Source organism: Gottfriedia sp. S16(2024), from assembly GCF_050473765.1.
Classification (GTDB): Bacteria; Bacillota; Bacilli; order Bacillales; family Bacillaceae_G; genus Gottfriedia.
In genome coordinates, this window is sequence record NZ_JBFLUO010000001.1 from 1 (window position 1) to 112,354 (window position 112,354).

Genomic DNA, 112,354 nt, shown 5'->3' on the forward strand with positions numbered 1-112,354 from the left:
GTCCGTGAAAGTCTTCGCGAATCACGTAATCGAAGCCCTTTCCGATATGCTTAGCGATAAACAATGTCGCCATGACTCGACGATATCTGTCCGCAAAGGATGAGGTTGTTTCGAGTCAGTCTTAACGTGGGACATTGCGATTATCTTCGGCTTGCCGTTTGCGATATCGACTATCGCTACGCCTGGCGATGAAAGCGAGATGTCGAACGATAAGATGCGGTATGTCTTGCGTTTACTCGTCATCTTCGGACTCCGGCAATTCAACGCCCAACTCTGCAGCAGCTTCATAGATACACATATTAGCAGTAGCCTCAGTCATATTTCGAAGAAAAGCGTAAAAGCTATCTTTAACTCCGTAATACCTATCTATAAACGTTGAAACATTGTAGTAACTATTGTAATCCTCCCAATATTCGTTATTTAAAAGGAAATAGTCGCTACCTGATTTATGACCGAATGCGAGTAGAATTTCGTCTAAAAAAGGTTCATCTTTAACGCCTACAGTGACTAATTCTTCGCGAATTTTACCGTAATCCCCTACGTTCATATCGACTGACCTACCCATCAAATCGCCTCCCTACGCACATTTTCGATATACTCTAACGCTTCAGCATAACCACGCTTTTTCCAGTCCGGTAAACTTGATCGTTGCATACGTTCAACTTGCGACTGAATTTCCGCCAATTCCTCCGCATCAACACTTTCCGCACAACTACGCTTGAAGTTATTGAATCGGAAGCTTTCAAGGTCTAATGGCGGCTTAACACCTTCCGCAACACATCGCGTCACATTCGCAAATTTATCGAGTACGCCTGCCTTCATTTCGTCCGTAATATCTACGCCAAACACTCGGAAGTCCGGCGACTTTTCGTGCTCCGCGTCCGTCATAAACCACGCTTTAACGCTGCAGTTGACGTAAACGATTAGATACGCGTCGATATCGTACATTAATCCGTAGCAAGTTACCTGCTTTACGTGGTCATCTTTCGGACCTTTCATACGTTGGAATCCCGTTTCGCTGTACGACGTTTGCTTACTCTTGATTTCGATACCGACGCGCTTAATTTCGCCAGTTGCTTCGTCGAGATATTCGAGTAATCCGTCCGAGGTTCCGAACAAACTGAAACGTTGTCCGTTATGTTCGAAGAACCTCTGCGTCTTAACGAAGTCTTCGAAGAACGGATTACCTTCGCCATTTCGCGCCATCTTAAACGGAACTTTTTCTCCGGTAAACTTTTCGTAATGTCGCTCCGCTAAAAGTATCTCGCGTTGTAGCCAATCGCCGACTGCCGTTCCTCGTGCCGTATATCTTCGTTGCCACGGCTTAACTTCGTCCTCATCGCGAGGCATTTTTAACGCCTTGACGTAAAGCTCGCGGTCAGATGATCCGGACGATGAAGGCGAAAAATACGGTGCCGATTTGAAATCCGTCGGTTTATACTTACGCATTTCTTTCGCATATGCCTCGTGCAGTGCGATATCTAACTTCGTATCGAAAGGCTCGCGATATGAATGCCATTTATTTAGAAAATCCGTAAATTGCGTTGCTATTTCGTTAATGTTTGTCAATTAATCGTCCTCCTCTTCGTTAAACCATTCGTCATTCTTAACTTTTTCGAGCCATCTTTCCGGATTTAGTTCTACGTCGCAGCGTACCGGACAAACTAACTTAACTGCGTTTTCCATCGTTTCCCTTATTTCGTTAAGACCTTCTTCCGTAATATTTCGCGGACAGTCTAAAACGAGCTCATCGTGTACCTGAAGCAATATTTCGGAATCATGTTTCGCTAGTTTCGGTTTAAGGTCAACGATAGCTTTCTTTAAAATCGATCCTGCGCTAGCCTGTATCGGAAAGTTACCCGCTTGCCTTTGCGCTCCAAATTTACGGAACATATCCTTCGATTTAATTTCCTTATGCAATCGGCGCTTTCGTCCGAATATATCCGTTACAAAACCTTGCTTCATTACAAGGCGATGTTGCTCATCCATATAACGTTTAATCCCTGGATAACCGAGGAAGTAATCGTCGATAATCTTCTGCGCTTCTTTCTTACTGATTTCTAAGTTGTCAGCGAGTGAGCCTGCGCCCATTCCGTATACAATTCCGAAGTTTACTATCTTCGCTTGCTTACGAAACTTTTGCTCGGCTGATCCGTCGTTGTCTTTTCCGTTTTCGATATCTTCGTAGCTATATTGTCCTGCGCTTATTAACGCTGCAGTTGTCGAGTGAATGTCGTGCCCATTTTCGAAAGCTTTAATTAATACTTGCTCATTCGCCATATGCGCTAAAACTCGTAGCTCAATTTGGCTGTAGTCAATCGAGACAAGAATACGGTCGCTAGACGTCGCTAGGAAAAGATGTCGTACTTCTGGACGTTTCGCCGGTATTTGCTGAGTGTTAGGCGACTTACAAGTAAATCGTCCAGTCGCAGCTCCCCACGAATTATGCCATGGATGTATCTTTCCGTCAGACTTAACTTCCTTCGGTAACTTTTGCGTAAATGCTTGACGAAGTTTTCCGACACCTCGATATTCCATTATTAAAGGAATTACCGGATGTTCACGTTTTAACTTTTTCAGTATCTTAACGCCAGTTGATCCGTTAGCTATGTCCGTAAGTTTTAAATCTACGAATAACTTCTGCTTAAGTTGCGCTGGAGAATTAAGATTAATTTCTTCGCCGAAAATTCCCGTAATTTTTTCTAAAAGTTCCTTCTCTTCAACTTCAAATTTCGCGTCTAATTCCGAAGCCTTCTCGGTATCAAATCGAATTCCGCGTAAGTCTGAACGTATAAATTGACGACATACCGGCATTTCAATATCGAAAATTAATCGCTTGATATCCGCCAACTTTTCCGTGTTTAAGTGCTTCATTATCCAATCGTAAAGCTTCAACGTTTTCTCCGTATCGCCTGCCGCATAGGGTAACGCTACTTCTAACGGTACTTCGTTAAATTGAACATTCGGAAACAACTCGTCGAAGTTATCGCTCGGCTCTTTTAACCAATCCGTTAACAAGTTCTTTAAACGGTGATCACGGTTTTCATCGAGTGCCATCGCCATAATTCGAGTATCTGCGTGAAGAGCGTCCGTTAAGTTTAATCCGTAATGTACTTCCATCCATTTACAGTCGAAAGGAGCGTTGTGCATTACGATTTTAGCGCTCTCCAATACGTCCCATAATTCGCAGATTGAATGAATATGAAGTTGTTCACCTTCGGAATGCTTAATCGGAACGTAATAACTTGCGTTTTTAGTTGTAACGGAGAATCCCGCAACGTTGCCGCGCCACGGGTCTAAAGCCCCTCCGTTTTCTCCAAATGTTTCGCAGTCAAACGCGATTAATTCCGATGTTGAAATATCGTCGCGCATCTTCCAAAGTTTTTCATGCGTGTCAACTAATACGTAATTACTCGGAGTCTTCGCAACTAAATCCGCTAACTTCTGCTCGCGTTGACTTTCCGCCAGTTGCTTATATAACCGGAGCGCTTCCGCCTTGCTAAATCGTTTAGCAGAATCGGAGGGATTTCTGCCTATCAAACCCTCCGCCATTCCGCGTCTTACTTCCAGCAACCGTTCTTGATCCGCTGTTGCGTTTTTCATCGATAGAATCCGTTGCCACGCTTCGTCTATCGTTTCAGTTACGGCTTGCTTTCGCTTAACGGCTTCCTTTAAGGCGTCCGTTTTCTTAACGATATCGCCGCCGATATTTAATTCGAGTTGCATCGTTTAATCACCGCCTAGGTCAACGTCGGACACATTCATCCGTTTATAAAATTCGATTACATCTTCGGAATTATCTTCCGCCCAAGTTTCGAAGCAAGTTACGTCGCAAAAGTATTCTTCGGATTTATCGTCGTACAACGCAAAGCCTTGCGGGATGTTCGAGTTGCAGGCGTTGCAGACGTAACCACTAGCCGACATTGACTTCCGCCTCAACTTTCGTTAAATTAACCCAACGCTTGCCTATCGTACTCTCGCTCGCCCAATATTCCGCGAATCCTTTGCACGGAGTCATATATACGTCGTTGCCGTCAACTCCGACGATGTAATCGCAGTCTTCAAGCGAATAATTCGTGCCGTTACTTTTGCGCCCGCTGATTACGTACTCACCTTTGCGATCATGACGGCGATTAATCGTTTTAACCTGGAACGTTTTGCACTCGCCAGTTTCCGAATGCTTGCCGATTAAATCGTAAACTTCTGGGATGACAGGCTTCGAAATCTGCCATCCGCTAGCAATTAACGCAATAGTTGCGGCCATTTCGGAAAGACCGCCAGTTATCGTGGTTTCGTGTGCCATAATTACCGACTCCCTTCGTTAAAATGGTAGATCATCGTCAACTAAATCGTCGTTATCTACTGGCGCTACATCGTCCGCCTTAACTCCGATTGATAATCCGATTTTCGTAATATCGAAGCCTGCTGCGACTAAGTTTTCGATTTGCTCCTTCTCTTCTGCTTCGTAAAGCAGTCCTTCGAATAGTGACATATCGAACTCGTCATGCTTAGCGAAGTTAGCGCGTTCTTTGTCCGTCACTTCCTCGTCGTCTGGATCAAGCGATAACGGCGATAACATTACGATTGTATTCGTACTACTGCCGGATTTCTCTAACTCGAACGCCACTTTGCCGAGTTTCTTTTCGTTCTTTTTAATAACTGCGTGAACACCTTGCGCTTGCTTTTTCGATAAATCTACGATAATTGGCGCGCCGTCTTCTAAGTTGATGAATCCTAACGCGAATCTTTCTTTAGCGCGATACTTACTTGCTTCCGCCTTGAATTCCTCTTCTGATTTAACGTCACCTTTGTCGCGAGCTGAGAACGCCAAGTCCGTAAAGTATCTCGATGCTTTATCCCACGGCGTTAAATTTGATTCCGCAAAGCCTCGCGCATTTTTAACAGATGGATTCTTCGCTACGAACGAGTTAACTTTCTTGAAGATTCCGTAGCTATAAAAACGGATTAAATCTGCGGTACCCATTACGCGAACCTTATAAGAAGTTCCGCTCTTGAAACTTGCGAATTCTGCGCTAGAGCCTGCGCCCCCTTCGTTTGTTGCGTTTAGTGAGTTTAGCGCGTCTGCGCCTGCTTGGTACTGAGTCATTCAATCGATCCCCTTCCGGAATATAAGTTATTTTCGAACGCTGGTAAACCTGCGCCCGCTAGCGACTACTTTTAGTAAATAATCACTAGCCGACGTAGATACGGTTCCCACGCCATATCTATCGGCTCCCATTAAGGAGGTGGTTGTGATTTCGGATATCGGTAACGCACATTTTCCGTGATATTCTAAGCCCTCCACGGCGAGGAATACTCGGATACCCGCGAGTACGGCTTGCGCCCGTAGACGCTTCGAAAACGCCAAGTCCTGAACGTTTGCCAAACCGCCTTATTTATCGGCTCAGCTACGTTAGCGCTATTTGTTCGAAGCATTTACGGACGGGCGAAGATTAGTTCGCCGTTGTGTCCGCGGTCTTTTATCCGAGTCTTATCGCTTTGATTGCGCCTAATTTTACGCTATCTGCGTAATCTTCGTTAGCGTGGGTTGGTCCGTCATAAAAACGGTTAGGATCCGCGTTGAGTCTCTGTAATTTTTTCGCATAATGCGTATTATTTCGCCAGTTTTCGCGTATATTAGAAGTAAGCAAATTTCGTGTTTTCATCGTCAAAACCTCCGTGGGGTTGATTTTTGGAAACATTTCCCGTAATATTTAAATTAATGTTACAGTCGCTTTTTGCGATAAATAACGCTAGAAACTACGTTGTTAAATAACGTATAATAAACGTAGGAAGCGTAATTAGTACATAATGCCTATTTGTATTAATTACCTCCGAACTATATCGCAAACAAATAGTCTCGGTAATCGCCGAATTGTTTGTAATCGAATGTGCCGCCAAGCCTTTCGAAATTGCGTAAAACTTTAGAGTGGTGAACTCCTAATTCCTTCGCGATTGCCGTCGCTGTTGGTTTCGGATGAGTAAGGAACGCGTTTACGATTGCCGTCGTATCTGCATCCGCACCGTCTAAGAAAGAGTCGATCAGTTGCCGCTGGTCGGCTTTTTTCTTTCCGGTTAAATCCGTGATAACTTTTTCTTCGAGATTGAAATCGTCCGCTAATTCGAAAGTTGCCGCCTCCGGGTCAGCCGAGCTTTTATCAAAATCGTAATCTTCGTGAGCTCTTCGTACGATCAATTTCCGTAAGAGCGATTTGTATCGGCTAACTAATCGTAGCTGGAAGAGTTTTACGAAGTCGCCTCCGTCTTTCTTAATGACGTTCATGACATTGAATACTGTATCGTCGAATAATTCTTGAATATCGTGCATATTTGCCATGAAAGTATTTTTACTCCAGTATCGCAACTTAGATTGATACTCGTTTTTTAGTTCTTTATAAAAATCTGAAAAGTCATCCTCGATCCCTTTTTCTAAATAAAGAAATACTTTGCCGTTAATAAAATCTTTAGTTAATTCTTTCATTTTATCTCCTCCTCATTTACTATGCCGCGACCGCTTTTAACTTCGCGCACTTTTTTCAAAAACTTTTTTAAGTTTCGTAAAGTTCGTTAAGTAACGTATCGCTTAAATAGAATATAGCATTGTAAATTGGAAGAATTTGAAAAGTTTAGTATTTTATTAAAATTAAAAATCACTAAACTTTTTCTAATGAACATAAAAAAAGAAGAGCTGAGTAGCCCTTCAGTAAAGTATGCTTGGGTTTTATTATTCTATTATCGTCCGCCTGTGCCTGGATCTACAACTGCGCTTGTTGACATACCGCCTGGTGTTGATGCTGAATCTAATGTATTTGCTGAAGCTGCTGCTGATAAACCAAACACTAGCGTTACTAAAACAGCTAAACCTGCTAAACTATATAACATATTTTTTTTCATCCCTCATCGTCTCCTTTTTAGTCGTTGAATAGTAAGTTTGCCATTTGTGTATATTCCGGATCATCCTTCAAATGGCTGTAAGGTAAATTAGCGAAGAACTTATCACCTTTTTTACTAATAAAGAATATTAACGATTGCATAAAAAGGGTTTTATCACCTGTTGCTAAAGCTTTGTAATATAATTTAAACCCACTTACACCACTTTCGTCAATTGCTTTATTAATTAATTCTAAGGCTAATTCATTATTCCCCGTAATCGCCTCGTAATGTGCTTTTTCGGAAATGTCGTTTGTTTCGGGCTGTTGGGAATGTTTATTCCAAATGTTTTTAATGAACGGTATATCATTTTCGTCCACTACTTTTAATTCGGCTAACCTTCCAGTTTCTTCTAACAGTCCTCGATATCTTAGGATGTTACCCAAGCATAAGTCGTAATCTTCAAACAAGTACGACATTCCTAATAAGTATGCCGCGTTGGCTGTGAAAGTCGCGCTAAAATCCGAAGAAATTATTTCGTTTGCATATTTTCTTGCCAATTCTATGTTATTAAACTTATACAAGTTAACAAAAGCTAAACAGTCTTTCAACTGCATTGTATAAGACTCTCTGATGTATGTATCTTCTATTTCATTAATCGTAATATCCAACCCTTTGATAAGTGAAGCCATAATGCTGTATTCTCTCATTTTATTTCTACACCAAAACTCTGTATTTAAAGAAAGAATCTTCATTTCAATTGTTTTTGGTGAAAACGAGCGTAACTGATTAAGAACTTCTTCAGGATTATTACCTTTTAAATAAGACGACAAAATCGAGTAGCCTTTTGCCCATTCTATTAACTTTTGATCGCTTTGCCGTTCTTTGTTTACTTTATCGATTAGTTCGTCTAGTTCATCAACTTGCCTGTTTACCGCTAGATAATCTAAAGCGTAACAAACATTTTTAGGTTGGTTAAATCTCAAGCACCAGCGCTTAAACTTGCTTATGTAATCGTTGTTGTAAATAAATCTTGCAATTTTTAAAAGAGCTGGAAATTTCATTTCTGATCCGTTCTTAAAATGGGAAAGTGCCCCCTTTGTTAAACCTGCAGCTTTTGCGATATCTTGCCATGTTATCTTAGTTTCCAAGATGTCCAACGTTTCTTCGATTTCTGTAGCCACTAAAATCATTTATGAATTCCCTCCTTCTATTTAGATGCAAAAACAAAAATACAAATTAACTATTTTAACTTCCTAGGATTTTCTTGGTTTTTATCAATTACCCAAGTTTTCCCTATCTTCTTAGCTTTTATTTCCCCTTTAGCACATAAATCCTTTATATATGCGGGTGCTAAACCCCAAATTTCAGAAGCTTCCTGAGCTCCTATAATAGAATCAAGTATTTCTGTTGTATTTTTCACCATATAATTTCCTCCTCTGTACGCGTTATCGCTTATCTGTACTTTAATAATACTATACGCGTTATCGCTTGTAAAGAGAACAATTAAAAATATTTTTGAAGAAATTTACAAAATATGGTAATATTAAGTTGCATCACCGTATTGGAGGTGTTTATTACGTACAAAGTAGGTAAATGCCGCATTCAGGAGTTACTTGACGCAAAAGGCATGACGCAACAAGAACTCTCGGCAAGAACCGGTATGAGTAAAGGATACATCAACGATAAAATAAAGAACCGCGGCAAACACGGCATGTACATAGACAGCGCTAAGAAAATCGCCTCGGCTCTAGGATGTTCTATCGATGATCTTTACGAATGGATACCGGAAGGTAAGAACAAGCGCAGCTAGCGTAAGTCTTACCTCGGCAGCCAGTACGTTAATTAACGAATTTTCAAGCGCAAGCCTCCGCTACTTTCCGCTTTCTCCGCCATTTCCTTTAACTTCGCAACGCCACCGCCCTTAATAAGTATTTCGTTTACATCTTTAACGGTTGCCACATGCGCCTGCCTAACCCGCACGTATCCGTTTAAACTTTTCGTAACCTCTTCACGCAACTTTGCGCCCATCTTATCGTTATCAGTCGCGATGATCAACTCTTCTATATTGCTTCGGATAATCAAATCGCGCTTCTTATCGTTAAATGAGGCACCGCCGACCGCTATCGCAGAATAGCCCGCCATTTGCCACGACATCGCATCGATTTCAGCTTCGCATAGGACCGTCGTAGGCCTAGCGCGGTGAATCCCCCATACTAAGTCTCGGATAGGGACGGCACCTTTTTCGTACCAAAACGTCTTACCTCGAATACTCCGATACTTAATATTCGCTAGCTGACCGTTCGCTGCAAACCACGGAATCACAATCGCCTGCCTACTACGATCGTAACCGATTTTATTATAACGCTGAACGGCTTCGCTAATTCCCCTAGTTTCGAGATATCGGTGGCGATAGGCGTAACACACTAACACACTACGGTCTAAGTATCGCATATTTTCCGCTAATCGTAAATTGGGAAAATTTAATTTTATGCCGTCGGAGTAGTCCGTTTTATAAGCGTGGAGCAGGTATTCTTCCGTCTCTTCCGTCGTTTCGTTCCGCAAGTACGCTAACAAAGTAGTAAAGTTGCCGCTTTCGTACTCTGCGTCGTACGCACCGCTATCCTTCCACGCTCCCGCATAATCGCCGTCGAGACTGACGAAGAAGGACGGAGTTTTATCGTAGCGAAACGGGCTTGGCGCTAATAACTTCCCACCGGACCACTTGCCGTTAATCCACGGAAACTGTTCGAGCTCATATCGGACATTTACGTCGATCGGCTGGCTTCGAATTTTGATAATCGCCATATACGTACAACCTCCTTTTAATTGTATTACCTTTTATTGGTTAAAACAACATAATTCCTTAATGTGTCGTTAACAAACACTTAACGCGTAATTAACTTTTGCTTAATATTGGAAATACTTGGGTAATATTACCGTAATATTCTATTATACTATCGTAAAATTCGTAATACAATGGGGAAAATTATTTCGTTAGAAATTGAATTGCGATAGCGACGTTTCGTCCATCTGCAGCTCTTTCACGATACCGAAATTCGGCAGATACGTTACTTCTACTTCCGCTCCCTCTCCGCCATTCCTTCCTTTACCGATTGCGATAATGCCGCGCCCGTCTGACGTATCGATTCCGAAAGTATTAACCGCATCCTCTAGCACGGCCTTCGTTTTCTTAATCTCCGCACGCTTCGGCGGTTTGATTTCACGCACGCCATCGATAACTTCCTCGGTCGTCTCGTCCGCTTGTGTAATTACGTGAATCACCGCTTTTGTTTGCCCGGCTATTCGGCGTATTTTCATCGACGTATTCGAAGCGTCCCCTCCGGAGGTCTTAGACGTATTTGCTTCGTAATCCATATAATAGAACGGATCAACTACTACGACATCCGCTTTCGTTTCGATAATGTCCGCTTCAAGCTGCGCAACTCCGCGCTGATAAAAGTCGTCGTGGTCGGCAGAGCGCAATATTATCTCGCCAGGTAGCGCTTCATTTAAGATGACGAAGAAATCGCGTAGTTTTTCCTCTTCTTCTGCGCTGCCCAGTCGCCCCATCAATAACGCCTTATTCTCGAAGCCAACCTCGTAATTAACGCCGTCAATCACTTTCGAATCGCCGAACACTCGGGCGCTAAGCGAGGAGACTGCGCGGGCAATCCATTCGAACTCCGACATCTCCATCGCCCATACTAAAACCCTTGCGCCTTGCATTGCGGACTCTAGCGCTTCTTCCATCGTGAATACCGACTTACCGCGACCTGATCGCCCAAACCACGTATATAAATTTCCGCTTAGGTATCCGCCAATCTGCGCATTAATCGACGGAAACTTGCTGCGCCAAATCTTGAACGACTGTCCGGACTTGCGCGAATCGTACTCGGTTAAGAATCCGTTGTAATCCGTTTTCAAATTCGTTCCCGTTTTATTACGAACGCTTGTTCTTAGTTTAACCGATTGTAGCTCCGAAATCAAGTCGTCAATTATTTTATTTCCGTCGTCCTCTGCGGAAAAGTTTCGAGTAAATTCGCCTTCGAAATGCTCTTTTAACGCTATCTTTGCGGCGAATCCCTTTAGCTTGCGCGTTAGATAGTCGTACGAGTCGCTTACTTCCGGCACGAACGTATATTCGGGAATTTCCGAAGCAACCGTCGCATATGACGGAGCTTGATTGCGGTTAGTGTCGGAATAACTTTTAATAAAGCGATAAACTTGGCGTTCGGTTTTCGTAGGGAAATGCGACTCATCGACTCCCAAACGTGTTAGCGCCTGGGGATCGTTCGTCTCGATAACTTTCGATAATAATAGAGTTCCGTAGTTCATCGGATAGCTCACCGCCTTCTTCTTATTTTAATAGTATCGTAGTAGGTGCGTAAAAATTTGAACGGGTAGTGTTGCGACTTTCTATTGATTGTTTTCTGTATACAATTTAATTAAATCTTCTCTTGATAAACCAAGCTTACCTATTGCAAAAGTCAGTAAATCATAATCCTCGAAATCTTCATTTCTACAAAAGTTACAACTTGTTTCTTGTTCCCATTCTGAACCAGGCGGAGTATATCCATCTTCTTCGTGTCTATATCCTTCTGTTTCTGCACATTCATCACAACACCATCTAGTGCCGCATTCACAACCTGTAAAATCTCCACAATCCGGGAAAGTATCTCCACAATTATTACACGCATAAAAATCTACGCCCATTTTTCATTCCTCCTTGTTTTGTTCCTTAATCAATTTCCGAATTAACTCGTAGCTCTCCTCGTTACTGCCGACGCCACTACTCCGCAAATACCGGAATATCAAGTCGTCTAACTCCGCCTCAATCGCCAAGTATTCGCGGTGCAATTCAACGTCATACGTACGCGGAAAGTTTTCCTTCCGTTCTATCAACGCCTTAATTTCCGCTTCCATTAATCCGTCTCCGTTAACTTCTTCAACTCGCAGTCCATCGCAAACACCCTATCGCAATACTCAACGTCAGCCGTCTTCGCAAATTGATCCGCATACCAATTTCGCATATCTAGCAAGTTATCAATCTTTTCCGCTTTCTGCTTACGCGCTGCCTTGCGTTGTTCTGCTTCCTTCGCTGATAATTCTCTAGCCGTTGGTTGTCGTTCTTGCTTCGCCATACTAAACGCCTCCTTTGCGATTTTTGACCAATCCGTACTATTTTCATTCTTAAACGGAGCAGGCGCAGGATTCTTCGCTAGATATTCGTCAGCTTCGTCTGCGCGTACTACTAACGTTAAATCTTCGTGCTCAGCTTCTATAAAATCAAGCCCAGTATAAGCGTCAACAAGGTCGAAAACGGTCTCAGTCCAAACTTCGTCAGGATAATGCCAGGTGTCGACGTGGTAGCCGTCAATACGGAATATTCTCGGATGATAGCCGACGACCTTAACTAAGTCGCCGAAATTGAAAGGCGCGCTCATTCTAATTCCCTCAGATAAACGTTTATTCTTCGAGAAATGTCCAATCCTCCGTATAACTCGAACTCAACTTCCTTAACGTAGTAACGACCTCCTACTGTTTCGTAATCCTTTCCGTAAATCCCAGATAAAGTAACCGAATCTCCTTTGCGTGGAATAACCGTATCCTCATAACTAAATGAATATTCCGCATTTATATAAACGTTGATTTGATTCATTGCTTAAACCCCCTTTTAACATTTCCGACTTTTCCACTTCGTACATTAAATCGGAACAACCCTTTTTCCTTTACGTTAATGGCGTAATAACCTCCGCGAAGTCTTTTCCAATAACAATCGATACGTTTACCGTTTAAAGTTACGAGACCTTTGACAATTGCCTCCGCAGATTCCTTATAACTTTCGCATGCTCCGATATGAACCAACGCTTTTTGAATATCCATCATTTACGTATCCCCCGTTTCGATTTGCCTTCGAATTTCAGAATTCCGCACTGATCACGCATCCTATCGTACAACCTTGCGTCGAAAACGACCGCCATTTCCTCGATAGGTAGGTTGCTAGTGAAAATAGTGGGTAGTCCGTTAGTCGTCCGATAATTAACTATCGCGTGGACATACGACCTAAACGCTTCACTTGCCGACCTTACACCGATATCATCAAGGACTGCGAATGGAGCCGTTTGTGTACGTTGAATAGTCGCCTTAATCTTCGCCATTTCCGCTTCACTGTTCGTCATTGTTGCGAGGTTGTAATCGGTCTGAAACGAGTTAGTATCAAGGAATACTGCCGGAGTCTGAAGCGCCTGCCTACCGTGCTTCAAACTGCCGAGGTAATTTGCGATAATCCATTCGTTAAGTAGTGCCGTTGCCGTCGTCGTCTTGCCGTTGCCTGGACTTTCGCTCCATAGATATAGCGATTTAATCCGTTCACCACCTTCGTCAAACATTCGCTCAAAAGTAGCGACGTATTTATCGAGCGTGGCGTAAATCTTCGCCTGTTCTTCGCGAGCTGGCGAGTTCTTTAACGTAAGCATTCGATAGTCTGCCGGTACTCCTGCCGAGCCAGACCGCCCGCCTGTTCCGCTGAAGCCGTGCATTCTGACGAAGTGTCCGCAAGATGGCGAGCAGGATTCCGAGTTGGCTAGCGAGCAGCGTTGCGCTAGTAAGCATTTGTTAGCGTGGTTCATTCGATCACCCTTTCGTTAAGTTCGTTATTTAGTCGTAGAGTACACTAATCTTGAATCACCGTAATGTCTTCCGTATCCTCCATTCGTTCCATACAGATAGGACAAAAATACATAGTTTCTTGTGGTTGTTTAAATTCAACAAGTGATATAGTGTCACACTCTACACACTTCATTTTTCGAACTTTTAACCTAAATTTGTTGTTTTCAATATTACTTCCGATTCGAAATCCCTCTAAAGTTTCTCTGGCTATCTTTTGACCATACCCAATACCTTCTTTTGCTATTTCTCTCAATGTTTTATCTTGGAACTCAAGCCATATTCTATGATCTTTATCTCTTTTCTTAAAATGGTCTACTTCATAAACTTTGCTAATTAACCACTGCATTTCTTTCAAAGAAACACTTAACATTAAACCATCGTTATGAATCATGTCATATTCAACTGATTTTTTAATATTCTCAAACCATTCTTTTTCAGTCACTTTTCTTCATCTCCTTGTAATATAGATAAGTCATATAACCCACCTGAGATAACGCTATGAAAAAAGTTATTCCCGCTAATGAAAATACAATTTTATCTATCATTCATTCGTAACCCTTCTCAATCCATATACAAAGTAGCTTTACATAAACAACGACTAAACTACTAATTCCTACGATAGCCAAACATTCTAATATCGTAATAATTAACGCCTCCTTATTTTTCACCTTTCAAATACTTCGCAAAGCCACCGACAACTACCGCAAGCCCGACCACACTAAAGAATCCAACCGCCATAATTCCGACTACTGTAAATATGCCCATCACTTTCTCCTCCCTTCCGTTATCTCGTTACGAGCCACGCTAATATAACCCATAACGTAACACTTGCGATAACTCCCGTAAGAAATCCTTTCATAGCCAATCCGCATCAATTTCGTTATCAACTTCCGCAACTCGCTCCGCCATTACCTCCGCCTTCAAACACTGCGGCAAGTAGCGCTCCTTCATATACGTCTGTATAAAAGCGAAGTTAGTTCCGGGATAGTTTGCCGTAGGTGTGTAATTCGCCAAGCATACGTCGATAAAACGCTTAGCCACCGTCACACCATACGCGCTCACGAAGTTCTTCAGCATTCGCGTATCGACTGCGAAATTCCTTGCGACGTACTTGACGCCTAAGTGCTCTTCGTGCTTGGCGTAGAGATAATCGCGCAGGTGATTTGCGGACCATTGATCCGTTGGGATTTCGTTGTAATGCGTTTTAGCCTTCGCCATTTGCGTCGCCTCCTTCCGCATTCCCTTCACGCGAGTCGTCAACGATATTCCATGCCGAATGTCCGAGTGTGTAGTACGTACCATTTTCGTCTGCAATTACGGGACGGTCTTTTTTCTTCGCCACTACTTCGCCTTCCTTTCCGCTCATCAGACTACGTACAACGTCGCCTGTGCGGGCTTCTGTCGGCTGTGGGGCGGTTAGGTATTCCGACGGGACTTCGAGTCCTAGTGCTCGTCGTAGCGCGATTGCCTTGCCGATGTGAGCGTTGAAGCAGTCGGATGGGTCGCACTTGGCGATTCCTTTTTCGCGTATTAATTTCGGATTTATTTTCGCGCAGACTAGTGCAACGACCGTTCTTTTCTCCTTGTTAATAACGAACTTAATTACGTTAATTCTTTGTCGGTAAGTAAAGTTACCGTCTTCAATTCCGTTATTTAACTCGCTTTCCGCGTTCTTTTCCAACTCCGCCACATCGCGTTTAGCCTTCTCGATAATTTCATCGCGGATTTCTTGTTCCGATTGAATTGGCGTTCCGACTGGCGCGATTGCTTCCGCCGAGATTCCGCTCGTCATCGCCTTGACCATTCCTTCGTTATATGAGCGCTTTTTGATTTCGAGCACGATATCGCTCATTAACACATTGAGCTCTACGTAGTTTAGCGTTTGAAGCTCGCGTCTGAAGTTTGCGAAAGTGCTTTCGTTTAGGGTTTCGTTTGTCATCGTATTACCTCCGTTTTGATTTCGTTAATTTTGACGGCGAATTAGCCGTTTTAAGTGCGCCGTGACACTTTATACCTGACGGGCTCTAGCGCTTTAATATCGCCGACAATTCTGTCTCAAATCGTTTAATTTCGTCCAAGACTTCTGTTAAACTAGTTGCGTCTGAGCTATTAACCTTTTTGCACATAATACTTTTAACCGCTTGCTCTACCGATGGATGATACGAAACGTCGCGCCATTCTTCGCGTAATGCTGACGAAGCACCTTTCGCTTCTAATTTCGCCCAATTCGGTGATTTCGTAGGATCTACGATGTGTTTGCGTTGAACAATTACGTTATGAGTATCGGATATGATTTTAATGTCTTCCGTTATATTAATATTTAGCGCCATATTAATTCCTCCTATTTATTATCGATAATCACTTATTAGCGATATTATCGAAGTTATATAATAGATAGCGATAATGTAGTGAAACGAAATTATTGCCATCTTTTAATCTTTTTAAATAATTCTTTTTAAAGGTATTCTTTTTCATATACGCTGACGAAGGTTAATATCTACCGTACAGTAGAGATAATCTTCAGGCTGATAACTTTGACCCTTTTTCTTTACCTAAAAGCTTTCCGATATTACCGTGTTTCTCGATAACCTTACGTAGCCTTTCTTCAATCTGCGATTCAATTTCTCGGAATTGTTGACGCTCCTTCGGATCATGTACGATATAAATAATTTTATCGCGACCTCTTCCGCTTGGTTTGTACTCTAACGATACTAGTCCGCTAGCTTCGAGAATTGCATCAAGGACAGGTAGCGTCGAGAATGACAACTGAAACTTTTCGATAATTCCGCTTCTACCCTTCCAAGATTTACCCATATTATCGCTAGCCTTTTCGTTGTTTCGGTACCGTAATAAAAATAAGTAGTACATCGTAGCCTTATCGCCAATGTACGGATGATATAAATCGAACAATTCGTGGAACATTATCGAGAAACCTGTTCGCGTCTCACCTGATCTTATATATGCCTCATACTCTCCCACCTATTTCACCTCCGTATCTTTTATATTCGGTAGTGTAGATTTATTACTGGACTAACGCCCTTACTTCTTATGACGCGGAAGGGAGTAAAGTCGCGCACTTTTTGTGCTCTTACTTCTTATGCCACGCTAATTCACAACTTCGCGCAACTTTTCCGCGCACAAAAAAAGACCCGCCATTTTTGGCGAGCCCTTCCGAATCCCTATAAAAACTTTCGTAATTCATTCGATACTTCTTCTTTTTCCATTCCGAGATACTTCGTCGTTACCGCTAAATCGCTATGCCCTAGCGCTTTTGATATAAGGAGTATGTCCGCTCCTTTATTGCGTAATCGCATCGCAAATCCCCGTCTAAGCGCGTGAGGATTAATGTTCTTCAGGCCGTAAGTATCGGCGTACTTCTTTAACCTACGTTGCAAAGCGTTATTCGTTCCGTTGATCACGCAGTCGCCAAACATCGTTACAAATACGTAATTATTTTTCTTAGCGTATTCTCGGCGGACTACTGCGTTCTGTTGAATTAATACCGCAAGTAGCTGCGCCGTATATTCCTCTAACGGTAAAATCAGTTCCTTACGGTTCTTTAAAATGTCGCCACTTAAACGGAGCTCTCTACGCTCGACGTCGATATGCTTTTCTTCTAATAGAGATAACGTTTTGATTCGGAGTCCGCATTGATACATAACTAATATGGCGATTGCGTCGCGCAGCTCTACGTAATCCGTTAAGTCTAGCATCGAAAGTAGAATATCGACGTCCTTCTCCTCGGCTCCGACTTTTACTTCGCTATCAACTTTTACGGTAACGGTTTTCCAGAACTTCGTCTTAAACCATCCGTTATCTAAACAACGCGTTAAGAACGCCTTCAGACATTTTAAGCGCGTCAGCTTCGTCTGATTACTTACGTCCATCGCCGAAAGCCAGTCCAGTATTTTATCGTTATCGATTTCCGATAAACTTTCTACGCCGACTGTTTCCGCAAAATGATTAACGTGCAAATTGTAGTCGCTAATCGTTCGCTCGCGGTATCCCATGATTTCCATTTGACGCGTGATCGACTTTAATGCGTCCGCTATTTTAACGTCATCAACTGGCGCTACTATTGGCGTTTTTACATCCGTTAACGCCGTTCCCTTGACCGTTGACTTCGACGCCTTATTTGCGCTACTTTTACCGAGCGATACCCCGTCCAATGCGGAAATATCGAATATACCTTTTCTTTTAGACACGAAAAAACACGCTCCCTACCGATAAGTTTTGCGATCATTTCACGGAAAGTTCAACGAGTATTTATTACGTATATTTCACGTAAATTTACCGGTGGAACGGCGTTATGACCGAATACCTAATCGATGGAAAAGCGTGTTATATCAACGTCTGATTACGTTCTTTTGGACGTCCTGAGAGGGATTCGAACCCCCGACCGCTATTTGAAAATAATAAATCCGCGCTTGTTCTATTCGTTCATTTCACGCAAATTTCATCGATTGAGTACGGCGTTCACTACCGTTCTTTCGCGAAAATCTTGACCGCTATACGATTAGTTTAACAAAGAATACGTATTTTAGTAAAGTAATTTTTCGGAATGGCTCCGTTACTTACTCGGAAGTTTATCGTTCATTTCTACGCAAATATCGGCGGAAGTTGACCGATAACCTAGACGTACCCTTCTCGCACGTTTTAACCGTCCATATAGCGTCCTAATCCTTCTCGAATATCTAACGTCCCATTAACGAAATTAACGCTAATTTGACGCTAATTTTAACGGTACACGCAATAATCGGAACGCTCCGTCATACATATGTATTACCGCTAGATGAAAAACGGCGGTTTGGTATTACGTATGTATTACCGAATTAACGAGGAGGTTTTCGAATGGATAATTTTATCGGAATTGACGCAGGCAACGACGGAACGAAAGTGGCGTACGATGGCGGAGTCTTCTCTTTTCCGTCATGCATTGGCGAAGCTCGCGACCGCAAATTAGAAAACAAACACGGAGCCTACGATTTAGACGTCGTATTCCGCAATAAACGGTATTTTATGGGAACACTAGCGAAGTATGAGAGCGATATGATCCGTCAAACTGGCGGCTTATCGAAGGTCAAAGAGGAAACGTTACTCCGCGTCTTGACGGCGTTGTTCCTCGCTTACAAAACGGATTACTCCGAAATCATTTCCGTAAACGTTGTCGTAGGCCAGCCGATTAAGATGCACACGCCGGACGAGAAATCGAAATTGCGCCATATAATAGAAGGAACGCACTCAATCAAGGTTAACGGCGCAGAAAAAACGTTCCATATCGCTAAGTGTTCCGTTGCAGCTGAGGGCGCTTCCGCTTACTTTTCTCTTCAATTTTACGAGGAAATTGTTCGGATAATCGATATAGGGTCCGGAACTGTTAACTTCGCTACAATTCGAGAAAATCGATTTATTGACCGTGATTCAAATACGTTAAACTTCGGAACAGAAAAAACGAACGATCACGAAGCGCTAGCGAAAGCAATCGTAGCATTCGTCGATAATCGTTGGAATAAAAAAGATAAGATTTATATCGTTGGAGGAAGTCACGAGAAATTTGCGGAGTTACTCTGCGACGAACTTAACATCAACATTCTAAAACCAGCGAGTTTATCGGCCGGAGAGTTATCGCCTATATATGCCAACGCAATCGGATTCTATCGCATATGTAAGAAGATAGGCCGATGAAGGCGCGCGTGATTAAGTCCGTATCATTTAACGCAAGTGATCCGATTGAGTTGTCGATGCTGGCGCATTTAACGAAATTCAGTAGCTTTTCCGTGTATGTGAAGCGATTAATTCAACGAGATATGGACGGAAGTTATGCGCCACCGAAAGCTACGCAAACATATCAGCAGACTCCGGAATTTGATGACGATAAAATTGATTACGAAAGTTTTACGTAAGGCTTCTCAAGGACACGCAACTTTCGGAAAGTTGGCGCATAAGCTAATAGCGTAAAGCGTAGCCGCTAAGTTAGCTTCGAAGAAAAGTAATACCGCCTGATTGGCGGTTTTTTATCACCTTAGCGCTATTACCGATAATACCGAAAATCTAACGGGAGGGATTCGAATGGGAAACAAATTTGTGAAGTCCGTTTCCTTTAATATTACGAATAAGGATGACGAAATTATTTTGAAGGCGGTCAAACGTCGCAACTTTTCCGGTTATGTTAAGAAATTAATTATGGCGGATATCCAGGCGAAGCAATTAGCGAAGGAGCCGGAGTCAGTCGAAAAGCCTGCCGTAGTTAAAAAAGAAGTTAAGCCGGAATCTAAAATCGATCAATTAAAAAAGCGCCAACAACAAGGAAAGTCGTCAGCACCACAAGTATTTAAACCGAATAGTTAAAACGAATGTTTAAAGTCCTAATAAAACCGATATTCCTCCGATAATAGCTCCGCCAATTAATCCTAATACTACATGCATTAAAATCACTCCTTTATTTAAGTTAAAATTAGTATTACCCTCTTTCGCCCGTTTATGCGAAGTTTACGAAATTAAAACGAAAAGGAAATGATTGCCGTGAAAACTAAGAGTTATACGATAAAAGAATTTTTAAATAAACAAAACAATCCTACGATTAGTATGAGTATTATCGATTTTATTATGATCTGTTTTTGGATAATTTTATTTTCACCGATTAAATATTTTTAGGAGGTCGTCATCATGGCGAAAACAACTACGATTAACTTTAACGACTTTATGTCCGGAGCATACAAAACGCCGAGAAAGGCGAAGCTGACGTTACCCAAGCGCAAGCCTCAAACGGTCAAAGAGGCGGTTAAAGACGTAATAGGCATCATATCTGCTTCCGGGTTAGCCTATCGAGTGATATCGATGGAAACGGTATTAGCTGCGAGTGCTGACGCAACTTTCGGAAATGTTCATGGCGCATTGATGAAGGCGTTCGATGCCGGCGTAGTATTAGTAATCATTTTCGCAGGCGCAAGTTGGGCGCTAGGACATCGTACGAAGGCCATCGAGATTATTATCGGAGTATGCTGCGGATATGTTTTAGCGAGACACGCGATCGACATTCGCGACTTTTTAAAAGGAATTTAAATGAGTAACCATTATAAGGAGGAATTGAAATGATAATTTTAGGTTATACAGTATCGATTTTAGCTTACGGAGCGTATTACGCAGCTTTTGGATACACAGGTTATGAAGTTGGGAAAATGTCATATCAGGCGGTAGTCAGAACGGTTAAAACTGTAAAAAATAAAAAATAGGGGTGTTCGAAATGGCTAGAAGAAAAACAACGCCAAAGAAATCGAAATCAAAAATTAAAAAGGTGCTAAAGAATACGAAAAAAGCCGCTATTAAAACTAAAAATATCACCGCGAAAGTTACGGATAAAATTAACAGTATTTGGGGGTATTGACGATGAAATTTCGATTAAGTGGCGCATTTGGCGAGTTATCGCCAGTACGCGACGGACGTCCTCATACCGGAATCGATATCGCAATGCCCGAAGGCACTGAGCTCCGTTCTATTTGCGAAGGTGTGGTCCAACGCGTAGTCGATTACGGTCATAACAATATCGGAAAAGGCGTAATCATTAAAGGAAACGACGGTAACTTTTATATCTACGGACACATGAGTAAAATTCGCGTTCAGAAAGGCACGTACGTTCACGACGGCTCATTCATCGGATTATCCGGAAATACCGGACATTCGACGGGCCCGCACTTACATTTCGGAATTCAAGCGCCAAACGGACACTTTATCGACCCTACTTCTACTTTTGATCATCTCGTAGCAAACTCCGGAAACAATTCGATAGGCGGTGCGTTATGGGAACGATTTAAGGACGTTCATGGCGCAAATGGCGTTAAAGATAACGCAGTCGATAAATTTATGAATCACCTGGCGACGGACTTATCGCATTGGTGCTCCGTTAAAATGCACGAATTTCATGATTGGTTTACGTGGGCATTGCCGGATATGGTCGGTTATCTAGCGCTAATCTCAGCGCTAAGTATTATGTTATTTTCGATAGTTGATACGAAATGGGTTAAGCGTACGATAGGCGGATTTGCCGCAGCTTTCATTGCTGCAGTCGGATATCTTACGTATAACTAAGGAGGCTTACGGCATGAGTAACGATAACTACGAAGTCATGCGAAATAACGGAAGTAGCGATTATCTTCCGCAAGTTAGAACGAATTATTATCCTGCTTTATATAATGACGGCAAGCCATCGGAAAAGCCACGCGGCACGAAGTCGTGGTCTAACGTTTGGAAGGCGAAAATTGAGACGATTAAATGGAACGACTTTTTTGAAGTAGAGCGCAATAAGATGGTCACTTATCGAATTATTCCGCATTCTAACGTAACGAATAATACGAAGCGATTATGGAGGACAATTTTTAAAATGTACGAAATGTATGAAGGTATAGGCAGCCGATTAGAACGCGATGGCTTTAAGTTAAGATATCGCGAAAAGGATACGTTTTGGTACGACATTATTTTCCGTCAAGTTAACGGTCAGAAAAAAGTCGAGTTCTACGTAAGCACTTCCGAATACCAAGCGCAGAAATTAAAACGCAAACTTGAAAATAAAATGCACGTTACGATAAAGGAAGCGAATGTTGAGGACTTGCGTGTACCTTCCGAGAATACTATCGTTCAAGAGTTGCGTTATTTGAAGCACGATTTATTCTCGATGAATACGAACTCAACGGACACGAAGACGCCAATCGCCGGCATTCTGAACACGGTTGACGAGTTGCAATTCGACGGAGACTTCGCTCGCCTTTCGATATGTAACGAAGCAGAAAATCGCAATAAATGGATTAAAAACGCAAGCTGGGCGTTTGAGAAAATCGGCAAAGGTAAAGTTCCGCAGCGTGCTGATCTTAACGCTAAGAAAATCGTGAACGCTTCGAAGATAGGAATTGCCGGCATCCTCAACGAAATTAACGACTTAATCACGGATACCTTCCAAGCGTTCACGAACGTATTCTTTAAGTCGGAGGAAAAGTATAAAAAGTCGAAGGTTATTCCGAAAGCCTATTCGCTAGAGGACGAAATTAGCTCGCGCACTCTCTCCGCCACTACTCGCGAAAAAGCGAATCAACCCGTATTCAAATCGCGCATACGCGTTGTATCGCATTCTAATGACCGTCTAACACGCGAAACGATGGGCGAGACTCTAGCGTTAGCCTTTAACGAAATCGCCGAAAATAACGAACTACACGGCGTTAAAATACGTATCAAAGCGCGTCAGAAGGAAGTTATCTCCGAGTTGAATACGCTAACCCTTTCGAATAAAACGAAGCTAGACGGAAACGTTAACCTGATTTCAACGGATGAAATGTCGAAGCTAGCGTTACAAATGCCAACGCAGGAGATTCAACGCAAGTATGCCGATGCTATGAGCGTTAAGGTTAACGTCGAAACGGATATTCCGAAGGCATTGCAGGATACGACGGGCATTTACCTCGGAGTTAGTGAAGTTAAAGACCGCAAAGTTCCGATTTACTTGCCGTACAAGAATCCGGATGACTTTTACCGAGGCTATGCGTTTATCGGCGCGCAAGGAATGGGAAAAGATACGGCGCTACAGAATTTCGTAGTTGAAAGTAATACGAAGCATAATATAAGTTTCGTTATTCCAGACGTTATTGTCGAGGAAGGCGACCGAGGATTAGCCGATGGGATTCGCGACTCTTTGCCCGCAGATAAAATAATTGATCTCGATTTAAACGATGAGACGTACAAAATTCCGCTTGATTTAACGGAAGTCGTTACGAAGTTAGGCCGCGCAGGCTCCGACCGTTTTGCTGACGAAATTATTAACTTGCTGAAACTTGACGGTCATATCGTAGCTAAACGGATATTACGTACCGCAGCAAAAGCGAGTCAAGGTTCGTTATATAATATCAAGCGAATTATCGAAAACGAAGATTACCGCTTTAGACGTATAGCAGAATTACAAGACGAAGGTAATTGGCGATTAGCAGACGAATTGTTATCGTGGGGAACGAACTTACCGACGAAAGATGAAAAAGGCGATACTGGACCGTCAATCGGAAATAAAGCTGACCCGGTATTGAACCGCTTAGACGACTTCTTCGGAAGCGATACTTTATTCGATATTTTCGCTCAATCACCTCTACCGGAATTAGATTTCGCTAAATGGATGACGGAAGGAAAAGTTATAATCGTTAGAATTCCTATTCGAAAAATTGGCGAAGCTGCTGCGAAGGTTTTAACGCATTGGCTTATTATTAAAACGTGGATGACGCGTATGTTAATGGCGAAGCAGGAACAGGAAAACGGATGCTTCGTAATATTTAACGAGCCGGAGCAGTTTATGACCGAAGGAATGGCGGACTTTATGAGCCGTATCGCAACGCAAGGACGTAAGGAAAGACTCGGTAGCCTGTTCGCGTTCCATCATTGGAACAAATTGCCGGCATCACTGCAAGAAAACTTAATCGCTGGCGGAATCAATCAGTTCCTTTTCGCTAACGATCATAAGCGCACGTTTGAACTCGCAAGTGAACGATTAGCGCCGACATTTACCGTCGAGGATGCGATGAGGATTCCGAAACATACCGCTATCAATATAGTTCGTGTTAACGGCTCCCCTGCTCACGCATTCCTCGTACAAATGGCGCCCCCTTGCGCTAAGCCTTACGATAACTCCTTCTTAACGAAACGCCACGCGAGGATTTACGGACGCCATTGGCAAGAATTGCAGAACGCGCTTTAAATAAAAAGGATATTTTATCCAATTTATAGAATATAGTTAGATTAGATTAATAAATGGAGGAATGAAAAAATGAAAAAACCTTTTTATAAAAAATGGTGGGTTTGGTTAATCGCGGTATTTCTATTCATAGGATTTGTTAACGCATTTAACGATACTGATACGGCTTCGACTAAACCTAAAGAAGAAGTAAAGAAAGAAACGATAAAAAAAGAGAAACCTAAGAAAGTTGCCACACCTAAGAAAGTCGATAACTCAATTAAATCTGGTATGTACAAAGTAGGTAGCGACATTCAGCCCGGAGAGTACGTTCTAATTTCAAACGGAATAGGCTACTTCCAAGTTTCTAAAGATAGTACCGGTAAGTTAGAAAGTATTATCTCAAATGATAACTTTACTACGAACGCAATCGTAAGTGTTAAATCCGGTCAATATTTTGAGTTTAAAGGATCAAAAGCTTACCCAATCGCTAAAGCTCCTAAATTAGAACCTAAAAACGGTAAGTTAGGAGAAGGCACTTATAAAGTAGGACTTCACATTCAACCGGGCGAATATAAAGTATCAGCCGATGGAACGGGGTATGTTGAAGTAGCTAAGTCTAGTTACCACAATTTAACCGATATTGTAACTAACGATAATTTTGAAGGCGAAAAATACATCACGCTTAAAGCCGGTCAGTATATTAAGGTTTCAAACGCGAGTATCATAGTTAAATAATTAAAGGCCTCTGACTTTTTCAGAGGTTTTATTTTTGTTATATTATAGGAAAACGCGCTACAATATCGTTAGGAGGCGAGCGTTATGTTTCCGCTAAAAAATTACTATGAAGCGTGTATTAAACGAGAAATTTACGGAATGCGAAAAGAGGACGCGATGAAGCGCTTGACGAATATACTTGCGTGTCATGTCGTGACAAAAGATACGGCTGAGTCCGTTCATGTCCGTTACTTTTCGTGCAAGTTGGACGGAGTTGAAATGGTGCCGAATATGGACCGTTGGATAGGGACGATTGCGTTGCGGATTGAGGGCGGATTTGTGCGAGAGTCGGCGATTAGCGTTTCGGATAAACAAAAATAGCGCCCCGCTTCCGAAGAGGCAGGGCGTTTGTTGTTGCGTTATAAAAACATTCGAAGCTTATCACAGTGATAGATTTTTTCCTCTCTAGTGACACCTTGTTTCGTTATCTCAAACAAGAAACTAGCTAAATATTCATTTCCGGCGATTTCATTGATCACATCAGATGGTAACTTACCGTACTGTAAGAAGAGTGTTTTTCGTTCAATCTCGTATGCAATCGCTAGTTTTTCCATGAGCTCATCATTTGCTGGAACTCTTTTATTTCTTTCGATATCGGAAATGTACGCCTCAGATACGCCAACTTCATTTGCAATGTCAATCATCTTCTTGTTATTACTACGTCTAGTTGTTCGAAGTATATATCCTACAGTTTTCATTTGGTTATTCCTTCCAATTTTGGCGGTAATATAATTGTACCAAATTTTCTGCTTTTATGAAACAACCACTTAAAACAAAAAGTAGAACTGAGATTTTATTTGAAATTGTTACTGAACTATATGTTCCAAGTGTTCATCAACCAACTCGATACCACGTTCCACCATAGTACTCTAAAACGATAGTAGCGTAAGCGTTTAAGTTAGTTTGTAACACTCCATCAATTAATTGATCGTTTGTTAATCTTATATATGGATTACACCCACTGTTGTTATCAATACGTTTAATAGTAATTCGATAACCATCAGGGTACGAAGAAAGCACTGAACCATCTTGTAAATCCTGTATTCTAGGGAATCCACTTTGTCCAGTTCCATCAAAAATGAGTATTTTTAAGCTAGAGTCCCATGTAGTAAATCCTGTTGCATTTTTCTTCCCACTAGTTGGAGTAGTAATAGTTAAAAATTGATTGTTAACAAATTTTAAATCTCCATCAATAGGACTTTTAACTACATCTCCATTAGAACCAGATAAATGAGTCTTTAACGCTAACACTTTACTATCTGTTAATGAAAACTTATTAGAACCAGTTGCGTAGATTTGTGCCTTAGTATCATTTGTACTAGTACCATTGTTTGTATGTTTTGGTGGTGAAATAAAAATTCCACTACCTAAATATAGTTTTGTAGTCATTGCAACGGTATTATTTTTAAAATACAAAAAGCCATTTGTATAGGTTGTTCCGTAAAAATTCAAGGAGACTTGACTAGCATAAAAAGATAAAACATTTCCAGTGTCGTATTCTCTGAATATTGCGTTGTAGTCTGATGTATCAATAAAAACATTGTAAACAACGTTATCTAATACAACACGATCTATATCACCTTTGTTCTTTGTAATTAACATTCGTTTGGCAGTAGTAGCAGTCGTTTGATTTGAAACAATGTTTTTGAAAGTAACATTATTAATGTAGACATCTTCAATTCTTATTTGCCCATAATCATACGTGTATACATAATTCGCTTCACCATATACATTTGTAACCGTAAGATTTTTAACATTACCTCTAGTTGGTTTACCATAGTTACCAATTAAGATTATACTGTCATTGCAGTCACCATATAACCCATCAACTGTTAAATTAGTAGATGTGAACCCACCACTTGTATAAATCGCAACAGCTCTCCAAGGATTACGACCACTTGAATGTTTTTGAGGTCTAATGTTACGAACAACAATATTTTGAATGTCTGCTGCTACTGTATTTGTTCCTGCCCAATCTACCCCACTAAGAACGGCAACTAAATCATCATCACTAAAACCACTTATATTTTCAATTAACAGGTTACTAGACATTCCGGTTACTCCGTCTCGTCTTGAACCACCATTTACATTAAGTGTTGATAATCCTTGTGCAACTTGGATGTCTCTAAATGTTGCGTAGTTACAATTCCAATGGTTAATTCCATGCCCTCTAATGTTTTTTAACGTTACTTTTTCAACTAATAAATTTGTAACGTTTTTAAAGACCATTCCTTTACAAGTGTCATAATTTGAACCTGTTTCTACTCCTTGGTTAGCATCGTTACCATTGATTATGCCACCTTTCCAAGTTATGTTTTGAAAAGATGATCCATCTACAATAAACATATAACAAGGAGAATTAGCCTTTAAAAAGAACTCAACATTTCCCTTTACTTCAACTTGCGTATTTGAAAATAAATTAATTGAAGAAGAAATAATATATTGCCCATCATAAGGGAACAAAATTTTCTTGTTTCCACCTGCAAATAAATTTTTCAAATTAGTTGTATCATCAACTCCGTTAGGCTTTGGAGCAAGTGTCACTATATCCGCCAATTGTGTATCAACGTAAGTTTTATCCGCCTTTAAAGTAATCGCGTTCGTATTCGCCGAAACATTCGCGTTAGTAGTATTTAGCGAAGCTTGCGTTACTTTATCCGATAACTGCGTATCCACATACGTCTTATCCGCTTTATCTTTAACCTTCGCTACCTCGGATTTCTCTACGTTATCATAATCGTTCGTAGATAGTCCCTTACCCGCAACCTTATCGACCTTTGTTAGTAGTCCGTTATCTACGTAGGTTTTGTCCGCTTTATCTTTAACTTTCGCTACTTCCGCTTTTTCCGTATTATCGTAATCATTCGTCGATAAACCTTTCCCCGCAACTTTATCTACTTTGTTTGTGTCATCGTATACGACCGTCTCCGTACCGTTTATAATAATATTACCGTTTATTGCGCTATCTCTTACGGTAAATACCGGATTAGTCCCGCCGTTACCAGGATTTGTCGGCGTGCCTGTTAACTTACCTGATACCGTAAATTTTTGCACATCTCCGGAAAACTCGTCATCGTCCGGAAATATAATCGTCGGTTGTAAGTAGTAAGTACCCGCAGTCGCCAAATCCGCCCTAGTCAGCCTCACCTCGCAAATACCGCCTGGCGCAGATATGATCGTTGCGTTTTTCGTAATAAGCTCCTGTCCGCGTTTAATTGCGACGTTTACCGTAGCATTGTCGATTGCTACTATGGCGCCCTTACGTCGCACATTGAATCGAAGGACAGCTCCGTTATTGCCTTGAACGAAGGAGTCTATATTAAAATTGTAATCGTTAATCTGTTGAAAATCGCTAGCCATCCGTTCACCTCCATAAATAAAAGGCGCCCGCAATGGACGCCCGCTTGTTTTCGTTTATTACGCTAATAATTTCGCCCATGTTTTCGCACCGACGATACCGTCCGCAACTAATCCGTTAGCCTTCTGGAATTTCTTAACGGCTGCTTGCGTCTGTGCTCCGAAGATGCCGTCCGCTTTTACGCCAACTTTCGTTTGCAACGTCTTAACCGCAGAGCCTCGCGAATTAAGTCCAATCGTATCCATTTTCGGAAGTGGCTTTGGCGCTGGCGCTTTTACTGGCGGCTTAGCTTCCGCCTTCGGTTCCGTTACAACTTCCGCGGGATTTGGCGGGGATACTGGGCAAAGAATCGCAGCTACTTTCGCTTTGAATTCCGTAAATCTACAATCGCTCGCTTTAATAAACGGCATCGGACACGGCTTGTGAGTTATGTCGTAGTGTCTAACGATATCTTCCGCCGTAAGACCGTTCATTTTGCAAAGTTCCGCGATTACTTGAACCGTACGTTCTTCAGTTGCGTCCGAAATTGTTCCGTCCTTTTCTACGCACATCTCAACGCCGATTGATACCTTGTTAGCGTTCGGGGCAATCGCAGGCACTCCGCGATATCTCGCACCGCTAGTAGTTTTTTCGTAAACATCGTTAGCATGGTACGCCATTTCGCTTAACGGAATAATGCAAATCGCTTCCTTCGAATCTACGAATAAATGCGCCGATGCGTACGTTTTGCTCGTAATAGCCGTTCCGTTGAAATAACGTTGATGAGCGTCGGCACTTGCGCCAGGGTTCGCAGTCCAGTGTAGAACGATTTTCTTAACTGAGCTAAGCTTTAAACCTGGTCGCGTATACTGATTAACCTTTACGAAATCTTCGCGCCATAAGTTACTCATGCTTATCATCTCCGTAAAATTTATTATCCGTTGTCGGATTATTTAAGATGCCAAGTACGACTAGTAGCGATAAAACTGCGTTAAGCACTTCGTTGTATTTATCCGGACTTACATGCAAACCGAACGCTTGCGCAATGATTAATACCGATGAAGCAGCCGAAACCCATAAACCTACGTTTTTAAATCGTGCTGGAATTTTCATCTAATCGCCTCCGTTTAATTTTCGCCTAACTAAAAACCGCGACACCAACGGATACAAGTAAGCCGGCAATCGTTAAAATAACGCCCCAAGCCCACTTCGTATTCGCCTTCATGTCGCGGATGTCTTCGCTATTCTTTTTGGATATCGCAAGTGCTTCGTCTGCCTTCGATTCGGCTTCTTCTGCCGTGCGTTTAACTTCGTTTAAGTAGTCAACCTTCGTATCGATACGCACAAGCCATTCGCGAATATCAGCTATCTTCTCGTTGAATTTGAGTTCGTCCACTGATGGTTCCATCCCTCCGTCCTCCTTTTTCGAAAAGACTTCGTATTACGCCTGTTCTACGATCATTTCGTGATAACCGTCGTTAATTAGTATTTCGTCGATGTCCGACTTGAATTGCGGGTATTTCGTTACTACCGCCGTGTAATCTAATTTTCCTAATTCTATACGCATTGCAAGGTAACCGCTCAAATTCATTTTATCCCCTTTCTTAACTCCCTTTAATCTTTTCTCAATAGTACTTTCACAAACGCCGAAACGTATGGCTATCTTATTAATTGAGTGACCATTTAATCTTAACTCAATTATTTCCATCAACTGATCATTTGTGAATTTAATGTATCTTGCGTTATTTTCTCCTCTACGCATTTCACTCATTTTCATTTTCGTTTCTTTTGAGTGCGTTTTACCGAACATTCCATTCTTATCTCCAATGGGAGGGTTTTTCTCGTTTCGGATTTTTGAACTAATTGACATTCTTAATCTAGTTTCATCCGAATAAATACCTGTCTTACCTTTGTTCCATGACGGTTTGCCTAATTTTGATAAACTTATTTTTTCTCGTTCTTCTTTAGTGCGCTTTCTTCCAGTGTTTAGCTTAGAAATAAAATCCTTTGTTTCTTTTGAGTGCATTCTTCCTGTGGAAGTCTTTCTTATCTTCTCTAAAGTTTCTTCTGTAGGTCGTCCGCCTTCACCGCCATATGTCAAGTTATAACCATTCTGTCGAGAATATGATTTATGTTTTTGAATCCAATATATTTCTCTTTCATCAATATCTTTAATGTTACAGAGCTCTATTACATTAAATTCAAAAGAATCGGGGTTTTTATTGAAAGCTCTTTGCAAATATAAATTGTAATGTTTGTTATTATTCAATAAAGAACGATGACTTTTCCATCTTTCTTCTATATTTGTTTCTGATTTCCCGATATACCTTTTACTGGTTACTTTGTTAAATATTTCATAGATTCCTATCATGAGATATTCCCTCCCCCTCCCATCGAAAGTTATGAACGAGAGATCAATTATAGTCCTCCGTTCATTATTAGAAAGTCGATTGCTTCTTCCGAGAGCGTTAGCCTTTCTTTTAAGAGTTCCGCTTCTGTTTTTGGTATCGGTTGATTGCGAATTTCATCGATTTCATTTTGCGTTAAACCTTCAACCCATTTCTTTTTTATACGGTCATATTTAATTTTATAAAACCCGATTGGTTCGGGCATATCCACGCAATCGCCCGGTATTGCTACGCCATTTTCAAGGATAACGTCCTCTAAATAAAAACCTTCTGCGTCTAATCTGTATACACGTTTCATTCGGCGCCCTCCTTATGTTGTTGCAATAGGCGGGATGCTATCTAATGAAAGAACTACATTTCCCCCGCTAAAAAGTCGTATCGTACCTGTTGACATTATTTGTATTGTTGAAAGAACATAATTTGTTCCGTCGGTTGAATACACAACATAGTTACGATCATGTGTAGGTCTAAAACCTACCGGAAGAGTTGCGATTGTTGTGCCTGATGTTACTGTTCCACTTTTTATAGAGCCCCTTAACTCTACTTCACCAAGCGCGTTTAAACGATAACTCGCATTAGGATAAGTACCTCCACTATTCACCCAACTATTTTGAAGGGTTAAATTAGTCCACGCGGTAGTTGTATCGCTTATTATTTTTCGCCAACCTCTCCAGGTTCCTAAATCGCAATAATTCGTGTATACGTTATTATTTGTATCTGACGCATAAACCCACCCCGTATTTGAAGAACTAAAATGCGCCATTCCTCGGATACTTGAGCTAGTCGCCGGGTTATTAACCGATCCCGAAATCGCGTAAAACGTATGAACTCCTTTGCCTTGCGCTAATAGTGACGCTAAAATATCGTCAGTAGTGTTAGCTAAGTTTATCTTTACTCCACCTACATCGTCCGTAGATTTTGCCATTTGTACTCTTCCAGCCACTCCGGATTCAATCGCGTCCAAAATAGCGTTAAAGTTCGGAAGTGTAAAATACTCGGACGCTAAAGGCTTCGGTATGCTGAAAATCGTTGTATTAGTCGGCATTTAATCGCTCCTTTCTTATTAAATTCCTGACTCATATTGAGTCCACGTTTTATTTGCCGTATTAATCGCTGTCCACGTTTTGTTAGCTGCGCTCCAATCGCTCCACAACGGATATTTGTATTCGTAAATTATCGCTAAATGTGCCGGCATAATATCGCGTATAACTTGCTGTATATCCGGCATATTCGTCGGAGTTCCGTAATTACTTACGAATTTAATTTTGATCGTGTAGTTCGCCGTATCTTCCGTTATCGAAATTGCCCCGCCCGAATACGAGTCGATAACGTTTTGAATAAGTGCAGGCGTAACTACTCCCGTTCCTCGGCGTCTTGCTTTAATAAGCGAGCGTCTTTCATCGATTGGCTTCGATTCGTTGACGATAAGCCCGCACATCTGCTCCCAATACGATAAGCCCCACGTAGCTGTATCGATACAGAACTGCGCTAACAAATCAGAAATTGCGCTATTTAACGATTCAAACTCGGCAGCTTCGGCTTTAATGATTGCGCGTGACTCACGGTAATCTCGATATTCTTGCGGAAGATATCCGTACATATCCGATTCGATTATGCGCTCATTATTCGTCCCTAATAGTTTCATTAGCTTAATGTCACCGTCCCAGGAACCGCAACGTTACCGTCAGCAATTACTACGTTAACCGTTCCGTTATTCACCTTTAAGTTCGCGTAGTCTAAGATTTCCGGAATGCCGATTAATACCGAAGCAATTTTCGAATACCTTACTGTCGCGTCCACAAACGCGATTGATTTTAAGTAATCTGTAAGCGCGCTCGTGAATTTCGTTGTAACAGCCGATAACGACGCTCCGGCTACTAATGTTAACGTAGCGCTGACCGCTATCGGTACCTCAGTCGCTCCAACTACCGTAACTGTTGCTCCGATTGGACGCTCTCCGTTAATGTAATTCGTAGCATTTGTAACGATCGTAGCGTTAGGCGCTCGCTTGTTTCCGTCGATTAATACGACTTTGACCGTTCCGTTACCGTTCCATAACGGATAAACTTTTGCGTCACCAATTCCCGCTACTGACTTCGCCCATTGCTGATATTGAAACGCGTTTCCGCTTGTCGCCGGCTTAGTAACCTTTTCGAAATATCGAGCGATTAAGCTATCGTCTGTCTCCGTATCTACTCCGCCTGTAAATTGCGAAGGGTTCGTTACGGTAACAACTCCGGACAGTGTGCCGAGTACTATCGAAATATCGCTAACTACTGCGTTACCGCTAACGCCTCCGATTTCTGCTACGGCTGTAACCGTTACAGTTCCGCTTGCTATCGTGCCTGCTTGCGTTGTTACGAAATATACCGGATCAGAGCTCGAATTACTTACGCGAGTGCCTACCGGAATAACCGTTCCGTTCGCACCGCTGAAGACTAGTTGACCCGTAGCAGCAACCGCAGGCTTTCGCGTTAATCCCATTTCGCCTACTCGCAAGTCTACGAAATCGGACGGAGTACCAGCCGACAAGAATCCGAAAGTAAGTAAGTTATCAAGTTCCGGATAAACATTTCCGAATTCAATCGCAGCCATCGAAGTCATATCGTAAGTGACTGCGCCTTGCCTTACGTCAACGTCCGAAGCAGCCGTCGCAAGCATTCGTTGTAATATAAAGTCTTTCGTGTATGAATCGTATCTTCCCACTAAATCGTCACCTCCCCGTTAATTTCGTCTCCTGTTACCGTTTCGACCGTAAATGTTACGTATAGTTGATCACCGTCTTGACTTAGCGCGAAGTTCGTTACGTCTGAAATACGGTCATCAACGATAAGAGCGTCAGTAATCATTCGCGGGACTTCGACTTCTAGTAGCTCGAACGGATAGTTAAGGTTCATTAAATCGTCGAGCTCCGAGCCGTATTGGTCGTCGTAAACTAAAAAACGATAACGGGCCGTTCTTAGCGCCTTCGCTATCGCTTGTTCGAGCGCGGCTTCATCATCGATAAATCCGCCGATATAACCGTCTTTTAATTCGTATGTTTTCGTAGGTTCTACGGATGTTTCGTCCGCTTCTACGATTCTATCTTCATCGTCCTCTATCGGACTTAACGGACTAAGCGCCATAACTCACCGCCTTATCTATTACGTAATATCGTTGATCATTGTTTGCGGAAACAACTACGACTCTATCTCCGGATTTCAGACCGTCTTGAAATTCGAGCGTCTGCAAAGCCCCGCCGTCGATTTTAATTTGGCGTGTATGCTTCGTTAAATGTTCCGCAACTTCGAAGTCGTCCGCTTCTAATTCGAATTTGTCGCCATCAATTCGCAATTTGATGCTCGGAGGCGCTGCGGTAATAGTCGCAAGCTCTACTTTAACGGAATCATTAGCGCCGTGTTGTTTCATAAGCTGAATAAACCGTGAGGCTCCGTTACCTTCTAATCTCGTCATTTTTTACCTAGCACCTCCTTATCAATTTCCATTGGCGGTAAGTCATACGTAGCGCTAATTTCTAGCGACATAGTATGTACGCCGTTTTCGTATTTATGCGAGTCACTGCTAACGTAATAGCCTCCGATAATCTTCGTCATTGAATCCTTAACATATATCGAAGTAGATGCGATAACTTCGTCGATACCTACCGCTTCGATGTTCGCCTGGTCGTCGATAACGCCGAGCTCTTTTAATAGCGATTTAGCACGTTGTTCTATTTGCGAACGTTTAGCCTTTTCGTCCATCTCCTCGACGTGTTGCATTGTTCCGTATAATTTCGTTAGCGAATCGTTCTTAACCGTAATTTCTATCGGAGCCTTTTCAGTCCCACCCGTTACCTTAACTTGCGTCTTAGTGTCATCGATAGATTGCGAGTATTTAGCGTCGGTTAGGTTGCGCCCGCTTTCGATGATCCATTTCGAAGTCTTAGCGCCAAGCTTCATTAACGTCAGTTTTCCGCCAGAATTTCCAATAATAAAACGCTTGCCCGTCTGCTTCTGCGTAACGGTAAGCGCTATTCGGATAATTTCGTATAGGGATTTATTTCGGATGATCAACTTCGGAATAACGTACTCGGTATCGGTAATACTTCCGTAAGGGATTCCGAAGTCTTTGCACAAACGTTTAGTGATGTCCGACGCTTTGATATTCTTAAAGATTCGCGAATCGTTATTCTTTACGAGATATATATTTTCGTCGAAAGCCGTAATGTCTAATTCACCTTGCGAATTTATCTCGTTATTAAATAGTACGCCTCGAAACAACAAATCACCGTCGTTATAAAATTTAACCGCCTTACCGTTAGCGAAACTTAATAATTGAGTTCGCCCGTTAGCCGTATTAACTACGGAAACTGATAACTCGCGATGTGGCTTTTCAATCTCTCCGGACCATTCTACCGACTTAACCATCGTCGTTATGTCGTAATTATCGTAATACACCTTAATCACTACGGCATCACCAACTTTTGCCCCGGATAAATAAGATTCGGATTCTTGCCGATAAGCTTCTTATTCTTATCGTAAATCTTGCGCCAGTACTCTGACTTACCGTAATACTTTAGCGCTATCTTACTTAGACAATCACCCTTCTTAACCGTATAAGTTTTCGGAGTTGTCTTCGAAGAACTACGCGCAGGAGTTGACGACGGTTTAGTTGTTTTCGAAGTCGAAGTCTTCCTCGGAGTCATCGTTTTATATTCCGTAAGAGACATCGAATAATAAATATCGCCAGGGCATCCGGCTTTCTCAACTTCTTTATCGAAATCGCGTATCGTAACTAGAACGTTAATTGGCGTCCCTGTTACCGTTAAGCGAATCGGTGTCTTTTTATCGCGCCATTTTTCGATTAACTTAACTGCGTCCCACGGTTTCGGAATCTTTGCATATTCGCAGTATGCCGAATTATATATCGAAGGGAAGAACGCTGATAAGGAGTATTCCGCTAACTGGCGGTTTCCAAATACCGTTATTTGTCCGAGTTGCGCTACGTCAATATCTTCGTAACCGAACGGAGAGGAGACGCTGATGCTTTCGGGATTGACCGGCAACTGTAACTTCTCCTTACCGTTGTATAACCAAAACTTTATCGCTCCCATTACGCCCACGCTCCTTCCTTCTCGATTAGACGAGATAATTCGTACGCAATTTGTTTAATATCGGAGTCTTTGCGGACGTTGAATGTGTTTCCGCTAATATTGATCTGACTTCCGCCTTTGCCTCCGCGATTGTATGCGTCATTCTCTTCTGGAGTAAGAACGCGTTCGCCTTTGTGGAGTGTCGCTTGATATCCGTTGTATGGAACGTTGGATAGTCCGCCTGCGTGCGATTTTCCGCTTCCTAAGAAGCCTGCGACGCCACCGCTAAATTTCGGCAGACTAAACTTAGGCATTTTGAAGTTCGAGATTGACGATTTGAAATTATTCCAAACGGATACTAACGTTCTGACAGCCGACACAACTGCTCCAATCGGTCCTAGCAACGCTAAGAATACGCCTTGTAACGGTCCTATTTTAGCCCATAATTGCGAAGCTTTCTGACTAACTATGTCCCAATTACGATATAACAGTACGCTTACTCCTATTAATGCGGAAATAGCTAAGATAACTGCCCCGATTGGATTCGCGTCCATTGCGACGTTTAGCGCCCATTGAGCTCCTGTTAACAATCCGTAAGCTATTCGAAGATTCGTAATAAGCGTTATAATTCCGCTAATTATCGTTAAACCTAACATCGCAGTTTTGTACGCTACGACTGCCGTAGTTACTGCGATAATTGTTTCTTTAATTGGCCCCCAATTATCGATAATAAGCGTTGCGATATTTACTAACGTTTGCCCTGCGGTCTTAATGCTTTCGCCCCAACCGCTAACTGTTGCTGGATCAAGATTCCCTACGAAGTCTGCTGCGGCATTTGCTGCGTCTTTAATTACTGGCATTAACGGTAATAATACCGCAATTTGCAACGTCTCCATTGCGCCCTTAAACTGCTCGACTGCTCCGGCTGCGTTGTTCATTTTTTCTTTAGCGACATCGAAGGCGGTTACTTTCGACATTTCTTTTGTAAATTCGGAGACACCTTCCGCTCCTTCTTTATATAGAATATTTGCCGCACGAATTGCGTCTGATCCAAACATTGTATATAACGAAGCTTGACGTTGAGCGTCCGTCATTCCTCCTAAAGCCACCTGTAACGTTTCGGCAATTTCTGCCGTAGAACGTATACTTCCATTAGCGTCATAAAACGCAGAACCCATAACACTTGTCTGCATCGCCATCTTAGTAAACTCTTTCTCCGCTTTCTCTGAACCTACTTTTGCTCCTGCCATCTTAGCCGCAACTTTTCGTAATTGATTCGATATAGTTTCCATATCTTTTCCTAAAGGCTTAACACCGTTAGCACGTAGAATGTTCATACCTTGCGTTGTACTGAACGTTATAAGGCCTAATCGTTCAAACTCTTCAAATTGCGCTTTTGTTTTTGGTTGCAAATTCATTAACATTGTTTTTAACGAAGTACCAGCATCTGAACCTTTTAATCCGTTGTTAGCGAATACTCCGAGCGCGGCGTTAGTATCTTTAAACGTCAGCCCTACGCCAGCCGCTACTGCAGCTACAGACGCTAACGAATATCGAAGTTCTTGAACCGACGTAGCCGATGCGTTAGCAGTTCCCGCCAAAATATTCGACGCATCTGCTGCGGACATACTATCAGCTTTAAAGGAGTTTAAAGCAGTCGACATAATTTCCGCAGCATCTGCGAGCTCAAGTCCACCTGCAGTCGCTAAGTTTAACGCTGCTTCAAGTCCGCCCGCTTGAACGGTTGCTGGCGTTAATCCGGCTTTTAAAAGCTCTTCGATACCTTGCGCAGCCTCTAACGCTGAGTATTTCGTCTTAGCGCCCATATCTAACGCTAGCTTTTGCATTTGCGACATTTCTTCGTTAGTTGCGCCAGTTAACGCTTTAATCGTACTCATTTGAGATTCGAAGTCCATCGCCTTATTTACGGCGCCCATCGCTACTCCTGCTGCTGCGCCTGCGGTTACCATTAAGCCTAACGTTTTAACTACGTCCATTGCCCCAGATTTCAAACCTTTTACCGACGTTGCTGCCGACCTCATACCGCGCGTAAAACTTTGATCTCTTAACCGTAATACCGCGGTTAAATCATACGCCATATTTGCGTCCTCCTTCCTTATTTATTCGCTTTCGCCTCTTCTTCGAAAATTAACTGCATACTTGCGTACATAAACGCGCGGTGCCTTAAGTCTTTCGAATATACCTCGTCAGGCGGTATATGGTGCCGTTGGAAAATAGCGTGCAATATCATCGCTTCTCCTCCGGCTTTAATTAGTTTTTTGCCGATTTAACTTGGTCGTCGAAATCATCGAATCCGCTAGCCGTCATTACTACTTTAACTACATTTAGTAATTCGCCAGGTAATAACGCTTTTGTTACGCAATCCCCTGCGTCGCTAGCTTCGTACTTCTCTAACAACTTCGCATCTCCGAAATTTAAGTTCGTGCACGCTGCAGCAACGATTAATCCGTTAAGTTTCATTTCGTCGACGTTTTTGCCGAACGTAGCTTGACTCGTTAAACTCTGCAATTTTTTCGTAGTAATCGCTTTGATTTCTAATGCCACGCCTAAACGTTTGATTTTTACCTCTTCTTTAACGTCAAGATCTGCGCCTAAAAATGCTTGTAATGCATCCATATTTATATAAACCTCCTAAGGTAATTTTCAAATTTAAAAAGGCGCCCGAAAGCGCCCGTATTATGCTTCTTTAATTGCGTCTAATACATCGTATCCGCTGAATGTGAACGGAAGTTCTTCTTCAACGATAGAGCCTACTTCGAACATACCTAACGGAATCTGGTCGAATTGAACGCTCTTTAATCGAATACGTTCAGCTCCGAACGCTTCTGGATCATCTAATTTGTAAATTAATTCTGTTACGTAAGGCTTACCGCGATCACTCGCAACTGCGCCTATTAACTTAATAAAATCTGACGTTACTTTATATCCGGTAATTGTACCGCTACCTTTTAGCGAAGTAACTTTGTGACCAATCCATCGCGTGCCACTACGCGTTATTTCTTCTTTGTTAATCTCGACAGTTGCTTCTGCTTTTGTAACGTTAGTCAACCATTTCCCGTCTTGCCATACTTCGCCGAAATTACCATTAATTACGCGAGTTGAATCTAATGCCATCTATTTTCACCGCCCTTAAACGTTAATTGTTAAGAAGATTCGTTCCGCCGAATCAATTTCCGTAAATGAAATCGCAAGATAAACCGTATCGCCTACCGAAGCATTTTGCGTGTCTAATCCTACGTTAATATTCGTTAATACGTTTGCACGCTCTAACGTTTCTAAGTACGCTTTAACTGCGCTAATTAACGCTGCCTGACCGTCCTTGTTGTTGTTGATTTTTCCGATATACGAATCGCTTGCCGTTTTAGTAACGTCGTTAAGTATCGCTTGGCGAGCGCGTTGTTTACGAACCTTCGAAACCGAAGTCGTTAAGCCTTGCTCGACTTTAACCTTTTCTCCGTCATTCGTAAGCACTAAAGAGCCTTTCGATAATGACGTTTTTGTTTGCGTATTCGTAAATCTCGCAACAACATCGTCGACTGGCGCAACTTGATACGTAATAGCACGGTTGATAGCCGTACCTGCGATTAATCCCGCTACCCAAGGCGCATATTTAGCCGATGAATACGAAGTCCCACCGATTACAACTCCGCTAATTAAGTTAACTGCGTAATCGTCTAGTAGACGGATTGAACGCGTATCTCCTACTGATGGGTCGTTATCGTCCGCTGCTACTACGCAACCGAATACCGCCATGTAGTGTTTGCCTTCCGCTTTATTTCCTTTTACCCACGTTAGCGTATTGTCTTGCTCCGTAGCTGAAACCTCGGAATCAAATACGAACACGTTAAACGGACGAGTATCGTAAGCCGTACGCATATCGATATAATCTTGCGCAACTGGAGAAGAAGGCATCGTATAAACTAGGACCTCTTTCGCTCCGCCTTGTAATGCGAATTTAATCGGTTGAATGTTAGCTGAACCGAATAGCGCCGCTGCATCTGTTTCGTTTGCTACCGTATAGAATTTCTTTGCCGTAGCCGTTCCGCCTGAATAAGTCTTTAACGGCATTCCTACCGTACCTCTCGCTCCGCCCGTAATTTGAGCAGTTGCGCTAGCTACGAAGTTTGCGTATAGACCTGGACGAATCGGTAATGACGAAGGTGTCCATGAACCGCCTGCCATTTACTTCACTCCTCTACCGTCGTATTGACGGATGTTATTTTTGTGTATGTCGGTAAGTCTCGCGCTTCTCTCGTTTCCGTTTGAATGACGCCGATTACCGCGTTAATGTTGCTTGCCGTTTTAAATGGCGCGCTAAAAGAAAAAGCCTTCACGCGTATGTAGCGCAAAGACTCACTTATCGGAATTATTTTTCGGTCATTGTTTAACGTAGTGCCGAACTCGTCAACCTTCGTTAAGACGTCGACCGAAGATTTTCCGAAATATATAATCTGAAACTCGCGATCGTTTGTATTCGTTAGCGATGTTTCCGACTTGTTTTCGTTGTATTGTAAGCGAACTACGAACGTATTAGGCTTCGGCTCGGACGGAACGTCTTGCCTTTCGATAGTTGCCGTTGGAAACGACTCTTTTAAATATTCGTAGATTGAATTTATTTCGTTGATTACGGACACCTACCGTCACCACCCTTCCCTTCGTAATTCTTTTTGTATTTCTTCTTCGACCCAGCGCATCCACTTATCTTTATTAGCTTCCGCAGATTTGTCGAGGTATTTCTTTTCGCGTCTGACATTCGCTCCACCTGCGTTTAATTCGTGGATATAGTACGCATAGTTGAAACGCCCACTTCCGCTTTCCTCGATTGCAGTCGAAGATATTTCCGCTTTCATATTAAGCCCGTTGCCTTTAACACCTTCCGCTTTGATTCCACGGCGTAACGTCCCTTTATCAAGTGGCGCAATATCTACCGCTTGTGCTTTCCAATCGTCGAGTGCATCGTGTAGACCACGTTTAGCTCCGCGTCCTGCTGCTTCGGGCGACCTCCGCATTAATCGTTCTAATCCTGCGATATTAATTTCGAAATCTCTCGCCATTACACGCTCACCACCGTTAAAATAGGTTTACCGCCAATACTCCGCTTAATTTCGATTGTTAATGGCGTGTATGTGCGCGTTATTCCTAATTCGTTGGTATATTCGAGCGTATCCGTTAATTGAATATCGGCTAGCTTATCGAAATAGATGTCCGCAGTAGATACGACTTCGCTTGCGGTTGTATTCTGAGCTCCGTTTGAACCGGACATTGATCGGACTAATTTCGTGCCTTCTTGTACTCGGCATTTTAACTTCGTTCTAACTTCGGCTGAACTACCTTCCCATTCGTCGCCTTCTTTTCGCGTTACAATTACGGTTTGATTTAACGGAATAACCGCCATCTACATCACCGTCCATTGAATGCGACTGCCTGCTGAGCCCGTATCGCCACCGTTTGCTTCCGAAATTAATGCCTTCGCTTGTGGCGGAATCATATCCGTTAAGCTCTTCGGACTACCATCGAATCCGTACGTTATGCCCGCAACACTAAACGATTTAACTCCGTACTGCATTCCTTTATACGTATCGTTATAGACGACCGATAAGACTGCCGCGAATTCATATACCGCATTATCAGGGATTACCTTATCCGCAAATTGTCGTTGTAATGTCGATAATGCTACGTTTAAGTATCGCGTCTTTTTTAAGTCGTCCGCTTGTTCCCAATCTTCAATATCGATCACATTTTCGCTAATATAGATATCTGCGTCAATTACGCTTACCGCCATTTAAACCGCCTCCTTATTTTTTGGAGGATCTGCTAGCTTTCGGCTTAGGCGCGGCAACTTCCTCCGTTGGTGCTTCCGCTTCGTCTGCTTCAACGTCAGACAACGCTTTTAAAACTTCGATTTCCTTTTCGTCGTTAGCTACGTATTCGCCTCCGTGAAATTGGCGAAATTGCCCATCGACATAAAATCCGTATTCCGGATATTTCGATTTAAACTTCATTTCCGTACCTCCAAAATAAAAGCCCCGCCAATTACGGCAGGGCGTTGATTATTGATTAAGCTAAGCCTTTGATACGAGCGTGTGCTTTTTCTTGTTGGAATTCTAAAGTATATTCACCAACTAAGATACCGCGAGTAGAATCGCCAACTTCACCTAAGAATTTGTGGAAGAAGCTACGGTCAACTAATGGACGGATAGTAACACGGTTAGCGTCTAATAAGATTAACTCGTCAGAAGCTAAGTTGTTATTTACCGCGATTTCGAATTTACCGAAGTCTGATACGAAAGTTTCAACGTTCACGCCACGGCTATTTTCCGCTTGTTGGATATAAAGCTTATTGTTATCGAACGCTGAGATTGCGCGTTTTTGTTTCGGTGATACGATGATTTTGTAGTCTCCGCCAGTTTGGAAACCGCCTTTGTCATATACCGCTTGGATAGCGTCGTTGATCATCGCTGCTGTTAATGCAGTGCTTGATGCGTTAGTTACGTTAGTTTGGATAAAGTTACGGATACCTTTCATTTGGCGAATGTTTCCGTTGTTAACGCCAACACCGTTGATTAACGCTTTTTCTAATTGTAATGAAAGCTCAAGTAATTTCTTTTGTTTTTCGTACTCGTATAAGTTAGAGATTCCGTATTGAGCGATTGAGGTCGCAGTACCAGATAACTCAACAGTGTCGTCGAAAATTTGCGTGTAGTTTTGAATTTGCGTACGTTGTTTAACGCGACCAGCACGAGCAGTATTTCCTTCCTGACCTTCTACGAACATAACTTCGATTTTAGCTTGGTCTGCGATAGCTGCCGCAGTTGTTCCGCCATATGAACGAGTAACAGTTAACGTTTTAGTTCCTGTGTTTACCGCAGTAACTAATAATAACTCGTCGCCGATTTTAACTACGTGACCTACGCGGAAAGGCTCAACGTCTACAACTACTACTGAAGTATCAGTCGATAATTTAGCTCCGTTTACTTTCGTTTCGTCTCCGAACATTTCGTCTTCGAACCATTGGTGATTCGTTTGAGCGATTGCTTCTCCGAAACCTAACATTGAGATTAATGGAATTTGGTGCGGGTTTAATAAAAGTAACTCATCTACTACTGATAATTTTTTTCCTACGATATCCGAATTGTAAAATAATGGCATTTAATATGCCCTCCTTTAATTTTTTGTAATAAAAAAGACGCCCGATTTTCGGTACGCCTTAGATCACTTGATTTATTTACCTAACTTGTTTTTTAACTCTGCAAACGCGACTTTATCTTCTATACGTCCTGTTCGTTGCGCCTTTGCTCGCGCTTCTTCTAGTAGTTGGTCCGATGTTTTATCGGATGTGTCTTTATGTCCGCCAGTTGGTTCGCCTAACTTTTGTGGCTGTTTTTGCGCTACCAGGAACGGTTTATTTTCAACGAGCGCTTTAACGATTTCCTCAATACCTTCGACTTTTCCGTCTTCGCCAACTGTAACGGCCGATAAGTCAGCGAGCTTTCTAGCGTCGTCTACGTATTGAACGTTAAGGCTCGATGCCACCTTAATAAATTCGCTCGTAATCGCTTGCTCTCGGATTTTAGACTGTAATTCCGCGATTTGATTCGAGAAGGCGTCGCGTTCGCCCGCAGTCTTTTCTAGGTCCGATTTAAACAATTCGATTTCGCTTAATTTCGAGCGTTCGATTTCTTCCTTTTCTTTTTCATAAGCGTCTAGCTTCGTTTTCAATTCGTCATAGTCCGCAAATTTTTCGACTTTCTTACGTTCGCGCGCAATACGATCAGCTACGATTTTGTCTACGTCTTCTTGCGAAAATGCTTTCGGAGTTTGCTCCGGTTGATTTTCGTTAGTTGCGTTAACTTCGTTATTGACTTCGTGATTTGTTTCGCTCATAATACCTCCACGTTTAAAGTCCGAGTAGACTATAATTTAGCCGAAAGTTTAACGCCAATTTCGTAAGGCAAAAGAAAAAACACCGCAGAGTTTACGGTGCTTTGTGCGTTATATTCTCCAAGTGCGCCACTAAATTAATGTAGCAGTTAATACACCTGAATCATTGACAGTTATTTTATAATTTGAGCCATTAGGAGAGACTAATGTAGTACCAAGTTGGACATTTTTATCAAATGAGCTTAGTGGTCTTCCGTTTGTGTTAACAATATCAAACACTTCATCCCGACTTAATTTCCTTTGCCAAAATGCTGCCATCGACATATTACCCTCGTTTGTATTACTCACGTGAGCTCTACCAGATATATGAACTGAAGTAGGATTTGCAATCGTAAAATTATTCGTCATCTGTAGAACTGGGTTAACGTGAGAAAACGGATCAATTACTTCAATTGTTTTATTTATTGGGTCTACATATACGAATGAATAAATATTTTTACCTGTTAATGGTTGACCGTATCTTCCTACTCCGACAAATGCAGGAACTTCTAAAACACCACCAATAAACGATTGTCCTATTAATACTGTCTTTGTTGCCCCAGCCATAAAGTAATTCCCCACACCATCAAACATATACAAGCCAGTAGCTGGTGGAGTTGCACCGGCTATTAAACTGTGGTTTATCATATAGGTATAAGGTTGTGTCCAGTCAACTGTATTAGTCGGAATTGTAATAGTTCTTCCATCTGAATACTTAAAATAAGCAGCAGTACCCCATGTTCCATCAGTAGTCCAGGTTGGTGTGCCATTTAGTGTAGCGTGTTTCTTATTACCCGATTTATCTAAAACTCTTGAACCCGAACCCTCATTAAACATCCATAGTGCCTTTAAGTTCTTATCCTCTTTTGGTTTATCCACCGTTAAATCTTGAAATGGAGTAGATTCTCCTGAGTTATTAAATAATCTTGCTCCACTAGCAACCTGATTCAAGAAAGCACCATGACAATCCACAATTGCAGTTCCCGCTAATATGTTAATGCTAGTATTTAAATGTTCTAACCAAAATTTTTCATAATAATTTCTAGAACCATTCACTTGATATATTGCTGTGTCGCAATCACTAATTTGACCGTCTGTAAATGTATTAACTTTACCATCTTCAATATAAACTCCATAAGAGTTTGGTGTACTTTGTGAAATACCTCTTACAAATTGGATTGATATTCTATTTCCATTTGGAACAGAACCACCATTTGATTTTAAATAGATACCTTTTTCAGCAAATTGGTAAATGTAAAGCATTTTAGTCGTACATACATAAGTTGCACCTTCAAATGTTAATCCAATTCTAGGATAAAACATACATACGTTATCCACTGTGCATAGTAATGCATCTTTGATGTTAATCCCATTGTAAGCATATTTATACGTTGCGTTTTGTGGATTAATCGAAAAGTCTTTAAATACATAAGATTGGCTTCCACTTACTAATGAGATAGCATAATCATTATGTTGTGGATCTAAAGTTGTTCCACGATTACTATCTCCCCTTAACTGGAAACCTTGGACAGCAGGAACACTTAATGCTGAAGTTGTTTTATACGTACCAGCAGGTAAATATAAATTTCTTTTATTCGTTGTACAATAATTAATTAAAGCTTGCAAAGCTGCAGTATCATCAACTACACCATTACCAACGGCTGCTGTTAATGAGTTAGGCGGATATTTTGCGTTTACCGTAAGACTCGCTATCTGTGATGTATTATTTGCGACATTCGCATTAGTCGTATTTAAGTCCGTTTGTTTCGCCTTATCCGCCAATTGCGTATCAACGTAAGCTTTATCCGCTTTATCTTTGACCTTCGCTACTTCGGATTTTTCCGCATTGTCATAATCGTTCGTAGATAACCCTTTACCCGCTACTTTATCAACTTTAGTCAATAACCCGTTATCTACGTATGAAGTGTCCGCTTTATTTTTAACTTTAGCTACTTCGGATTTTTCGGTATTATCGTAGTCGTTCGTTGATAAACTCTTGCCTGCAACGACATTTACTTTACCCGTTAATTTTACGTCGGCTTCACTTTTCGTATATACATCCGCATTTTCAATACGGTTAATGTTGCCGTCTATCTGAATTAAAGCGTCGTTGATCGATTGCCAATCGTTTGTCGACGTTACCGTTCCGTTATCTAAAATCGCTTTTTTAGACGTATAACTAAACGTACTAGTAACGGAAACAACATTTCCTTCGTATAAATAAATCTCCGCGTCGTGTTTTCCTATTTCAGCGTATGCTTGCGTACTAAGGATAACGCTAATCTTACCTTTATACGAATCGACAATTTCGCAATCCTGAATAACTGACAGTCCGCCAGGTTTTTTAATAGCGATTCGTGCGGAAGTAGTTCCTGCGATATTTAACGGAATACCGTCTTTAAGTATCGTCATGTTAAGTTGAATCGCGTTCAAGTCGTTTTGACTGACTGAGAACGGTAAATTTTTCGATTTATTTTCCAATTCTAGTAAGATATCAAATGTCTTTATCATTTAAGCCTCCAATCCGGTCCCGACATCTTTTATTAACTTCTTTCCGGAACTCTTACCGGACTAATTACGTGCTTACAGTTTGGATGGAAGATTTCGCGATTCGGTAGATTTCCGTAGTAAGGATAATCTCCTGGCGCATCTTCCGTAAGTTTTACGATTTTACCTTCCCAATTACGGCACAAATCTTTAGCCGAGTGCGAACTAATCTTTCCGTAATATGCGTCTCTTCCGATAGCTTCGTTAATCGTTGCGTCATTAGTCGCCTTCATCATTTTCGTTCTTGTTACCATGTCTACGTAGACTTGCGGTTTCCAACGTCGCCCACTCGCGTCAATGATTCCCGTATTGACTGAATCGCCGAGCTTCTTACGCAATCCTTCTAGCGTCTGTCGGTTCATCGTCTTGCGCCCGTTAATACCTTTCGAAAGGTTATCGCGCATGACTTCCGCTGTAACTTGCCTAACGGTAGCCTTAACGCGCTTATCTACGTTTTGAGTTACCGCTAATAAGTCCGCTTGCGTGTCGGCTACAACCGCTTTAACTAATTCCGCGTTTACTCGGTTAAACTTCGCTAACTTTAGCGCTTCGTCTACCGTTTCTGCAACGCCTAGCGCAACGATTGTTTCAGCGATACCATTTCGGACCGCTAACGGAATATTTTCCTCGACCCATTTCGCCGAGTCATCGTTGAGTGACGATAATATTTCCGCGACTGACTTTAAGGCTGCTAACGAATTAGCGCGCGATAAAGTCGGAATGTCTAAACGGTCAAGTTCCGCGAGGATTTGCTCGACCGCTTTCTTATACTGTTTTACTAGCGCTGCGATTTGCGGTTCGTAGTTCGGCGCCATTAGTTACCACCGCCATTAGCTCCGTTAAATATCGAAGAATCTACGGTACCGTTTAGCGCTTCTTCGTCCGATTGAATACGATCAATAATTGCGTTAGCTTTATCGTCGTCAATTTCTTCGAGTTCTTTAATAGCGCTACGAACGTCAATCGTCGGCTTACCGCCCGTTCTAATTTGCATAATTTCCGCGAACTCTTTTTCGTCGCGAGGTATTCCGTCTTTCCAATGAATCTTCGGATAGACTGGCGTATACTTTTCGAAACCTTGAACGCCGTCCATTTGACGATTCTCTATTTCCATCGCTAACCAAAGCGCGTCTCTTAACGCTCGGTCAAAATGCGTTCTAATTCGCTTAACCTTCGATAATATCGGCATGAAACGGGCTTTAATCGCTCCGCTATCGGTATGCGACGTCCCTGTTCCTCCGCCGTTATCTGCGAGTGTTGTTCCGAATAACCATTGCGGAGTCTCCGATATTTGGAAAACTAATCCGACTAAATAATCTAGCTCCTTAAATGCTGCGTCTAGTTGCGCATTCCACGTCATATATCCCGGCGTTGGGTCGTCTTTATTAATCGAAATATACTTTCCGCCAAATCGCGCTTCTTTTCCTTCTAAATCCGGACCGTAAGCCGTAGGATCAGCGTGTTTCCAAAGGATATAATCGACTTGCGTTATTCTGTCGTGAATAGCCGAAAGAAGTCCGTCAATCATCTCTAATCCGCTCTTACCTTCCCACGTTTCATCCGTTGATTTATACGGAATATGTCGTACTAAGATATACGGCCTGCCTGTCGCAACTAAATCGAACTCTCTTCCGGTTGCAACTCGTTCCTTAATGCGTAGTATTTGAATCGGAATGCCGAATCTGTTATCGACGCTTCCTTCGTTCTGTTCGCATTCAAAGCGATAATATTCGATGTAACCTGGCAAATGGCGCTCTACGTTAAGATACGGAATCTCCGTCTTCTTCGTCTCAACCCATTCGACCCAAGCGACGTTAACCGCCTTAAATTCCTTCGATTGGCCTTGCGATAATTCCGGAAACACATACGTAGCATTTACCGCTTCGATAATCGGAATCATTTCTGCGTCGTCAGGTATCGGTAATCCTGCGCTTACTAATGCGCTGAAGTCCTGTTTGTAGTCAAAGCGTACCTTAATCCATCCGTCACCGCGGAAACCTGTTCCGATGGCCATTTCGTGAATAAGTTGGTTCAAGTCGTTCTCTTCGACGATACGATTTAGCGCTTTTTGTTCCGTTGAATCATCACCTAGTCCGCTTTCATATACCGGAGGCTCTCCGACAAGCAAATCGGCGGGTTTCGTTACGAGAATGTCCGCTAATGCTACGCCTATATATAACGATTGAAGTTGTTGGCCATGCGGAGTATCTTTTAGCAGCTTAAGCGCGCGTTCGTATACTTCCCATTGGCGATTATCATAAACTTTGCGTCCTTTTATATACTTCGATATTCGTTCTACGTGATTAGCTGGCGGATATTGACCGCCTACTTGAAATAGTTCCATTTATAACGCCCTCCTTTCCGTTTACATCCACGAAGGTTTATTTTCTATTTTTCTTCTTATATTTTTTGATACGCTTATAGAAATTTCCATACTGTCTGGTAAATCGTCGTGGAAGCCACTTCCGTAACGTTCAAATTGCTCTAATAACAAGAAGTGTCGTCGACAGAATTGGATTTTCCCGACTTCAATATCCGGTGCCATTGATTCTATACGTAATTCTTTTCTTGATCGTTGATAAACCTTTTTAACTCGGTTATGTGCAGGATATCCAATTACACTTAACGACTGTTTAAGTCTATCTACGAAAAACTCTTGGGCAGCTACTGCCTCCGCACCAATTACGTCAGGTTGATATTCCTTAACTTTATCAACGATTACTTGTAAAAACTTTTCAGGTGTTATTTTTTCACCGTAAGAATCTATAACGTAAGTAACTCCGGATTCTTTGTGCTTAGCAACTATAGTTATTGCGGAGTAATCTCCTTTTTCTTTACCCATAGCCATATCGACGCCCATTGAAATCGTGTAATCTTCATGCTTAAACGACTTATTCAATTCCTTATCATCCCAATAAATAAATTTATTAGGGTTAAAAATCATGCTTTCTTCATCGATAGGGTTATTCATGTACTCAGTGTTAAAGGCTTTTGATCCGTTATCATATTTCCATGTCATTAACTTATATAAAGGCTGAACATTAGGCCACAATACTTCTGAGCCTCTATCCATTTCCTCTTTATTTGCAATATAAAAAAGCTCTGCCGTTTTAGCAGAACGTGGGTCTTCTCTATTTTGATAAAGCTTACGACACTCTTCCCATAAATCCATTCGTTCGGGCCAATTGATTATCGCTTGATATCGCTTAGATTCGAAATCTGAACGATGTTTCATAACGTCGATAAGTAAACTCGAAGCACTCACGGTTGTGCCCATGAACACAATCGCCGTTTTCTTACCTTCGGGATCGCCGAGTGGAACGACAACTTGACGGAACCACGATTTTAAGTCCTCGCGGAGCTCTTCCGTATTATTATTCTTTTCGGAATCTACGTCATCGCAGATTATTAAATCCGGACGCGTACCGTTCCAGTTACGGCCACGAAGCGCTTGACCGGAGGAAGCCGCTTGGACTAACGAAAGAAGTTTTTGACGTCCTTCGCCTTGATCTTCCCACGCGATAAACTCCGATTGATTATCTTTCGGATTCATCTGCTGCTTAACGCTTAATAATCGACCGAAATCCTTCGCTAGCTTTTCGTTACCCGTTAATTGAATCTTAAGCCAGTCGAGATTGGCCGATGCAACCGACGGAGTTTCCGAAATAAGCATGATGTATTTGCGCTTACGATAAACGATTTCGTGAATCGGAAATGCTTTCGATAAGAACGACGATTTAGCGTGCGAACGAGGCGCCGCAACAACTACGCGCTTGTTTAATTCTTCGTTCGATACTACGTTCATTATGTCGCAGATTTCGTGGTGGAAGTCCGGTGCGTTATTCGTAATGTTGTCGAGGTCAGTTGCGCCAAACTGCGGAATCCAGTTACCGGAGTTATCCGGGTTAGCATCTTCTCCGAAATAGTAATACGCGAAGAAAAGCAAGTCGGTTTCGCCTCGATGTACCGCAGATATTCTGTCGTACTCCTTTATATAGGCGGTTAATTCGCGCTTCTCTTCCGCGCTTAAAGACGCCTTTTTGCGTACGCGAGGGACGATATATGACCGCAATTTATCGATAATTGATTGACGCGATTTGTAGTCGTGCCAGGTGCCGTTAATGATAGCGATATATACCGCCTCCTTTCGTAAGTTTCGTTAAGCGCCTTTTTCGATTAGCGCTTGCTGTATGCGTTCGTTTGCGATTGCTACGTATTCAGGCTCGCGTTCTATTCCGATAAATTGACGTCCGGTATTTATTGCCGCGATTGCAGTCGTACCTGATCCGATACAGTTATCGAGGACAACTTCGCCTTCGTTAGTGTATGTGCGGATTAGATATTCGAATAAGGCAACGGGCTTTTGCGTTGGATGTAACCCTTTATCTTTTTTGAAGGTTTGAATAGTTAATGGATGACGTTTTCCATCATTTACTATTAACTCTGTTCCTGTTGATTCCCCATAGTTTGTACTTGTTATTCCTTCTTTTTTATATGAATAAGGTTTGCCTTCTGTATATTGCGGGTTATATGTTGGGGTTTTCTTGTAAAAAACTAAAATATTCTCGTGATTCTTCAATGGCATTTTCTTAGCATTAAGAAATCCCGTAGCTTCCGTTTTTTGCCATATCCACTCATACTTTAGATTTTTAATATTACTAGCGCCAAGAATCTTATCGAAAGGAGTTTGTGCTGTTAAAATAATAGCGCCATTTTCCTTCGTGATCCTGTCGTAATGTTTCCATAATTGTTCTAAACAAATTATGCTATCCCATTTATTTTGAGTTGTACCATAAGGTAAGTCACAAAGTACCATATCAATACTTTCATTTGGAATTCTTTCCATAACTTCGAGACAATCCCCTTGAGTAATTTCATTTAATAAATCGCTCATTTAGACCGCCTCCGCTTCATTTAATTTCGTTAATATGTCGTTAAATTTCGCATAAAAATAACCGCGTTTATCGCGCGGTAGTTGTTTTACGTATTTATTTACGTGAACCATACGTGTTTTATTCGTTAGCATACGATCATGCTCTCTTCCGCGAAGATATACAATCGTTAACGACGAACAAAGTGGCTCGTAATTTTCGATAGTGTTGCAAGTATTAATTGTCCATTCCGATAACTTAGCGTCAAACCACCGCTTACCTACAACGAAGTCAGGTCGATACTTATCGTGTTTATATTTTTCATACTTTATGTCTAATTCATTAAATAGCTCTCCGAGAATATCCTCAAATTTCCATCCGCTATGTTTATAGATGTCTGCGCCGTCGCGTTCTATACTCGGTAATCCAAAATGCTTACAAGCGTTATGAATTCCGCCGAATCTACGGTCTAGCGAGTCGCCTAATCCTACGTATTTATTACGAATTTCCATCGATGTATACCTGTTTTCTAACGCTTCGGTTAACTTTTCGATAATAATTTCATCTGTCCATACCGTTCTTTCCAATAACTTCAATCGTCTTGTTTCGGTATGTTCGTAAGGCTTTCGCGTTGACTTCAAACCCAATTCCTTTAAAGCTACCGACCATTTTCCGAAGTATGACTGACATGAACGTCTTAAACTCATATCTACCGTCGTACTTGTTAACGGATGTCCTTGCGCAGCTAATTCCTTTAATTCTCGAATACAATCTTCTTTAGTCCGTTTTATATTAGCCATTATTCCTCTCCTATCGTCCCTATCGTAAATATAAAAAGCGATTCACGGCGCGATAGGTCGCCTTATCTCCGATAGCTAGTCGGAACCTGAATCGCTAATTTTACGTAAACACAAAAAAGCCGCCGATAAATTCAGCAGCTTCGTTCTATTTACGCACACCTACCGTTAGGCAATCGATAGGTTGATCCCGCTTTATTTAACGTGTTCGGGAGTCGCACGCGTTCAGTTAGATGTCCGATTTGACACCGTGTAAAGTCAAAGATAAATTTTAATTCGTGGATTTTCTGATGACCAAGAATCGCGTTTTGAACGGGGTGCCTTGGGGGTCTGTCTTTCGACGCCTATCGACATCGGACGACCTCTACCGTTGACTACCCGCTTATGCATCGCGTGTTATACGTTATACGTTTCTAGTTTACATAATAGTTATAATCGGTAGTTGATACGAAGCGCAAACGTTGGTATCACTACGTTTGTCAACCGCTACTTTTTCCCGTTTATACATCCTTTTATACATTGGCGTTATATCAACGTTTATATCCGTTAATAGAACGATGTTACGCCGTATAAATGTATACGATCAGCGTCAAGATTACGGTAGGATTTACCGGAAAATTTCGGAGGATGTGTCCGCCAGGAGTTGCGTGCTAATAAAATGTCTACAAAAGTCTAACGGAATATAGTCACGTATTTCTACTTCCTTCTATTATATATCCCGCAAATTAACCATTAGACTCTTCGTCATTAAACCGCTTATCAAACGCTGCTATCTCGTCATCTAACGCATCGATATCGACTTCATTCGTAGTTACTTTCGTTTCTACTTCGACTTTATCCGTTAACATTCCGTTAATCTGTAACGCTAACTTAGCCATCGCTGCATTTCCGTCTCTAATCGCTATCTCCGCTAAACTTTCGATAAGTTCCGGTAATCTATCTTGTGACTGACGGATCATCTCACGCTTTAACTCACGTTCAAATAACGGTTCTTTACGCCAATTAAAAATAGTCGCCCTACTTACGCCAGCTTTTTCCGCTATCTCTTCGATAGTGAGTCCGCCTTTTTTAGGTTGCGATAAGTATTTAATAGCGATATGATGTTCCGCGTTTAATCGTTTTAACGCCATTACTTCGTTCTCCTTTCGTTAAGTTATCGATTATTCGTCCGTTAATAAATACGGACTTATACGCTGTTATACTATTTTATACTCTTCATACTATAGACCGTACTAACCCGTTTTTTATACGGTTTTACTTTATTTTTTAGCAAATAAAAGGCCGCCCTTTCGGACGGCTATCTGTTATAGTATCGATAATAAAATAATTAAATAAAGATGGCGCCGAATGAACGATAGAGAATGAAGGCGCAGGATTTGGTAACAAAGACTAAGAATAAATTACGCACTCAAAAACGCTGTATCCCTTGCGCCCGTAAGCGCCAACCTACTTTTTACGTGTCCGAATAAGCGCACACTTTTAGCGATTTATTCCGAATAAGCGCACACTTTTATTTCGGTTTAACGTTGAATACCGCCTGTAGTGTCGCATCAGGTTCGCTATTCTTACGGTAAAATACCCACGGATTAAACATATACATTCGTCTGTTACCAACGGTAACTTGCGCGATCACATACTCTCCGTCAAACGTCATCTTTGGAATACGTCGACTTATCTCGCCAGGACTTACGCCAGTTGCTTCCGCCAGTGCTTTTCGTGTAAACCAACGAATTAGTGACGGATTTTGTTCGAATGGATTAGCGCATAACGCGTTTGTTTCGTAATGGATGAACGGTAACATACGATAAATAAGTCCGATGTCCGCTGCTTTAACTTCGCGATAAACACGCTTAATTTTCGCCGTATAAGTTTTGACGATGTACTGATCGTTGAAAGCTCCGCGGAAATGATAACGAGGATTAACGGAATACACACCGTCGTTTTCTTCGATAATACCGTGAGATATACAAGCGTCAAGGAAGTCGTAGAATGAGCTAGTCTTTTTTGCGAGTTGGAGAACGAACATCATATCGGAGGTGCTCATCGGAGTCTTATCACTATTAACGAGCGTCCCTCCGTCAAAACTAACGTTACACTGAAGACGCATTAAGTAACCGCATTGAGCCGTCGTTAGCGCTCCGTAAACTTCGTGTAAATTAAGCATATTAGCCGCAGTAAATGACGCTTGCTTTCCTTTTCGCCACTTATCCCGCTCCTGTTCCGCCTTGAACGCCTCAGTCTGCGCATTACTGACTACTCGATGCGTGTGAGACGGTGCTGAAATACGCTTTTCTCCGTTCTCATCTACGTAAGAAAATACACCGTCAAAATAACGATGCTCATTCGTTCTACCTTTAAATTCTTTTTTCAATTAGATTCCTCCTTTATTATAAAAAGCCCGCCGAAGCGAGCTAAAAATACTCCTCAATATATAAGCCGTGAAACCTCGAAAAATAGTGTAGGTCGAAAGAATCATTTTTCTAATGGGTCAATTGTCCATGTTATAACGGGTTGAATTTCAGTAAATTTTTGATAAGCTTTCTTGCGCTCGATATTTCGAATTTTTGCTCTCTTATCAATAAACCTATTTTCGTATTCTGTACGCTCCCTTCGCGTTGGTTTGCCGTGGAATCTTCCATCGGATGCGTTACCGTCCATATCATTTATGGAATTAACTTCCTTACTTTCTCGACGATCAAACTGACGATCACTCATAATCGGGTATTCTTCGTCCTCCATTTTATATAAGCTCGAATTATATAATTTATCGTACAGTAAAATATCCGATAATCTATTGATATCAACTCGCTCGTCTTCCGCTAAGATTTCGTTTACTCTAACTTTCCTTTCCTCAGCTGTTACTACGAGAATTTGTTCTAACGGTATTTCTCCGTGTATATTCATTTTATAATTAAATTCTTTTCCGTTTACATACACAAGATCGGCCTGTTTCGGTCTCTCTTTCGCAGGCTCCCAAACAAGAGGACCGCCTTTTTTAAAGTCATATGCTACTTCCTTTTCAAGTTGCGCTAATTTGTTCGTCATCAATTCCGTCCCCTTTCGTTTTTACAATGTCGTAACCTTCTCCGTGATTTGCCCAGTAAAAATATACGTCCGCAATAGAATTGACCGCTCTTTCTACCGCTTCACTAACGTTCTTCTGAACGATATCCATCCGCTTGCCCGCTTCTGCCTGCGTTAAATCCTCTTCGAATACTAACCGTAACGCTTGGCGCTGCCTATCCGTCAAGCTAGCCTTAGAGATTGCCGTCTCCAGGTCGATTAGTATAATAGTAGCGTCGTAGTCTCCGAGGTATTGGCGAGACTTGAGCGCGTTATAATTGGCGAGCAAGAGGCGGACTCCGTTTGCGTTGTCTAGCGCGTATCTTGCGGAGAATTGCGAGGAATACTTGCGATCGCCTTTTTGTTTATCGTGCATCGAAACTCCCATTAAACCGCTCCTTTTTCGTTATATTTGTGATCGCATTTCTCCGGTCACTTCGAGAATAAAATCGATCTCAGTATCGTAAAATCCACGCCATTTCTTCGCCGACATCGCTCGTAATAAAGGTAAGATGACGTCACTTGGCGCATTCTTTTGTAGTTCTTTATACATAAACTTGCCGACGTAAAATTCGTTCGATACTCCGTGCCAATTTGCGTATATTCCCGATTTATTTAAAGACCAGTAGTTATCGTAACGACCACCGAAGTAAAATAAATCTCGATCATCGAAGTATTTCGTAAGCCACACGTCTTTCTTTTTGTATCCGATAACATTCCCGTTATAGCCGTTATTTGCTGAATTAGCGTACCAGCTTCGATATTGCTCCGTAACCTCAACTTCGACTGTCTCTTTATTTTTAAATACGTTACATAGATACGGAATTGCGTTCCATGTTTCCGGAGACCAATTGCAGTTTAATATCTCGGCAAACGGAGCTTCTATAGTCGCTACTTCTACTACTTCTTTAAATGAACCGTTAATATAAAACGGCCTTATCCCGTAACTAGTGTCGTATCTAACAAACCAATCGTATTTCTCCGTCAGCTTTCGATGCATACCTTTTAGCAGCCGGACGCGATACGGAATTATATATCTATCAAATTCCGCTATAGTCGGTAAGTATCGACGTTCTTCCATGTTTCGACCACCTTCCGTTAATTTCTTGTTAATTCGTCGAAAACTTTTCGTTCTACGCCAACCTTCGTCCTATTGTCACTTTTTCGCTAATTGCGTATAATGGCGGTATAGACCAGCAAAGGAGTGTTCCGCCCATGACTGATAATTTTCAATGGATTTCGAATGATTCTGCGTCACATGACGCTTATATAACGCTTGATGCGATGAAACGCCTGTATCTTAGTACGAAAGCCTGCGCCGTAATGGGCCTTCCGAAAAAGGAGGCGTTCGAGCTTTTCGTAGGTTACGATGCGTTAAATAAGCGCCTAGTGATCGCAAAGCCCGACTTAGTGTCGCCTGTAAATGTGAAACCGTTTAAATTCGATAAAAGGAGTTACGCAAGCGCCCGACCATTGCTCGACAAGATGGACGTTAAAGTTGCGCAATTGCCGTTGCGCTATAACTATGTTGGACGCCTGCATAACGATAAGATGTATCCGGCTGGTACGTATGTGTTCGAATTAGACGGACATACTGCGGTTGATGGCCGATTGTAACTGCGGAGTAATTGCCTATTTTACTCCGCTTTCTTTACGTTTCTCCACTAGCGTTAAAACTGCGTAACCTGCCGCATCGAGTAGCGTATCCTCTACGCTTTCGCCTACCGTATCCTTTCCGCCATTTACAAGATTATCTAGACGGCTCATTTTGTCGTCAAGTCGGATTAGTCCGCTTAAAACACCATACTTTGCGTATTGCTTCGAAAAACTATCGTCATAATCGCGATTCTTACGGATAAGTAGCGCCTTTAGTTCGTCGCATATCGCTTCAATTCGTTGTTCTTGCGTCATATAATATCGCCACCTTTCGTTAATTTGGCTATTGTGTCCGCTATTGTTATAACATCTGCCTCGCGATCAATTCGCAAGTTTACCGAAAAGTTATACGCTTTATCTCGCTCATCTAAAAACCGGATATCCGACAGATTACTTTCAGTAATTTCGCGAAGTTCGTTAAGCTTACTCGTAAGGCTTGCGATTTCTTGCGCTAAAGTTTCCGTGTTGTTCTGCGTCATGCGGACTTGCGTCTCTAGCGCTGAGTTCTTGCGGATTAGCTTCGCCACGACATCGATCAACTTGCTCGAATCAACTACGTCAAACTCTTCGTTGAATACTGCGCCTTTTACCGTTTGGACTCCGGCATCGTTTGCGGACAGGACTTCGAGAATGTCGCCTGCCGAGTACTTTCCGAATGAGAATTGCGTGTTCGTGACGAGGATTAGGTCGCCTGCTTGCGCTTTTTGTTGCGCATTTGATTTCGTCATAGGTTATCGCTCCTTTAATTTCGTTTTTTATTCGTAGTACGTACTAAGCTTTTAGTTCTTTAAATAACTCATCGATTAAATCTACAGGGACGTAGCAATATACACTACCTTCAAAACATTCGTTTATTTCATCTAACTTAGAGAATGTAGGCAATATATCAGTTAGACTTACAAATTCTCGTTCTCCATTCATTAAAGCAAATTCCATATTTGTGTAATCTTCAATGTTTTTTAATGTTTTTCTAGGTGTACAATAATGACCATAACTAGCTTGGATACTCAACCAAAGATTGTCATTAATTTTAATACCTTTAAACATTCTAAAAGTTGTATCTTCATCAAAAGGAAGTACCATTCCTATTGCTTTAGTGTCCTCAGTTACTTCTAACTCTTTTAAAAATTCCATTTTCATTCCCCTCTCTTTACTAAACTCTTTTCACCTATTACGTATTATCCGAACCTTCGCCGTCTGCCTCCCGAAATCCACCGCCTCATCTTCCGTCGATACTAGGAAATCAATTCGGCGTCCTTTAATATCTCCGCCAGTATCCTCGGCAACTGCTACGATAACCTTTCCGCTATTCAACCGTATTTCTACCTTCGAACCTAAAGGAATCACTCGCGGATCAACCGCTATTATCCGCTTGCCTTTAAAGAGTACCGACTTTCTAACGTCAATTCCCGTCTTAGTTATTCCGATACACCCCGTATTGCAGAACGGAGTATATGCGGTAACTTCGTAAATTTCGTAGGCTATGGCCGGCCTGGGTTTCGGCTTAGGCGCCTGCGGTTTTGGCTTCGGGTCGTCATTCGGATTATTTGCGACTATGAACGTCCTCGGTTTCGTTACTGCAGGCGGATGTAATTCGTTTACTAGCGCAGCATCATTTACGCCTCCTGCGAGCATCAAATTCGTAGTTAGTAATATCGTCGTTAGTCCGATATTCATCGCCTCCTCGTTGTTACTTCCTCTTAGTTGCCTCGAATAATGCGTCTGTCCACGGCTCAACTTCCGCTACTGCTTTACGCAGGTTCTCACTTAACGATTGAATTTCGCCCTGTGCGTGAGTCTCTTCGTTTCTCTTACCGTAGAAGTCTAGCAAACTGCGAAGATTTGCCGTCATAACGAGATTACACGCTGTAGCTTGCGGCAGGACTGCGCGAGCATCTTCGGCCGGTACGCCTGCTTCACGTAGCTTATCGTAGGACTCTTGCGCGTTTTTCATTGCTTCGTAAAATAGTCCAATGGCGCTAATCTTATCAATTTTATCTCCGCTTAACCTTAGCCATTTATCGTCGCTAATATTTTCCGGACGAACATGGTCAAATCCGCCACTTCGATCATCTGAGCCGAATTTAACATAACGTTGCGATTGAACGCTGAAGCTGAATCCTACGCGGTGACGAGTTAGTTGCGCCAATAACGCTCGGCTTACGCCCTCAACCGCAAATGTGAACGTTATGTGTTCCAGCGTCGACAAATGACCGCTATTTGAGATATGACGGATTAATCGGTCGGCTTCCGTGCCTTTACCGCCGTCTGACGCTTTCTTGCCGAAATATTTAGCGCCTTCTATTGCGATGATTTCTGACGGTTTATTTGCGGAGTAGCAAGTGCGGATTGCCGTTAGTGCTACCGCTTGACCGTCGGTTGCGTCAGGTGCTTCTGGCCATCGATATATATCCGATAAAATACCTTCTTTAAATCCTTCGCTTAATTGCGTATGTGCGATTAAAGTTACGTTCATTTTAGTTTCCGCCATTTATTCGTCCCCTTTCGTTTTAACGCCTGAGCTGCCGAAGCCACCTTCGCCTCTTGCGGAATTACTAAGCTCAGCCACTTCCTTAAATAGCGCCGTTTCATGCTGATTGATTACGCCTTGACCGAGACGATCACCTTTGCGGATAACGTAAGTTCCTCGCGGATACCAGCCGTCGTCGCCGTATTCTCCGTCTAATGTCTTCGGATAATCCATGAACGGAACTAAGTCGCCATCCTGTACCGCAACGACTGGCGCTGCTATGTTATCGACGATGATTCCAATACCGCCCCTAAAGCCGCAATCTATAGTCCCTAATTGAACGCGAAGTTTCGTCTTAACTGTTATTCCGCTACGAGGGCGCACCTGGATTTCGTAGTGTGGTGTAATTTCCATCGCCAAGCCTGTCGGAATAATCTTCGTTTCGCCCGGTTGAATAATTACGTCTTCGCTCGCTACTAAATCGAAACCTGCGTCATTTTCGTTAGCGTATGAAGGGATAACTGCGTCCTCGCTTAATCGTTTAACCTTTACGTTTACTCTCATTCCGATTCCTCCATTTCCGCTCTATATCGCAAATCGTTCGCAATCTCATGCGCTAACCCCAAATTCTCTAAATACGAAAGTGTATCGCTATGTCCCGTTATATACTCGCCATTCTTAAGTTTGACACCAATGATCACGCCATCCATTTCGCCAGCTTCGTATAACTGCGAAAGCTTTTCGATAAGTTCCGCGTTGCCGTCGTTGATGAGGCGCTTAACGTTACTCATGCGCTAGGTCCTCGCGATTCTCTACCTTGCAGACTAGCGTACATCTATCGTCAACCAAATGAACGTTAACTTCTAAAACTTCGTATAGCATACCGTTTCTTAAGACGATATCTCCAACTTTGTTCTCGCGCTTAACTTCATACCTCGCACCTTCGACAATTCGAGCGATAGTTACGAGGTCTAAATTCGTTCTATTTCGGAGGTATTCCATCTGCAATAATCTATCTTTAAATCCGGCAGTAAATGAGTAAGTTATTTCCTTCGCCTGTTCCTCTGTAACGTAAATCATTTCGCCACCTCTTCCGATAGAATTCTCGCATTGTTTAATAATCCAATCGCCGACATCACCTTTTAAGACCGCATGTTTATCGCGATTCTCCTTAAGCATTTCTAACTTCTCTTTATCGGTCATTCCGAAAACACCTCCGTTAAATTTTCCGAGTCTCGCCTTGCCTATTGACGCCTCGGCCGTTTAATGAATAATTCCGCCTACCTTACCTAAAAACCCCGCTACCACCGTAACTACTACGCCTGCGGTTGCCGCCACAGTGCTCGGATCGATTACGTGGAAAGCTGACGGGTCGATGTGCGGTAAGTGGTGCGCTAGCTGCGGAAGGCTTGGCGCGTGCTCTGCGACTTTGTGTACGATTGTCTGAACGACCTTGCCTGGTTCCGCTTTCGAAAGTAGATTGATTTTCATTTCGTGAACAGTTAGCGCGTTTTGAATTGCGCTGACTTGCGTTTCCGTATGATTGATTAGCGCTTGCTGCGCCTGGACTTGCGCGTTTAGTTCGTTGATTTGGCGCGTAAGTTTGTTGACGTAGCCGAACGTGAAGCTAAAGTTGAACGATAGTAGTAAGAGGAGTAGTAAGTATTTCAGCTTACGTTTGAGCGTTGATGAGCGCTTTTGTTTCGGATTGCGTTTCATTCCGATCACTCCTTCGTTTTATTGAACTCTTTCTCCGTATTACGCATTAACTTAAAGCCCAAACTCCTAAACCGAACCCAGTTAATAATCCACTTATGAAGATTAATAAAAATGTGAGAATTACAATTACTTTAAGTGATTTACTTTTCATATAATCCCCCTTTTACTGTAGAGTGCGACATCATTCTTCTTCACTTATATCAATTGTTGAATCAATAATCCCGAACTTATCCCCTTGGAAACCAATCGTTCCCTTTGTAATCGTCTTGACTTTGTGCTTCGTGAATATTTCTTTTAAATCGGTTAAGAAAGCTTCTACGTCCAAAGGTTCTTTACGTCCTAAACCCCAATAATTATTATGATGAGAAAACAAAGGTCTATCATTATTCATCTTATATCCTCCTTTTTCTTATTGCGCTATTTACACCAACTCAATTGTTCACCATTCTAATTTGTCCGCGTGTTGCGATAGTCTGCCTCGGAAGTTCACCGTAAGCTCTACGAGTTTTGCGTAAGGTTCGTCGTGGAAGTGTTCGATATACGGAGCAAATCCGCTTTTCTTCGGATCAGGTAAGTCGCATTGTCCGGTATGACCTTCGATGACTACCGTACAGCTATCGTGCAAACGCGTCAGAATTTTCTTCATGTCGCCACGACTGTAATTCTGAGATTCCGCTAAGATGACCGTTTTATCTTTCAGATTGATACCGCGTGCGAACGTATGACTCATCGGATATACCCAAACATGACCGGCTTTCATTGCGTCGAGATTGTCGGGGTCGTAGATTACCTTGTCGGGAACCTCTCCGATTTCCATTAGCGCGTCTTTTAACGGCGTCAAGTATTCCTTTTCTTTTTCTTGCTGCGTACCTGGACGGAAGCCCATCGCCTTCTCTTCGACTGGCGAAAAGATGTATACTAACGGCTTTCCGATAATTCTTGCGCAAGCTACTGCTAGCGTTGTTTTTCCGCTACCGCTCTTCGCGTTGACGATCGTGAGCTGGTTATCGAAAATACTGTCGACATACTCGCGTTGTTCATTCGTTAATTTATCCGCAAAACCAAAAAGCATATTGTCCTTCGGTAACGGCATCCGTTTGGCCTCCTTAGTTTAGGTCGTTATTTATAGCGAAGGGCACCTCCGGGATGGAAGCGCCCCTCTTACTTCTTATGCCGCGCTAGCTTTTAAACTCGCGCAGGTTTTACGGTAACTTTTTAAAACTCCGCAAAATCATCGTCCGACAACTCTTCGACGTTAGACTTGATATATCCGTTGCCCTTCATCGAAAAGAAGTCGTGCGTATCTGTTTCCGTCGATAGTCCGTTAAGCACGATCGGATTAATTGGCTCATGTTCGTAATGCGCAAGTCTACCGAGATTCATTAGCGCCTTGTTTGCGTTATACTTCAGAAATTCGCGGACCTGGTGCGCTAAGTTGATTCCGCCGTATAGTTCGTTCGAATACGTAATTTCGTTCGCCATTAAATCGCCCAGCAGCTCGAAAGTTTCTGCGTCAGCTTGCGCTTTTTGATTATCGTTAAGCTTAGCGTAAGTCTCCTGCGCCAACGCTCCGATATAAACGCCGTGAATCGCTTCATCACGCAGAATTAACTTGATCATTTCGGCGCTGCTCGTAAGCTTTCCGTTACCGCCCATGTATAACGGATAGAAGAATCCGCTATAAAATAAGAATGATTCAAGGAATACGGAAGCAGTCATCGCCATATATAGCGAATAGTTATCGGTAATATTGCGGTAGTAGTCCGTAACTCTTTTCGCTTTATACTGAAGTTGTTTATTATTTGCGACCCATTCGTGAATCTCCGTGATTTGGCTCTTTTCTAGTAGCGTATCGAATATCGTTGAATACGACTGCGCGTGAATGTTTTCCATATACGCCATATTCGCTAACGTTGCTTTCTGTTGCTTATTCGTTAATGCTAGCGCTATGTACGGCATTCCCTCGTTACCTTGTTGAGTATCGAGGAGATTTAATCCGCCTAACGCTTTTTTATACGCTTCCTTTTCGGCTTCAGTTAATAGCGCCCAAGTACTTTTATCCTTTGCGACTGCTACTTCTTTATCTAACCACAACTGCGTATTAAGTTGCGGCCAGACTATTTGCGTTAATTGATGATCACTTTCGTTCCAATTTACACCGTTAAATACTTCGTTCATATTGAGCACGCCTCACATTCTTCGATTACATTTGCGACTTTTGTTCGCGTATAATATAGCGACTTCAATCCTTTTGACCACGCATACATATAAAGTTTTACGAGGTCCTTCGTAGTTGCCGTTGATTTCATAAATAACGTCGTACTAATACCCTGATCGACGTGTTTCTGTAACGCAGCGATAACGTCTAGCATATCGCGCATCTCCATATCGTAAGCCGGCACGTAATATCCGTTAGCTTCGTCAAGGAATGGCATCGGATAATTTGACGTTAAATCTCCGTAAGTTCTCGTTTCGATGATTTCCGTAATTGGCATTGCGCTAGCTGTTGCGTTTTGCAAATACGAAATTGAGCCAGTCGGAGCGATTGCGTTAAGATATCCGTTAGCCATTCCGTTAAGCATACAGTCGACCCATAAGTCCGCCCACTCATCACTAGTCGGAATATGAACTCCGTCAAATAATCGCGCCATTTTTTCGCTAGACGGTACCATATCTACGTCGAAATATTGGTCGAAAGCCTTTCCGCTAGAATAATCGGATTGTTCAAACCCTTCGAATACAATGCCGTACTCTTTCGCATACTCAACGCTAGCCTTAATCGAATGGTATCGGATCAATGCGCCTAAGATGTCCGCAAACTCTACGCTTTCCTTACTTCCGTAAATAATACGATTCTTCGCAAGGTATCCGTGAAGATTCATTACACCAAGACCAATTGCTCGAAGGCTCTTATTTCCGTTAGTTACGGACGGAACCGCAGGCAATTCGTTATAATTTACGACTGTATTTAATCCGTAGACTGCCGTTTTAATCGCCTCTTCGACTTGTTTTGTTTCGAGAATATTAGCGATATTTAACGATCCAAGTACGCAACTAATGTCAGAACCCCATTCGTTTTCAGTACTTCCGTAGCCTTTAATATCGCTTTCCTTCGATAACTGAAAAATTTCCGTGCAGAGATTCGAATTTTTAATACGTCCTAACTCGCTAAGAGCGTGCTGATTATTCGCATTATCGATAAAGATTACGTAAGGATAACCGGACTCTTGTTGAACTTGCGCTATCTTTGTAATTAACTTTCGCGCATCCTTCTTCGTCTTCCTAACGCCAGGATCTTCGACTAGCTTGTCGTACCATTCGTTCATATCCATTTCGTCCAAGTTAACGCCGAATGTTTTAAATACGGAATACGGCGCAAATGTATAAAACGCTTCGCCTGACTTAACGAGCTCCATGAATTTATCCGGCACCAGTACGCCAATACTTAACGTCTTTAATCGGATGTTATCGTCGACATTGATTCGCTTTGTATCTAAAAACTCGTCGATATCCGAGTGGAATACGGACAGATAAGCGACTCCTGACCCGTTACGTTGACCGAGCTGATCGAAGTATAAGAACGTATTCTCTAACATCTTCGCAACGCCAACCGGACCGCCTGCGCAATTCTCAACGCCTTTAATCGCTTCGTTTCTAGCGCGTAGTTTAGAAAGCCCGATACCAACTCCCCCGCCTTGACGGCTTAATTGTGCGGAAGCATATATCGAATGTTGTATACCTTCCGTTGAATCTGGCGTATCGAGAATGAAACAACTTACGTGCTTACCGCTACGCTTTCTCGCTGCGTTTAAGAATGTCGGAGTTGCCGGCTGATAATTCTGTAGCATCATTTGCTCCGTTAATTTCATTGCTAATTCGTAATCACCGTCACCTAACGTTAAAGCTACCGCTGACACTCGGTCTTCATAGCGTTCTAGGAATCTCGATCCGTCATCCGTTTTAAGCGCATAATTTTCGTAGAATTTAACCGCAGCCATGTACGATTGAAAACGGAATTTGTACGAGTACGCTTTCTTATAAACGGATTTAATTTCATCGTATGAATACTTATTGAAGACGGTCGCGTCGTAATAATCGTTGTTAAATAAGTACGCTAGCTTTTCGCTTAGCCCGTCATCAAAATACACCATATTCATATTTATATAATCGATAAAGTAGTGGTAAACCGCTTCCTTATCCTTGTCGAGCTGATACGCGCCATCCTTCAGTACTTTTACCTCGCTATTTAATTCCGTCCATTTTGCCAAATTTCCGACACCCTCTCCGTAAGTATTTTTATATCGTCATTCGTTCCGCTAAGTTCGAATTTTAGTAGTATTGGTACGTTATACACCAAAGCAATTCTATCCGCTGCTTTACCGAAATTTTCACCCCATATAATATTTCCACTCGAAGCTACTCCGATTAATTTGTCGCCATGCTTCCGTAAGAACTCCGAAGTACTCGGCGGAACATTGCCGAAGCCGGTCGTATATGTAACGAGAATAAACGGCTCGCTAACGTCCTCGACCTCGGCTATATCCACCGCCTCAAACGGAAGGCGCTCGACGAATCGGCGCACATTTCCGGTCAGGCTATCGAAGTATATCCGCGAATTCATTACTCAAGCTCCGCTTTCAAGCGATGATATCCGCCAACTCCGAAATAAAGCTTTCCGTTATACAAGAACGTTGGGACGCTCGATAATGCGTGTTGCGAAACTGCCTCGGGATTCTCCGTAATATCAACTTCGGTGATCGTTGCGTTTAAAGCCGCCCATTCTTCGTGCTCGCCTTCGTATAGTGACTTTGTTACGGTGCACATCGGACAATTCGGTTTCGTAAACTTCGTGATTGATTTCGTCATTTTGACTCCCCCTCATTAACATCTATTTCTATTTCGTATCTTCGGTAAATACTGAAAATAGTCGCCTTATCGGACTCTAACGCGTGAGGATGAATTGTTTTTGCGGGAACAGTACAGACGAAATCCCACCCTTTGCTAGTGAATCTTTCGATAGTTTCAGCGCTTATATATCCGTTTGTAATGATATATTTAAGTTCAATCATTTCGCTTCACTCCTTCGTAATCAATTTCGCTTGTATTCCGTAAGCCACCGCTATTGCCGCACTATCACTTTCGTCGTCCACCACAAACTCGCCACTGTAACCGGTCCACTTTCGCACAGCTTCGGCAACTTCGTTCTTTTCCGCTTTACCAACGCCAACGACTAGCTTCTTCACTTTCGACTGCGGAATACCGAGCAGCCACTTTACGCGACCGCCTCTGCCGACTTCTTGCCATTTATCGAAGGTCAATCCGAACTTACTTACCGCTCGATCGACTCCCGACCATGCTGCAAATACCGGATAATTCTGTCCGCTAGACTGTCCGTGAAAGTCTTCGCGAATCACGTAATCGAAGCCCTTTCCGATATGCTTAGCGATAAACAATGTCGCCCATGACTCGACGATATCTGTCCGCAAAGGATGAGGTTGTTTCGAGTCAGTCTTAACGTGGGACATTGCGATTATCTTCGGCTTGCCGTTTGCGATATCGACTATCGCTACGCCTGGCGATGAAAGCGAGATGTCGAACGATAAGATGCGGTATGTCTTGCGTTTACTCGTCATCTTCGGACTCCGGCAATTCAACGCCCAACTCTGCAGCAGCTTCATAGATACACATATTAGCAGTAGCCTCAGTCATATTTCGAAGAAAAGCGTAAAAGCTATCTTTAACTCCGTAATACCTATCTATAAACGTTGAAACATTGTAGTAACTATTGTAATCCTCCCAATATTCGTTATTTAAAAGGAAATAGTCGCTACCTGATTTATGACCGAATGCGAGTAGAATTTCGTCTAAAAAAGGTTCATCTTTAACGCCTACAGTGACTAATTCTTCGCGAATTTTACCGTAATCCCCTACGTTCATATCGACTGACCTACCCATCAAATCGCCTCCCTACGCACATTTTCGATATACTCTAACGCTTCAGCATAACCACGCTTTTTCCAGTCCGGTAAACTTGATCGTTGCATACGTTCAACTTGCGACTGAATTTCCGCCAATTCCTCCGCATCAACACTTTCCGCACAACTACGCTTGAAGTTATTGAATCGGAAGCTTTCAAGGTCTAATGGCGGCTTAACACCTTCCGCAACACATCGCGTCACATTCGCAAATTTATCGAGTACGCCTGCCTTCATTTCGTCCGTAATATCTACGCCAAACACTCGGAAGTCCGGCGACTTTTCGTGCTCCGCGTCCGTCATAAACCACGCTTTAACGCTGCAGTTGACGTAAACGATTAGATACGCGTCGATATCGTACATTAATCCGTAGCAAGTTACCTGCTTTACGTGGTCATCTTTCGGACCTTTCATACGTTGGAATCCCGTTTCGCTGTACGACGTTTGCTTACTCTTGATTTCGATACCGACGCGCTTAATTTCGCCAGTTGCTTCGTCGAGATATTCGAGTAATCCGTCCGAGGTTCCGAACAAACTGAAACGTTGTCCGTTATGTTCGAAGAACCTCTGCGTCTTAACGAAGTCTTCGAAGAACGGATTACCTTCGCCATTTCGCGCCATCTTAAACGGAACTTTTTCTCCGGTAAACTTTTCGTAATGTCGCTCCGCTAAAAGTATCTCGCGTTGTAGCCAATCGCCGACTGCCGTTCCTCGTGCCGTATATCTTCGTTGCCACGGCTTAACTTCGTCCTCATCGCGAGGCATTTTTAACGCCTTGACGTAAAGCTCGCGGTCAGATGATCCGGACGATGAAGGCGAAAAATACGGTGCCGATTTGAAATCCGTCGGTTTATACTTACGCATTTCTTTCGCATATGCCTCGTGCAGTGCGATATCTAACTTCGTATCGAAAGGCTCGCGATATGAATGCCATTTATTTAGAAAATCCGTAAATTGCGTTGCTATTTCGTTAATGTTTGTCAATTAATCGTCCTCCTCTTCGTTAAACCATTCGTCATTCTTAACTTTTTCGAGCCATCTTTCCGGATTTAGTTCTACGTCGCAGCGTACCGGACAAACTAACTTAACTGCGTTTTCCATCGTTTCCCTTATTTCGTTAAGACCTTCTTCCGTAATATTTCGCGGACAGTCTAAAACGAGCTCATCGTGTACCTGAAGCAATATTTCGGAATCATGTTTCGCTAGTTTCGGTTTAAGGTCAACGATAGCTTTCTTTAAAATCGATCCTGCGCTAGCCTGTATCGGAAAGTTACCCGCTTGCCTTTGCGCTCCAAATTTACGGAACATATCCTTCGATTTAATTTCCTTATGCAATCGGCGCTTTCGTCCGAATATATCCGTTACAAAACCTTGCTTCATTACAAGGCGATGTTGCTCATCCATATAACGTTTAATCCCTGGATAACCGAGGAAGTAATCGTCGATAATCTTCTGCGCTTCTTTCTTACTGATTTCTAAGTTGTCAGCGAGTGAGCCTGCGCCCATTCCGTATACAATTCCGAAGTTTACTATCTTCGCTTGCTTACGAAACTTTTGCTCGGCTGATCCGTCGTTGTCTTTTCCGTTTTCGATATCTTCGTAGCTATATTGTCCTGCGCTTATTAACGCTGCAGTTGTCGAGTGAATGTCGTGCCCATTTTCGAAAGCTTTAATTAATACTTGCTCATTCGCCATATGCGCTAAAACTCGTAGCTCAATTTGGCTGTAGTCAATCGAGACAAGAATACGGTCGCTAGACGTCGCTAGGAAAAGATGTCGTACTTCTGGACGTTTCGCCGGTATTTGCTGAGTGTTAGGCGACTTACAAGTAAATCGTCCAGTCGCAGCTCCCCACGAATTATGCCATGGATGTATCTTTCCGTCAGACTTAACTTCCTTCGGTAACTTTTGCGTAAATGCTTGACGAAGTTTTCCGACACCTCGATATTCCATTATTAAAGGAATTACCGGATGTTCACGTTTTAACTTTTTCAGTATCTTAACGCCAGTTGATCCGTTAGCTATGTCCGTAAGTTTTAAATCTACGAATAACTTCTGCTTAAGTTGCGCTGGAGAATTAAGATTAATTTCTTCGCCGAAAATTCCCGTAATTTTTTCTAAAAGTTCCTTCTCTTCAACTTCAAATTTCGCGTCTAATTCCGAAGCCTTCTCGGTATCAAATCGAATTCCGCGTAAGTCTGAACGTATAAATTGACGACATACCGGCATTTCAATATCGAAAATTAATCGCTTGATATCCGCCAACTTTTCCGTGTTTAAGTGCTTCATTATCCAATCGTAAAGCTTCAACGTTTTCTCCGTATCGCCTGCCGCATAGGGTAACGCTACTTCTAACGGTACTTCGTTAAATTGAACATTCGGAAACAACTCGTCGAAGTTATCGCTCGGCTCTTTTAACCAATCCGTTAACAAGTTCTTTAAACGGTGATCACGGTTTTCATCGAGTGCCATCGCCATAATTCGAGTATCTGCGTGAAGAGCGTCCGTTAAGTTTAATCCGTAATGTACTTCCATCCATTTACAGTCGAAAGGAGCGTTGTGCATTACGATTTTAGCGCTCTCCAATACGTCCCATAATTCGCAGATTGAATGAATATGAAGTTGTTCACCTTCGGAATGCTTAATCGGAACGTAATAACTTGCGTTTTTAGTTGTAACGGAGAATCCCGCAACGTTGCCGCGCCACGGGTCTAAAGCCCCTCCGTTTTCTCCAAATGTTTCGCAGTCAAACGCGATTAATTCCGATGTTGAAATATCGTCGCGCATCTTCCAAAGTTTTTCATGCGTGTCAACTAATACGTAATTACTCGGAGTCTTCGCAACTAAATCCGCTAACTTCTGCTCGCGTTGACTTTCCGCCAGTTGCTTATATAACCGGAGCGCTTCCGCCTTGCTAAATCGTTTAGCAGAATCGGAGGGATTTCTGCCTATCAAACCCTCCGCCATTCCGCGTCTTACTTCCAGCAACCGTTCTTGATCCGCTGTTGCGTTTTTCATCGATAGAATCCGTTGCCACGCTTCGTCTATCGTTTCAGTTACGGCTTGCTTTCGCTTAACGGCTTCCTTTAAGGCGTCCGTTTTCTTAACGATATCGCCGCCGATATTTAATTCGAGTTGCATCGTTTAATCACCGCCTAGGTCAACGTCGGACACATTCATCCGTTTATAAAATTCGATTACATCTTCGGAATTATCTTCCGCCCAAGTTTCGAAGCAAGTTACGTCGCAAAAGTATTCTTCGGATTTATCGTCGTACAACGCAAAGCCTTGCGGGATGTTCGAGTTGCAGGCGTTGCAGACGTAACCACTAGCCGACATTGACTTCCGCCTCAACTTTCGTTAAATTAACCCAACGCTTGCCTATCGTACTCTCGCTCGCCCAATATTCCGCGAATCCTTTGCACGGAGTCATATATACGTCGTTGCCGTCAACTCCGACGATGTAATCGCAGTCTTCAAGCGAATAATTCGTGCCGTTACTTTTGCGCCCGCTGATTACGTACTCACCTTTGCGATCATGACGGCGATTAATCGTTTTAACCTGGAACGTTTTGCACTCGCCAGTTTCCGAATGCTTGCCGATTAAATCGTAAACTTCTGGGATGACAGGCTTCGAAATCTGCCATCCGCTAGCAATTAACGCAATAGTTGCGGCCATTTCGGAAAGACCGCCAGTTATCGTGGTTTCGTGTGCCATAATTACCGACTCCCTTCGTTAAAATGGTAGATCATCGTCAACTAAATCGTCGTTATCTACTGGCGCTACATCGTCCGCCTTAACTCCGATTGATAATCCGATTTTCGTAATATCGAAGCCTGCTGCGACTAAGTTTTCGATTTGCTCCTTCTCTTCTGCTTCGTAAAGCAGTCCTTCGAATAGTGACATATCGAACTCGTCATGCTTAGCGAAGTTAGCGCGTTCTTTGTCCGTCACTTCCTCGTCGTCTGGATCAAGCGATAACGGCGATAACATTACGATTGTATTCGTACTACTGCCGGATTTCTCTAACTCGAACGCCACTTTGCCGAGTTTCTTTTCGTTCTTTTTAATAACTGCGTGAACACCTTGCGCTTGCTTTTTCGATAAATCTACGATAATTGGCGCGCCGTCTTCTAAGTTGATGAATCCTAACGCGAATCTTTCTTTAGCGCGATACTTACTTGCTTCCGCCTTGAATTCCTCTTCTGATTTAACGTCACCTTTGTCGCGAGCTGAGAACGCCAAGTCCGTAAAGTATCTCGATGCTTTATCCCACGGCGTTAAATTTGATTCCGCAAAGCCTCGCGCATTTTTAACAGATGGATTCTTCGCTACGAACGAGTTAACTTTCTTGAAGATTCCGTAGCTATAAAAACGGATTAAATCTGCGGTACCCATTACGCGAACCTTATAAGAAGTTCCGCTCTTGAAACTTGCGAATTCTGCGCTAGAGCCTGCGCCCCCTTCGTTTGTTGCGTTTAGTGAGTTTAGCGCGTCTGCGCCTGCTTGGTACTGAGTCATTCAATCGATCCCCTTCCGGAATATAAGTTATTTTCGAACGCTGGTAAACCTGCGCCCGCTAGCGACTACTTTTAGTAAATAATCACTAGCCGACGTAGATACGGTTCCCACGCCATATCTATCGGCTCCCATTAAGGAGGTGGTTGTGATTTCGGATATCGGTAACGCACATTTTCCGTGATATTCTAAGCCCTCCACGGCGAGGAATACTCGGATACCCGCGAGTACGGCTTGCGCCCGTAGACGCTTCGAAAACGCCAAGTCCTGAACGTTTGCCAAACCGCCTTATTTATCGGCTCAGCTACGTTAGCGCTATTTGTTCGAAGCATTTACGGACGGGCGAAGATTAGTTCGCCGTTGTGTCCGCGGTCTTTTATCCGAGTCTTATCGCTTTGATTGCGCCTAATTTTACGCTATCTGCGTAATCTTCGTTAGCGTGGGTTGGTCCGTCATAAAAACGGTTAGGATCCGCGTTGAGTCTCTGTAATTTTTTCGCATAATGCGTATTATTTCGCCAGTTTTCGCGTATATTAGAAGTAAGCAAATTTCGTGTTTTCATCGTCAAAACCTCCGTGGGGTTGATTTTTGGAAACATTTCCCGTAATATTTAAATTAATGTTACAGTCGCTTTTTGCGATAAATAACGCTAGAAACTACGTTGTTAAATAACGTATAATAAACGTAGGAAGCGTAATTAGTACATAATGCCTATTTGTATTAATTACCTCCGAACTATATCGCAAACAAATAGTCTCGGTAATCGCCGAATTGTTTGTAATCGAATGTGCCGCCAAGCCTTTCGAAATTGCGTAAAACTTTAGAGTGGTGAACTCCTAATTCCTTCGCGATTGCCGTCGCTGTTGGTTTCGGATGAGTAAGGAACGCGTTTACGATTGCCGTCGTATCTGCATCCGCACCGTCTAAGAAAGAGTCGATCAGTTGCCGCTGGTCGGCTTTTTTCTTTCCGGTTAAATCCGTGATAACTTTTTCTTCGAGATTGAAATCGTCCGCTAATTCGAAAGTTGCCGCCTCCGGGTCAGCCGAGCTTTTATCAAAATCGTAATCTTCGTGAGCTCTTCGTACGATCAATTTCCGTAAGAGCGATTTGTATCGGCTAACTAATCGTAGCTGGAAGAGTTTTACGAAGTCGCCTCCGTCTTTCTTAATGACGTTCATGACATTGAATACTGTATCGTCGAATAATTCTTGAATATCGTGCATATTTGCCATGAAAGTATTTTTACTCCAGTATCGCAACTTAGATTGATACTCGTTTTTTAGTTCTTTATAAAAATCTGAAAAGTCATCCTCGATCCCTTTTTCTAAATAAAGAAATACTTTGCCGTTAATAAAATCTTTAGTTAATTCTTTCATTTTATCTCCTCCTCATTTACTATGCCGCGACCGCTTTTAACTTCGCGCACTTTTTTCAAAAACTTTTTTAAGTTTCGTAAAGTTCGTTAAGTAACGTATCGCTTAAATAGAATATAGCATTGTAAATTGGAAGAATTTGAAAAGTTTAGTATTTTATTAAAATTAAAAATCACTAAACTTTTTCTAATGAACATAAAAAAAGAAGAGCTGAGTAGCCCTTCAGTAAAGTATGCTTGGGTTTTATTATTCTATTATCGTCCGCCTGTGCCTGGATCTACAACTGCGCTTGTTGACATACCGCCTGGTGTTGATGCTGAATCTAATGTATTTGCTGAAGCTGCTGCTGATAAACCAAACACTAGCGTTACTAAAACAGCTAAACCTGCTAAACTATATAACATATTTTTTTTCATCCCTCATCGTCTCCTTTTTAGTCGTTGAATAGTAAGTTTGCCATTTGTGTATATTCCGGATCATCCTTCAAATGGCTGTAAGGTAAATTAGCGAAGAACTTATCACCTTTTTTACTAATAAAGAATATTAACGATTGCATAAAAAGGGTTTTATCACCTGTTGCTAAAGCTTTGTAATATAATTTAAACCCACTTACACCACTTTCGTCAATTGCTTTATTAATTAATTCTAAGGCTAATTCATTATTCCCCGTAATCGCCTCGTAATGTGCTTTTTCGGAAATGTCGTTTGTTTCGGGCTGTTGGGAATGTTTATTCCAAATGTTTTTAATGAACGGTATATCATTTTCGTCCACTACTTTTAATTCGGCTAACCTTCCAGTTTCTTCTAACAGTCCTCGATATCTTAGGATGTTACCCAAGCATAAGTCGTAATCTTCAAACAAGTACGACATTCCTAATAAGTATGCCGCGTTGGCTGTGAAAGTCGCGCTAAAATCCGAAGAAATTATTTCGTTTGCATATTTTCTTGCCAATTCTATGTTATTAAACTTATACAAGTTAACAAAAGCTAAACAGTCTTTCAACTGCATTGTATAAGACTCTCTGATGTATGTATCTTCTATTTCATTAATCGTAATATCCAACCCTTTGATAAGTGAAGCCATAATGCTGTATTCTCTCATTTTATTTCTACACCAAAACTCTGTATTTAAAGAAAGAATCTTCATTTCAATTGTTTTTGGTGAAAACGAGCGTAACTGATTAAGAACTTCTTCAGGATTATTACCTTTTAAATAAGACGACAAAATCGAGTAGCCTTTTGCCCATTCTATTAACTTTTGATCGCTTTGCCGTTCTTTGTTTACTTTATCGATTAGTTCGTCTAGTTCATCAACTTGCCTGTTTACCGCTAGATAATCTAAAGCGTAACAAACATTTTTAGGTTGGTTAAATCTCAAGCACCAGCGCTTAAACTTGCTTATGTAATCGTTGTTGTAAATAAATCTTGCAATTTTTAAAAGAGCTGGAAATTTCATTTCTGATCCGTTCTTAAAATGGGAAAGTGCCCCCTTTGTTAAACCTGCAGCTTTTGCGATATCTTGCCATGTTATCTTAGTTTCCAAGATGTCCAACGTTTCTTCGATTTCTGTAGCCACTAAAATCATTTATGAATTCCCTCCTTCTATTTAGATGCAAAAACAAAAATACAAATTAACTATTTTAACTTCCTAGGATTTTCTTGGTTTTTATCAATTACCCAAGTTTTCCCTATCTTCTTAGCTTTTATTTCCCCTTTAGCACATAAATCCTTTATATATGCGGGTGCTAAACCCCAAATTTCAGAAGCTTCCTGAGCTCCTATAATAGAATCAAGTATTTCTGTTGTATTTTTCACCATATAATTTCCTCCTCTGTACGCGTTATCGCTTATCTGTACTTTAATAATACTATACGCGTTATCGCTTGTAAAGAGAACAATTAAAAATATTTTTGAAGAAATTTACAAAATATGGTAATATTAAGTTGCATCACCGTATTGGAGGTGTTTATTACGTACAAAGTAGGTAAATGCCGCATTCAGGAGTTACTTGACGCAAAAGGCATGACGCAACAAGAACTCTCGGCAAGAACCGGTATGAGTAAAGGATACATCAACGATAAAATAAAGAACCGCGGCAAACACGGCATGTACATAGACAGCGCTAAGAAAATCGCCTCGGCTCTAGGATGTTCTATCGATGATCTTTACGAATGGATACCGGAAGGTAAGAACAAGCGCAGCTAGCGTAAGTCTTACCTCGGCAGCCAGTACGTTAATTAACGAATTTTCAAGCGCAAGCCTCCGCTACTTTCCGCTTTCTCCGCCATTTCCTTTAACTTCGCAACGCCACCGCCCTTAATAAGTATTTCGTTTACATCTTTAACGGTTGCCACATGCGCCTGCCTAACCCGCACGTATCCGTTTAAACTTTTCGTAACCTCTTCACGCAACTTTGCGCCCATCTTATCGTTATCAGTCGCGATGATCAACTCTTCTATATTGCTTCGGATAATCAAATCGCGCTTCTTATCGTTAAATGAGGCACCGCCGACCGCTATCGCAGAATAGCCCGCCATTTGCCACGACATCGCATCGATTTCAGCTTCGCATAGGACCGTCGTAGGCCTAGCGCGGTGAATCCCCCATACTAAGTCTCGGATAGGGACGGCACCTTTTTCGTACCAAAACGTCTTACCTCGAATACTCCGATACTTAATATTCGCTAGCTGACCGTTCGCTGCAAACCACGGAATCACAATCGCCTGCCTACTACGATCGTAACCGATTTTATTATAACGCTGAACGGCTTCGCTAATTCCCCTAGTTTCGAGATATCGGTGGCGATAGGCGTAACACACTAACACACTACGGTCTAAGTATCGCATATTTTCCGCTAATCGTAAATTGGGAAAATTTAATTTTATGCCGTCGGAGTAGTCCGTTTTATAAGCGTGGAGCAGGTATTCTTCCGTCTCTTCCGTCGTTTCGTTCCGCAAGTACGCTAACAAAGTAGTAAAGTTGCCGCTTTCGTACTCTGCGTCGTACGCACCGCTATCCTTCCACGCTCCCGCATAATCGCCGTCGAGACTGACGAAGAAGGACGGAGTTTTATCGTAGCGAAACGGGCTTGGCGCTAATAACTTCCCACCGGACCACTTGCCGTTAATCCACGGAAACTGTTCGAGCTCATATCGGACATTTACGTCGATCGGCTGGCTTCGAATTTTGATAATCGCCATATACGTACAACCTCCTTTTAATTGTATTACCTTTTATTGGTTAAAACAACATAATTCCTTAATGTGTCGTTAACAAACACTTAACGCGTAATTAACTTTTGCTTAATATTGGAAATACTTGGGTAATATTACCGTAATATTCTATTATACTATCGTAAAATTCGTAATACAATGGGGAAAATTATTTCGTTAGAAATTGAATTGCGATAGCGACGTTTCGTCCATCTGCAGCTCTTTCACGATACCGAAATTCGGCAGATACGTTACTTCTACTTCCGCTCCCTCTCCGCCATTCCTTCCTTTACCGATTGCGATAATGCCGCGCCCGTCTGACGTATCGATTCCGAAAGTATTAACCGCATCCTCTAGCACGGCCTTCGTTTTCTTAATCTCCGCACGCTTCGGCGGTTTGATTTCACGCACGCCATCGATAACTTCCTCGGTCGTCTCGTCCGCTTGTGTAATTACGTGAATCACCGCTTTTGTTTGCCCGGCTATTCGGCGTATTTTCATCGACGTATTCGAAGCGTCCCCTCCGGAGGTCTTAGACGTATTTGCTTCGTAATCCATATAATAGAACGGATCAACTACTACGACATCCGCTTTCGTTTCGATAATGTCCGCTTCAAGCTGCGCAACTCCGCGCTGATAAAGTCGTCGTGGTCGGCAGAGCGCAATATTATCTCGCCAGGTAGCGCTTCATTTAAGATGACGAAGAAATCGCGTAGTTTTTCCTCTTCTTCTGCGCTGCCCAGTCGCCCCATCAATAACGCCTTATTCTCGAAGCCAACCTCGTAATTAACGCCGTCAATCACTTTCGAATCGCCGAACACTCGGGCGCTAAGCGAGGAGACTGCGCGGGCAATCCATTCGAACTCCGACATCTCCATCGCCCATACTAAAACCCTTGCGCCTTGCATTGCGGACTCTAGCGCTTCTTCCATCGTGAATACCGACTTACCGCGACCTGATCGCCCAAACCACGTATATAAATTTCCGCTTAGGTATCCGCCAATCTGCGCATTAATCGACGGAAACTTGCTGCGCCAAATCTTGAACGACTGTCCGGACTTGCGCGAATCGTACTCGGTTAAGAATCCGTTGTAATCCGTTTTCAAATTCGTTCCCGTTTTATTACGAACGCTTGTTCTTAGTTTAACCGATTGTAGCTCCGAAATCAAGTCGTCAATTATTTTATTTCCGTCGTCCTCTGCGGAAAAGTTTCGAGTAAATTCGCCTTCGAAATGCTCTTTTAACGCTATCTTTGCGGCGAATCCCTTTAGCTTGCGCGTTAGATAGTCGTACGAGTCGCTTACTTCCGGCACGAACGTATATTCGGGAATTTCCGAAGCAACCGTCGCATATGACGGAGCTTGATTGCGGTTAGTGTCGGAATAACTTTTAATAAAGCGATAAACTTGGCGTTCGGTTTTCGTAGGGAAATGCGACTCATCGACTCCCAAACGTGTTAGCGCCTGGGGATCGTTCGTCTCGATAACTTTCGATAATAATAGAGTTCCGTAGTTCATCGGATAGCTCACCGCCTTCTTCTTATTTTAATAGTATCGTAGTAGGTGCGTAAAAATTTGAACGGGTAGTGTTGCGACTTTCTATTGATTGTTTTCTGTATACAATTTAATTAAATCTTCTCTTGATAAACCAAGCTTACCTATTGCAAAAGTCAGTAAATCATAATCCTCGAAATCTTCATTTCTACAAAAGTTACAACTTGTTTCTTGTTCCCATTCTGAACCAGGCGGAGTATATCCATCTTCTTCGTGTCTATATCCTTCTGTTTCTGCACATTCATCACAACACCATCTAGTGCCGCATTCACAACCTGTAAAATCTCCACAATCCGGGAAAGTATCTCCACAATTATTACACGCATAAAAATCTACGCCCATTTTTCATTCCTCCTTGTTTTGTTCCTTAATCAATTTCCGAATTAACTCGTAGCTCTCCTCGTTACTGCCGACGCCACTACTCCGCAAATACCGGAATATCAAGTCGTCTAACTCCGCCTCAATCGCCAAGTATTCGCGGTGCAATTCAACGTCATACGTACGCGGAAAGTTTTCCTTCCGTTCTATCAACGCCTTAATTTCCGCTTCCATTAATCCGTCTCCGTTAACTTCTTCAACTCGCAGTCCATCGCAAACACCCTATCGCAATACTCAACGTCAGCCGTCTTCGCAAATTGATCCGCATACCAATTTCGCATATCTAGCAAGTTATCAATCTTTTCCGCTTTCTGCTTACGCGCTGCCTTGCGTTGTTCTGCTTCCTTCGCTGATAATTCTCTAGCCGTTGGTTGTCGTTCTTGCTTCGCCATACTAAACGCCTCCTTTGCGATTTTTGACCAATCCGTACTATTTTCATTCTTAAACGGAGCAGGCGCAGGATTCTTCGCTAGATATTCGTCAGCTTCGTCTGCGCGTACTACTAACGTTAAATCTTCGTGCTCAGCTTCTATAAAATCAAGCCCAGTATAAGCGTCAACAAGGTCGAAAACGGTCTCAGTCCAAACTTCGTCAGGATAATGCCAGGTGTCGACGTGGTAGCCGTCAATACGGAATATTCTCGGATGATAGCCGACGACCTTAACTAAGTCGCCGAAATTGAAAGGCGCGCTCATTCTAATTCCCTCAGATAAACGTTTATTCTTCGAGAAATGTCCAATCCTCCGTATAACTCGAACTCAACTTCCTTAACGTAGTAACGACCTCCTACTGTTTCGTAATCCTTTCCGTAAATCCCAGATAAAGTAACCGAATCTCCTTTGCGTGGAATAACCGTATCCTCATAACTAAATGAATATTCCGCATTTATATAAACGTTGATTTGATTCATTGCTTAAACCCCCTTTTAACATTTCCGACTTTTCCACTTCGTACATTAAATCGGAACAACCCTTTTTCCTTTACGTTAATGGCGTAATAACCTCCGCGAAGTCTTTTCCAATAACAATCGATACGTTTACCGTTTAAAGTTACGAGACCTTTGACAATTGCCTCCGCAGATTCCTTATAACTTTCGCATGCTCCGATATGAACCAACGCTTTTTGAATATCCATCATTTACGTATCCCCCGTTTCGATTTGCCTTCGAATTTCAGAATTCCGCACTGATCACGCATCCTATCGTACAACCTTGCGTCGAAAACGACCGCCATTTCCTCGATAGGTAGGTTGCTAGTGAAAATAGTGGGTAGTCCGTTAGTCGTCCGATAATTAACTATCGCGTGGACATACGACCTAAACGCTTCACTTGCCGACCTTACACCGATATCATCAAGGACTGCGAATGGAGCCGTTTGTGTACGTTGAATAGTCGCCTTAATCTTCGCCATTTCCGCTTCACTGTTCGTCATTGTTGCGAGGTTGTAATCGGTCTGAAACGAGTTAGTATCAAGGAATACTGCCGGAGTCTGAAGCGCCTGCCTACCGTGCTTCAAACTGCCGAGGTAATTTGCGATAATCCATTCGTTAAGTAGTGCCGTTGCCGTCGTCGTCTTGCCGTTGCCTGGACTTTCGCTCCATAGATATAGCGATTTAATCCGTTCACCACCTTCGTCAAACATTCGCTCAAAAGTAGCGACGTATTTATCGAGCGTGGCGTAAATCTTCGCCTGTTCTTCGCGAGCTGGCGAGTTCTTTAACGTAAGCATTCGATAGTCTGCCGGTACTCCTGCCGAGCCAGACCGCCCGCCTGTTCCGCTGAAGCCGTGCATTCTGACGAAGTGTCCGCAAGATGGCGAGCAGGATTCCGAGTTGGCTAGCGAGCAGCGTTGCGCTAGTAAGCATTTGTTAGCGTGGTTCATTCGATCACCCTTTCGTTAAGTTCGTTATTTAGTCGTAGAGTACACTAATCTTGAATCACCGTAATGTCTTCCGTATCCTCCATTCGTTCCATACAGATAGGACAAAAATACATAGTTTCTTGTGGTTGTTTAAATTCAACAAGTGATATAGTGTCACACTCTACACACTTCATTTTTCGAACTTTTAACCTAAATTTGTTGTTTTCAATATTACTTCCGATTCGAAATCCCTCTAAAGTTTCTCTGGCTATCTTTTGACCATACCCAATACCTTCTTTTGCTATTTCTCTCAATGTTTTATCTTGGAACTCAAGCCATATTCTATGATCTTTATCTCTTTTCTTAAAATGGTCTACTTCATAAACTTTGCTAATTAACCACTGCATTTCTTTCAAAGAAACACTTAACATTAAACCATCGTTATGAATCATGTCATATTCAACTGATTTTTTAATATTCTCAAACCATTCTTTTTCAGTCACTTTTCTTCATCTCCTTGTAATATAGATAAGTCATATAACCCACCTGAGATAACGCTATGAAAAAAGTTATTCCCGCTAATGAAAATACAATTTTATCTATCATTCATTCGTAACCCTTCTCAATCCATATACAAAGTAGCTTTACATAAACAACGACTAAACTACTAATTCCTACGATAGCCAAACATTCTAATATCGTAATAATTAACGCCTCCTTATTTTTCACCTTTCAAATACTTCGCAAAGCCACCGACAACTACCGCAAGCCCGACCACACTAAAGAATCCAACCGCCATAATTCCGACTACTGTAAATATGCCCATCACTTTCTCCTCCCTTCCGTTATCTCGTTACGAGCCACGCTAATATAACCCATAACGTAACACTTGCGATAACTCCCGTAAGAAATCCTTTCATAGCCAATCCGCATCAATTTCGTTATCAACTTCCGCAACTCGCTCCGCCATTACCTCCGCCTTCAAACACTGCGGCAAGTAGCGCTCCTTCATATACGTCTGTATAAAAGCGAAGTTAGTTCCGGGATAGTTTGCCGTAGGTGTGTAATTCGCCAAGCATACGTCGATAAAACGCTTAGCCACCGTCACACCATACGCGCTCACGAAGTTCTTCAGCATTCGCGTATCGACTGCGAAATTCCTTGCGACGTACTTGACGCCTAAGTGCTCTTCGTGCTTGGCGTAGAGATAATCGCGCAGGTGATTTGCGGACCATTGATCCGTTGGGATTTCGTTGTAATGCGTTTTAGCCTTCGCCATTTGCGTCGCCTCCTTCCGCATTCCCTTCACGCGAGTCGTCAACGATATTCCATGCCGAATGTCCGAGTGTGTAGTACGTACCATTTTCGTCTGCAATTACGGGACGGTCTTTTTTCTTCGCCACTACTTCGCCTTCCTTTCCGCTCATCAGACTACGTACAACGTCGCCTGTGCGGGCTTCTGTCGGCTGTGGGGCGGTTAGGTATTCCGACGGGACTTCGAGTCCTAGTGCTCGTCGTAGCGCGATTGCCTTGCCGATGTGAGCGTTGAAGCAGTCGGATGGGTCGCACTTGGCGATTCCTTTTTCGCGTATTAATTTCGGATTTATTTTCGCGCAGACTAGTGCAACGACCGTTCTTTTCTCCTTGTTAATAACGAACTTAATTACGTTAATTCTTTGTCGGTAAGTAAAGTTACCGTCTTCAATTCCGTTATTTAACTCGCTTTCCGCGTTCTTTTCCAACTCCGCCACATCGCGTTTAGCCTTCTCGATAATTTCATCGCGGATTTCTTGTTCCGATTGAATTGGCGTTCCGACTGGCGCGATTGCTTCCGCCGAGATTCCGCTCGTCATCGCCTTGACCATTCCTTCGTTATATGAGCGCTTTTTGATTTCGAGCACGATATCGCTCATTAACACATTGAGCTCTACGTAGTTTAGCGTTTGAAGCTCGCGTCTGAAGTTTGCGAAAGTGCTTTCGTTTAGGGTTTCGTTTGTCATCGTATTACCTCCGTTTTGATTTCGTTAATTTTGACGGCGAATTAGCCGTTTTAAGTGCGCCGTGACACTTTATACCTGACGGGCTCTAGCGCTTTAATATCGCCGACAATTCTGTCTCAAATCGTTTAATTTCGTCCAAGACTTCTGTTAAACTAGTTGCGTCTGAGCTATTAACCTTTTTGCACATAATACTTTTAACCGCTTGCTCTACCGATGGATGATACGAAACGTCGCGCCATTCTTCGCGTAATGCTGACGAAGCACCTTTCGCTTCTAATTTCGCCCAATTCGGTGATTTCGTAGGATCTACGATGTGTTTGCGTTGAACAATTACGTTATGAGTATCGGATATGATTTTAATGTCTTCCGTTATATTAATATTTAGCGCCATATTAATTCCTCCTATTTATTATCGATAATCACTTATTAGCGATATTATCGAAGTTATATAATAGATAGCGATAATGTAGTGAAACGAAATTATTGCCATCTTTTAATCTTTTTAAATAATTCTTTTTAAAGGTATTCTTTTTCATATACGCTGACGAAGGTTAATATCTACCGTACAGTAGAGATAATCTTCAGGCTGATAACTTTGACCCTTTTTCTTTACCTAAAAGCTTTCCGATATTACCGTGTTTCTCGATAACCTTACGTAGCCTTTCTTCAATCTGCGATTCAATTTCTCGGAATTGTTGACGCTCCTTCGGATCATGTACGATATAAATAATTTTATCGCGACCTCTTCCGCTTGGTTTGTACTCTAACGATACTAGTCCGCTAGCTTCGAGAATTGCATCAAGGACAGGTAGCGTCGAGAATGACAACTGAAACTTTTCGATAATTCCGCTTCTACCCTTCCAAGATTTACCCATATTATCGCTAGCCTTTTCGTTGTTTCGGTACCGTAATAAAAATAAGTAGTACATCGTAGCCTTATCGCCAATGTACGGATGATATAAATCGAACAATTCGTGGAACATTATCGAGAAACCTGTTCGCGTCTCACCTGATCTTATATATGCCTCATACTCTCCCACCTATTTCACCTCCGTATCTTTTATATTCGGTAGTGTAGATTTATTACTGGACTAACGCCCTTACTTCTTATGACGCGGAAGGGAGTAAAGTCGCGCACTTTTTGTGCTCTTACTTCTTATGCCACGCTAATTCACAACTTCGCGCAACTTTTCCGCGCACAAAAAAAGACCCGCCATTTTTGGCGAGCCCTTCCGAATCCCTATAAAAACTTTCGTAATTCATTCGATACTTCTTCTTTTTCCATTCCGAGATACTTCGTCGTTACCGCTAAATCGCTATGCCCTAGCGCTTTTGATATAAGGAGTATGTCCGCTCCTTTATTGCGTAATCGCATCGCAAATCCCCGTCTAAGCGCGTGAGGATTAATGTTCTTCAGGCCGTAAGTATCGGCGTACTTCTTTAACCTACGTTGCAAAGCGTTATTCGTTCCGTTGATCACGCAGTCGCCAAACATCGTTACAAATACGTAATTATTTTTCTTAGCGTATTCTCGGCGGACTACTGCGTTCTGTTGAATTAATACCGCAAGTAGCTGCGCCGTATATTCCTCTAACGGTAAAATCAGTTCCTTACGGTTCTTTAAAATGTCGCCACTTAAACGGAGCTCTCTACGCTCGACGTCGATATGCTTTTCTTCTAATAGAGATAACGTTTTGATTCGGAGTCCGCATTGATACATAACTAATATGGCGATTGCGTCGCGCAGCTCTACGTAATCCGTTAAGTCTAGCATCGAAAGTAGAATATCGACGTCCTTCTCCTCGGCTCCGACTTTTACTTCGCTATCAACTTTTACGGTAACGGTTTTCCAGAACTTCGTCTTAAACCATCCGTTATCTAAACAACGCGTTAAGAACGCCTTCAGACATTTTAAGCGCGTCAGCTTCGTCTGATTACTTACGTCCATCGCCGAAAGCCAGTCCAGTATTTTATCGTTATCGATTTCCGATAAACTTTCTACGCCGACTGTTTCCGCAAAATGATTAACGTGCAAATTGTAGTCGCTAATCGTTCGCTCGCGGTATCCCATGATTTCCATTTGACGCGTGATCGACTTTAATGCGTCCGCTATTTTAACGTCATCAACTGGCGCTACTATTGGCGTTTTTACATCCGTTAACGCCGTTCCCTTGACCGTTGACTTCGACGCCTTATTTGCGCTACTTTTACCGAGCGATACCCCGTCCAATGCGGAAATATCGAATATACCTTTTCTTTTAGACACGAAAAAACACGCTCCCTACCGATAAGTTTTGCGATCATTTCACGGAAAGTTCAACGAGTATTTATTACGTATATTTCACGTAAATTTACCGGTGGAACGGCGTTATGACCGAATACCTAATCGATGGAAAAGCGTGTTATATCAACGTCTGATTACGTTCTTTTGGACGTCCTGAGAGGGATTCGAACCCCCGACCGACGGCTTAGAAGGCCGTTGCTCTATCCTGCTGAGCTACCAGGACATATGGAGCGGGTGATGGGAATCGAACCCACGACCGAAGCTTGGAAGGCTTCTATTTTACCATTAAACTACACCCGCATATGTTTTGTTTTTTTATTTCTTTGCGACATCACCCTGTCGACAATATTTATTATAGTCACTATGCAAATTAAAGTCAACACTATTTTAAAACTTTTTTTCCAAAATAAAGGAAAAAATTTATAAGTTATATAATTACCTTAGTTTATTAGGGTTTTTCGGCTTTTAGTACTTAGAAATTTTTTGTTTTTAGATAAGGTTAGTAGCATGTTAAGCTACTAACCTCCCTTTATTCATTATAATTCAAATGAAGTAGTTATAAGCTCCGTTCCATCTGTATTATAAAAAGTAACATTAGCTTTCTTACCAATTGTTTCAAGAATAGCATAAGTCTTTTCTTTACGCATTCTCGGTAATAAAATGCTGCCAGGGTTTATAAAAAGCACACCATCAATTACCTCGGCTCCTAATACATGTGAGTGACCGAAACAAGCAATTGTTGCTCCAACCTCTTTACAACGATAATACAGCTTTTGTAATGACTGTTTTATTCCATGTAAATGACCATGTGTTGCATAGATTGTATATTCATTCCCACGGTGAATAAATTCTTCAGGGAATTCTCCTCTGAAATCACAATTTCCTCTTACAACATTATAATCCTTTAGTTCCTTAGCATTTACTTCTAATTCCGAATCTCCACAGTGTATCATTAAATCTACACTGTCACGATATCGGTCGGCGATTTCTTGCAATGGTTTCGTCAATCCATGGCTATCACTTGCAATTAGTACTTTCATTAATTTGATCCTCTAAATAACAAGTCTTTATCTTCTTTATTTATAACATTCATTAATGATTTAATTGCATTTGCACGATGACTTAAGCCACCTTTTTCATCTGTTGTTAATTCAGCCATAGTTTTATCTAACTCTGGCAAAAAGAATATTGGATCGTAGCCAAATCCGTTTGTTCCTCTTTTTTCATTGGCAATATACCCTTCAACTGTACCATAAACAGTGATTGTTTTTTTACCAGGAACTGCTAAAGCTAAAGCACAATAAAATCGCGCAGTTCTTTTGCCAGGAAAAACGCCTTCTAATTCATTTAATACTTTTTGTAAATTATCTTCGTCACTTTTATGTAATCCAGCATATCGAGCAGAATAAACGCCTGGTCTACCATCAAGTGCATCCACTATTAATCCAGAGTCATCTGCAATTACAGGCGTATTTAGCTCTCTTGCTAAATACTCAGCTTTTAAAATCGCATTTTCTTCAAATGTAGTTCCTGTTTCTTCAACTTCTTGAATTTCAGGAAAGTCTTTTAAAGATTTAATTTGAAATCCCATCGGGTTAAAAAGCGCTTCAAAATCCTTCACTTTGCCTTGATTATTAGTCGCAATAATGATTGTTTCCATCCTGAAAGTCTCTCCTCGAAATAATTATTGAAATTTAATACCTTCTTGTAATAACACTTCTTTTTGTTTTTCAATTAGAGATTTAATTCCTAATTCACCTAAAGATAATAATTCATTTAATTCTTCTCTTGAAAATGTTGCTTCTTCACCAGTCCCTTGAAGTTCAACAAACTGCCCTTTTCCAGTCATAATAATATTCATATCAACACTTGCAGCCGAATCTTCTACATAATATAAATCTAGTACTGGTCCAAGCTCATCTAAAATACCAACTGAAGTTGCTGCTAAATAATCTTTTACCGGATACGATTTTAATTTATCCATTTTAATTAATTTATCAAAAGCTAGCATCATAGCAACAAATGCACCAGTAATTGAAGTAGTTCTTGTTCCTCCATCTGCTTGAATTACATCACAGTCGATCCAAATCGTCTTTTCACCAAGTGCTTCTAAATCAACTACTGCTCTTAGCGCTCTTCCTATTAATCGTTGAATTTCCATTGTTCGACCAGTAACTTTGCCTTTAGATGATTCACGTATTGTACGATCTTGAGTAGCTCTAGGTAACATAGAATATTCTGCTGAAATCCAACCTTTTCCGCTATTTCTCAAAAATGGTGGTACACGGTCTTCAACTGTTGCATTACAAATTACCTTCGTATCACCAATACTTATAAGTACAGAACCTTCTGCATGTTTTGTATAGTGAGTAATAATCTCTATTGGTCTAAGTTCATTATTTAATCTTCCATCTGTTCTTGTCATGTTCGTTCCTCCTACAAAATCTTCCAAATACTAGTATAGACAAAAATATGATTTCATTTCTACTTATTAAGTGTAATTTAAAGATAAAATTAAAAACCTTGTACAAAAATCATCATAATTTTTGTACAAGGTTGATATTTTAACATTTTTTAAAAGGCAATTATGATTTTTTCCTAACTACCAGCTTACAACTTTTTCGTATTTACATCCTTAGGCCTAGAAACAGGTTGGCTTAAAGGCTTACCTTGTTGGTCTAGGGCAGTTAATTTACCATTGATTTGAATTTCAATAGACTTAACTCCTTTTTGCTCTGTTAAAGAAAGAACAAGTGGCTGTAATACATCATTATTGATCATATTTTTTGCTATATTGCCATAGATACCATCGTTAAAATTAAGTACTAACTTACCGCCTTTGAAAACAGGTTGACTAACAAGTTTCGTATCAGTTCCAAAATCGGAAACTAAATTTGAATATTCGGATGGACCTTTTACAAGTTCATTTACGATTGCTGAATATGCATCCGTTTCAGCATTAGAAATCCTTGCCGTTACAGGTACATAATAAGTGTCTCCCATTTCCCCTTGAGAAACATAATATAGCGTAACTGGTCTTGAGTTCATAATATCTACAATGTCACCCTTATCAAAGTTAATTCCATCATCTCTTGTTAACCCATCACCAATCTGAGCCTTATTTACTGGCATTGATGCAAGCTCTTTTCCGTTTACTCGAATTTTCACCTTTGTCACATTATCAAATTGAGTTAAAGTCCAAGTAACAGCTTGAAACACTTTTAATTCATCTTCAGCACGGTATTGCTTAAATTCTGGTGAAAAATCAGCAATAATCGTACCATCCTTTTGAGTTTGAACACCTAAAACTTCTGTATTCGGAGGTAAAACTGCTTGGAAACCATTTGGTAATTCATCTGTAACAGGACCATCTTTTACTAAGTACTCTAACGCTTGTTTAGCCAAGCTAGTAGACTTAGGTAATTGGAAAGTTTGCGGTACAACATACCCGTTACGGTCAATTAAATATAATTCCCTTTTTACCGTTTCTTCCTTCTTTGCTACTTCTTTTGAAGGTTGATCACTTTTATAAACTACAGTTTTAGGTGGATCAATGTCAGTTGAAGATTTTGTTGGAAGTAAACTACATCCACTCATTGTTGCGATTCCACATACCGCTGCTGCTGTTACTAACAATCTTTTTTTCATCACCATACTCCCCCCACGCTTTTTTATTATTTATACGAGCATGTACATTTTTTAGAACAAGCTAAATAGAAAAAAATAAATAATTTAAATCTAGCTCTAAATTTACTGGAAATATTCACCTAAAAGACCTATCGTTCATATGATAAAAAGACTAAATGAATACCCATCCGAAGAACAGCTCGGTCAAGCAAGGAGGGTTAGCACAGTTGAAGGATAGAGACTATCAAACAAAGCACACACTCACAAAGCGTGAAAAAGAAGTATTTGAGCTTCTTGTTCAAGATAAGACTACAAGAGAAATTGCTGAAGAACTTTTTATAAGTGAAAAAACTGTGAGAAATCATATTTCAAATGCAATGCAGAAGCTTGGGGTTAAGGGGCGATCACAAGCAGTTATTGAGCTTCTTCGTATGGGAGAGCTTGAACTGTAGTTATTTTGTAGAAACACTTCTACAAACCAACATACTGCCGGCATTCTAATCGACATGCCGGTTTTGGTATTTACATTGAAACTTAAGTTTTATTTTTCTCTATTTTCTAGCTTGTAAGAATCTGTTTATCTGAAATAAAATTTTCACTTTATATCCTACTTATAGTAGATAAAAAAGCCTATCCGTATATTAGGATAGAAACTCTGCTATAGGGGGATTTTATTTTAACTCTTTTTACCTATCTAAAATAAAAAATCGTTTCCATTTAGAAAACGATCTTCTTATTTTAAATACTATAAAATTTCTTAGTATTTTCATATAAAGTTTTATATGCAACTAATAAATCTATGTCTTTTAACTCAGCTATCTTTGCAACCGATTGATGCATAAATTTAGGATGTGTCCACTCATTCTCAAAAGGCCCTTCAAATGGCCAAGGACCATCAGTTTCTACCATCATTAATTCTAAAGGATACTTTTTTACTAAATCTTGAATCTCATTTTCATATAATACATCTGGTGTAATTGAGATAAAATACTCATTTTTTATCATCCGTTTAATTGAATGATCGTCTCCTTTAAACCAATGAAAATGAGCTTTTTGAATAAAATATTTTTCTAATAGATTACATACGGTTTCGGCGTCCTCATACACTGCATGTAATATGATCGGTTTATTTAACTCTCTTGCAAGTGAGATAAATTTTTCTAGTAACCTAATATAAGGTACGTAATTAATCTTTTCTACCAAATTCTTATAATATGGTAATCCAACTTCTCCGATTGCGACCATTTCATCCTGATGGAACTTAATCCATTCAATTAATTTATCAACCTCTTCATCAGATGGAATTTGTTGTTCAGGATGAAATCCGAATGCTGGATATACACTATTATTTTGTTTTTTTAACTCTAAATTTTTCTTACTAGATTTTAAATCCATCGAAACCGAAATGATCGCCTCGATTTCGTGTCTTTCTATATTAGTTAATATTTCTTCTCTTTGACTAGTATCATAAGAATCTAAATGAATATGAGCATCTATCATTTTCATCGTACTACTCCTTCTCTAAAGCCAAATAGATTTTTCTTTTATATTCCATAAATTCGTCACTTAATAATAATTCTTTTTTGCGTGGTCTTGGAAATGGCACAATGATTTCTTCTTTGATTTTGGCAGGTTTGTCAGAAAATATATATATTCGATCAGACATTAACAACGCTTCATCAATATTATGTGTAACCAATAAAATTGATCGTCGTTGCTCTTCCCAAATTGATAAAAGCCATTGTTGCATTTCAAGTCTAGTGAATTCATCTAAAGCTGAAAAAGGCTCATCCATACACATAAACGACTGCGGTGCTAGTAATGATCTTAAAAATGAAACTCGTTGCTTCATCCCACCAGATAATTCATGAGGGTAAGCATTCTCATAGTTTTCTAAACCAGTTCTTTTAAGCCAGTCTCTTGCCAACTTTTCATCAGGTTTATGTTTTAATTCCTGTGACAAAACAATATTTTTTAATACTGTTCTCCAAGGTAGTAATGAATGATCCTGGGGCATAAAACTAATATGACCAAGTTCTCCATTTATTATCGACCCATTTAACCTTACTTCTCCAGAATCAGGTTTTAGTAAACCACCTATAAGATGAAACAACGTACTTTTCCCACTACCAGATGGACCTAAAATTGATACAAATTCACCCTCGTTTACATAAAGGGAGATATTATCTAACACTTGATGCCCGCTATAACTCTTTGATAATTGTTCTACTTGTAATGTCATTTCCGTTTCTCCCCTTTAACTTTCCATTTAACAGTAAAACGTTCAATTACGACTATTAGGAAGAAGAAAAGCATACTTAAAAACATAATGATAAAAATTGAAACAAATACTCGATCAGTTCTAAATGAAGATGAAGCTAAAGTCATATATACCCCAATTCCAGATTTTGCTCCTAGCCATTCAGATATGACTGCCCCCATAACACTATAAGTTGCTGAAATCTTTAAGCCGGAAAAAATGGAAGGTAGAGAAAAAGGTAACTCAACTTTCCAAAAAATTTGTGATTTAGATGCTCCTGCCATTTTCATATAATTTATTAGTTCACTTGGTGTTTGTCTGAAACCATCCAACGCTGAAACTGTAACAGGGAAAAAACAAACAAGAGAAATTATAATTAATTTAGGTAATACACCAAATCCAAACCAAATAATTAAAAGCGGTGCCAAAACGATAATTGGTACATTTTGCGAAAGAATTAATAACGGGTAAAAAGCTTCCCTAACACCAGGTATTAAATGCAATAGAAATGCTATTAAAAATCCTAATAAACTACCAATTAACAGACCAATAATCGTTAATTGAATTGTAGAAGAAATGTGAGGAAGTAGTGAATCAGATGATTTCATTCCTTCTTTAAAGATTGAGATCGGCCCTGGCAATAACCAAGATTCGATTTTCCAAATTTTAATACTTAGCTGCCAACAGATTAAAAAAAGCAGGATGACAACGATTGGTTGCCATCCTTTTATACTTTTAGATTTCATTAACGGTACTTCTCCGTTAATACATCCATAGTGATACCTTGTGGTTGGTAAAGTATTTTCATTTGAGTTATAACATTATGGCAACCTATTTCAATCATTCTTTCATTCATTTTTTGAACAACATTTAACAATTGATTCAAGTCACCTTCCATAGTTGTTTCTAAAGGCTGAACTTGATATTTTACACCTGATTCATCAATAATTTTAATCGCTTCATCAACTGCTGGAATAACATCCTCAATATTATTTGTTTTCGGTATAATTTGGACACTCATTAAAGTAGTTTGCATATTAACTCCTCCTTATTTCGCTGGTAAGAAATCATTCGTAAATGCTTCTTTTGGCTTAAAGTTTCCTTCTAATAATTTATTTTCAGCTAAGAAATCTGCATAGTTTTTCCAAACTGATAATTTTTGCTCACCCCAACGATTTGCATCATCTTTATATTTAGATGCTAACCATTCTTGGCTTTTTTCAACTAATTTTTTATCTAAATCCGGATTATCCTTTATTAAAATTGATGCAGCTTCTTTTGGATGATCAATCGCAAAATTATATCCTTTTGACGCTGCAGCAACAAACGCTTTTACAATTTTAGGATTTTTACTAATCATTTTTTCATTCGTAGCTAAAACTGGAGTATAGTAATCTAGCTTTTTACTATAATCTGTTAAATAAATCATGTTTAATTTTTCTCCACGAAGCTCAGCTTCAATTCCTGTCCATCCTTGATAAATCCACGCAAAATCGATATCTCTTTTTACTGCAGTAAAGAAATCAGCATCGCCCATATTAACGATATTTAACTTATTAACATTCGCATTTTCTTCTGACATAAGTGATTTTAAAATAGCCTTTTCAACCGGTGAACCCCATCCACCATAAGTTTTTCCAACGAAATCTTTTGGAGACTTAATTTCTTTTTTCACTGGTGATGCAAACCCAGAAGTATTATGTTGAATAATTGCTGCAATTGAAACAATCGGTACATTTTGAACTCTTGCTTGTGTAATTGACTCTTGATAAGAAACCCCAAAATCTGCTTTACCAGATGCCACCAATTGGTCTGCTCCTGTTTCTCCCGGGTTGATTATATCTACATCAAGTCCTTGTTCCTTAAAGTAACCTTTATCCTTAGCAACAAATAGCCCAGTATGATTTGTATTCGGGGTCCAGTCTAGTACGACAGTCACCTTTTTTAATTGCTTTGTCTTTTTAGTAGTGGTAGTTTTGTTTTGACCACATCCAGTTAACATTAAACAAATAGCCACTAAAAATACTACTAATTTTTTCATTATCTATATCTCCTTTTTGTTCTTTGTTTATACAAAAAGAAAACGCCCGGATATTAACCCGGACGTGAATGCGCTGTAAAAAACATATCTTAAAAGAGATACTGTTCCCTACGCTGGCATCACCCAGATCAGGTTCTAAGAGTCAACATCTTAAGGACGCTATCTCAGCCAGCAACACCGGCTCCTCCACATTTTTCTCATATATAAACTTTTCCTCATTAATATAACAGATAATGGTTGAATTTACGAATTATTTTTAACTTGCGTTTAATTGTTTTAATACTCAGTTAATAGGCGTAATAAAACTATGAAATTATAACATTTTTAAAAAGAGAATGATAAACAAAAATATCATTTCTTATAGTAAAATCTTATATGAATAAAGAATATACTACATCAACAATATTTAAGTAAAATGAGGGGATTTTTTGAATAAACCAATCGGAGTCATTGACTCAGGTGTTGGGGGCTTAACAGTTGCCAAACAAATTATAAGACAATTACCTAAAGAGGACATTTTATACTTAGGCGATACAGCAAGATGTCCATACGGATCACGACCATATACGGAAATTAGGGAATTCACTTGGGAAATGACTAATTTTCTACTGGAAAAAGATATAAAAATGTTAGTCATCGCCTGTAATACTGCAACTTCAGTCGTCTTAAATGAAATGCGGGAAAAACTTCATATCCCGGTCATTGGTGTTGTTCGCCCAGGTGCCAGAGCAGCAATAAAATTAACACAAAATGACCAAATCGGTGTCATCGGAACGAATGCTACTATTAATAGTAAAGCTTATCATTCTGCATTAAAGAGGATTAATGACAAAGTTTTAATTGAAGGTTTGGCATGTCCAGAGTTTGCTGGGATTGTTGAAAATGGGGACTACAATAAACCTGAAATATTTGATATTGTTAAGCACACTCTTGCACCGCTTATTGATTCAAATATTGATACCCTAATACTAGGGTGTACTCATTACCCACTACTCGGTCCAATTATTCAAAAAGTGATGGGACCATCGATCCAACTTATTAGCTCTGGCGATGAAACAGCTTTAGAGGTAAGTGCAATACTAGATCAACAAAATATCTTATCTAACTCCGAAATCACTTCACATGAATTTTTTACAACCGGGGATCCAACCATTTTTAGTAAAATAGCGTCATCTTTATTCCAAGAACCGATGGAAAACGTAAAATATATAAAACTATAGACCATACTAAATGAAAAAACCAACAAAGTAATCCTTTGTTGGTTTTTGTGTTTTTTTATTGCGTGCGCTCTTCAATGTCATATTATTCCTTTGTATTAATGGAAAAATAATCTTTAAGCATGGCATTGTTCTTTACAATATCATCCAATGTATATTGATCTAAAACTTGTAAAAATTGATCCAACGCTTTATTAAATATATGTTTTAAAGAGCAAACTGGTGTGATTACACAAGTATTGCCGTGCTCAAAACATTCTACAATATTAAAGTCTTCTTCAGTTTTACGAATTATTTCACCAATATTTATTTCTGTAGGTAATTTAGCTAAACGGATTCCACCGTTTCTACCACGTATCGTTTCGATATAGCCCATCTTTCCTAAATTATAAATTATTTTCATTAAATGGTTTTTAGAAATACCATAAGCTTCAGCGATGTCTTTAATATTAACTAATTTTTCACGTGGCTCAGAGCTTAGAAATATTAGTACACGAAGAGAGTAATCCGAATAAGTTGTTAAACGCATAACTTGTCCTCACTGTTTTATTTAAATTTAATCATAGCATAATTGTGAACATTTTTTAAACTTTTATGTATTTTTGCGAAAAAAATGACAAAAGAAGTATTTTACATATTGCTTTAAATAATTTCTAGGTCTAAGATAAAGATGTATTTACAATACTACTTTGAAACGTGATTAGGGGGATTTTTCATGCTATCTCAAAAAACAATTGATATTATTAAGTCAACAGTTCCGGTCTTAGAAGTAAAGGGTACAGAGATCACTAAAGTATTCTATAAAAATTTATTTACTAATCATCCTGAATTATTAAATGTATTCAATCATACAAATCAACAAAAAGGTAGACAACAAACAGCTCTTGCAAATACTGTTTTAGCTGCAGCACAAAACATTGATAAACTAGCAACAATTATTCCGGTTGTAAAACAAATTGCGCAAAAGCACCGCAGTCTTCAAGTTAAAGCAGAACACTATCCAATCGTAGGGCAACATCTACTAGGGGCAATTAAAGAAGTACTTGGTGATGCTGCAACTGATGAAATACTAGGTGCTTGGGCTGAAGCATATGGAATTATTGCTCAAGTATTTATCGATATCGAAAAAGAAATGTATGAAGCAGCTTCATCTCAAGAAGGCGGATGGTCTGAATTTAAAGAATTTAAAGTCATCGAAAAAGTTGAAGAAAGCGATGTAATAACATCATTCTACTTAGTTCCTAAAGATGATTCTTCAGTGCCTACTTTCTTACCAGGTCAATATATTACTGTTCGTTCACAAATTCCTGGTGAAGAATATCTATCTAACAGACAATATAGTTTATCTGATGCTCCAGGTAAAAATCACTTTAGATTTTCAGTAAAAAGAGAAGCTGAAGAAAACCAACCTCTAGGTAAATTCTCAAACTATCTACACAATCAAGTAAATGTTGGTGATACGTTAGAAATTACTGCTCCAGCAGGTGAATTTACTTTAAATACTGAAATTGATTCAGATGTTGTTTTCTTAAGTGGTGGTGTTGGAATTACACCATTGATCAGTATGGCTAAGTCAATTGCAAGTAATCAACCACAACGTCAAGTTAACTTCATTAGTGCTTCAAGAAACGGTAAATTACAAGCATTTGAAAATGAATTAAACCAATTAAAAGAGCAATTAACAAATTACAATTTATCATTTGTTTATGAGAATCCTTTTGAGGAAGATCTTCAAAACAATAACTTTAAAAAGCAAGGCTATATTGATGCCGAATGGTTAAATAACAATATTAAATCAGACAATGCAGATTATTACGTATGTGGACCAGTACCGTTTTTAAAAGCAATTATTACTAGTTTAAAAGAATTAGGTATTAAAGATACACAAATTCATTATGAATTCTTCGGACCAGCAATGAATTTAGATACTGAACCTAAAAGTCCTGTACAACAAGGTTAATATTTAGAAAGGATGCTCAATGAGCATCCTTTTTTTACGCTGTTGAAAAACAACTTTGTTACTTAAATTACCAAATTTTCGTAAAAGGAGTAGAATGATGTTGATTTCCACTACAGGATGCTCGCTTTCCATGGGGCGAGACCTGAGCCTCCTCGTCACGTTCGTTCCTGTGGGGTCTCAGCCTTCCCGCATTTCCCATAGGAGTCGAGCAACCCTCCGTTCCAATCAACTTATTCATCAAAAAAAGTCTCCATTAAAACCTATTCAAATAGCATTTACTTAGAGTATCCTATCAGTTGTTTATTAATCAGTTTGTATGTCAATTAATATCGAACATTATTTAATAAACTATTCAATTGAAATTGTTCTTCTAAAAATAAGCTCATAATATTTTTAACTTCAAAAACCATTACTAGTGTTATTTGAATCATAAAATTGCTCAACCATATTAAAATTTAAAACCATTAATAGATAGATCATCCAAAAAATGAATTTTAACATCAATAATGTTCTAATTAATATTTTTTCCCTATAGACCTTTTTATATTTCAACAAGCTGAGAAAGAATGCTCAATTTAGTGCTTCTTTTTATTTCCGTTCTAATAATACAGCCACTCTTTTTAAAACTGTCGGTATTGTAAAGCTACCAAAAATTGCGATTAGGTCACTTGAGTAGTATTTTTTTAGAGAGCCATATACTAAGCCGCTTATCATAAGATCGTACAAAACGAATCGACCAAATTCACGTTTAGTTATGACCATAAAGATGATAGATGTATTTCTTGTTGTAAGAATAAGCCCACCTTCTTCTAGAAAAATTAATCATTCTAATAAGCGAAAATCACTAATTTATTTTTTATCTAACATCCAATAATATTTTTCAATTTCTTCTTTTACTTTTATCATTCCAATTTTCTCTAAAACTCTAATAGAGGCGTGATTATAAATGGAACAAATTGCAGTTATTCTTGTAACATGATTTTGCTTCATTCCCCACTCACAAAAAGCCCTACCCATTTCAGTTGCATATCCTTTACCTTGATAACTAGGTGCGATACTATAACCTATTTCCATAATTCCAGTTTCATCAGGACCACCTTTAAATCCCATGTCCCCAATAATTACTCGATCTTTTTTATGAATAATTATTCCTTCATATTTTTCCTCAGTAGGGTGAGTTTGAAAACGAGAGATTTTATAAGGGAAAAGATTTTTATATACAAGAATTGGCCATCCATTAGCGAATGTATAAAATTGATTTTCAAATTCTAACTCTTTATTTCCACTTAAAACAGAAACCATGGCATCTGCTGTAAAAGTCATTAATAATAAGTTTTTAGTTTCAGTGATTAGCATTAACTTACTCCTGTATACTAAATTTTTTCGATTTTTTGACTACTACTTCCCTTAAAAAATATTCTAGAAATTACTAAACCAATCAAGCCAAGCAGTATAAATAAACCAGCTCTAACCATCAATGTAATATTTGGTAAATCTATTAATACAAGTTTTCCTAGTGTCAGTAATAATAAACCTATCCCAGTATATGTCCAAACTTTAAACTTCTTAATGTTACCAAGTATCATAGCTAAAATCGAAAGCAAGATCCAACTTATATTAATTAATAATCGAATCATATTGTCAGACTGATCTACCGCAATTATTTGAACAATTTGTGTTATAAAAGCAATCAATATAACCGTTATTAATAAAGAACTGCTTAATAAGATAAATTGCTTTTCATCTCCATTTTTATAAGCCAAAATTCCAATCGTAACTAGCGCTACAATTAGCACAAACCAATTCAACGTTTCAAAAGACCAAAAAGAATCTATTCCAACTGATAAAATGGATATGCCTACAGGAATAAATGTAAGAGCCGCTATAATTAATTTCAGCAGATCTCGAAATTTTAAATAAAATAAATAAGATGATACTGCTTGAATTATTAATACTGTACATAGTAAGTTTTCTGAAACACTATCCAAACATAGGAATGAAATGGCCAATATAAAATTAGTCGAAAATCCAAAGAAAAAATCCGATTTCTTTTTATAATAAAAAGTCAGGAATAAGTATCCTACACATAAAAAGATTAAAATCATTGTTCTATTCAGATCTTCAAATGCACTAAAGATCCAACCGATTGTTAAAATAAAACTAGTGTGAAGAATTAATACTTGCTTTTTAATAGCAAACTTAGATTTAATCAATATAGCTAGCAAACTAATATGCTGAACGAGAATACTTAGTGCGAAATATTCAATTCCATTCGTATTAAAATTAACTAAAGCAACTATTAAATAAGATAAATGCAATAATATTGCAGACGAAAGATAGATGAATTTGTATTTCTTAAATGTTGCATAAAACATAAAGCATAAATAAATCACTGTTTCATAGATAGAGAAAAATAAATAGTTTGGCGAATCACTTTTAACTAGGAATGGTACAAAAACGGCTCCTATTATACTTATTAATCCAATTACTTCTGACTTGTATCTATTCATAGAATAAAAACCAATACATACCCAAATAATTAAAAGGACAAATGCAATCGTTGATCCAACCATGAGATATAAATGATGCATAGCAAACGTAGTTAAAAATAATACTGGCAACACGCCACCAATTAATGATTGGCCAAGTGCTGATCGCTTAGCTTTCATTTGACGATTTCCGTACCAGAATAAAGCAATGGCGATAATAAATCCAATTCCTACTTTTGCATACTTGTTTAATACCCCATAATCTGATGCCGCTTTAAATCCCCACATTACTCCAAGTATGAAAATAAATATAAAAAATCTAGGTAACCACTTTTGGAAAATAAGTGCTTCATAATCAACCTTTTCATTTTCGACTGTTACTTTAACCTGTCTACTAACTGTTATTTGTGGTTTAGGATTATTTACTTTAGTTTGGCTTATTTGTTTAGTCTCGTTTGAAGTTTCCTTCGTAATTAAGAGAAATTCAATTTGTTTCTTCATTTCTCTAACTTCTTCTTCAAGCTTTTCTACCTTTTTTTGAAGATCTTGATTCTGATTATCCAACTGCATCACCTCCTAACATAACTATGTATTTTATTAAGACTAAATAACAAAAAAGACATCCTTCATATAAGTTCGATATTATTGAGTATTATCCTATTAAAATTTTTTTTGAAGTATGTTTTTGCAAATTTCGTCATATTTCCCAGAAAATAAAAACAATCGTTTTTAATTATATCGGTCAAATAAAAAAATCCTCTATTATAAAAATAGAGGATTTTTAAAATTAAAATAGAACTTTTTCTAATTTTTGTTGTTTGACCATTTCTAAGAAGCTCTCGAATGGTTGAGTACCGATATCACCTTCGCCACGTTTACGAATAGCTACAGTTTTATTTTCAACCTCTTGATCACCAACTACTAACATATAAGGTAATTTTTGAAGTTGTGCTTCACGGATTTTATATCCAATTTTTTCGCCACGTAAATCAGCTTCAACACGGATTCCTGCAGCTTTTAATTGATCAGCAAGTTTTTGTGCATATTCATTGTGAACACTTGAAATTGGTAATACTGCAACTTGAACTGGTGCTAACCATAATGGGAATGCTCCAGCAAAATGTTCAGTTAAGATTCCTAAGAAACGGTCAATTGAACCATAAATTGCACGATGGATAACAACTGGACGTTCTTTTTGGTTATCTTCATTAACATAAGTTAAATCAAATTTCTCAGGCATTTGGAAATCTAATTGAATTGTAGCACATTGCCAACTACGTTTTAATGCATCTTGAATATGGAAATCGATTTTTGGACCATAGAATGCACCATCGCCTGGGTTTAATTTAAAGTCTAAGTTCTCAGATTTTAGAACATTTTCTAACGCCTGTTCTGCTGAGTTCCATAACTCTTCTGAACCCATTGAATCTTCTGGACGAGTTGATAATTCTACTTTGTAAGTGAATCCGAATACGCCGTAAATTTCTTTAATTAAGTTAATTACTTCAATAATTTCGCCTTCAATTTGGTCCGGACGACAGAAGATATGTGCATCATCTTGAGTAAAAGTACGAACACGCATCATACCATTTAAGGCACCAGAGTATTCATGACGGTGAACTTGACCATTTTCACACATACGAACCGGTAGATCACGATATGAATGTAATTTATTTTTATAAACTAACATATGACCTGGGCAGTTCATCGGTTTTAATGCGAATTTTGTTTCATCAACTTCAGTAAAGTACATGTTTTCATGGTAGTGATGCCAGTGACCTGATTGCTCCCATAATCTTTGATTCATAATGAATGGAGTACGAACTTCTTTATAATCTTTTGAAGTTTGTAATCCGCGCTCATAATGTTCTAATTCATTACGGATAATAGTACCTTTTGGTAAGAAGAATGGCATACCAGGTGCTTCTTCAGAGAACATGAATAACTCAAGCTCTTTACCTAATTTACGGTGATCACGTTTTTTAGCTTCTTCTAATAAGTATAAATGCTCTTCTAATTCCTTCTTACTTGGGAAAGCAGTACCATAAACACGTTGAAGCATTTTATTATTCGCATCGCCTCTCCAATATGCACCAGCAACAGATAATAATTTAATCGCTTTTACACGGCCAGTTGTAGGAACATGTGGTCCACGGCAAAGGTCTACGAATTCACCTTGAGTATACATTGAAATAACTGCATCTTCTGGTAAATCACGAATTAATTCTAGTTTAAACTCATCTTCTAATTCAGTGAAGAATTTAATTGCCTCTTCACGACTAACCTCTGAACGAGTAATCGGTAAGTTTTCTTTAATAATTTTTTCCATTTCTTTTTCAATTTTCGGTAGGTCTTCTACTTTAATTGAAACTGGAAGATCAATATCATAATAGAATCCGTCTGCAGTTACTGGTCCAACTCCAAATGCAGCTTTTTCGCCTTTATATAGACGTTTTACCGCTTGAGCTAAAATATGTGCTGAACTATGACGCATCATTTCTAAGCCGTCTTGATCGTCTTGAGTAATTATTTGAACTTCGCAATCTTCAGTAATAGGTGTATTTAAATCCACTAACTTTCCATTAATTTTTCCACCAAGCGCTTTTTTCTTTAAGCTAATGGAGATTGAACCCGCGAAATCTTCAACTGTTGTATTTTGTTCCACCTCGCGAATTGATCCATCTGGTAATTTAATTGAAATCATTTAAGTTCACTCCTTTTTCATATTAATTTTGACAATAAAAAAAGAGCACACTCGTAGGGACGAATGTGCTCGTGGTTCCACCCTAATTTAATGTACACATAAATAAGTATACAAAATCTCAACGTTTTAACGGTCTACACCGATAGTAGTTACTTGTAAATAAATTACGTTCCCCACTATTGCTACAAGGTGGTAAGTCATTCAACGTATAGAGAATTCTCGCACCAAATGAATTCCTCTCTTACTATCGTCTTGAACGCTCGTGTCCTTGATCTTTGCTTTTCCTTATTCGTATAAAAGTATTATATAGAATGTCATTGAATTCTTCAAGTACTCTTAAGATAAATTTAATTGTTTGATCATTCTATTCAATCTTCAATCAGTATGTGACAATTTTACTTGTTTTAAACATTAACTACTGTATTCATTGTTTCATTTAATAATTTTTCTTTCCATTCACTTTTCCATTGTTCACTTCGTCCTATATGACGACTTATATTTACTAATGAATTTCGACCAGTAAAGCAAATTTCATTTTGAGGATTAATTCCCATATAGTGTAAATCAATCGATGAATTTCCTACTTTAGCAATTTTTACGTACACATCAAGTATTTCATTAAAAAATACTTGTCTTAGGTAATCACATTGTAAATCAGCGACAACTGGAATAAATTCACTATGATTTGCCGTCCATTCTTGCATAAGTCCTAAATATTTTAAATACTCAATACGTGCCTCTTCAAAATAAACGAATGGAACTGTATTATTCATATGTCCAAACATATCGGTTTCACTAAATCGAACTTTAATTGTAATCTTAAATGAAAACTCAGATTGCCATTCCTGTAAATTAGATACATAATTCATTTTCCCCATCGAATTTGCCCCCTTACTTTCTTTATTATATCATTAATTCCATTAAAGAATGAGTATTCATTCAGTTTTCAAGGAGGCAGGATGAAGGAAAAATAATGGATTATAAAATAGTAAAAGGTACCATTTAGAGAAATGTCTAATATCTTCTCTACTAGCCTTTTCTATCTTCTGCTCTCCCTTTCTTTACCCTAACCTAGTAGATTCAATAATTTTGATGAATATAATTTCCATGTTTGAATGTGATTCTTTTGAAATGATTGTTTCGCATCCAAGCATCAACACGTTTTTCAAAAAGCTCTCCCCCATAAATTGGGTACCTTTCTGATATAGGATTTTTTTCATTATATATTTTATTTTTAAAATCATTTGTCCTGATTAAGTAACATTGATCTGAAAATCCATAACCAATATAAAAATTTTCATCTTCATCTATTGATTCTTGTTTTGCCTCAAAAATATTTCCATTCCATACTGGATTTGCTACTTTGATTCTTTCATCTACTTGAAGTTTTAATAGTGATAAATCAATCCAATTAAAAGGCTTTTCTAAAATAGAATCGCTTGAAAAATGAAGTAAATACTCTGTGTTGCAAAGATAAATACTAACAAGCTCCGAGATAGAATAGTAATAACCGCCTTTGAAGCTCTCCTTAGTAACATCAAAATAATTAAGGGCTTCTTTTGAAAAATCATCAACTATTACATATGAGGATAAAACATTTCTTGCGATAAGTTTGTCTGCATGACGACCGACTTCCCTTACATCTTGTACGTTATTAATATATAAAATTTTTTCTTTAAATTGAAATTGATTATATTCAATCATTTTTTCTAAACGATCTGTCTTTAAGAGAATTTCCCAATCTTTTTCATAGCATTTCGTTTCAAATGTCACTTCAGACTGTTGCATTCCAATCAACCTCCGTTCGAAAGCAGTGAGTGGGGTAAGACACTTCACTTTGCTGCCTTTACTATTGATATGATTTGAAATGCGAGTTTATTAGAAGATATTTATTTTAATGCAAATAGAAAAAGCATGTCCTAAGGAATATGATTTTCACGCTGTTGAAATATAGTCTTGTCAAATAATAACCAAATTTTTGTAAAAGGAGTAGAGTGTGGTTGATTTCCATTACAGGATGCTCGCTTTCCATGGGGCGAGACCTGAGCCTCCTCGTTCCTGCGGGGTCTCAGCCTTCCCGCATTTCCCATAGGAGTCGAGCACCCCTCCATTCCAATCAACTTATTCATCAAAAAAAGTGGTGCGATAAAAGCTATCTTAATACCTTTACTTAGCGTAAAATAACAGTTTATTAATCAGGTTGTAAGTCAATTAAAATCTGAACATCAACATACAAACTAATTAATTAAAAATTATTTATCTAAATTTCCACTTAAAATTTTTACCTTCTGAAAAAATATTTACTATAATTTGTTTATTTAAATTGTTGAAACACATTAATTAAAATCATTAATAAATCGTCAAAATATGAATTTTAACATCAATAAAGTTCCACTTAATTTGTTCTCTCTAATACCTTTGTCAAATTGAAAAATGGTGCACTCACATGTTTCCATGTAGCTAAAGTAAAAGTGCTTTCCAATAGTTAATACATGTCACTTATTTTTATTTACCATATCATTTAGTATTAAAAAAAGCATGTCCCTAAGGAACATGCTTTTATAATTATTAAATTTCGTCGCTTCCAAAGAAGTCTTTGAAAGATTGGATTGTAGTTGCGCGGTTTAATGCTGCAATTGAAGTTGTTAAAGGAATACCTTTTGGACAAGATTGTACACAGTTTTGTGAGTTACCACAGTTTGATAGTCCACCGTCTCCCATAATTGCATGTAGACGTTCTTCCTTATTCATTTCTCCAGTTGGATGAGCATTAAATAAACGCACTTGTGAAAGTGGTGCTGGACCAATAAAGTTAGATTTACTATTAACGTTTGGACAAGCTTCTAAACATACACCACAAGTCATACATTTTGATAATTCATAAGCCCATTGACGTTTTCTTTCAGGCATTCTTGGTCCAGGACCTAAGTCATGCGTTCCATCAATTGGAATCCATGCTTTAACGCGTTTTAAAGAATCGAACATACGGCTACGATCAACTTGTAAGTCACGTACTACAGGGAATGTGCTCATTGGCTCAAGACGGATTGGTTGTTCCAATTTGTCGATAAGCGCTGAACATGATTGTCTTGGTTTACCATTGATAACCATAGAACATGCTCCACAAACTTCCTCAAGACAGTTCATGTCCCAAGAAATTGCAGTCGTTTCTTTTCCATTTGAATTAACTGGATTTTTACGAATTTCCATTAACGCCGAGATTACGTTCATATTCGGACGATAAGGGACAGTAAATGTTTCTTCATATGGCGCAGTATTTGGTGAATCTTGACGTTTAACGATTACAGTAATTGTCTTTTCAGCAGTCATTGTTCCATTATGCATTTGCTTTGTCCTCCTTCTTCTTAGAATAATCACGTTTTCTAGGTTGAATTAATGATGTATCAACATCTACGTAATGGAATAATGGTGAATTTGATTTCTCATCAAATTTAGCCATTGTAGTTTTTAAGAATTCCTCGTCATTACGTTCTGGGAATTCAGGTTTATAGTGAGCTCCACGGCTTTCATTACGGTTATATGCACCTAATGTGATCACACGTGATAAGTGAAGCATGTTTTCAAGTTGACGAGTAAATGAAGCACCTTGGTTACTCCATTTAGCTGTATCATTAATATTAATGTTTTGATAGCGCTCATAAAGCTCTTGAATTTTTTCATCAGTTTTTAATAAGCGATCATTAAATCGAACTACAGTAACGTTGTCTGTCATCCACTCTCCAAGCTCTTTATGAAGAAGGTATGCATTTTCTTTACCGTCCATTTTATAAATACGGTTCATTTTTTCTTTTTCTTCATTTGCATTTGATTCATATACAGAACTTGAAACATCATCTGAAGATTTAGCTAAACCATTTACGTATCTTACAGCATTTGGTCCAGCAACCATTCCACCATAAATAGCAGAAAGTAATGAGTTAGCTCCTAAACGGTTAGCTCCGTGCATTGAGTAATCACACTCACCAGCAGCAAATAAACCAGGAATTGTAGTCATTTGGTCATAGTCAACCCATAATCCACCCATTGAGTAGTGAACTGCTGGGAATATCTTCATTGGAACTTTTTTCGGATCATCACCTGTGAATTTTTCATAGATTTCGATGATTCCACCAAGTTTTACATCAAGTTCATGTGGATCTTTGTGTGAAAGATCTAAATAAACCATGTTTTCACCATTAATACCAAGCTTGTGGTCAACACATACAGAGAAAATCTCACGTGTAGCAATATCCCTTGGTACAAGGTTTCCATATGCAGGATATTTCTCTTCTAAGAAATACCATGGTTTACCATCTTTATACGTCCAAACTCGTCCACCTTCACCACGAGCACTTTCACTCATTAAACGGTTTTTATCATCTCCAGGAATTGCAGTTGGATGGATTTGAATAAATTCACCATTTGAATAAACTGCACCTTGACGATATACAGCTGCAGCAGCTGAACCAGTGTTGATAATTGAGTTTGTAGTTTTACCAAAGATAATACCAGGGCCACCAGATGCCATAATTACAGCATCCGCAGGGAAGCTTACGATTTCCATTGATGTTAAGTTTTGTCCAACAATACCACGACATACTCCTTCATCATCAACAACAACTCTTAAAAATTCCCAACCTTCATACTTTTGAACAAGACCTTCAGATTCGTAACGACGAACCTGCTCATCTAATGCGTATAATAATTGTTGACCAGTCGTAGCACCAGCAAATGCTGTACGGTGATGTTGCGTTCCACCGAAACGACGGAAGTCTAATAATCCTTCAGGCGTACGGTTGAACATTACACCCATACGGTCCATCATATGAATGATGCCAGGTGCTGCTTCTGCCATTGCCTTTACTGGTGGTTGGTTTGCTAAGAAATCTCCACCATAAATTGTATCATCAAAGTGCTCCCAAGGAGAGTCACCTTCACCTTTTGTATTTACCGCACCATTAATTCCACCTTGAGCACATACTGAATGTGATCGTTTTACGGGAACTAATGAAAATAAGTCTACTTTTGTGCCAGCTTCAGCAGCTTTAATTGTTGCCATAAGACCAGCTAATCCGCCACCGACGATAATTATTTTCCCACTCATGACTCTCTCTCCTTACAAATTCGCTAGTTGTGGATCAATGAATGCAAAGATAGCAGTTAATCCAACGAATGATAATACAACGAAAATACCTAATGTAACATATGTTGAAATACGTTGTGATCTAGGTGTTACAGTAATTCCCCAAGATACGAAGAAAGACCATAATCCATTAGCAAAGTGGAATATTGTTGAAATAACACCTACTATATAGAAAACTAACATAAATTTTGAATGAAAAATATCAGCCATCATATTATAATCAACCGTTGCTCCTAGTTGAGCAGCGATACGTGTTTGCCATACGTGCCAAGTAATAAAAATTAAAGTAATTACACCAGAAATACGTTGGAATAAATATAACCAGTTACGTAAGTATCCATAATTTTTAACATTGCTAGTTCCTGTGAACGCAATGTATAGTCCGTAAATTGCATGGTATAAAATTGGTAAGAAAATGACAAAAACTTCTAAAAAATAGCGAAATGGTAAGTTCGCCATAAATTCAGCAGCCTTGTTGAACGATGATGCTCCATTTGTCGCAAAATGATTGACAACTAAGTGCTGTGTTAAAAAGATTCCAACCGGAATAACTCCTAGCAATGAATGAAGTTTTCTAAAGAAAAACTCCCTTCCATTCTTGTTGCTCATGTAAACCCCTGCCCCCTTTAGTTTGTGCACATGAAAATTTAACTCCTCTATTATTCTAAAAAAATAGAATAAATAAGTAAGACGCATAAAAAGTCGAAATTTTTATGACATTTATCTACAACCCATTTTACTCCTGATAATATAGCAGGTCAAGAAAACGCGTACATTTTTCTTTACTGAAAAAACTTCTCATTTAAATTGGTAATCCTTGTAATCTACAAGTGTCGAATTATTGTTTTTACTATTAAATATTGTATATAATAAAAACATGTTTTTTAGGAAAGGGAGAGTTATCCGACCATGACGAACGGCATTGAAGATTTAAATATTCCGGGAAATATTTCTGGTTTTGGCTATGAGCTAATACGTAACGACTTATTGAATGATTTATTAGGAAAAGAGCAAAATGATATTTTATATTGGGCGGGTAAAATGATTGCCAGAAAATATCCTTTAGCAACCTTTGAAGAAATTATAGAATTTTTTGATCAGGCTGGTTGGGGTACTCTTACTGTAGAAGAAGAAAAGAAGCAAGAAGTTCATTTAACTCTATCTTCTGAATTAATTACATACAGAAATCAACAAAAAAAGAACGTATCCTACCAATTAGAAGCTGGATTTCTAGCGATGCAAATTCAACAGCAAATCGATGTTATAGCTGAAACGTATGAAGAGCAAAGCAAAAGAGGCGACAAAGTAAAGTTCCAAGTAAAATGGGATTTAAAGGATCCTATTACAAGGAGATAAAATTAAAATCACCACAAGGTTTAAGTCCCTTGTGGTGTTTTCATTTGAATGATTTTTTCTTGAAATATTGAATTATAAGTTCAAATACAGGTACAACTAGTTTATAAATTGAGTATTTATAAATAAATGATCAAGTTCAATTTTTACTTTAATTTAAGAATAGTTCAGTTAAGGACATGATATTATCTTTCATTTCCTACCCCTTCTCTTTCTTTTCATTACTTTGATCCTGCCTTCTAATTACCTCAAAATTCTTGTTTCTTTTAACTCCTTTAATAATAGAATTTAACAAGAATAAACATATACAAACAAAAAACAAAATGGCGAGTATTAATAGAACGAACTGTAGCACAATTTCTCCATATCCGTAGGCAATTAAACTATGCCTCATTATTAATACCTCCTTCTTTTAATTACCATTTAGCCGTTCGCCTTACTTATTTTAAATTTACAGAATCTTTATATAATTTATTCGCTTAACGAATAAAAAACCCTTTTAAGCTCCATCTCTATACTATACGGCTCAGTAACTCTGAACGTGATGAATATTGATAAAATCAATATTTCAAAGCCTATATATAAGAATTTGTACGCCTAAAAGGGTTTATTAAAATATTTAGTTTTCTACTACTACTTCTTCATTAATACGATCTAATTCATATCCTTTATGAAGAGCATGAACTGCTTCTTGTAATTTTGATTTTGGTACCACTGTTGATACTTTAATTTCAGAAGTGCTTACCATTTTTACAGGAATTTCACTTTCAGCTAAAAATTTAAACATTTTTGCAGCAACTCCTGGATTCGAAACCATTCCACTACCTACAATGGAAACTTTAGCAAGTTCACTTTCAAAATCAAATGAACGGTATCCTAAAAATTCTTTCTTCGATTCTAGAAGCGTTATTGCTTCCATCATATTTTCAGATTTGATCGAGAATGAAAGATTTACTAAGTTATCTGATGTTACACTTTGGATAATAATGTCAACATCAATACCTTCACTTGCTAGTAAAGTAAAAATTTTAGGTAATAAATCAACATGGTTATTTAAACCATTTAAAGTCATCCTTGTTACATTAGATTCGAATGCGATTCCTCTTACGACTGATTGTTGTTCCATTTGTGTTTCCTCCCCAATAAATGTACCGATTTCATCATGTTGACTTGAACGAACTTGAATAATTAAATTATAATTTTTTGCGAATTCTACTGCTCTTGGATGTAAAACTGCTGCTCCTAAAGCTGCAAGCTCTAACATTTCATCATAAGAGACATGGCTTAATTTAGATGCACTTGGTTCAACTCTTGGATCCGTAGTATAAACCCCTAATACGTCCGTATAAATATCACAACGTTCTGCATTTAAGCTCGCAGCCAATGCTACTGCTGTTGTATCTGAACCTCCACGACCTAATGTCGTAATTTCATTGTTGTCACTTAAACCTTGGAAACCAGCAACAATTACGATATATCCTTCATCAAGTAATTGTTGAATTCTTTCTGTATGAATTGTATCTATACGCGCGTTACCATGGACAGGTTCAGTTTGAATTCCAGCTTGCCAACCTGTTAGTGAAATTGCTTTAAAACCTTTTGCTTGGATTGCCATTGCTAGTAAAGAAATCGAAACTTGTTCCCCTGTAGTAAGTAACATATCTAATTCACGTTTACTGTTTTGTGGACTAATTTGAGCTGCTAAACTAACTAGTTCGTCTGTATGATGTCCCATCGCAGATACAACTGTAACTACTTGGTTTCCTTCTTTATATGATTTGGTTACTGTTTCAGCAACATGCTGAATTCGTTCAATTGAGCCTACTGAAGTACCACCGAATTTCTGAACAATAATTCCCATTTTTCTCATCCTCACCTGTTTACTTAAAAAAGAATACAAAAAAGCGCGTGAAGCAATGTTCACGCGCCTAATTTACAAAATAAAATAGACAAATCATCAACATCTCTTCAATAGCTCCCCGCATAATTATTATGCGACAGTACTACATTTCTTAAATGCAGTCCCAACAAAATGAATTGTGGATTCATTTTATTTCGGCAAAACTTCCTTTCAACTGTCCATCACAACGCCACACGTCTATGACCGCATACTCTTAAGTTTTGCACCTCTATTACGAGAGAAAATCATTTAATTTTAACTAAAATATAAATTATTTTGAAAATAGTGTCAAGATAAAATTTTTGGTAACTCTGTCACTCTTTATGGAAATGCTGATAAATCTCTTCTGCCACATTTTTGGGCATTTTAGCTGCCATTAATTCATCGACTGAAGCTTCTTTTATTTTTTTGACTGATCCAAAATGTTTAAGCAATGCTTTCTTTCTTGTACCACCAACACCAGCTATGCCATCTAAAGCAGATTGAACCATTGATTTACTATGGAGTTGACGATAGAATTCAATCGCAAATCTGTGTACTTCGTCTTGAATTCTTTGTAATAAAAAGAATTCTTGGCTTTGTCTACCAAGTTGGACAATTTGAGGTGGTTGTCCTATTAATAACTCTGAAGTGCGGTGCTTCTCATCTTTAACAAGTCCAGCTGTTGGGATGAATAAACCTAACTCATTTTGAAGTACATCTTCAACAGCAGCTAGATGTCCTTTCCCACCATCCACAATTATCAAGTTCGGTAAAGGTAAATTCTCTTTTAATGCTCTTGAATATCTTCTACGTACTACCTCACGCATTGAATCATAATCGTCGGGTCCTACAACAGTTTTGATTTTATATTTGCGGTAATCTTTTTTTGAAGGTTTACCGTCTATAAAGACAACCATAGCTGAAACAGGATTTGTTCCTTGAATATTTGAATTATCAAATGCTTCAATTCGATACGGAGTTTCAATATTTAAAATATCCCCTAGTTTTTCGATTGCTTTAACTGTTCTTTCTTCATCTCGCTCGATTAATTTAAATTTCTCTCCGAGTCCAATTTTGGCATTTTTATTTGCTAATACAACAAGTTCCTTTTTTTGGCCTCTTTTTGGTTGGAATACAGGGATTTTTAATAAATCTTTTAAAATTTCTGTATCAACTTTATCTGGTACAAAAATTTCTTTTGGTTTTATATTATGTGGTTTTTCATAAAATTGCCCAATAAATGATAGGAACTCTTCCTCTGGTTCATCGTAAATTGGAAAATATGATACATCTCGCTCAATTAATTTTCCTCTTCGAACAAAAAATACTTGAACACACATCCATCCCTTGTCAACCGCATATCCAAATACATCTCGATCTACTAAATCACTACTCATCATTTTCTGCTTTTCCATAGTAGCTTCAATTGATACAATTTGGTCTCGATACTCTTTCGCGCGCTCGAAATCTAATTGTTCAGATGCCGCAAGCATTTTTGCCTCTAACTCTTTTCGTATTTGGTCTTCCCCTCCGTTTAGAAAACGGACAATTTCAGTAACTATCTCTTGATTTTGATCATCAGTTACTTCTTTTACGCAAGGCGCAAGACATTGACCAATATGATAATATAAACAAACTTTATCTGGTATTGAAGTACATTTTCGTAATGGATATAAACGATCTAATAATTTTTTTGTTTCATTAGCGGCAGTAGCATTAGGGAATGGGCCAAAATATTTTCCTTTATCTTTTTTTACATTTCGCGTAATCAATAAGCGAGGATGTTTTTCAGCAGTTATTTTAATAAAGGGGTATGATTTATCATCCTTCAACATGATGTTATATTTCGGATCATATTTCTTAATTAAATTCATCTCTAGAATTAATGCTTCCATATTTGAAGAAGTAACAATATATTCAAAATCAGTTATCTCTTGAACTAATCGATAGGTTTTACCATCATGGGATCCCGTGAAATAAGATCTAACCCTATTTTTTAATACTTTAGCTTTTCCTACGTAAATGATCGTCCCTTGAATATCTTTCATTAAATAGCAACCAGGCTGATCTGGTAGAAGCGCTAATTTTTCTTTTAAGTGATTGTCCATTTCCTCTCACCTCTTTCGTGCAATTGTACACTAATATTATAATCCCCACATTCAAAAACTGAAAATACTTTAATGATATTAAGTAAAAATTAAGCTTTCTATTGTAACTTTAATTTCATCAAAAGAAGAAAAGGAGCAATGTCAAAATGAAAAAAGTAAGAGTAGTTCATTTTTGGATTGGTGTGATTGTTTCGGTTTTCCTACTAATCGAATCTACTACAGGTATTATTCTGTATTTCAATAAAGGTGGCGAAGAAAAAGGAAGATTTTCAATGCAAGGTCAGTTTCCATCGGGTGGTCAATTTAACGGTAACCAACAATCTCAAAATAGCGATCAAAACACAACCCAACAAAATGGACAAAGTGGTGACAATACTCAAACCCCATTTCAAAATTTTGGAAAAAGACCTGAGCAGTCTGCATTTTCAGTGAAAAGCTTACATACCGGCATAATTGGTCTAATAAGTGGTATCGGTCTTTTTATCCTTACTGGAACAGGATTAGCTTTATCTTGGATCTTGTGGAGTAATAAACGAAAAATGAGAAAAAGAAAAGAAAAAGTATCCATGGCTATTTAAAAAATAAAGAGGGTGTTCCAAAAAAGGGAAACTTTTTATGAAACCTTTCTTTTTTTTCGTACATCCTCACACTACACAAAATAAAAACCATCCAAATAATTTGTAGTGACCCCATAAAGTTAGACTGGTTACTTCAATTAGGCAGCCTGTTGGGCATGAACTCGGTATTTTACTGGGCTCATGCCTTTTAATTTTGCCTTAATTCGTTTGTTATTGTAGTAATCTATATATTTAGCTAGTTCTTGTTTAAAGTGTTCGACACTGTTAAATTCTTTAAGATAGAGTAGTTCAGATTTCATGATACTAAAGAAACTTTCAATTACTGCGTTATCGTAACAGTTTCCTTTTCGTGACATACTCTGAGTGATTCCACGTTTAATAAGAGCACTACGATATTTTTTCATTTGATAGTGCCACCCTTGGTCTGAATGAATTAGTAGTGTATCGGAATCTGTTAAACGTTCAAGAGATTGTTCTAACATATTTGATACAAGTGAATAAGTTGGACGTGAACCAATTGTATAAGCAATTATTTCTCCATTATATAAGTCCAACATAGGTGAAAAGTATAGCTTTTCTCCAAATAATTTAAATTCAGTTATATCTGTAACCCATTTCTCATTTGGTTTTTCAGCTTGAAAATTTCTATTTAAAATATTGGGTGCAATCTTACCTACTTCACCTTTGTAAGAGCGATATTTCTTTACCTTCACAAGTGATTTTATCCCTAGTTCTTTCATAAGTCGTTGAACTTTTTTATGATTTACTTTATAACCACGATTCGTAAGCTCGTCTCGAATTTTACGATAGCCATAACGAAATTCATGTTCCTCATAAATTTCTTTTATCAGCACTTTTAACTCTGCGTCTGGATCAGGACGTTCTAGATTTTTCATCCAATAATAAAACGTACTACGCGGAATACTGGCTAGCAGTAGAA

At 39.9% G+C, this 112,354-nt stretch carries 140 protein-coding genes, 2 tRNA genes and 2 riboswitches (1 of these 144 cut by a window edge); of the genes, 18 read left to right on the forward strand and 124 right to left on the reverse strand.

The genetic code is table 11. From position 1 onward, the window contains the following. Positions 1-232: 232 nt before the first annotated feature. The 10 genes from AB1282_RS00005 to AB1282_RS00050 form a co-directional block, all read right to left on the reverse strand. Positions 233-565, reverse strand: coding sequence for a hypothetical protein (locus AB1282_RS00005; protein ID WP_429898148.1), 333 nt, complete (start codon positions 563-565; stop codon positions 233-235). After that, a complete protein-coding gene (locus AB1282_RS00010; protein ID WP_429898149.1) occupies positions 565-1,569 on the reverse strand; it encodes a hypothetical protein in 1,005 nt (334 codons plus the stop codon). Before AB1282_RS00010 ends, AB1282_RS00005 begins: the two co-directional genes overlap by 1 nt. Then, entirely contained in the window at positions 1,570-3,726 is a 2,157-nt protein-coding gene (locus AB1282_RS00015) for a DNA polymerase (RefSeq protein WP_429898150.1), read from the reverse strand. A gap of 187 nt (positions 3,727-3,913) precedes the next feature. Further along, positions 3,914-4,303, reverse strand: a complete 390-nt coding sequence (locus AB1282_RS00020) for a hypothetical protein (protein ID WP_429898151.1) — start codon at positions 4,301-4,303, stop codon at positions 3,914-3,916. Between the two features lie 18 nt (positions 4,304-4,321). Continuing rightward, the gene (locus tag AB1282_RS00025) at positions 4,322-5,107 is read right to left on the reverse strand and encodes a hypothetical protein (protein ID WP_429898152.1); all 786 of its coding nucleotides are present in this window, start codon (positions 5,105-5,107) and stop codon (positions 4,322-4,324) included. Between the two features lie 373 nt (positions 5,108-5,480). Next, on the reverse strand, positions 5,481-5,666 hold the full coding sequence (locus AB1282_RS00030) for a hypothetical protein (protein WP_429898153.1): 186 nt from the start codon (positions 5,664-5,666) through the stop codon (positions 5,481-5,483). A gap of 173 nt (positions 5,667-5,839) precedes the next feature. Then, positions 5,840-6,481, reverse strand: coding sequence for a sigma-70 family RNA polymerase sigma factor (locus AB1282_RS00035; RefSeq protein WP_429898154.1), 642 nt, complete (start codon positions 6,479-6,481; stop codon positions 5,840-5,842). Between the two features lie 251 nt (positions 6,482-6,732). Then, entirely contained in the window at positions 6,733-6,894 is a 162-nt protein-coding gene (locus AB1282_RS00040; protein ID WP_429898155.1) for a hypothetical protein, read from the reverse strand. Between the two features lie 17 nt (positions 6,895-6,911). Beyond that, positions 6,912-8,063: an AimR family lysis-lysogeny pheromone receptor gene (locus tag AB1282_RS00045; protein WP_429898156.1), complete on the reverse strand. Its 1,152-nt coding sequence runs from the start codon at positions 8,061-8,063 to the stop codon at positions 6,912-6,914. Between the two features lie 50 nt (positions 8,064-8,113). Next, a complete protein-coding gene (locus AB1282_RS00050; RefSeq protein WP_429898157.1) occupies positions 8,114-8,296 on the reverse strand; it encodes a helix-turn-helix domain-containing protein in 183 nt (60 codons plus the stop codon). A gap of 144 nt (positions 8,297-8,440) precedes the next feature. Here AB1282_RS00050 and AB1282_RS00055 point away from each other — a divergent pair, with 144 nt between their 5' ends. Then, the gene (locus AB1282_RS00055; RefSeq protein WP_429901034.1) at positions 8,441-8,683 is read left to right on the forward strand and encodes a helix-turn-helix domain-containing protein; all 243 of its coding nucleotides are present in this window, start codon (positions 8,441-8,443) and stop codon (positions 8,681-8,683) included. Between the two features lie 32 nt (positions 8,684-8,715). Here AB1282_RS00055 and AB1282_RS00060 read toward each other — a convergent pair whose 3' ends face one another. From AB1282_RS00060 to AB1282_RS00125, 14 genes are all read right to left on the reverse strand, one after another. Continuing rightward, positions 8,716-9,678: a toprim domain-containing protein gene (locus AB1282_RS00060; RefSeq protein WP_429898158.1), complete on the reverse strand. Its 963-nt coding sequence runs from the start codon at positions 9,676-9,678 to the stop codon at positions 8,716-8,718. A 189-nt stretch (positions 9,679-9,867) separates the two neighbouring features. Next, positions 9,868-11,208 carry an AAA family ATPase gene (locus AB1282_RS00065; protein ID WP_429898159.1) on the reverse strand — a complete coding sequence of 447 codons (1,341 nt, stop codon included), beginning with the start codon at positions 11,206-11,208 and terminating at the stop codon, positions 9,868-9,870. A gap of 81 nt (positions 11,209-11,289) precedes the next feature. After that, positions 11,290-11,586 (reverse strand): hypothetical protein, encoded by a 297-nt coding sequence (locus AB1282_RS00070; RefSeq protein ID WP_429898160.1) that lies wholly within the window; start codon positions 11,584-11,586, stop codon positions 11,290-11,292. A 3-nt stretch (positions 11,587-11,589) separates the two neighbouring features. After that, the gene (locus tag AB1282_RS00075; protein WP_429898161.1) at positions 11,590-11,796 is read right to left on the reverse strand and encodes a hypothetical protein; all 207 of its coding nucleotides are present in this window, start codon (positions 11,794-11,796) and stop codon (positions 11,590-11,592) included. Then, positions 11,796-12,317, reverse strand: coding sequence for a hypothetical protein (locus AB1282_RS00080; RefSeq protein ID WP_429898162.1), 522 nt, complete (start codon positions 12,315-12,317; stop codon positions 11,796-11,798). Before AB1282_RS00080 ends, AB1282_RS00075 begins: the two co-directional genes overlap by 1 nt. Beyond that, positions 12,314-12,532 (reverse strand): hypothetical protein, encoded by a 219-nt coding sequence (locus AB1282_RS00085; protein WP_429898163.1) that lies wholly within the window; start codon positions 12,530-12,532, stop codon positions 12,314-12,316. Before AB1282_RS00085 ends, AB1282_RS00080 begins: the two co-directional genes overlap by 4 nt. Beyond that, positions 12,529-12,759: a hypothetical protein gene (locus AB1282_RS00090; RefSeq protein WP_429898164.1), complete on the reverse strand. Its 231-nt coding sequence runs from the start codon at positions 12,757-12,759 to the stop codon at positions 12,529-12,531. The genes AB1282_RS00085 and AB1282_RS00090 overlap by 4 nt, the downstream gene beginning before the upstream one ends. Beyond that, positions 12,756-13,349: an ATP-binding protein gene (locus AB1282_RS00095; RefSeq protein ID WP_429898165.1), complete on the reverse strand. Its 594-nt coding sequence runs from the start codon at positions 13,347-13,349 to the stop codon at positions 12,756-12,758. Before AB1282_RS00095 ends, AB1282_RS00090 begins: the two co-directional genes overlap by 4 nt. Positions 13,350-13,546: 197 nt before the next feature. Then, a complete protein-coding gene (locus AB1282_RS00100) occupies positions 13,547-13,984 on the reverse strand; it encodes a hypothetical protein (RefSeq protein ID WP_429898166.1) in 438 nt (145 codons plus the stop codon). 413 nt (positions 13,985-14,397) lie between these two features. Beyond that, positions 14,398-14,760, reverse strand: coding sequence for a hypothetical protein (locus AB1282_RS00105; RefSeq protein WP_429898167.1), 363 nt, complete (start codon positions 14,758-14,760; stop codon positions 14,398-14,400). Beyond that, complete coding sequence (locus AB1282_RS00110) at positions 14,747-15,481, reverse strand: hypothetical protein (protein ID WP_429898168.1); 735 nt, start codon at positions 15,479-15,481, stop codon at positions 14,747-14,749. Before AB1282_RS00110 ends, AB1282_RS00105 begins: the two co-directional genes overlap by 14 nt. Positions 15,482-15,566: 85 nt before the next feature. Further along, a complete protein-coding gene (locus AB1282_RS00115; protein ID WP_429898169.1) occupies positions 15,567-15,872 on the reverse strand; it encodes a hypothetical protein in 306 nt (101 codons plus the stop codon). Between the two features lie 190 nt (positions 15,873-16,062). Further along, positions 16,063-16,521, reverse strand: a complete 459-nt coding sequence (locus tag AB1282_RS00120) for a hypothetical protein (protein WP_429898170.1) — start codon at positions 16,519-16,521, stop codon at positions 16,063-16,065. A 200-nt stretch (positions 16,522-16,721) separates the two neighbouring features. Beyond that, complete coding sequence (locus tag AB1282_RS00125; protein WP_429898171.1) at positions 16,722-17,747, reverse strand: tyrosine-type recombinase/integrase; 1,026 nt, start codon at positions 17,745-17,747, stop codon at positions 16,722-16,724. 646 nt (positions 17,748-18,393) lie between these two features. Between AB1282_RS00125 and AB1282_RS00130 the strand changes: the two genes are divergently transcribed. From AB1282_RS00130 to AB1282_RS00175, 10 genes are all read left to right on the forward strand, one after another. Further along, on the forward strand, positions 18,394-19,227 hold the full coding sequence (locus tag AB1282_RS00130; protein WP_429898172.1) for a ParM/StbA family protein: 834 nt from the start codon (positions 18,394-18,396) through the stop codon (positions 19,225-19,227). Beyond that, complete coding sequence (locus AB1282_RS00135) at positions 19,224-19,445, forward strand: hypothetical protein (protein ID WP_429898173.1); 222 nt, start codon at positions 19,224-19,226, stop codon at positions 19,443-19,445. Before AB1282_RS00130 ends, AB1282_RS00135 begins: the two co-directional genes overlap by 4 nt. 166 nt (positions 19,446-19,611) lie before the next feature. Beyond that, positions 19,612-19,890 carry a hypothetical protein gene (locus tag AB1282_RS00140; protein ID WP_429898174.1) on the forward strand — a complete coding sequence of 93 codons (279 nt, stop codon included), beginning with the start codon at positions 19,612-19,614 and terminating at the stop codon, positions 19,888-19,890. A gap of 318 nt (positions 19,891-20,208) precedes the next feature. After that, positions 20,209-20,604, forward strand: a complete 396-nt coding sequence (locus tag AB1282_RS00145) for a thiamine-binding protein (protein WP_429898175.1) — start codon at positions 20,209-20,211, stop codon at positions 20,602-20,604. A gap of 29 nt (positions 20,605-20,633) precedes the next feature. Continuing rightward, entirely contained in the window at positions 20,634-20,774 is a 141-nt protein-coding gene (locus AB1282_RS00150; RefSeq protein WP_429898176.1) for a hypothetical protein, read from the forward strand. An 11-nt stretch (positions 20,775-20,785) separates the two neighbouring features. Next, positions 20,786-20,926 (forward strand): hypothetical protein, encoded by a 141-nt coding sequence (locus AB1282_RS00155; protein ID WP_429898177.1) that lies wholly within the window; start codon positions 20,786-20,788, stop codon positions 20,924-20,926. Positions 20,927-20,928: 2 nt separating this feature from the next. After that, on the forward strand, positions 20,929-21,627 hold the full coding sequence (locus AB1282_RS00160) for a M23 family metallopeptidase (RefSeq protein ID WP_429898178.1): 699 nt from the start codon (positions 20,929-20,931) through the stop codon (positions 21,625-21,627). 13 nt (positions 21,628-21,640) lie between these two features. Then, on the forward strand, positions 21,641-24,265 hold the full coding sequence (locus tag AB1282_RS00165) for an ATP-binding protein (RefSeq protein ID WP_429898179.1): 2,625 nt from the start codon (positions 21,641-21,643) through the stop codon (positions 24,263-24,265). A 69-nt stretch (positions 24,266-24,334) separates the two neighbouring features. Continuing rightward, entirely contained in the window at positions 24,335-24,979 is a 645-nt protein-coding gene (locus AB1282_RS00170; protein WP_429898180.1) for a hypothetical protein, read from the forward strand. Positions 24,980-25,063: 84 nt separating this feature from the next. Beyond that, positions 25,064-25,339, forward strand: a complete 276-nt coding sequence (locus tag AB1282_RS00175) for a hypothetical protein (protein WP_429898181.1) — start codon at positions 25,064-25,066, stop codon at positions 25,337-25,339. A 38-nt stretch (positions 25,340-25,377) separates the two neighbouring features. Here AB1282_RS00175 and AB1282_RS00180 read toward each other — a convergent pair whose 3' ends face one another. From AB1282_RS00180 to AB1282_RS00355, 36 genes are all read right to left on the reverse strand, one after another. Further along, positions 25,378-25,716 (reverse strand): helix-turn-helix domain-containing protein, encoded by a 339-nt coding sequence (locus AB1282_RS00180; protein WP_429898182.1) that lies wholly within the window; start codon positions 25,714-25,716, stop codon positions 25,378-25,380. A gap of 136 nt (positions 25,717-25,852) precedes the next feature. After that, positions 25,853-28,378 (reverse strand): hypothetical protein, encoded by a 2,526-nt coding sequence (locus AB1282_RS00185; protein WP_429898183.1) that lies wholly within the window; start codon positions 28,376-28,378, stop codon positions 25,853-25,855. Positions 28,379-28,435: 57 nt separating this feature from the next. After that, on the reverse strand, positions 28,436-29,266 hold the full coding sequence (locus AB1282_RS00190; RefSeq protein WP_429898184.1) for a peptidoglycan recognition protein family protein: 831 nt from the start codon (positions 29,264-29,266) through the stop codon (positions 28,436-28,438). Continuing rightward, positions 29,259-29,468, reverse strand: a complete 210-nt coding sequence (locus AB1282_RS00195; RefSeq protein ID WP_429898185.1) for a holin — start codon at positions 29,466-29,468, stop codon at positions 29,259-29,261. Before AB1282_RS00195 ends, AB1282_RS00190 begins: the two co-directional genes overlap by 8 nt. Before the next feature lie 25 nt (positions 29,469-29,493). Further along, on the reverse strand, positions 29,494-29,763 hold the full coding sequence (locus tag AB1282_RS00200; RefSeq protein ID WP_429898186.1) for a hemolysin XhlA family protein: 270 nt from the start codon (positions 29,761-29,763) through the stop codon (positions 29,494-29,496). A gap of 33 nt (positions 29,764-29,796) precedes the next feature. Beyond that, positions 29,797-30,726, reverse strand: coding sequence for an NUMOD3 domain-containing DNA-binding protein (locus AB1282_RS00205; RefSeq protein ID WP_429898187.1), 930 nt, complete (start codon positions 30,724-30,726; stop codon positions 29,797-29,799). 47 nt (positions 30,727-30,773) lie between these two features. Further along, entirely contained in the window at positions 30,774-31,061 is a 288-nt protein-coding gene (locus tag AB1282_RS00210; RefSeq protein ID WP_429898188.1) for a hypothetical protein, read from the reverse strand. A 12-nt stretch (positions 31,062-31,073) separates the two neighbouring features. Further along, positions 31,074-31,808: a hypothetical protein gene (locus AB1282_RS00215; RefSeq protein ID WP_429898189.1), complete on the reverse strand. Its 735-nt coding sequence runs from the start codon at positions 31,806-31,808 to the stop codon at positions 31,074-31,076. 18 nt (positions 31,809-31,826) lie between these two features. Beyond that, positions 31,827-32,408, reverse strand: a complete 582-nt coding sequence (locus AB1282_RS00220; protein WP_429898190.1) for a YmfQ family protein — start codon at positions 32,406-32,408, stop codon at positions 31,827-31,829. After that, positions 32,408-33,469, reverse strand: a complete 1,062-nt coding sequence (locus AB1282_RS00225; RefSeq protein WP_429898191.1) for a baseplate J/gp47 family protein — start codon at positions 33,467-33,469, stop codon at positions 32,408-32,410. The genes AB1282_RS00220 and AB1282_RS00225 overlap by 1 nt, the downstream gene beginning before the upstream one ends. Beyond that, positions 33,469-33,888, reverse strand: a complete 420-nt coding sequence (locus AB1282_RS00230; protein WP_429898192.1) for a DUF2634 domain-containing protein — start codon at positions 33,886-33,888, stop codon at positions 33,469-33,471. The genes AB1282_RS00225 and AB1282_RS00230 overlap by 1 nt, the downstream gene beginning before the upstream one ends. Beyond that, positions 33,878-34,216 carry a DUF2577 domain-containing protein gene (locus AB1282_RS00235; RefSeq protein WP_429898193.1) on the reverse strand — a complete coding sequence of 113 codons (339 nt, stop codon included), beginning with the start codon at positions 34,214-34,216 and terminating at the stop codon, positions 33,878-33,880. Before AB1282_RS00235 ends, AB1282_RS00230 begins: the two co-directional genes overlap by 11 nt. Beyond that, positions 34,213-35,208 (reverse strand): XkdQ/YqbQ family protein, encoded by a 996-nt coding sequence (locus tag AB1282_RS00240; RefSeq protein WP_429898194.1) that lies wholly within the window; start codon positions 35,206-35,208, stop codon positions 34,213-34,215. Before AB1282_RS00240 ends, AB1282_RS00235 begins: the two co-directional genes overlap by 4 nt. Next, the gene (locus AB1282_RS00245; protein ID WP_429898195.1) at positions 35,208-35,855 is read right to left on the reverse strand and encodes a LysM peptidoglycan-binding domain-containing protein; all 648 of its coding nucleotides are present in this window, start codon (positions 35,853-35,855) and stop codon (positions 35,208-35,210) included. The genes AB1282_RS00240 and AB1282_RS00245 overlap by 1 nt, the downstream gene beginning before the upstream one ends. Then, the gene (locus AB1282_RS00250; RefSeq protein WP_429898196.1) at positions 35,855-37,831 is read right to left on the reverse strand and encodes a phage tail tape measure protein; all 1,977 of its coding nucleotides are present in this window, start codon (positions 37,829-37,831) and stop codon (positions 35,855-35,857) included. Before AB1282_RS00250 ends, AB1282_RS00245 begins: the two co-directional genes overlap by 1 nt. Before the next feature lie 119 nt (positions 37,832-37,950). Then, the gene (locus AB1282_RS00255; protein WP_429898197.1) at positions 37,951-38,085 is read right to left on the reverse strand and encodes a hypothetical protein; all 135 of its coding nucleotides are present in this window, start codon (positions 38,083-38,085) and stop codon (positions 37,951-37,953) included. Between the two features lie 20 nt (positions 38,086-38,105). Further along, the gene (locus AB1282_RS00260; RefSeq protein WP_429898198.1) at positions 38,106-38,471 is read right to left on the reverse strand and encodes a phage tail assembly chaperone; all 366 of its coding nucleotides are present in this window, start codon (positions 38,469-38,471) and stop codon (positions 38,106-38,108) included. Between the two features lie 60 nt (positions 38,472-38,531). Beyond that, a complete protein-coding gene (locus AB1282_RS00265) occupies positions 38,532-38,969 on the reverse strand; it encodes a phage tail tube protein (protein ID WP_429898199.1) in 438 nt (145 codons plus the stop codon). A 15-nt stretch (positions 38,970-38,984) separates the two neighbouring features. Beyond that, positions 38,985-40,037, reverse strand: coding sequence for a phage tail sheath C-terminal domain-containing protein (locus AB1282_RS00270; protein ID WP_429898200.1), 1,053 nt, complete (start codon positions 40,035-40,037; stop codon positions 38,985-38,987). 458 nt (positions 40,038-40,495) lie between these two features. Further along, complete coding sequence (locus AB1282_RS00275; RefSeq protein ID WP_429898201.1) at positions 40,496-40,864, reverse strand: HK97 gp10 family phage protein; 369 nt, start codon at positions 40,862-40,864, stop codon at positions 40,496-40,498. Positions 40,865-40,908: 44 nt separating this feature from the next. After that, the gene (locus AB1282_RS00280) at positions 40,909-41,250 is read right to left on the reverse strand and encodes a hypothetical protein (RefSeq protein WP_429898202.1); all 342 of its coding nucleotides are present in this window, start codon (positions 41,248-41,250) and stop codon (positions 40,909-40,911) included. Continuing rightward, complete coding sequence (locus AB1282_RS00285; protein ID WP_429898203.1) at positions 41,251-41,637, reverse strand: hypothetical protein; 387 nt, start codon at positions 41,635-41,637, stop codon at positions 41,251-41,253. It abuts the gene before it with no gap. A 13-nt stretch (positions 41,638-41,650) separates the two neighbouring features. Then, positions 41,651-41,857 carry a hypothetical protein gene (locus AB1282_RS00290; RefSeq protein WP_429898204.1) on the reverse strand — a complete coding sequence of 69 codons (207 nt, stop codon included), beginning with the start codon at positions 41,855-41,857 and terminating at the stop codon, positions 41,651-41,653. A gap of 55 nt (positions 41,858-41,912) precedes the next feature. Continuing rightward, positions 41,913-43,004 carry an SU10 major capsid protein gene (locus tag AB1282_RS00295; RefSeq protein ID WP_429898205.1) on the reverse strand — a complete coding sequence of 364 codons (1,092 nt, stop codon included), beginning with the start codon at positions 43,002-43,004 and terminating at the stop codon, positions 41,913-41,915. Positions 43,005-43,076: 72 nt separating this feature from the next. Beyond that, positions 43,077-43,739 (reverse strand): hypothetical protein, encoded by a 663-nt coding sequence (locus AB1282_RS00300; RefSeq protein WP_429898206.1) that lies wholly within the window; start codon positions 43,737-43,739, stop codon positions 43,077-43,079. A 129-nt stretch (positions 43,740-43,868) separates the two neighbouring features. Then, positions 43,869-46,286 (reverse strand): BppU family phage baseplate upper protein, encoded by a 2,418-nt coding sequence (locus AB1282_RS00305; protein ID WP_429898207.1) that lies wholly within the window; start codon positions 46,284-46,286, stop codon positions 43,869-43,871. 32 nt (positions 46,287-46,318) lie between these two features. Beyond that, positions 46,319-47,137: a phage minor capsid protein gene (locus AB1282_RS00310; protein ID WP_429898208.1), complete on the reverse strand. Its 819-nt coding sequence runs from the start codon at positions 47,135-47,137 to the stop codon at positions 46,319-46,321. Continuing rightward, positions 47,137-48,666: a phage portal protein gene (locus AB1282_RS00315; RefSeq protein ID WP_429898209.1), complete on the reverse strand. Its 1,530-nt coding sequence runs from the start codon at positions 48,664-48,666 to the stop codon at positions 47,137-47,139. The genes AB1282_RS00310 and AB1282_RS00315 overlap by 1 nt, the downstream gene beginning before the upstream one ends. A gap of 21 nt (positions 48,667-48,687) precedes the next feature. Next, positions 48,688-50,268 (reverse strand): phage terminase large subunit, encoded by a 1,581-nt coding sequence (gene terL / locus AB1282_RS00320; RefSeq protein ID WP_429898210.1) that lies wholly within the window; start codon positions 50,266-50,268, stop codon positions 48,688-48,690. A gap of 213 nt (positions 50,269-50,481) precedes the next feature. Further along, entirely contained in the window at positions 50,482-51,216 is a 735-nt protein-coding gene (locus AB1282_RS00325) for a DNA-methyltransferase (RefSeq protein ID WP_429898211.1), read from the reverse strand. Then, complete coding sequence (locus AB1282_RS00330; protein ID WP_429898212.1) at positions 51,217-51,993, reverse strand: hypothetical protein; 777 nt, start codon at positions 51,991-51,993, stop codon at positions 51,217-51,219. 722 nt (positions 51,994-52,715) lie between these two features. Then, positions 52,716-53,120 carry a phBC6A51 family helix-turn-helix protein gene (locus AB1282_RS00335; RefSeq protein ID WP_429898213.1) on the reverse strand — a complete coding sequence of 135 codons (405 nt, stop codon included), beginning with the start codon at positions 53,118-53,120 and terminating at the stop codon, positions 52,716-52,718. A gap of 380 nt (positions 53,121-53,500) precedes the next feature. Beyond that, positions 53,501-54,361, reverse strand: a complete 861-nt coding sequence (locus tag AB1282_RS00340) for a hypothetical protein (RefSeq protein ID WP_429898214.1) — start codon at positions 54,359-54,361, stop codon at positions 53,501-53,503. A 101-nt stretch (positions 54,362-54,462) separates the two neighbouring features. After that, a complete protein-coding gene (locus AB1282_RS00345) occupies positions 54,463-55,035 on the reverse strand; it encodes a hypothetical protein (protein WP_429898215.1) in 573 nt (190 codons plus the stop codon). Continuing rightward, positions 55,010-55,441, reverse strand: a complete 432-nt coding sequence (locus tag AB1282_RS00350) for a sigma factor-like helix-turn-helix DNA-binding protein (protein ID WP_429898216.1) — start codon at positions 55,439-55,441, stop codon at positions 55,010-55,012. Before AB1282_RS00350 ends, AB1282_RS00345 begins: the two co-directional genes overlap by 26 nt. An 18-nt stretch (positions 55,442-55,459) precedes the next feature. Further along, the gene (locus AB1282_RS00355) at positions 55,460-56,134 is read right to left on the reverse strand and encodes a hypothetical protein (protein ID WP_429898217.1); all 675 of its coding nucleotides are present in this window, start codon (positions 56,132-56,134) and stop codon (positions 55,460-55,462) included. Between the two features lie 134 nt (positions 56,135-56,268). Between AB1282_RS00355 and AB1282_RS00360 the strand changes: the two genes are divergently transcribed. Further along, entirely contained in the window at positions 56,269-56,670 is a 402-nt protein-coding gene (locus AB1282_RS00360; RefSeq protein ID WP_429898218.1) for a hypothetical protein, read from the forward strand. Between the two features lie 15 nt (positions 56,671-56,685). Here the strand turns inward: AB1282_RS00360 and AB1282_RS00365 are convergent, their stop codons facing one another. From AB1282_RS00365 to AB1282_RS00490, 26 genes are all read right to left on the reverse strand, one after another. Further along, complete coding sequence (locus AB1282_RS00365) at positions 56,686-56,964, reverse strand: nucleotide modification associated domain-containing protein (protein WP_429898219.1); 279 nt, start codon at positions 56,962-56,964, stop codon at positions 56,686-56,688. After that, positions 56,961-57,437 carry a hypothetical protein gene (locus AB1282_RS00370; protein ID WP_429898220.1) on the reverse strand — a complete coding sequence of 159 codons (477 nt, stop codon included), beginning with the start codon at positions 57,435-57,437 and terminating at the stop codon, positions 56,961-56,963. The genes AB1282_RS00365 and AB1282_RS00370 overlap by 4 nt, the downstream gene beginning before the upstream one ends. A gap of 43 nt (positions 57,438-57,480) precedes the next feature. Then, positions 57,481-57,843 carry a hypothetical protein gene (locus tag AB1282_RS00375; RefSeq protein ID WP_429898221.1) on the reverse strand — a complete coding sequence of 121 codons (363 nt, stop codon included), beginning with the start codon at positions 57,841-57,843 and terminating at the stop codon, positions 57,481-57,483. Positions 57,844-57,873: 30 nt separating this feature from the next. Next, on the reverse strand, positions 57,874-58,386 hold the full coding sequence (locus tag AB1282_RS00380; RefSeq protein ID WP_429898222.1) for a 3D domain-containing protein: 513 nt from the start codon (positions 58,384-58,386) through the stop codon (positions 57,874-57,876). A 13-nt stretch (positions 58,387-58,399) separates the two neighbouring features. Next, the gene (gene thyX, locus AB1282_RS00385) at positions 58,400-59,200 is read right to left on the reverse strand and encodes an FAD-dependent thymidylate synthase (RefSeq protein ID WP_429898223.1); all 801 of its coding nucleotides are present in this window, start codon (positions 59,198-59,200) and stop codon (positions 58,400-58,402) included. After that, positions 59,201-59,743, reverse strand: coding sequence for a dUTP diphosphatase (locus AB1282_RS00390; protein WP_429898224.1), 543 nt, complete (start codon positions 59,741-59,743; stop codon positions 59,201-59,203). Then, on the reverse strand, positions 59,740-59,970 hold the full coding sequence (locus AB1282_RS00395; protein ID WP_429898225.1) for a hypothetical protein: 231 nt from the start codon (positions 59,968-59,970) through the stop codon (positions 59,740-59,742). The genes AB1282_RS00390 and AB1282_RS00395 overlap by 4 nt, the downstream gene beginning before the upstream one ends. Beyond that, the gene (locus tag AB1282_RS00400) at positions 59,963-60,382 is read right to left on the reverse strand and encodes a hypothetical protein (RefSeq protein ID WP_429898226.1); all 420 of its coding nucleotides are present in this window, start codon (positions 60,380-60,382) and stop codon (positions 59,963-59,965) included. The genes AB1282_RS00395 and AB1282_RS00400 overlap by 8 nt, the downstream gene beginning before the upstream one ends. Positions 60,383-60,442: 60 nt before the next feature. Next, positions 60,443-60,898, reverse strand: coding sequence for a hypothetical protein (locus tag AB1282_RS00405; protein ID WP_429898227.1), 456 nt, complete (start codon positions 60,896-60,898; stop codon positions 60,443-60,445). Between the two features lie 181 nt (positions 60,899-61,079). After that, positions 61,080-61,289 carry a hypothetical protein gene (locus tag AB1282_RS00410; RefSeq protein WP_429898228.1) on the reverse strand — a complete coding sequence of 70 codons (210 nt, stop codon included), beginning with the start codon at positions 61,287-61,289 and terminating at the stop codon, positions 61,080-61,082. Between the two features lie 48 nt (positions 61,290-61,337). Continuing rightward, positions 61,338-61,991: a PhoH family protein gene (locus tag AB1282_RS00415; RefSeq protein ID WP_429898229.1), complete on the reverse strand. Its 654-nt coding sequence runs from the start codon at positions 61,989-61,991 to the stop codon at positions 61,338-61,340. Positions 61,992-62,113: 122 nt separating this feature from the next. After that, a complete protein-coding gene (nrdF, locus tag AB1282_RS00420) occupies positions 62,114-63,076 on the reverse strand; it encodes a class 1b ribonucleoside-diphosphate reductase subunit beta (RefSeq protein WP_429898230.1) in 963 nt (320 codons plus the stop codon). Beyond that, positions 63,073-65,166, reverse strand: a complete 2,094-nt coding sequence (gene nrdE, locus AB1282_RS00425) for a class 1b ribonucleoside-diphosphate reductase subunit alpha (protein WP_429898231.1) — start codon at positions 65,164-65,166, stop codon at positions 63,073-63,075. Before nrdE ends, nrdF begins: the two co-directional genes overlap by 4 nt. Continuing rightward, positions 65,145-65,519 carry a class Ib ribonucleoside-diphosphate reductase assembly flavoprotein NrdI gene (nrdI, locus tag AB1282_RS00430; protein WP_429898232.1) on the reverse strand — a complete coding sequence of 125 codons (375 nt, stop codon included), beginning with the start codon at positions 65,517-65,519 and terminating at the stop codon, positions 65,145-65,147. The genes nrdE and nrdI overlap by 22 nt, the downstream gene beginning before the upstream one ends. Continuing rightward, positions 65,519-65,764, reverse strand: a complete 246-nt coding sequence (locus AB1282_RS00435; RefSeq protein WP_429898233.1) for a glutaredoxin family protein — start codon at positions 65,762-65,764, stop codon at positions 65,519-65,521. Before AB1282_RS00435 ends, nrdI begins: the two co-directional genes overlap by 1 nt. Positions 65,765-65,973: 209 nt before the next feature. Beyond that, positions 65,974-66,531: a hypothetical protein gene (locus AB1282_RS00440; protein WP_429898234.1), complete on the reverse strand. Its 558-nt coding sequence runs from the start codon at positions 66,529-66,531 to the stop codon at positions 65,974-65,976. Further along, a complete protein-coding gene (locus AB1282_RS00445; protein WP_429898148.1) occupies positions 66,521-66,853 on the reverse strand; it encodes a hypothetical protein in 333 nt (110 codons plus the stop codon). Before AB1282_RS00445 ends, AB1282_RS00440 begins: the two co-directional genes overlap by 11 nt. Further along, a complete protein-coding gene (locus tag AB1282_RS00450) occupies positions 66,853-67,857 on the reverse strand; it encodes a hypothetical protein (protein ID WP_429898149.1) in 1,005 nt (334 codons plus the stop codon). The genes AB1282_RS00445 and AB1282_RS00450 overlap by 1 nt, the downstream gene beginning before the upstream one ends. Beyond that, the gene (locus AB1282_RS00455) at positions 67,858-70,014 is read right to left on the reverse strand and encodes a DNA polymerase (protein WP_429898150.1); all 2,157 of its coding nucleotides are present in this window, start codon (positions 70,012-70,014) and stop codon (positions 67,858-67,860) included. 187 nt (positions 70,015-70,201) lie between these two features. Further along, entirely contained in the window at positions 70,202-70,591 is a 390-nt protein-coding gene (locus AB1282_RS00460; RefSeq protein WP_429898151.1) for a hypothetical protein, read from the reverse strand. Positions 70,592-70,609: 18 nt separating this feature from the next. After that, positions 70,610-71,395 (reverse strand): hypothetical protein, encoded by a 786-nt coding sequence (locus tag AB1282_RS00465; protein ID WP_429898152.1) that lies wholly within the window; start codon positions 71,393-71,395, stop codon positions 70,610-70,612. Between the two features lie 373 nt (positions 71,396-71,768). Next, on the reverse strand, positions 71,769-71,954 hold the full coding sequence (locus AB1282_RS00470; protein ID WP_429898153.1) for a hypothetical protein: 186 nt from the start codon (positions 71,952-71,954) through the stop codon (positions 71,769-71,771). 173 nt (positions 71,955-72,127) lie between these two features. Then, positions 72,128-72,769, reverse strand: a complete 642-nt coding sequence (locus AB1282_RS00475; RefSeq protein ID WP_429898154.1) for a sigma-70 family RNA polymerase sigma factor — start codon at positions 72,767-72,769, stop codon at positions 72,128-72,130. A gap of 251 nt (positions 72,770-73,020) precedes the next feature. Further along, entirely contained in the window at positions 73,021-73,182 is a 162-nt protein-coding gene (locus tag AB1282_RS00480) for a hypothetical protein (RefSeq protein WP_429898155.1), read from the reverse strand. A 17-nt stretch (positions 73,183-73,199) separates the two neighbouring features. After that, the gene (locus tag AB1282_RS00485; protein WP_429898156.1) at positions 73,200-74,351 is read right to left on the reverse strand and encodes an AimR family lysis-lysogeny pheromone receptor; all 1,152 of its coding nucleotides are present in this window, start codon (positions 74,349-74,351) and stop codon (positions 73,200-73,202) included. A 50-nt stretch (positions 74,352-74,401) separates the two neighbouring features. Beyond that, positions 74,402-74,584 (reverse strand): helix-turn-helix domain-containing protein, encoded by a 183-nt coding sequence (locus AB1282_RS00490; protein WP_429898157.1) that lies wholly within the window; start codon positions 74,582-74,584, stop codon positions 74,402-74,404. Between the two features lie 144 nt (positions 74,585-74,728). On the opposite strand from AB1282_RS00490, the gene AB1282_RS00495 reads away from it, so the two are divergent. After that, the gene (locus AB1282_RS00495; RefSeq protein ID WP_429901034.1) at positions 74,729-74,971 is read left to right on the forward strand and encodes a helix-turn-helix domain-containing protein; all 243 of its coding nucleotides are present in this window, start codon (positions 74,729-74,731) and stop codon (positions 74,969-74,971) included. A 32-nt stretch (positions 74,972-75,003) separates the two neighbouring features. Here the strand turns inward: AB1282_RS00495 and AB1282_RS00500 are convergent, their stop codons facing one another. The 21 genes from AB1282_RS00500 to AB1282_RS00600 form a co-directional block, all read right to left on the reverse strand. Further along, positions 75,004-75,966, reverse strand: coding sequence for a toprim domain-containing protein (locus AB1282_RS00500; RefSeq protein ID WP_429898158.1), 963 nt, complete (start codon positions 75,964-75,966; stop codon positions 75,004-75,006). 189 nt (positions 75,967-76,155) lie between these two features. Beyond that, entirely contained in the window at positions 76,156-76,479 is a 324-nt protein-coding gene (locus AB1282_RS00505; RefSeq protein ID WP_429898235.1) for a hypothetical protein, read from the reverse strand. 77 nt (positions 76,480-76,556) lie between these two features. Further along, the gene (locus AB1282_RS00510) at positions 76,557-77,495 is read right to left on the reverse strand and encodes a hypothetical protein (protein ID WP_429898236.1); all 939 of its coding nucleotides are present in this window, start codon (positions 77,493-77,495) and stop codon (positions 76,557-76,559) included. An 81-nt stretch (positions 77,496-77,576) separates the two neighbouring features. Then, positions 77,577-77,873: a hypothetical protein gene (locus AB1282_RS00515; RefSeq protein WP_429898160.1), complete on the reverse strand. Its 297-nt coding sequence runs from the start codon at positions 77,871-77,873 to the stop codon at positions 77,577-77,579. 3 nt (positions 77,874-77,876) lie between these two features. Next, positions 77,877-78,083, reverse strand: coding sequence for a hypothetical protein (locus AB1282_RS00520; RefSeq protein ID WP_429898161.1), 207 nt, complete (start codon positions 78,081-78,083; stop codon positions 77,877-77,879). Next, positions 78,083-78,604 (reverse strand): hypothetical protein, encoded by a 522-nt coding sequence (locus AB1282_RS00525; protein WP_429898162.1) that lies wholly within the window; start codon positions 78,602-78,604, stop codon positions 78,083-78,085. The genes AB1282_RS00520 and AB1282_RS00525 overlap by 1 nt, the downstream gene beginning before the upstream one ends. Continuing rightward, positions 78,601-78,819 carry a hypothetical protein gene (locus AB1282_RS00530; RefSeq protein WP_429898163.1) on the reverse strand — a complete coding sequence of 73 codons (219 nt, stop codon included), beginning with the start codon at positions 78,817-78,819 and terminating at the stop codon, positions 78,601-78,603. Before AB1282_RS00530 ends, AB1282_RS00525 begins: the two co-directional genes overlap by 4 nt. Continuing rightward, entirely contained in the window at positions 78,816-79,046 is a 231-nt protein-coding gene (locus AB1282_RS00535; RefSeq protein WP_429898164.1) for a hypothetical protein, read from the reverse strand. The genes AB1282_RS00530 and AB1282_RS00535 overlap by 4 nt, the downstream gene beginning before the upstream one ends. Continuing rightward, complete coding sequence (locus tag AB1282_RS00540) at positions 79,043-79,636, reverse strand: ATP-binding protein (RefSeq protein ID WP_429898165.1); 594 nt, start codon at positions 79,634-79,636, stop codon at positions 79,043-79,045. The genes AB1282_RS00535 and AB1282_RS00540 overlap by 4 nt, the downstream gene beginning before the upstream one ends. 197 nt (positions 79,637-79,833) lie before the next feature. Continuing rightward, complete coding sequence (locus AB1282_RS00545) at positions 79,834-80,271, reverse strand: hypothetical protein (RefSeq protein ID WP_429898166.1); 438 nt, start codon at positions 80,269-80,271, stop codon at positions 79,834-79,836. Positions 80,272-80,684: 413 nt separating this feature from the next. Further along, positions 80,685-81,047 (reverse strand): hypothetical protein, encoded by a 363-nt coding sequence (locus AB1282_RS00550; RefSeq protein WP_429898167.1) that lies wholly within the window; start codon positions 81,045-81,047, stop codon positions 80,685-80,687. Then, complete coding sequence (locus AB1282_RS00555) at positions 81,034-81,768, reverse strand: hypothetical protein (protein ID WP_429898168.1); 735 nt, start codon at positions 81,766-81,768, stop codon at positions 81,034-81,036. Before AB1282_RS00555 ends, AB1282_RS00550 begins: the two co-directional genes overlap by 14 nt. 85 nt (positions 81,769-81,853) lie before the next feature. After that, the gene (locus tag AB1282_RS00560) at positions 81,854-82,159 is read right to left on the reverse strand and encodes a hypothetical protein (protein WP_429898169.1); all 306 of its coding nucleotides are present in this window, start codon (positions 82,157-82,159) and stop codon (positions 81,854-81,856) included. 190 nt (positions 82,160-82,349) lie between these two features. Then, complete coding sequence (locus AB1282_RS00565) at positions 82,350-82,808, reverse strand: hypothetical protein (RefSeq protein ID WP_429898170.1); 459 nt, start codon at positions 82,806-82,808, stop codon at positions 82,350-82,352. Positions 82,809-83,008: 200 nt separating this feature from the next. Next, positions 83,009-84,034, reverse strand: coding sequence for a tyrosine-type recombinase/integrase (locus AB1282_RS00570; protein ID WP_429898171.1), 1,026 nt, complete (start codon positions 84,032-84,034; stop codon positions 83,009-83,011). Between the two features lie 167 nt (positions 84,035-84,201). Beyond that, positions 84,202-84,275 (reverse strand) — tRNA-Arg (locus AB1282_RS00575). Between the two features lie 3 nt (positions 84,276-84,278). Continuing rightward, positions 84,279-84,352 (reverse strand) — tRNA-Gly (locus tag AB1282_RS00580). A 236-nt stretch (positions 84,353-84,588) separates the two neighbouring features. Continuing rightward, the gene (locus AB1282_RS00585) at positions 84,589-85,092 is read right to left on the reverse strand and encodes a YfcE family phosphodiesterase (protein ID WP_056472472.1); all 504 of its coding nucleotides are present in this window, start codon (positions 85,090-85,092) and stop codon (positions 84,589-84,591) included. Beyond that, positions 85,092-85,712 (reverse strand): XTP/dITP diphosphatase, encoded by a 621-nt coding sequence (locus AB1282_RS00590; protein ID WP_056472469.1) that lies wholly within the window; start codon positions 85,710-85,712, stop codon positions 85,092-85,094. The genes AB1282_RS00585 and AB1282_RS00590 overlap by 1 nt, the downstream gene beginning before the upstream one ends. Before the next feature lie 24 nt (positions 85,713-85,736). Beyond that, positions 85,737-86,477, reverse strand: coding sequence for a ribonuclease PH (rph, locus tag AB1282_RS00595; protein ID WP_429898237.1), 741 nt, complete (start codon positions 86,475-86,477; stop codon positions 85,737-85,739). Between the two features lie 185 nt (positions 86,478-86,662). Then, positions 86,663-87,706, reverse strand: coding sequence for a GerMN domain-containing protein (locus AB1282_RS00600; RefSeq protein WP_390309867.1), 1,044 nt, complete (start codon positions 87,704-87,706; stop codon positions 86,663-86,665). Positions 87,707-87,906: 200 nt separating this feature from the next. Between AB1282_RS00600 and AB1282_RS00605 the strand changes: the two genes are divergently transcribed. Beyond that, positions 87,907-88,131 carry a helix-turn-helix domain-containing protein gene (locus tag AB1282_RS00605; protein ID WP_056472461.1) on the forward strand — a complete coding sequence of 75 codons (225 nt, stop codon included), beginning with the start codon at positions 87,907-87,909 and terminating at the stop codon, positions 88,129-88,131. 286 nt (positions 88,132-88,417) lie between these two features. Here AB1282_RS00605 and AB1282_RS00610 read toward each other — a convergent pair whose 3' ends face one another. The 5 genes from AB1282_RS00610 to AB1282_RS00630 are packed head-to-tail and all read right to left on the reverse strand — an operon-like array spanning position 88,418 to position 91,980. Next, positions 88,418-89,185, reverse strand: coding sequence for a TatD family hydrolase (locus AB1282_RS00610; protein ID WP_429898238.1), 768 nt, complete (start codon positions 89,183-89,185; stop codon positions 88,418-88,420). 4 nt (positions 89,186-89,189) lie between these two features. Continuing rightward, positions 89,190-89,921, reverse strand: coding sequence for an ABC transporter ATP-binding protein (locus tag AB1282_RS00615; RefSeq protein ID WP_056472457.1), 732 nt, complete (start codon positions 89,919-89,921; stop codon positions 89,190-89,192). After that, complete coding sequence (locus tag AB1282_RS00620) at positions 89,918-90,685, reverse strand: ABC transporter permease (RefSeq protein WP_429898239.1); 768 nt, start codon at positions 90,683-90,685, stop codon at positions 89,918-89,920. The genes AB1282_RS00615 and AB1282_RS00620 overlap by 4 nt, the downstream gene beginning before the upstream one ends. After that, complete coding sequence (locus AB1282_RS00625) at positions 90,685-90,975, reverse strand: thiamine-binding protein (RefSeq protein WP_056472450.1); 291 nt, start codon at positions 90,973-90,975, stop codon at positions 90,685-90,687. The genes AB1282_RS00620 and AB1282_RS00625 overlap by 1 nt, the downstream gene beginning before the upstream one ends. A gap of 12 nt (positions 90,976-90,987) precedes the next feature. Beyond that, the gene (locus AB1282_RS00630; protein ID WP_056472447.1) at positions 90,988-91,980 is read right to left on the reverse strand and encodes an ABC transporter substrate-binding protein; all 993 of its coding nucleotides are present in this window, start codon (positions 91,978-91,980) and stop codon (positions 90,988-90,990) included. Positions 91,981-92,068: 88 nt separating this feature from the next. Then, positions 92,069-92,178: riboswitch (TPP riboswitch) on the reverse strand. Between the two features lie 230 nt (positions 92,179-92,408). Between AB1282_RS00630 and racE the strand changes: the two genes are divergently transcribed. Further along, a complete protein-coding gene (gene racE, locus AB1282_RS00635) occupies positions 92,409-93,200 on the forward strand; it encodes a glutamate racemase (RefSeq protein WP_056472443.1) in 792 nt (263 codons plus the stop codon). 82 nt (positions 93,201-93,282) lie between these two features. On the opposite strand, the gene AB1282_RS00640 is transcribed toward racE, so the two are convergent. Beyond that, positions 93,283-93,726, reverse strand: coding sequence for an RrF2 family transcriptional regulator (locus tag AB1282_RS00640; RefSeq protein WP_056472442.1), 444 nt, complete (start codon positions 93,724-93,726; stop codon positions 93,283-93,285). A gap of 186 nt (positions 93,727-93,912) precedes the next feature. Here AB1282_RS00640 and hmpA point away from each other — a divergent pair, with 186 nt between their 5' ends. Further along, entirely contained in the window at positions 93,913-95,157 is a 1,245-nt protein-coding gene (gene hmpA, locus AB1282_RS00645; protein ID WP_429898240.1) for an NO-inducible flavohemoprotein, read from the forward strand. 849 nt (positions 95,158-96,006) lie between these two features. Here the strand turns inward: hmpA and AB1282_RS00650 are convergent. The 8 genes from AB1282_RS00650 to AB1282_RS00685 form a co-directional block, all read right to left on the reverse strand. Then, positions 96,007-96,513 carry a GNAT family N-acetyltransferase gene (locus AB1282_RS00650; protein ID WP_429898241.1) on the reverse strand — a complete coding sequence of 169 codons (507 nt, stop codon included), beginning with the start codon at positions 96,511-96,513 and terminating at the stop codon, positions 96,007-96,009. A 17-nt stretch (positions 96,514-96,530) separates the two neighbouring features. Further along, complete coding sequence (locus AB1282_RS00655) at positions 96,531-98,210, reverse strand: DUF2339 domain-containing protein (protein WP_429898242.1); 1,680 nt, start codon at positions 98,208-98,210, stop codon at positions 96,531-96,533. A 223-nt stretch (positions 98,211-98,433) separates the two neighbouring features. After that, positions 98,434-100,350: a threonine--tRNA ligase gene (gene thrS / locus AB1282_RS00660; RefSeq protein WP_056472431.1), complete on the reverse strand. Its 1,917-nt coding sequence runs from the start codon at positions 100,348-100,350 to the stop codon at positions 98,434-98,436. A gap of 404 nt (positions 100,351-100,754) precedes the next feature. Then, positions 100,755-101,228 (reverse strand): acyl-CoA thioesterase, encoded by a 474-nt coding sequence (locus AB1282_RS00665; RefSeq protein WP_429898243.1) that lies wholly within the window; start codon positions 101,226-101,228, stop codon positions 100,755-100,757. A gap of 202 nt (positions 101,229-101,430) precedes the next feature. Further along, positions 101,431-102,147, reverse strand: coding sequence for a hypothetical protein (locus AB1282_RS00670; protein ID WP_429898244.1), 717 nt, complete (start codon positions 102,145-102,147; stop codon positions 101,431-101,433). A gap of 771 nt (positions 102,148-102,918) precedes the next feature. Next, complete coding sequence (gene sdhB / locus AB1282_RS00675; protein WP_056473098.1) at positions 102,919-103,680, reverse strand: succinate dehydrogenase iron-sulfur subunit; 762 nt, start codon at positions 103,678-103,680, stop codon at positions 102,919-102,921. 7 nt (positions 103,681-103,687) lie between these two features. After that, the gene (sdhA, locus tag AB1282_RS00680) at positions 103,688-105,454 is read right to left on the reverse strand and encodes a succinate dehydrogenase flavoprotein subunit (RefSeq protein WP_056472420.1); all 1,767 of its coding nucleotides are present in this window, start codon (positions 105,452-105,454) and stop codon (positions 103,688-103,690) included. A gap of 12 nt (positions 105,455-105,466) precedes the next feature. Further along, positions 105,467-106,102: a succinate dehydrogenase cytochrome b558 subunit gene (locus tag AB1282_RS00685; protein ID WP_056472418.1), complete on the reverse strand. Its 636-nt coding sequence runs from the start codon at positions 106,100-106,102 to the stop codon at positions 105,467-105,469. A 300-nt stretch (positions 106,103-106,402) separates the two neighbouring features. Between AB1282_RS00685 and AB1282_RS00690 the strand changes: the two genes are divergently transcribed. Then, the gene (locus AB1282_RS00690) at positions 106,403-106,849 is read left to right on the forward strand and encodes a YslB family protein (RefSeq protein ID WP_056472416.1); all 447 of its coding nucleotides are present in this window, start codon (positions 106,403-106,405) and stop codon (positions 106,847-106,849) included. A 616-nt stretch (positions 106,850-107,465) separates the two neighbouring features. On the opposite strand, the gene AB1282_RS00695 is transcribed toward AB1282_RS00690, so the two are convergent. Together AB1282_RS00695 and uvrC are read right to left on the reverse strand one after the other, a co-directional pair. Next, positions 107,466-108,707: an aspartate kinase gene (locus AB1282_RS00695; protein WP_056472410.1), complete on the reverse strand. Its 1,242-nt coding sequence runs from the start codon at positions 108,705-108,707 to the stop codon at positions 107,466-107,468. Positions 108,708-108,810: 103 nt separating this feature from the next. Next, positions 108,811-108,986, reverse strand: a riboswitch (Lysine riboswitch). 74 nt (positions 108,987-109,060) lie between these two features. After that, positions 109,061-110,836 (reverse strand): excinuclease ABC subunit UvrC, encoded by a 1,776-nt coding sequence (uvrC, locus tag AB1282_RS00700; protein ID WP_056472406.1) that lies wholly within the window; start codon positions 110,834-110,836, stop codon positions 109,061-109,063. 146 nt (positions 110,837-110,982) lie between these two features. Here uvrC and AB1282_RS00705 point away from each other — a divergent pair, with 146 nt between their 5' ends. Then, positions 110,983-111,414, forward strand: coding sequence for a PepSY domain-containing protein (locus AB1282_RS00705; RefSeq protein WP_056472403.1), 432 nt, complete (start codon positions 110,983-110,985; stop codon positions 111,412-111,414). Between the two features lie 137 nt (positions 111,415-111,551). Here AB1282_RS00705 and AB1282_RS00710 read toward each other — a convergent pair. Next, the gene (locus tag AB1282_RS00710) for an IS3 family transposase (RefSeq protein ID WP_429898245.1) occupies positions 111,552-112,354 on the reverse strand; it runs 549 nt beyond the window's last position. Within the gene, positions 111,552-112,354 belong to an annotated coding region that runs on past the window's edge; the region does not span the whole gene.

What these genes read in the sequence shown, in the direction of transcription:
- AB1282_RS00005 (WP_429898148.1), bottom strand. Translation starts at nt 565, where the DNA reads ATGGGTAGGTCAGTCGATATGAACGTAGGGGATTACGGTAAAATTCGC.
- AB1282_RS00520 (WP_429898161.1), bottom strand. Translation starts at nt 78,083, where the DNA reads ATGGAAGCGGAAATTAAGGCGTTGATAGAACGGAAGGAAAACTTTCCG.
- AB1282_RS00155 (WP_429898177.1), top strand. Translation starts at nt 20,786, where the DNA reads ATGGCTAGAAGAAAAACAACGCCAAAGAAATCGAAATCAAAAATTAAA.
- sdhA (WP_056472420.1), bottom strand. Translation starts at nt 105,454, where the DNA reads ATGAGTGGGAAAATAATTATCGTCGGTGGCGGATTAGCTGGTCTTATG.
- thyX (WP_429898223.1), bottom strand. Translation starts at nt 59,200, where the DNA reads ATGGCGGAAACTAAAATGAACGTAACTTTAATCGCACATACGCAATTA.
- AB1282_RS00040 (WP_429898155.1), bottom strand. Translation starts at nt 6,894, where the DNA reads ATGAAAAAAAATATGTTATATAGTTTAGCAGGTTTAGCTGTTTTAGTA.
- AB1282_RS00115 (WP_429898169.1), bottom strand. Translation starts at nt 15,872, where the DNA reads ATGGCGCTAAATATTAATATAACGGAAGACATTAAAATCATATCCGAT.
- AB1282_RS00080 (WP_429898162.1), bottom strand. Translation starts at nt 12,317, where the DNA reads ATGAGCGCGCCTTTCAATTTCGGCGACTTAGTTAAGGTCGTCGGCTAT.
- AB1282_RS00265 (WP_429898199.1), bottom strand. Translation starts at nt 38,969, where the DNA reads ATGGCATTAGATTCAACTCGCGTAATTAATGGTAATTTCGGCGAAGTA.
- AB1282_RS00275 (WP_429898201.1), bottom strand. Translation starts at nt 40,864, where the DNA reads ATGCGGAGGTCGCCCGAAGCAGCAGGACGCGGAGCTAAACGTGGTCTA.
- AB1282_RS00690 (WP_056472416.1), top strand. Translation starts at nt 106,403, where the DNA reads ATGACGAACGGCATTGAAGATTTAAATATTCCGGGAAATATTTCTGGT.
- AB1282_RS00620 (WP_429898239.1), bottom strand. Translation starts at nt 90,685, where the DNA reads ATGAAATCTAAAAGTATAAAAGGATGGCAACCAATCGTTGTCATCCTG.
- AB1282_RS00030 (WP_429898153.1), bottom strand. Translation starts at nt 5,666, where the DNA reads ATGAAAACACGAAATTTGCTTACTTCTAATATACGCGAAAACTGGCGA.
- AB1282_RS00280 (WP_429898202.1), bottom strand. Translation starts at nt 41,250, where the DNA reads ATGGCGGTTATTCCGTTAAATCAAACCGTAATTGTAACGCGAAAAGAA.
- AB1282_RS00395 (WP_429898225.1), bottom strand. Translation starts at nt 59,970, where the DNA reads ATGAGTAACGTTAAGCGCCTCATCAACGACGGCAACGCGGAACTTATC.
- AB1282_RS00615 (WP_056472457.1), bottom strand. Translation starts at nt 89,921, where the DNA reads ATGACATTACAAGTAGAACAATTATCAAAGAGTTATAGCGGGCATCAA.
- AB1282_RS00090 (WP_429898164.1), bottom strand. Translation starts at nt 12,759, where the DNA reads ATGATGGATATTCAAAAAGCGTTGGTTCATATCGGAGCATGCGAAAGT.
- AB1282_RS00295 (WP_429898205.1), bottom strand. Translation starts at nt 43,004, where the DNA reads ATGCCATTATTTTACAATTCGGATATCGTAGGAAAAAAATTATCAGTA.
- AB1282_RS00165 (WP_429898179.1), top strand. Translation starts at nt 21,641, where the DNA reads ATGAGTAACGATAACTACGAAGTCATGCGAAATAACGGAAGTAGCGAT.
- AB1282_RS00325 (WP_429898211.1), bottom strand. Translation starts at nt 51,216, where the DNA reads ATGAGCGATTTATTAAATGAAATTACTCAAGGGGATTGTCTCGAAGTT.
- AB1282_RS00470 (WP_429898153.1), bottom strand. Translation starts at nt 71,954, where the DNA reads ATGAAAACACGAAATTTGCTTACTTCTAATATACGCGAAAACTGGCGA.
- AB1282_RS00045 (WP_429898156.1), bottom strand. Translation starts at nt 8,063, where the DNA reads ATGATTTTAGTGGCTACAGAAATCGAAGAAACGTTGGACATCTTGGAA.
- AB1282_RS00460 (WP_429898151.1), bottom strand. Translation starts at nt 70,591, where the DNA reads ATGGCACACGAAACCACGATAACTGGCGGTCTTTCCGAAATGGCCGCA.
- nrdI (WP_429898232.1), bottom strand. Translation starts at nt 65,519, where the DNA reads ATGAATTCGCGGATATACTTCGATAGCCTGACCGGAAATGTGCGCCGA.
- AB1282_RS00705 (WP_056472403.1), top strand. Translation starts at nt 110,983, where the DNA reads ATGAAAAAAGTAAGAGTAGTTCATTTTTGGATTGGTGTGATTGTTTCG.
- AB1282_RS00095 (WP_429898165.1), bottom strand. Translation starts at nt 13,349, where the DNA reads ATGCTTACGTTAAAGAACTCGCCAGCTCGCGAAGAACAGGCGAAGATT.
- AB1282_RS00305 (WP_429898207.1), bottom strand. Translation starts at nt 46,286, where the DNA reads ATGATAAAGACATTTGATATCTTACTAGAATTGGAAAATAAATCGAAA.
- AB1282_RS00230 (WP_429898192.1), bottom strand. Translation starts at nt 33,888, where the DNA reads ATGGCGCTTAGTCCGTTAAGTCCGATAGAGGACGATGAAGATAGAATC.
- AB1282_RS00195 (WP_429898185.1), bottom strand. Translation starts at nt 29,468, where the DNA reads ATGAAAATTCCAGCACGATTTAAAAACGTAGGTTTATGGGTTTCGGCT.
- AB1282_RS00405 (WP_429898227.1), bottom strand. Translation starts at nt 60,898, where the DNA reads ATGAAACGCAATCCGAAACAAAAGCGCTCATCAACGCTCAAACGTAAG.
- AB1282_RS00490 (WP_429898157.1), bottom strand. Translation starts at nt 74,584, where the DNA reads ATGGTGAAAAATACAACAGAAATACTTGATTCTATTATAGGAGCTCAG.
- AB1282_RS00015 (WP_429898150.1), bottom strand. Translation starts at nt 3,726, where the DNA reads ATGCAACTCGAATTAAATATCGGCGGCGATATCGTTAAGAAAACGGAC.
- AB1282_RS00175 (WP_429898181.1), top strand. Translation starts at nt 25,064, where the DNA reads ATGTTTCCGCTAAAAAATTACTATGAAGCGTGTATTAAACGAGAAATT.
- AB1282_RS00625 (WP_056472450.1), bottom strand. Translation starts at nt 90,975, where the DNA reads ATGCAAACTACTTTAATGAGTGTCCAAATTATACCGAAAACAAATAAT.
- AB1282_RS00410 (WP_429898228.1), bottom strand. Translation starts at nt 61,289, where the DNA reads ATGAATAATGATAGACCTTTGTTTTCTCATCATAATAATTATTGGGGT.
- AB1282_RS00505 (WP_429898235.1), bottom strand. Translation starts at nt 76,479, where the DNA reads ATGAAAATACGCCGAATAGCCGGGCAAACAAAAGCGGTGATTCACGTA.
- AB1282_RS00360 (WP_429898218.1), top strand. Translation starts at nt 56,269, where the DNA reads ATGACTGATAATTTTCAATGGATTTCGAATGATTCTGCGTCACATGAC.
- AB1282_RS00065 (WP_429898159.1), bottom strand. Translation starts at nt 11,208, where the DNA reads ATGAACTACGGAACTCTATTATTATCGAAAGTTATCGAGACGAACGAT.
- hmpA (WP_429898240.1), top strand. Translation starts at nt 93,913, where the DNA reads ATGCTATCTCAAAAAACAATTGATATTATTAAGTCAACAGTTCCGGTC.
- AB1282_RS00215 (WP_429898189.1), bottom strand. Translation starts at nt 31,808, where the DNA reads ATGCCGACTAATACAACGATTTTCAGCATACCGAAGCCTTTAGCGTCC.
- AB1282_RS00070 (WP_429898160.1), bottom strand. Translation starts at nt 11,586, where the DNA reads ATGGGCGTAGATTTTTATGCGTGTAATAATTGTGGAGATACTTTCCCG.
- AB1282_RS00510 (WP_429898236.1), bottom strand. Translation starts at nt 77,495, where the DNA reads ATGAACTACGGAACTCTATTATTATCGAAAGTTATCGAGACGAACGAT.
- AB1282_RS00515 (WP_429898160.1), bottom strand. Translation starts at nt 77,873, where the DNA reads ATGGGCGTAGATTTTTATGCGTGTAATAATTGTGGAGATACTTTCCCG.
- AB1282_RS00025 (WP_429898152.1), bottom strand. Translation starts at nt 5,107, where the DNA reads ATGACTCAGTACCAAGCAGGCGCAGACGCGCTAAACTCACTAAACGCA.
- AB1282_RS00350 (WP_429898216.1), bottom strand. Translation starts at nt 55,441, where the DNA reads ATGGGAGTTTCGATGCACGATAAACAAAAAGGCGATCGCAAGTATTCC.
- AB1282_RS00310 (WP_429898208.1), bottom strand. Translation starts at nt 47,137, where the DNA reads ATGGCGCCGAACTACGAACCGCAAATCGCAGCGCTAGTAAAACAGTAT.
- AB1282_RS00135 (WP_429898173.1), top strand. Translation starts at nt 19,224, where the DNA reads ATGAAGGCGCGCGTGATTAAGTCCGTATCATTTAACGCAAGTGATCCG.
- AB1282_RS00455 (WP_429898150.1), bottom strand. Translation starts at nt 70,014, where the DNA reads ATGCAACTCGAATTAAATATCGGCGGCGATATCGTTAAGAAAACGGAC.
- AB1282_RS00370 (WP_429898220.1), bottom strand. Translation starts at nt 57,437, where the DNA reads ATGACGAAATCAAATGCGCAACAAAAAGCGCAAGCAGGCGACCTAATC.
- AB1282_RS00285 (WP_429898203.1), bottom strand. Translation starts at nt 41,637, where the DNA reads ATGGCGGTAAGCGTAATTGACGCAGATATCTATATTAGCGAAAATGTG.
- AB1282_RS00540 (WP_429898165.1), bottom strand. Translation starts at nt 79,636, where the DNA reads ATGCTTACGTTAAAGAACTCGCCAGCTCGCGAAGAACAGGCGAAGATT.
- AB1282_RS00650 (WP_429898241.1), bottom strand. Translation starts at nt 96,513, where the DNA reads ATGCTAATCACTGAAACTAAAAACTTATTATTAATGACTTTTACAGCA.
- AB1282_RS00685 (WP_056472418.1), bottom strand. Translation starts at nt 106,102, where the DNA reads ATGAGCAACAAGAATGGAAGGGAGTTTTTCTTTAGAAAACTTCATTCA.
- AB1282_RS00235 (WP_429898193.1), bottom strand. Translation starts at nt 34,216, where the DNA reads ATGACGAGATTAGAAGGTAACGGAGCCTCACGGTTTATTCAGCTTATG.
- AB1282_RS00535 (WP_429898164.1), bottom strand. Translation starts at nt 79,046, where the DNA reads ATGATGGATATTCAAAAAGCGTTGGTTCATATCGGAGCATGCGAAAGT.
- AB1282_RS00250 (WP_429898196.1), bottom strand. Translation starts at nt 37,831, where the DNA reads ATGGACGTAGTTAAAACGTTAGGCTTAATGGTAACCGCAGGCGCAGCA.
- AB1282_RS00445 (WP_429898148.1), bottom strand. Translation starts at nt 66,853, where the DNA reads ATGGGTAGGTCAGTCGATATGAACGTAGGGGATTACGGTAAAATTCGC.
- AB1282_RS00480 (WP_429898155.1), bottom strand. Translation starts at nt 73,182, where the DNA reads ATGAAAAAAAATATGTTATATAGTTTAGCAGGTTTAGCTGTTTTAGTA.
- AB1282_RS00075 (WP_429898161.1), bottom strand. Translation starts at nt 11,796, where the DNA reads ATGGAAGCGGAAATTAAGGCGTTGATAGAACGGAAGGAAAACTTTCCG.
- AB1282_RS00465 (WP_429898152.1), bottom strand. Translation starts at nt 71,395, where the DNA reads ATGACTCAGTACCAAGCAGGCGCAGACGCGCTAAACTCACTAAACGCA.
- AB1282_RS00060 (WP_429898158.1), bottom strand. Translation starts at nt 9,678, where the DNA reads ATGGCGATTATCAAAATTCGAAGCCAGCCGATCGACGTAAATGTCCGA.
- AB1282_RS00695 (WP_056472410.1), bottom strand. Translation starts at nt 108,707, where the DNA reads ATGGGAATTATTGTTCAGAAATTCGGTGGTACTTCAGTAGGCTCAATT.
- AB1282_RS00600 (WP_390309867.1), bottom strand. Translation starts at nt 87,706, where the DNA reads ATGGTGATGAAAAAAAGATTGTTAGTAACAGCAGCAGCGGTATGTGGA.
- AB1282_RS00140 (WP_429898174.1), top strand. Translation starts at nt 19,612, where the DNA reads ATGGGAAACAAATTTGTGAAGTCCGTTTCCTTTAATATTACGAATAAG.
- AB1282_RS00415 (WP_429898229.1), bottom strand. Translation starts at nt 61,991, where the DNA reads ATGCCGTTACCGAAGGACAATATGCTTTTTGGTTTTGCGGATAAATTA.
- AB1282_RS00610 (WP_429898238.1), bottom strand. Translation starts at nt 89,185, where the DNA reads ATGAAAATGATAGATGCTCATATTCATTTAGATTCTTATGATACTAGT.
- AB1282_RS00245 (WP_429898195.1), bottom strand. Translation starts at nt 35,855, where the DNA reads ATGGGAGCGATAAAGTTTTGGTTATACAACGGTAAGGAGAAGTTACAG.
- rph (WP_429898237.1), bottom strand. Translation starts at nt 86,477, where the DNA reads ATGACAAGAACAGATGGAAGATTAAATAATGAACTTAGACCAATAGAG.
- AB1282_RS00260 (WP_429898198.1), bottom strand. Translation starts at nt 38,471, where the DNA reads ATGGATGCATTACAAGCATTTTTAGGCGCAGATCTTGACGTTAAAGAA.
- AB1282_RS00330 (WP_429898212.1), bottom strand. Translation starts at nt 51,993, where the DNA reads ATGGCTAATATAAAACGGACTAAAGAAGATTGTATTCGAGAATTAAAG.
- AB1282_RS00105 (WP_429898167.1), bottom strand. Translation starts at nt 14,760, where the DNA reads ATGGCGAAGGCTAAAACGCATTACAACGAAATCCCAACGGATCAATGG.
- AB1282_RS00400 (WP_429898226.1), bottom strand. Translation starts at nt 60,382, where the DNA reads ATGACCGATAAAGAGAAGTTAGAAATGCTTAAGGAGAATCGCGATAAA.
- AB1282_RS00355 (WP_429898217.1), bottom strand. Translation starts at nt 56,134, where the DNA reads ATGGAAGAACGTCGATACTTACCGACTATAGCGGAATTTGATAGATAT.
- AB1282_RS00390 (WP_429898224.1), bottom strand. Translation starts at nt 59,743, where the DNA reads ATGAGAGTAAACGTAAAGGTTAAACGATTAAGCGAGGACGCAGTTATC.
- thrS (WP_056472431.1), bottom strand. Translation starts at nt 100,350, where the DNA reads ATGATTTCAATTAAATTACCAGATGGATCAATTCGCGAGGTGGAACAA.
- AB1282_RS00475 (WP_429898154.1), bottom strand. Translation starts at nt 72,769, where the DNA reads ATGAAAGAATTAACTAAAGATTTTATTAACGGCAAAGTATTTCTTTAT.
- sdhB (WP_056473098.1), bottom strand. Translation starts at nt 103,680, where the DNA reads ATGACTGCTGAAAAGACAATTACTGTAATCGTTAAACGTCAAGATTCA.
- AB1282_RS00255 (WP_429898197.1), bottom strand. Translation starts at nt 38,085, where the DNA reads ATGATATTGCACGCTATTTTCCAACGGCACCATATACCGCCTGACGAG.
- AB1282_RS00590 (WP_056472469.1), bottom strand. Translation starts at nt 85,712, where the DNA reads ATGGAAACAATCATTATTGCGACTAATAATCAAGGCAAAGTGAAGGAT.
- AB1282_RS00530 (WP_429898163.1), bottom strand. Translation starts at nt 78,819, where the DNA reads ATGAATCAAATCAACGTTTATATAAATGCGGAATATTCATTTAGTTAT.
- AB1282_RS00300 (WP_429898206.1), bottom strand. Translation starts at nt 43,739, where the DNA reads ATGAGCGAAACAAATCACGAAGTCAATAACGAAGTTAACGCAACTAAC.
- AB1282_RS00035 (WP_429898154.1), bottom strand. Translation starts at nt 6,481, where the DNA reads ATGAAAGAATTAACTAAAGATTTTATTAACGGCAAAGTATTTCTTTAT.
- AB1282_RS00200 (WP_429898186.1), bottom strand. Translation starts at nt 29,763, where the DNA reads ATGGAACCATCAGTGGACGAACTCAAATTCAACGAGAAGATAGCTGAT.
- AB1282_RS00190 (WP_429898184.1), bottom strand. Translation starts at nt 29,266, where the DNA reads ATGAGTAACTTATGGCGCGAAGATTTCGTAAAGGTTAATCAGTATACG.
- AB1282_RS00560 (WP_429898169.1), bottom strand. Translation starts at nt 82,159, where the DNA reads ATGGCGCTAAATATTAATATAACGGAAGACATTAAAATCATATCCGAT.
- AB1282_RS00210 (WP_429898188.1), bottom strand. Translation starts at nt 31,061, where the DNA reads ATGAAACGTGTATACAGATTAGACGCAGAAGGTTTTTATTTAGAGGAC.
- AB1282_RS00550 (WP_429898167.1), bottom strand. Translation starts at nt 81,047, where the DNA reads ATGGCGAAGGCTAAAACGCATTACAACGAAATCCCAACGGATCAATGG.
- AB1282_RS00020 (WP_429898151.1), bottom strand. Translation starts at nt 4,303, where the DNA reads ATGGCACACGAAACCACGATAACTGGCGGTCTTTCCGAAATGGCCGCA.
- AB1282_RS00365 (WP_429898219.1), bottom strand. Translation starts at nt 56,964, where the DNA reads ATGACGCAAGAACAACGAATTGAAGCGATATGCGACGAACTAAAGGCG.
- AB1282_RS00315 (WP_429898209.1), bottom strand. Translation starts at nt 48,666, where the DNA reads ATGGAACTATTTCAAGTAGGCGGTCAATATCCGCCAGCTAATCACGTA.
- AB1282_RS00290 (WP_429898204.1), bottom strand. Translation starts at nt 41,857, where the DNA reads ATGAAGTTTAAATCGAAATATCCGGAATACGGATTTTATGTCGATGGG.
- AB1282_RS00270 (WP_429898200.1), bottom strand. Translation starts at nt 40,037, where the DNA reads ATGGCAGGCGGTTCATGGACACCTTCGTCATTACCGATTCGTCCAGGT.
- AB1282_RS00345 (WP_429898215.1), bottom strand. Translation starts at nt 55,035, where the DNA reads ATGACGAACAAATTAGCGCAACTTGAAAAGGAAGTAGCATATGACTTT.
- AB1282_RS00335 (WP_429898213.1), bottom strand. Translation starts at nt 53,120, where the DNA reads ATGGCGTTAAAACGATTAAACGCGGAACATCATATCGCTATTAAATAC.
- AB1282_RS00525 (WP_429898162.1), bottom strand. Translation starts at nt 78,604, where the DNA reads ATGAGCGCGCCTTTCAATTTCGGCGACTTAGTTAAGGTCGTCGGCTAT.
- AB1282_RS00555 (WP_429898168.1), bottom strand. Translation starts at nt 81,768, where the DNA reads ATGACAAACGAAACCCTAAACGAAAGCACTTTCGCAAACTTCAGACGC.
- AB1282_RS00085 (WP_429898163.1), bottom strand. Translation starts at nt 12,532, where the DNA reads ATGAATCAAATCAACGTTTATATAAATGCGGAATATTCATTTAGTTAT.
- AB1282_RS00485 (WP_429898156.1), bottom strand. Translation starts at nt 74,351, where the DNA reads ATGATTTTAGTGGCTACAGAAATCGAAGAAACGTTGGACATCTTGGAA.
- AB1282_RS00220 (WP_429898190.1), bottom strand. Translation starts at nt 32,408, where the DNA reads ATGAAACTATTAGGGACGAATAATGAGCGCATAATCGAATCGGATATG.
- AB1282_RS00185 (WP_429898183.1), bottom strand. Translation starts at nt 28,378, where the DNA reads ATGGCTAGCGATTTTCAACAGATTAACGATTACAATTTTAATATAGAC.
- AB1282_RS00180 (WP_429898182.1), bottom strand. Translation starts at nt 25,716, where the DNA reads ATGAAAACTGTAGGATATATACTTCGAACAACTAGACGTAGTAATAAC.
- AB1282_RS00050 (WP_429898157.1), bottom strand. Translation starts at nt 8,296, where the DNA reads ATGGTGAAAAATACAACAGAAATACTTGATTCTATTATAGGAGCTCAG.
- AB1282_RS00170 (WP_429898180.1), top strand. Translation starts at nt 24,335, where the DNA reads ATGAAAAAACCTTTTTATAAAAAATGGTGGGTTTGGTTAATCGCGGTA.
- AB1282_RS00110 (WP_429898168.1), bottom strand. Translation starts at nt 15,481, where the DNA reads ATGACAAACGAAACCCTAAACGAAAGCACTTTCGCAAACTTCAGACGC.
- AB1282_RS00205 (WP_429898187.1), bottom strand. Translation starts at nt 30,726, where the DNA reads ATGATAGGAATCTATGAAATATTTAACAAAGTAACCAGTAAAAGGTAT.
- AB1282_RS00130 (WP_429898172.1), top strand. Translation starts at nt 18,394, where the DNA reads ATGGATAATTTTATCGGAATTGACGCAGGCAACGACGGAACGAAAGTG.
- AB1282_RS00375 (WP_429898221.1), bottom strand. Translation starts at nt 57,843, where the DNA reads ATGGAATTTTTAAAAGAGTTAGAAGTAACTGAGGACACTAAAGCAATA.
- AB1282_RS00665 (WP_429898243.1), bottom strand. Translation starts at nt 101,228, where the DNA reads ATGGGGAAAATGAATTATGTATCTAATTTACAGGAATGGCAATCTGAG.
- AB1282_RS00500 (WP_429898158.1), bottom strand. Translation starts at nt 75,966, where the DNA reads ATGGCGATTATCAAAATTCGAAGCCAGCCGATCGACGTAAATGTCCGA.
- AB1282_RS00585 (WP_056472472.1), bottom strand. Translation starts at nt 85,092, where the DNA reads ATGAAAGTACTAATTGCAAGTGATAGCCATGGATTGACGAAACCATTG.
- AB1282_RS00150 (WP_429898176.1), top strand. Translation starts at nt 20,634, where the DNA reads ATGATAATTTTAGGTTATACAGTATCGATTTTAGCTTACGGAGCGTAT.
- AB1282_RS00145 (WP_429898175.1), top strand. Translation starts at nt 20,209, where the DNA reads ATGGCGAAAACAACTACGATTAACTTTAACGACTTTATGTCCGGAGCA.
- AB1282_RS00630 (WP_056472447.1), bottom strand. Translation starts at nt 91,980, where the DNA reads ATGAAAAAATTAGTAGTATTTTTAGTGGCTATTTGTTTAATGTTAACT.
- AB1282_RS00160 (WP_429898178.1), top strand. Translation starts at nt 20,929, where the DNA reads ATGAAATTTCGATTAAGTGGCGCATTTGGCGAGTTATCGCCAGTACGC.
- AB1282_RS00440 (WP_429898234.1), bottom strand. Translation starts at nt 66,531, where the DNA reads ATGACGAGTAAACGCAAGACATACCGCATCTTATCGTTCGACATCTCG.
- nrdF (WP_429898230.1), bottom strand. Translation starts at nt 63,076, where the DNA reads ATGAACGAAGTATTTAACGGTGTAAATTGGAACGAAAGTGATCATCAA.
- AB1282_RS00435 (WP_429898233.1), bottom strand. Translation starts at nt 65,764, where the DNA reads ATGACGAAATCAATCACGAAGTTTACGAAACCGAATTGTCCGATGTGC.
- uvrC (WP_056472406.1), bottom strand. Translation starts at nt 110,836, where the DNA reads ATGGACAATCACTTAAAAGAAAAATTAGCGCTTCTACCAGATCAGCCT.
- AB1282_RS00380 (WP_429898222.1), bottom strand. Translation starts at nt 58,386, where the DNA reads ATGAATATCGGACTAACGACGATATTACTAACTACGAATTTGATGCTC.
- AB1282_RS00640 (WP_056472442.1), bottom strand. Translation starts at nt 93,726, where the DNA reads ATGCGTTTAACAACTTATTCGGATTACTCTCTTCGTGTACTAATATTT.